The sequence below is a fragment of the Geodermatophilus maliterrae genome, from assembly GCF_041018925.1.
Taxonomy (GTDB): Bacteria; Actinomycetota; Actinomycetes; order Mycobacteriales; family Geodermatophilaceae; genus Geodermatophilus; species Geodermatophilus maliterrae.
The window spans coordinates 1-99,297 of the sequence record NZ_JBFNXQ010000008.1; the positions used below are offsets into that span (position 1 = coordinate 1).

Sequence of the window (99,297 nt, forward strand, 5' to 3'; positions counted from 1 at the left end):
GCGCGCTCGGCGGCGGCGGCCAGCTCGCGCCCCGCCTCGTCGACGCGGGCGCGCACCTCCAGGCCCGACGGGGTGTTCGCCGACCCGCCGGTGGCCCAGTCGGCACCGACCAGGTCGCCGTCGGCGGTCACCGCCCGCACGCGGGGGTGGGTGGCCACCAGCGCGCCGGCCGCCTCCAGGCTCGGCACGACGGCGACGCGGTCGAGGGCGCGGTCCAGCGCCGGGCGCAGCTCCTCGGGCACCTCGACGAGGTCGCGTGCCCACCGCAGGCCCTCGGGCAGCGCCGGCCAGCCCTCCCGGGGCAGCGCGGGCGGCCCACCGGTGACCAGCAGCCCGGCCCGGCCGGCGTCGGCCTCGCGCAGGTGCGCCAGCGCGGCCGCGGCCCCGGCCACGCCGGCGACGACGACGGCCTCGGCCAGCCCGCCGAGCGCTGCGGCCAGCGGCACCTCGGCGCCGGGTGCGACGGTGATCCGCTCGGCGACCGGCCCCCGCACGGCGGCCAGCCCCGAGGAGAGAACCGCGGCGGCGCCGTCGGCCGGGGCCAGCCCGAGCGCGAGCGCGTCGCGGCGGGCCGCCCAGGAGGCGCGGTCGCGCTCGGCGGCCCGCTCGGCGTCGGCCAGCTCGGTGACCGCGCGGGCAGCGGCGGTGTGCGCGGTCACCGCGTCGGTGTGCGCGGTGACCAGCGCGACGTCCTCGTCGTCGGCGTCGGCGACCGTGGCGCGGCGCTCGGCCAGCCGCGCCTGCGCGGCCTCCGCCCGTTCGGTGGCCTCGGCGCCGGCCTGCGCCAGCCGCTCCACCTCGGCGGTCCCTGCGGCGGCGCGCGACCGCGCGGCGGCGACCCTGCCCGACAGGCGGGCCAGTCCCTCCCGGCGGTCGGCCAGCGCGCGGGTGGCGGCCACCCAGGCCCGCTCCTCGGCGGTCAGGGCCGCCTCCAGCCCGGCGCGGGCGGTGACGGCGGTGGCCAGCCGGCCCCGCTCGGCCTCCAGCCCGGAGGCCAGCTCGACCTCGGTGGCGGCGACCCGGTCGGCCTCGGCCTCGAGCTGCTCGGGGTCGCGGCCGCCGGTCGTCGCGGGGCCGGCGGCCGACAGGTGGCGGTGCCGCTCGGCGGCCAGCTGGGCGACGCCGCGGAAGCGCTCGCCGAGCGCGGAGAGCCGGTACCAGGTGTCCTGCGCGGCGCCCAGGCGCGGGGCGTCGGCGGCCAGCGCGGCCTCCAGCTCGCTCTCGCGGCGGGACACCCCGGCCAGCTCGGCCTCGACGACGGCGCGGCGCGCGCGGGCGGCGGTCTCGTCGGCGACGTCCTCGGCGAGGGCGTCGCGCAGGCCGACGAGGTCGTCGGCGAGCAGCCGCAGGCGGGCGTCGCGCAGGTCGGCCTGGACGCCGGCCGCCCGCCGGGCGACCTCGGCCTGGCGGCCCAGCGGCTTGAGCTGGCGGCGCAGCTCGGCGGTGAGGTCGGCCAGCCGGTCGAGGTTGGCCTGCATCGCGTCGAGCTTGCGGAGCGCCTTCTCCTTGCGCTTGCGGTGCTTGAGGACACCCGCGGCCTCCTCGACGAAGGCGCGGCGGTCCTCCGGGCGGCCGGAGAGGACGGCGTCGAGCTGGCCCTGGCCGACGATGACGTGCATCTCCCGGCCAATGCCGGCGTCGCTGAGCAGCTCCTGCACGTCGAGCAGGCGCACCTTGTCGCCGTTGATCTCGTACTCGCTCTCCCCGGAGCGGTACATGCGGCGGGTGACCGAGACCTCGGTGTAGTCGATCGGCAGCGCGCCGTCGGCGTTGTCGATGGTGAGCGTCACCTCGGCCCGGCCCAGCGCGGCGCGGCCGGTGGTGCCGGCGAAGATGACGTCCTCCATCTTGCCGCCGCGCAGGCTCTTGGCGCCCTGCTCGCCCAGGACCCAGGCGATGGCGTCGACGACGTTGGACTTGCCCGAGCCGTTCGGGCCGACGACGGCGGTGATGCCGGGCTCGAGCCGCAGCGTCGTCGGGGACGCGAAGGACTTGAAGCCCTTGAGCGTCAGGCTCGACAGGTGCACAGAACGGTCACCCTACCCGCGAGGGGCTCCACCACCGGCGCCGAAGTGCCTGGTGGGAGCGGTGGGGCGGGGGTGGCGCAGGAGGAGGAGCGCCGGTTACGCCAGGGCCGGCTCGGCGTTGTCGCCGGCCAGGTTGAGCAGCTCGGAGGCGATGGCGGCGTCGCGGGCTGCGTCGCGCTGGGTGCGCAGCTGCTCGAGCTCGTGCTCCAGTCGGCGCACCCTGGCCCGCAGCACCGCGTTCTCCTCGAGTACGCGGAGCTCCGCGCCCGACACGACGGAACCGAACAGGGCCTTGGCCATGGCGAAACGGCCTCTCACAGCTCGAGGGGTGCCCGGCGCCCCAGACGTGGTCGGCGCGGGCTCGGTGTCCCCAGGGTGACACCCCCCGACACGCTGGTCAACGGCAGGACGGGACACCCGCCGTGTCGGGGGGATGTCGTCTTCGTCACGCGGTGGTGAAGCCGGAGCTCCCCTGCACCGGGCGCTCCTCCTGCACCACGCCGGTGACCGAGCCGGGCGCGCGGCGACCGTCGAGCGCGGCGACGACGGCGCGGACGTCGTCCTCCGGGCCCTCCAGCTCCACCTCGACGCGGCCGTCGGGCAGGTTGCGCGCCCACCCCGACAGGCCGGCGGCGTCGGCCAGGCCGCGCACGAACCAGCGGTAGCCGACGCCCTGCACCAGCCCGGAGACGAGGGCGTGCACGCGCACGGTGCTCACCGGCGGGCCCGGGGGCGGGGCTGGCAGCGCGGGCAGCTGTAGCTCGACCGGTTCATGAACGACTCCCGGACGATCGCCGTGCCGCAGCGCGGGCAGGGGCGGTCGGCCTGGCCGTAGACGGCCAGGAAGCGCGAGAAGTAGCCGCTCCGCCCGTTGACGTCGACGTAGAGGGAGTCGAAGGAGGTGCCGCCCTGCGCCAGCGCCTCGCCGAGGACGCTGCGCACGCCGTCGAGCAGGTCGGCGACCTGGGCGCGGGTGAGCCGGTCGGTGGGCCGGGCGCCGTGCAGCCGCGCGCGCCACAGCGACTCGTCGGCGTAGATGTTGCCGACGCCGCCGATCAGCGTCTGGTCGAGCAGGGCGCGCTTGACCTCGGTGTGCCGGCGGCGCAGCGCGGCGGTGAAGGCGGGCTCGTCGAAGGAGGGGTCGAGCGGGTCGATGGCGATGTGCGCCAGCCGGGGCGGGATGCCCTCGCCGTCCGGGGCGTCCTCGACGACGAGACCGCCGAAGGTGCGCTGGTCGACGAAGCGCAGCTCGCGGCCGCCGTCGGTGAAGGTGAAGCGGGCCCGCAGGTGGGTCTCGTCGGGCTGCGCGGGTTTCTCCACCAGCAGCTGGCCGCTCATGCCGAGGTGCGCGACGAGCGCGCGGCCGGTGGGGCTGCTGTCGTCCTCGGCCAGGGGCATCCACAGGTACTTGCCGCGGCGGTGGGCGGCGGTGAGGGTGCGGCCGGTCAGGGCGGCGGTGAAGTCGTCGGCGCCCTCGAGGTGCCGGCGGACCGCGCGCGGGTGGTGCACCTCGACGGCGGCCACGGTGCGCCCCGCGACCCAGCGCTCCAGGCCGCGCCGCACCACCTCGACCTCGGGCAGCTCGGGCACGGTCAGTCCCCGGCCGAGATCGCCTGATAGGCGGCCTCGGCGGCCTCCTGCTCGGCGGCCTTCTTGGTGCGGCCGGTGCCGCGGCCGCGGACGACGTCGGCCAGCGACACCGCGGCGGTGAACGTCTTGGCGTGCGGCGGGCCCTCGTCGGAGACGTCGTAGACCGGCGCACCGAGGCCGCGGGCGGCCCCGAGCTCCTGCAGGCTGGTCTTCCAGTCCAGGCCCGCGCCGCGCGTGGCCGCCTCGCGCAGCAGCGGGTCGAACAGGCGGTGCACCAGGACGCTGGCGGCGTCGAGGCCCAGGCCCAGGTGCAGCGCGCCGATGAGCGCCTCGAGCGCGTCGGCGAGGATCGAGTCCTTCTCCCGCCCGCCGGTGGTCTCCTCGCCGCGGCCCAGCAGCAGGTGCGGGCCGAGCCCGCCGGCGCCGAGCCGCCGGGCGACGGCGGCCAGCGAGGTCATGTTGACCACCGAGGCGCGCAGCTTGGCCAGCCGGCCCTCGGGCAGGTCGGGCTGGCTGCGGTAGAGCTCGTCGGTGACGACCAGGCCGAGCACCGAGTCGCCGAGGAACTCCAGGCGCTCGTTGGTGGGCAGGCCGCCGTGCTCGTAGGCGTAGGAGCGGTGGGTCAGCGCCAGCGCCAGCAGGCCGCCGGGCAGCTCGACGCCCAGGGCGTCGAGCAGCCAGGCGGCCGCGCGGTCGGCGTGCGCCTGACCCGCCGGCGCGCTGTCCGGCACGACCGGGGTGGGGGAGGCGGCGCTGCCCACGTCCGGCCGGGTCAGACCGAGAGGACCTGGCGGCCGGCGTGCTGGCCGCAGTTCGGGCAGGCCTGGTGCGGGGGCTTGAGCTGACCGCAGGCGCGGTTCGGGCAGGGGGTGAGCGTGGGGGCGCTCGCCTTCCACTGCGACCGGCGGGCGCGGGTGTTGGCGCGGGACATCTTCCGCTTCGGGACGGCCACGGTCAGTTCTCCTCAGGGTCGTCCGGACGGTCGGCGACCGCTCCGGTGGTGGCGAAGCCGGCGAGCCCGGCCCAGCGGGGGTCGAGCAGCTCGTGCGAGTGGTCGGCCGGCAGGTCGTCGAGGCGCTGGCCGCAGCCCGAGCACAGGCCCGCGCAGTCCTCGGTGCAGGTGGGCGAGAGCGGCAGGGCCAGGACCACGGTGTCGCGGACCATCGGCTCGAGGTCGATCCGCTCGCCCTCGACGAGGCGGACCTCGTCCTCCTCGCTGGTGGCCTCGGTGGTGCTGCCCGGGTAGGCGTAGAGCTCCTGGACGTCGAGCTCGAGGGTGTCCCGGACCGGGTCGAGGCACCGGGCGCACTGGCCCTCGACCGGGACCTCGACGTCCCCGGAGACCAGCACGCCCTCCATCACCGACTCCAGCCGCAGCCGCAGGTGCACCGGCGCGCCCTCGGGGACGCCGATGAGCTCGAGCCGCCAGTCCGGGGGCGCGGGCACGGTGCGGTCGATCTCCTGCATCGAGCCGGCACGGCGGCCGAGCTCGCGCAGTTCGACGGCCCAGGGGTTGACGGCGGGACGCCGGGCGTCCGTGGACGCGGCGCCTGAGCGGTGCGGTGCGGCAGGCATGTCAGTACTCGCGGTCGTCAGTGGGAGGGATCCGGCCCGGGGAGGTCACCGGTGGACCAGCACCCGAGACTACCCGATCCCCCGACGACGCCGTCCGGGGCTGGTGACGTACTGGAACGGCCCCGCTGCAGGGGCCCGCGCCGAGCCTGCGAGGCGTGGGGGGCAGCGGGGTCCTTCTAGTCGCGCAGCGTCGAGCGGGCCTTCTCCACCGAGCGCAGCATCCGCTCCAGGGTGGTGCCGAAGTCGGCCAGCCGGGTGTCGACGTACTCGTCGACCTCGGCGCGCATCCGGTTGACCTCGGCCACCGTCTGGGCGCCGAGCTCGTCGGAGCGGCTGACCGCGCCGCGGTAGACCTCGGTCTCGGTGACCAGCCGGTCGTGCTCGGCCTGGGCGGCAGCGAGGATCTCCTCCTGCTGGGCACGGGCGTCGGCGAGCAGCGCCTCGTGGTGGGCCTGCGCCTCCCCGAGCAACCGGTCGGCCTCGGCCTCGGCCTGGGCGAGCAGCTCATCGGCCTCGGCCTGCGCCTGGGTGAGCAGCTCGTCGCGCTGACGCCGGGCGGTGCCCAGGACCTCCTCGCGCTGGCGGCGCGCGGCGGCCACGAGCCGGTCGGCCTCCTCGCGGGTGCGGCCGGTGAGCTGCTCGGCCTCGGCCTGGGCCTGCTCGAGGATCTCGGTGCGCTGCTCGACGATCGCGCCGGCGGCGTGCACCTCCTCGGGGAGGTTCTCCCGCAGGTCGTCGAGCAGGTCGAGCAGGTGGTCACGGGGGACCATGCACGAGCCCGACATCGGCACGCTGCGGGCGCTCTCGATGACCCGGCTGAGCTCGTCGACGACCTCGTAGAGCCGGTAGACGACCTCCGTCACGGTCGACCGCCGTCGCGCTGTGCCGCGTCCTGCTGAGCCAGCAGCCGGTCGAGCACGCCCTTGGGCACCAGCCGCGAGACGTCGCCGCCGAAGGTGGCGATCTGCTTGACCAGGCTCGAGGACAGGTGCCCGACCTGCGGCGCCGTGGGCACGAACAGCGTCTCGATGCCGGCCAGCTCCCGGTTCATCTGCGCCATCTGCAGCTCGTACTCGAAGTCGCCGACGGCGCGCAGGCCCTTGACCACCACCGGGATGTCGTGGCTGCGGCAGTAGTCGACCAGCAACCCGCTGAAGCTGTCGACGACGACGTTGGGCAGCTCGGTCACCGCCTCGCGCAGCAGTTCCATGCGCTCGTCGACGGTGAACAGCCCGGCCTTGCCGGGGTTGACCAGGACGGCCACGACCAGCTCGTCGTACAGCGCGGCGGCGCGGTTGATGACGTCCACGTGGCCGTTGGTGACCGGGTCGAACGACCCGGGACAGACCGCTCGCCTCACGGGAACCGACCGTACCGGAGCAGGGTCTCCCCGTAGCGCCGGTCGCGGATCCCCTCGAGGGGTGTCGGCCACTCCTCCGGCGCCCCGCGGGCCGGCCGCTCGACGACGACCACGGCCCCGGGCGCCAGCCACTCCCCCGTCACCAGCGCGGACAGGACGTCGCGCACCTCCCCGGCGGGCGTGGCGTACGGCGGGTCGGCGAGCACCAGGTCGAAGCGGGCCGGCGGCGGGCCGGACACGACGGCGCGCACGGGGGCGGCCACGACGCGGGCCCCGGGGAGGCCGACCGTGGCCACGTTGCCGCGCAGCACCGGCAGCACCCGCGGCCCGTTCTCCACGAACACCGCCGCGGCGGCACCGCGCGACAGCGCCTCCAGGCCCAGCGCGCCGGAGCCGGCGTAGAGGTCGAGCACGGTGGCGCCGTCGAGGTCGAGCAGGCTGCCCAGGCTGTTGAACAGCCCCTCGCGGGCGCGGTCGCCGGTGGGCCGGACGCCGCTCGGCGGCACCTTCAGCCGCCGTCCCCGGGCCACGCCGGAGATCAGCCTCGTCACCCGCGCCCCTCAGGCCTTCTCGAGGTAGGTCGCGCGCTCGTCGGTGGCCAGGGCGGCGACCTCCGCGGCCAGGCCCGGGTGGTCGGCCAGGCCGCGGTCGGTGGCCAGCAGGGCGGTGGCCTCCGCGCGGGCGGCGGCGATGAGCTCCTCGTCCTCGAGCAGGGACAGCAGCTTCACCGTCGAGCGCCGGCCGGACTGGACGGCACCGAGGACGTCGCCCTCGCGGCGGGTCTCGAGGTCCAGGCGGGCGAGCTCGAAGCCGTCGGAGGTGCCCGCGACGGCGGCCAGCCGCTGACCGGTCGCCGTCGTCTCCCGGGCCTCGGTGACCAGCAGGCACAGTCCCCGGTGCCTGCCCCGGGCGACCCGGCCGCGCAGCTGGTGCAGCTGGCTGACGCCGAAGCGGTCGGCGTCCATGACCACCATCACGGTGGCGTTGGGCACGTCGACGCCGACCTCGACGACGGTGGTGGCCACCAGGACCTGGGTCTCCCCCGCGGCGAAGGCGCGCATGCGGGACTCCTTGTCCTCGGGGGTCAGCCGGCCGTGCAGGACGTCGATGCGCAGGCCGGCCAGCGGCCCCTCGTGCAGCCCCTCGGCGACGTCGAGGACGGCCAGCGGCGGCCGCCGGTCGCCGTTCCCGCCGGCGTCGTCCTCGTCCGGGGCGCCGTCGGCGTCCTCGGGGGCGTCGGTCTCGGTGCTGCCGGTGTCGTCGTCGCCGATGCGCGGGCAGACGACGTAGGCCTGCCGGCCGGCGGCGACCTCCTCGCGCAGCCGCTCCCAGGCCCGGCCGAGCCACGCCGGCTTGTCGCTCACCGGCACCACCGAGCTGGCCACGCCGCCGCGGCCGCCGGGCAGCTGGCGCAGGACGGAGGTCTCCAGGTCGCCGTAGACGGTCATCGCGACGGTGCGCGGGATCGGCGTGGCGGTCATGACCAGCACGTGCGGCGGCCGGTTGCCCTTGGCGCGCAGGGCGTCGCGCTGCTCGACGCCGAAGCGGTGCTGCTCGTCGACGACGACCAGGCCGAGGTCGGCGAAGTCGACGCCCTCCTGCAGCAGCGCGTGGGTGCCGACCACGATGCCGGCGCTGCCGTCGGCGACCGCCGCGCGGGCGGTGCGGCGGGCGGCGGCCTTGAGCGAGCCGGTGAGCAGCACGACCTTCGTGCCCGCGGGGTCGCCGTCGAGCTCGCCGGCGCGGGCGAGCGGGCCGAGCATGCCCGCGATGCTGCGCGCGTGCTGGGCGGCCAGGACCTCCGTGGGCGCCAGCAGCGCGGCCTGTCCGCCGGCGTCGACGACCTGCGCCATGGCGCGCAGCGCGACGACGGTCTTGCCCGAGCCGACCTCGCCCTGCAGGAGGCGGTGCATCGGGCGGTCGCTGTCGAGCTCGGCGGCCAGCTCCTCGCCCACCTCGCGCTGGCCCTCGGTCAGGGAGAAGGGCAGCGCGGCGTCGACGGCGTCGAGCAGGCCGCCGGGGCGGCGCGGGCGGGCGGTGCCGGGCTCCAGGGAGGCGGCGCGGCGGCGCGCGGCGAGGACGAGCTGCAGGGTGATCGCCTCGTCCCACTTGAGCCGGTCCCCGGCACGCTCGACGTCGGCCTGCGAGGTCGGCCGGTGCACGTCGAGCAGCGCCGCCGGGAGGCTGAGCAGCCCGTGCCGGGCCCGCAGGTCCTCGGGCAACGGGTCGTCGACGAAGCCGAACCCGCCGGCGGCGTCGAGCAGCAGCTTGACCGACTTCTGGATCACCCAGCTCGAGACGTCCTTGCTGGCCGGGTAGATGGGGATCAGCGCGCGCGCCCAGTCCTCGTCGTCGTCCCCGCTGATGAGGTGGAAGTCCGGGTGGGCGAACTGCTTGGTCCGGCGGTACTCCCCGACCGTCCCGGCGAACAGCCCCCAGGCACCCTCGCGGAGCTGGCCGTGCTTCCGGTTGAAGAAGACCAGCTGCATCTCCCCGGCGCCGTCACCGACGGTGACCTCGGTGAGCGAGCCGGGCCGGTTGCGCATCTTCCGCGTGGTGACCCGGCGGACCTGGGCGAGCACGGTGACCCGGTCACCGACCTGGAGGTCGTCGAGCCGCGTCATCTCCCCGCGACGGGCGTAGCGGCGGGGGTAGTGGCGCAGCAGGTCGCGGACGGTGCGCAGGTCGAGCGAGTCGGCCATCGCCCTGGCCGTCTTGGCGCCGAGGACGCGGGAGAGGTCGGTGTCGAGGGTGACCGCCACGTCACTCCACCCCCGCCTGCAGCGGGATCCCCGCCCCGGAGTCGTAGCGGACGACCTCGACCGTCCGGTGGGCGGTGGCCAGGTGGGCGCAGACGGCGTCGCCGAGCGCGGCGTCGGGGCCGACGAGCAGGGTGGCCATCTCGCCGCCGGCCGACAGCAGCCGGTCGAGCAGGTCGCAGGCGACGACGGCGAGGTCGGCGCCCACCACGACGACGTCACCCTCGGCCGAGCCCAGCACGTCGCCGGGGCGGCACGGGCCGGCGCTGGTCAGGGCCTCCTGCTCCGCGACGGTGACCTCGGCCCAGCGGGTGGCGGCCGCGGCCTCGGCCATGCCGACGACGTCGTCGCCGAAGCGGCGGGCGGGATCGGCCACGGCGACGGCGGCCAGGCCCTGCACCGGGGAGCGGGTCGGCACGACGGCGACGTCGCGGCCGAGGTCGCGGGCGCGGTCGGCGGCCCGGGACGCCGCGGGGGTCAGCGCGGGGTCGTTGGGCAGCAGGACGACCTCGGCGGCGGTGGACGCGACCACCTCGGCGAGGACCTCCTCCTCGGTGACGCCGTCGGGTCCGCAGGTGACCACGCGGACGCCCTCGCCGGTGAACAGCTCCGCCAGGCCGTCACCGAGGACGATCGCCACGACGGCACGGCGGCCGGGCACCGGGGCGGCGGGGAGCACCGGCGCGAGCGGGGTGACGCTGATGGCGTGCGGGCGGCCGGCCTCGACGCCGGCCTCGATGACGCCGCCGACGTCGCTGGTGTGCACGTGCACGTTCCACTGCCGGCCGGTCGGGGTGTCGACGCCGACGACGACCAGGCTGTCGCCGAGGGCGGCCAGCCGGGTCTGCAGCCGGGCGACCGCGGCCTCGCCGGAGTCGGCCAGCAGGTACTGCACCTCGCTGCCGGGGCCCGGCGGTGGCTGGTGCGGGACGTGCCCGGGCTCGCCGTGCCGGGCCGGGCGGGCGCGCAGCGCCGGGCGCGCGGGCTCCACGCCGGTGACCGTGGTGACCAGTGCGTCGAGGACCAGGCAGAGACCGGCGCCCCCGGCATCGACCACCCCGGCGTCGCGGAGGACGTCGAGCTGGGCGGGGGTGACCTCCAGCGCCGCCCGCGCGCCGTCGGCCGCGGCCACGACGACGTCGGCGAGCGTGCTGCGGCCCTCGGCGACGGCGGCCCCGGCCGCCTCGGCGCCGGCCCGCGCGACGGTGAGGAAGGTGCCCTCCTCGGGGTCGGCGACGGCGGTGTAGGCGCCGTCGGCGGCCTTCTGCAGGGCAGCGGCGAGCACCGGACCGTCGGCGGGCGGCTCGCCGGCGAGCTGGTCGGACAGGCCGCGCAGCAGCTGGGCGAGGATCGTGCCGCTGTTGCCGCGGGCGCCGAGGACCGCGCCCCGGGCGAGCACCGCCCAGGCCGGCTCACCGGCACCGGCGACGGCGTCGTCGAGTGCCGCCACGGCGGCCCGGGCGGTGAGCAGCAGGTTGGTGCCGGTGTCGCCGTCGGGCACCGGGAAGACGTTGAGCTCGTCGAGCGCGTCCCGGCCGGCGGACAGCGCCGTGACCGCGGCCCGGCACCACCGGCCGACCGCGGCGTCGTCGAGCGCCTCCAGCACGGCCGGAATGTACCTGTGGACACCGACGGCCCCGGTCGCCGCGCACCCCGCGCACGGCGGCCCGGGCGGCCTCGGCGACGGTCCTGCGGGCGAGCGGTTAGACTGACGGACGGTCTCGCGGTCGCCTCCGTGCGCCGCCGTCTCGACGAACGAATCTCTGGGAGTGATCCACCGTGGCTGCCGTGTGCGATGTCTGTGGCAAGGGGCCCGGTTTCGGTATGTCGGTGTCGCACTCGCACCGCCGCACGCCGCGCCGTTGGAACCCGAACATCCAGTCGGTGCGGGCGCTGGTCGCCCCCGGCAACCGTCGCCGCATCAAGGCCTGCACCTCGTGCATCCGCGCGGGGAAGGTCGTCCGCGCCTGAGAAAGGGCCCCGTCCTCCCCACCCTTCGCACGCTCAGGGCGGGGCCCGGGACGGGGCCACCTGCCCCCCACCGCTCGCACGCTCGCGGTGGGGCCCTGCAGGAGGGCCCACCCACCCGGGCCGCCCAGCCGGGTCACCTGGACCCCGGAGGTCGCTGACCTCCGGGGTCCTCCGTGTGCGCCGGGCTCGGTCGTCACGGCGGTGGTGCGCCGCGCCGACGACGCCGTCACGGTCGAGCTGCCGCCCGGGCCGCACCTCCCGCCCCTCCCGGTCCGGCCACCGCCGCGGGCAGCGGCGTCAGCCCGCGCCGATCCCCCGGGCGCGCGCGGCGGCGACGACGAGGTCGACGACGGTGCCCAGCGGCAGCGCCGTCCCGTCGACGACGAGGTGGTAGTGCTGCGCCGCCGCGGGGTCGCACCGGTAGAAGTGCCGCACGTAGGCCTCCCGCGTCCGGTCGTTGGCCTGCATCTCCTGCCGCAGCTCGTCCTCCGGGCGCCCGTAGCGCTGCACCGCCGCCCGCAGCCGCGCCTCCGGCGGTCCGTCGAGCCGGACGTGCAGCGCATCGCTGCGGTCGCGCAGCACCATGGCCGCCGCCCGGCCCAGGACGACGCCGCCCGCCCCGTCGGCGATCTCGTGCAGCACCTCCTCGGTGTGTCGCCGGTAGGCCCGCTCGTCGGGCTGCGGGGGCACGGGCACCACGCCGCCCACCGGGTCGGGCATGGCCCCGAGCGAGGCCACCAGCCGCCACAGGCCGCGGACCACCCGCTCGTCGTTGGCCTCGGCGTCGTCCTGCGAGACACCCAGCCGCCCGGCCACCTGCGCCGGGATCGCGCGGTCGTGGAACGGCAGGCCGAGCCGCTCGGCCACGGCCGGGCCCACCTCCGGGCCACCCGCGCCGTAGGACGCGGAGATCGTCACGACACCCCCCTGCACGCCGCCCACCCTCACGATGCCCGCTCCTCGGTCTCGTCGGCCGGTCCGCTCAGCCGCTTGCCCAGGAACACCGCGCCCGGCTCGCCGGCGTAGATGCCGTACCCGGCGACGGGCCCGTACCCCAGGCCCTCGTAGAGCGCGATCGCCTCGGGCTGGCGGTCACCGGAGTTGAGGACCACCGATCGGTACCCGGCGCGGCGGGCCGAGTCCTCGAGCGCGGCCACCAGCACCTGGGCCAGCCCGCGGCGCCGGAACGCCGGCTCGACGTAGACCCGCTTCACCTCGGCCACCGCGGGGTCCGGGTCCTGGGCGGGGGGCGTTCCCGTGTGCCGCCGCCACGCGCCGCAGCCGGCCGGCACGCCGTCGACCTCGGCCACGAGGAACAGGCCGGCCGGCGACACGAACTCCGCGGGGTCGACGGCGGCCTCGTCCGGTCCGCCGTAGCGGTCGACGTACTCCTGCTGCACCCGGGCGACGAGCTCGCGCGCCACCGGGTCGTCGTAGGGCACCGCCCGCAGCGCGGCCATCGCGCCGTCGCGCAGCCGCGCCTGCGCCCAGGGGGACTCAGCCGAAGTGGACATGCCCGGCCCTCCCCGCCCCGACGGCGGTGACGACGGCCGCCGCCGGCTCCCCGCTCACGAGCACCCCCGGGTCCCCCGCCCGGACCTCCCCGATCGTCACGAAGCCCTCCGGCAGCGCGGCCCCCGGCGGGAAGGTGGCCAGCAGCGCGTGGTCCTCACCGCCGGTGAGGACCCACGCCAGCGGGTCGACGCCGAGCGCGGCGGCCACCTGCTGCATCGGTCCCAGCGGCTCCAGCGCCGCCCGCACGAGCGCGGCCCGGTCGACGTCGACGACGACGCGGCTGCTCTCGGCGAGGTGGCCGGCGTCGGCGAGCAGCCCGTCGCTGACGTCGCACATCGCGGTCGCACCGGCGTCCGCGGCGCCCGGCCCGGCGGCGTACGGCGGGGTGGGACGGCGGTGTGCGGCCACCGCGGCGATCGGGCTGCTGAACCCGCGGCGCAGGACGGCCAGCCCGCACGCCGACCAGCCGAGGCGGCCCGCCACGGCGAGGACGTCGCCGGGCCGGGCGCCCGAGCGCAGCACCGGCGCCCGCCCGCCCAGGTCGCCCAGGGCGGTCACCGACAGGACGACGGACCCGCTGTCGGGCGCGGAGGCGACGGTGTCCCCACCCACCACCGCGGCGCCCAGCGGCGCACACTCGGCGGCCATGCCCGCGGCGACCCCCTCCAGCCAGGAGGTGGGCGTGTCCGCCGGGCAGGCCAGCCCGACCAGCAGCGCGGTCGCCACCCCGCCCATCGCGGCCACGTCGGCGAGGTTGGCGGCGGCCGCCTTGTGCCCCACGTCCTCGGCCGAGGACCAGTCGCGGCGGAAGTGCCGGCCCTCGACGAGGACGTCGGTGGTGGCGACCACCCGGCCGTCGGGCACGCGCAGCACGGCGGCGTCGTCGCCCGGGCCGACCTCCGCGGCCTCGGCCGACCCGGCGCGGGCGACCACCCGCGCGATGACCCCGAACTCGCCGACGACCCGCACGCTGTCGGCGAGGTCCCCGCGGCCGACCAGCGGCCGGGGCCGTGTCACCGGGTCCCCCAGGGGGCTGCGGTAGGTTGCGAGCCGATCCGCCCGCCGGTGCCGGGGAGGCACCGGCAGCGCTGCCCGAGGAAGGTCGTCCCGTGGTCCACGCCTACATCCTGATCCAGACCGAAGTCGGCAAGGCCGCCCAGGTGGCCACGACGATCAGCGAGATCGCCGGCGTGACGAAGGCGGAGGACGTCACCGGCCCCTACGACGTCATCGTCCGCGCCGAGGCCGAGACGGTCGACGAGCTGGGACGCCTGGTCGTGGCACGGGTGCAGTCGGTCGACGGCATCACGCGCACCCTGACCTGTCCCGTCGTCAACATCTGAGCCGCTGAGCGAGGACACCCCCGCCCCGGGCGACACCCCCGACGGCACGGCCGCCGGGCAGGCCCCACGCACCGACCCGCTGCGCCGGGTCGCGCTCGTCACGACCGCCGTCGTCGTCCCGCTGCTCGTCGTGCTGGCCGTGCTGGTCAACGTCCTGGGCGGTGACGACGAGGACGGCGACGCGCCGGTGGCCGACGTCGGTGGCACGACCGGCGAGCAGCGCGCGGACCTGCCCGTGCTCCCGGTCGAGGTGCCGCCGCCGACCCCCGAGGCCGACGCGAACTGTCCGCCGCTGCTCCAGGCACTCCCCCTGGACCTGCTCGGCGAGCCCTCCCGCCTCGTCGACTCCGACACGCCCTACGCCGCCGCCTGGGGCGAGCCGCCGGTCGTGCTCGTCTGCGGCGTCCCCCAGCCGGCCGGGCTGGTCCCCGGGGAGGGGCTGTTCACCATCAACGGGGTCACCTGGTACGTCGACCAGTCCGACCCCGAGGCCACCGTGTGGACGGCGGTCGACCGCGCCGTGTACGTCCAGGTGACCCTGCCGGCCGACGTCGACAGCGCGCCCGTCACCGCGCTCAGCGACGTCCTGGTCGACACCGTCCCCGCCCGCTGAGCCCGCTCACCCGCGGGGGGCTCAGGCCGGCGGGAGCCGGTCGAACTGGGCCAGCACGACCTCGCGCACCTCGTCGGTGGCCTGCTCCTCGCTCGTGGACACCACGGTCACCCCGACGCTGAACACCCCGTGCCCGCACCAGGCGAACGCCGCCGGCCCGGTCAGCCCGGTGGCCGGGTCCACCTCGGCGACGGTCAGCAGGCTGCACCCCTCGGGCAGGTCGGCCGGGTCGCGCCGCAGGACGCCGTCGTAGACCGCGGCGTCGTTGCCCGCGAGGTCCTCGGCGTAGGCCGCCGCCCCGCCGGGGTGGTCGAACTGGTCGACGAAGACGGTGGTCAGCGGCCCGGTCGTTGAGCCCCAGAAGCGCTCCCACCCGTGGCGGTAGCCGTAGTCGCGCAGCACCGCCCGCTCGCGGGCGGGGTCCTCGGCGTAGCCGGCCACGTCGTCGACGGTCTTGGCGCCCGCCGGGGGCTGCAGGTCGTCGTCGGGGATCCGCGGCAGGCCGGAGGGCACCGCGGGCAGCACCAGGGCGCCGAGGTCCTCGACGCTCTCCGGCGTCCCGGCGGCCGGCGCGGGGGTGGCGGTGCCGGCCACCGTGGGCGTGCAGCCGGTGGTGGCGATCCCCAGGGACAGCAGGCCGGGGAGCAGCGCGGGGAACCGGCCCGGGGTCACCGGGAGGTCCGTGCGTCCCCCGGCCGGCCCGCGCGCGCCAGCGCCGAGGCGACCAGCCGGTCCACCAGCTCGGGGTAGGACACCCCGCTGGCCGCCCACATGCGCGGGAACATCGAGATCGGCGTGAAACCCGGCATCGTGTTGACCTCGTTGACCACCAGCCGCTCGGCACCGTCCGGGCCGGTGCCGAGGAAGAAGTCGACGCGGGCCAGCCCCTGGCAGTCCATCGCGAGGTAGGCCCGGCAGGAGGCCTCCTGCACCGCCCGCGTCTGCTCGGGCGTCAGGTCGGCCGGCACGTCGAAGTCGACGGCGTCCTCGAGGTACTTGGCGTCGAAGTCGTACCAGTCGGTGCCCGGCCGCAGCCGGATCTCCGCCGGCAGGCTGGCCTCCGGCCGTCCGCCGTCGCGGCCGGCGAGCACGCCGCACTCGATCTCCCGCCCGGGGACGGCGGCCTCCACGACCACCTTCGGGTCGACGGCGGCCGCGGTGGCCACCGCCTCGGGGAACTGCGCCCAGTCGGTGACCTTGGTGATGCCGATGCTCGACCCGGCGCGCGAGGGCTTGACGAAGACCGGCAGCCCCAGCCGCTCGCGGTCGGCCTCGGTCAGCAGGTCGGGGTCGGCCGACACGGCGCCGCCGGCGTCGCGCAGGACCACGTGGTCGCCCTGCGCGAGGCCCGCGGCGGCGAGGAGCTTCTTGGTGTGCTCCTTGTCCATCGACGCGGCGCTGGCGAACACCCCGGAGCCGACGTAGGGCAGGCCGCTCATCTCCAGCAGGCCCTGGATGGTGCCGTCCTCGCCGTAGGTGCCGTGCAGCACGGGGAAGACGACGTCGACCTCGGTGAGCGCCGGGCCGATCGCGGCGGTGGGCTCGAGCACCGCCAGGCCGCGTCCGCCCGGGTCGCCGACCAGCGACACCGCCGTCCCGCTCGTGACCTCCGGCAGCTGCCCCTCGGTGATGGCCAGCCGCTGCCCGGGGTCGGGCAGCACCCAGCGGCCGTCGCGCGCGATGCCGACCGGCACCACCTCGTAGCGCTCGGGGTCCAGCGCCGCCAGGACGCTCCCGGCGGAGACGCAGGAGATCGCGTGCTCGGCGCTGCGCCCCCCGAACACGACCGCGACGCGCACCCTGCCTGTCCCGCTCATCGCGGCCGACCCTAGTGGACGTCCTCCGCGCGTCCGGGGTCTCCCGGAGGGCCGACACCCCGCCGGTGTGGGAACCTCGACGCGATGCGGGAGAACGCGGCCCCTCCGGTGGACCCCCGACCCCCGGCGACGACGGCTCAGCAGGGGCACGACGAACACGGGGCTGCCCCCGCGCGCCCGTTCCCGCTGCCGCTGCGGGTGGCCGGCGCGGCTGTGCACGTCTACACCGCCCTCGGCTCGGTGCTGGCGCTGCTGGTGGTGCTCGCCGCACTGGACGGCGACGCGGTCACCGCGCTGTGGATCGGCCTGGCCGCCCTGGTCATCGACGGCACCGACGGGATGCTGGCCCGGCGCGCGCGGGTCAAGGAGACCATCCCCTGGTTCGACGGCGCCCTGCTCGACAACATCGTCGACTACCTGACCTACGCCTTCGCCCCCGTCGTGCTGCTGTGGACCACCGGCGCGCTCCCCGAGGGCCCGCTCGGGTGGGTGCTGGCCGCGCTGCCGCTGCTGGCCTCGAGCTACCAGTTCTGCCGGGTCGACGCGAAGACCGACGACCACACCTTCCTCGGCTTCCCGAGCTACTGGAACGTCGTCGCCTTCTACGTCGTCGTCCTGGACCTGTCCCAGCCGGTCGTGGCGGCGCTGCTCATCGCCTGCTCGGTGCTGGTGTTCGTGCCGGTGCGCTACCTCTACCCCTCGCGCACCGAGGCGCTGCGCGGCCTGAGCCTGGCACTGACCGCCGTCTGGCTGGTCACCTACGCCGTCCTGCTCCTCCAGCTGCCCGACCCGCACCCGGTCGTCCTGGTCCTGTCTCTGGGGTACATCGGCTACTACGTCGCGATCAGCGGCTGGCTGACCGCCCGGGCCGCCGCCCGCCGGCGCTCGGCGGCCCGCAGCGCCGCGCGCAGCGGCTGAGGCCCGCCGCCCTCAGCCGGCGGCGCCGAGGGCGGTGACGAGGTCGGCGACGACGTCGGCGGTGTCCTCGATGCCGCAGGAGAACCGCAGGAACCCGGCCGGGACGGCGTCCCCGCCCCACTGCGCCCGCCGGTCGACGGTGCTGTGCACGCCGCCGAAGCTGGTCGCCGCCGTCCAGAGCCGGCTCGCGGCGAGGAAGCGGGACACCGCGGCCTCGTCGGCCAGCTCGGCGGAGACCACCCCGATCGGCCGCAGCATCTGCCGGGTCGCGAGGGCGTGGGAGGGGTCCCCGGGCCGCCACGGCCAGCGCACGCCGGTCACCGCCGGGTGGTCGGCGAGCACCGCCGCCACCGCCTCGGCGGTGGCCGCCTGGCGGGCCAGCCGCAGGTCCAGCGTGCTCATCGACCGGTGACCCAGCCACGCGTCGAAGGCCCCCGGCGTCGCGCCGGTGTGGTCGCGCCAGCCCTTGAGCCGGTCGTACAGCTCGCCGGAGGCGGTGCTGACGTGGCCGAGCAGGAGGTCGCTGTGCCCGGTGAGCGCCTTGGTGTCGGCGCCGATGCTGAGGTCGGCGCCCAGCGCCAGCGGCCGCTGCCCCAGCGGGGTGGCGGTGGTGTTGTCGACGGCGAGCAGCGCTCCGGCGGCCCGGGTGGCCCGGGCGACGGCGGCCACGTCGCAGACGTCGAGGTGCGGGTTGCTCGGCGTCTCGAGGAGCACCATGCGCACGCCGTCGAGGTCACCGCGGGCGGCGACGTCGGCGATCCCGACGGTGGGCACGTACTCGACGCGCACGCCGAGCCGCTCGAGCTCGTCGCGCGCCAGCAGGCGGGTGGCGTAGTAGCCGTCGGCGGGCAGCACGAGCCGGTCCCCCGCCGACACCAGCGCCATCACCGCCGCGCCGACCGCCGCCATGCCGCTGGCGAAGGACAGGCAGCGGCCGCCGTCGAGCTGGCCGACCGCCGTCTCGAACGCCCGGTACGTGGGGTGCTCGGTGCGGGCGTAGGCGTCGGCGCCGCCGGCCCGCGGCGGGCGGTCGCCGAGGTGGAACGGGGCGGCGAACACCGGCGAGGGCCGCAGCGGCGTGCCGGGCACCGGGGCCAGGTCACCGGCGCGCACCGAGCGGGTGCCGTCACCCCACTCCGCGGGGAGGCCCACCCCGGGCCGGTCGCTTCCTCCGGCTCCGTCCCCGGGCCGGTCGCTCACTCCGGCCCCGTCCCCGGGCCGGTCGCTCACTCCGGCTCCGCCCCGGGCCGGTCGCTCACTCCGGCTTCGCTTCCCTCGACATGATCTCCTTGACGATCTGCGCCGCGGACACGCCCTCGTGGCACACCCGCACGACCGCCTCGGTGAGCGGCACGTCCACGTCGTGCGCACGGGCCAGCTCCAGCACCGGACGGCAGCTCTTGACGCCCTCGGCCACCTGCCGGGAGGTGCGCTGCACCTCCTCCAGCGACATCCCGCGGCCGAGCTTCTCCCCGAACGTCCGGTTGCGCGACAGCGGCGAGCTGCAGGTGGCCACGAGGTCCCCGAGGCCGGCCAGCCCGGCGAAGGTGGTCAGCTCCGCGCCGAGGGCGGTGCCGAGCCGGGCGGTCTCGGCCAGCCCACGCGTGATGAGCGAGGCGCGGGTGTTGTCGCCGAACCCCATGCCCTCGGCCATGCCGCAGGCCAGCGCGATCACGTTCTTCACCGCGCCGCCCAGCTCGCAGCCGACCAGGTCGCGGTTGGTGTAGGGCCGGAAGTACGGCGTGTGGCAGGCGGCCTGCACCGCCTCGGCGCGCTCGACGTCGGGACAGGCGATGACCGTCGCCGCCGGCTGCTCCTCGGCGATCTCGCGGGCCAGGTTTGGCCCCGACAGCGCGGCCACCCGGTCCGGTCCCGCGCCGGTGACCTCCCGGATGACCTCGCTCATGCGCTTGCTGCTGCCGAGCTCGACGCCCTTCATGAGCGACAGGAGGGTCGAGTCGGGGGGCAGCAGCGGCGTCCAGGCGAGGAGGTTGTCCCGCAGCGACTGGGAGGGGACGGCGAGCACGACGACGTCGGCGCCGTCGAGGGCCTGCGCCGCGTCGGTGGTCGCCGTCAGCGCGCCGGGCAGCTTGACGCCGGGCAGGTAGTCGGGGTTCTCCCCCGTCTCGGTGATGGCCTGGCACAGCTCGGGACGGCGGGCGTGCAGGGACACCGTGCAGCCGGCGTCGGCGAGCACCTTGGCGAACGTCGTCCCCCAGGACCCGGCGCCCAGGACGGCGGCGCGGGTGCCGCGGCCGGAGCGCTCCGGACCGCTCACGCGGCGCTCCCCGGCACGTCGCCGGACGGCCGTCGCCGCGGGCGGGAGGCGAAGCCGGGGGGCGCCGGCTCACCGCGCAGCTCGGCCAGGAGGTCACGCACCCGGCCCATGATGAGGTCGGTCGTCTCCCGCAGCAGCTCGGGGGTCAGCGGCCGGCCGGCGCGCACCTCCGCCCGCAGGGCGTCGAGGTCGACCGGCTCACCGAGGGAGTACTCGGTGGGCGTGCGCGGGCGCAGGTGCAACTTCTTGGTGTGGTAGTCGTGCACCCGCTGCGGCCCCCACTGCGCCACGGGCAGCACGACGGCGTCGGTGGTGAGCGCCAGCCGGGCCACGCCGGTGCGGGCCTGCATGGGCCACCAGTGCTCGTCGCGGGTGACCGAGCCCTCGGGGTAGATCACCACGACGTTGCCCGCCTCGAGGTCGGCCACGGCGGCCGCGAGCGACCCCCGGGCCTCCGACGAGCCGCGGGGCACCGGGATCTGCCCGGCGTCGCGCAGGATCCGGCCGGCCAGCCCCCTGAACACCGCCTCCTTGGCCAGGAAGTGCGGGATCCGCCCGTGGTCGTAGACCAGCCGGGCGCAGGCCAGCGGGTCGAGCACCGAGACGTGGTTGGCCACCAGCAGCACCGGCCCGGTGCGGGGCAGCCGCTCACCGTGCCGGTAGCGCAGCCGGAACAGCAGGGAGGCGACCGGGTGGATGACGACGACCGCCAGCTTCAGCGACCACGGCAACCGGCCCCGCTCGTGCAGGGCCCGGGCCCGGTGCTGCGCCCCGGCGGACTGGTCCTCGGTCACCGGCACCCCCTCCGCTCGGTCGCAACGACCCGCCCATGATCGCACCGGGGTCTCCGGCGGCGTCCGGGCACCGGTCGCGGTGTGCTCACATGGAACCGTGCGCTGGTCCCTGGTCGTCCCGGCGAAGCGGCTCGGCGCGGCCAAGACCCGCCTGCGGCCGTTGACCGGCGGCCCCGCCGACGGCGGCCTGCACGCCGAGCTGGTGCTCGCGCTGCTGGCCGACACCGTCGCCGCGGCCCGGGCCTGCCCGGCGGTGGCCGACGTCGTCGTGGTCACCGACGACGAGCGCGCCGCCGCGACCGTCCGGGCGCTGGGCGCGCGGACCGTGCCCGACGAGCCCGACCGCGGCCTGAACCCCGCACTGGCCCACGGCGCGCGGACGGCGGCCACCGGCGCCGTCGCCGCCCTCTCCTCCGACCTGCCGGCGCTGCGCCCCGCGGAGCTGGCGGCCGCGCTGGCCGCGGCCGCGGCCGTGCCGCAGGGCTTCGTGGCCGACGCTGCCGGCACCGGGACGACGCTGCTGGCCGCGGCCGGGGTGCCACTGGACCCGCGCTTCGGCAGCGGGTCGGCCGCTGCGCACGCCGCCGCCGGCGCCGTGCCCCTGATCGGCGACTGGCCGGGCCTGCGCCGCGACGTCGACACCCCCGCCGACCTCACCGCGGCGGCCGTCCTCGGCGTCGGGACGGCGACGGCGGCCCTGCTGCCCCGGCTGCCGCGGCCCGCCGCCTGAGCGGACCGGGCGCCCACCCCTCGCCGTTCACCCGGTTGGGGCACGATGAGCCCGTGGCAGCCGAGACGACGACCCCGGAGACGACGACCCCGGAGACGACGACCCCGGAGACGACGACCCCGGAGACGACGACCCACGGGGGCCCGGTCGCCCCGGAGGAGCCGCCGGTCCTGCCCACCGACCGCTACCTCAACCGCGAGCTGTCGTGGCTGGACTTCAACGCCCGGGTGCTCGAGCTCGCCGAGGACGAGACGCTGCCGCTGCTCGAGCGGGTCAAGTTCCTGGCGATCTTCGCCGGCAACCTCGACGAGTTCTACATGGTCCGCATCGCCGGCCTGAAGCGGCGGCAGAGCACCGGCCTGACCGTCCGCTCCCCCGACGGGCTGACCATCCGGGAGCAGCTGACGCGGGTGACCGAGCGCAGCCAGGAGCTGGTGCACCGGCAGGCCGTCGCCTTCCAGCAGGACATCACCCCGCGGCTGGAGGCCGCCGGCATCCGGATCGTGCACTGGTCCGACCTGGCCGAGCCCGAGACCCGGCGGCTGCGGGAGTACTTCCGCGACCAGGTGTTCCCGGTGCTCACCCCGCTGGCGGTCGACCCGGCCCACCCGTTCCCCTACATCAGCGGCCTGTCGCTCAACCTCGCCGTCCAGGTGCGCGACCCCGACACCGGCGCCCCGCACTTCGCCCGGCTCAAGGTGCCCAACAACGTGCCGCGGTTCGTCCCGGTGGGGTCGGTCGACGCGGCGGGCTCGGCGACGTTCCTGCCGCTCGAGGACCTCATCGCCGCGCACCTGCCGGCCCTGTTCCCGGGCCTCGACGTGGTCGACCACCACCTGTTCCGGGTGACCCGCAACGCCGACGTCGAGGTCGAGGAGGACCGCGACGAGGACCTGCTGCAGGCCCTCGAGCGCGAGCTGGCGCGCCGCCGGTTCGGCCCGGCGGTGCGGCTGGAGGTGACCGAGACGATGGACCCGCAGATCCTCGGCGTCCTCGTCTCCGAGCTCGAGGTCGGGCCGCAGGACGTCGTCACGGTGCCCGGGCTGCTCGACCTCGCGTCGCTGTGGGCCCTCTACGCCCTCGACCGGCCCGAGCTGAAGGACGAGCCGTTCGTGCCGGCCACCCACCCGCGGCTGTCCGAGGGCGAGACGCCCAAGAGCGTCTTCGCCACGTTGCGCGAGGGCGACGTGCTGGTCCACCACCCGTACCACTCGTTCGCGACCAGCGTGCAGCGCTTCATCGAGCAGGCCGCGGCCGATCCGCACGTGCTGGCGATCAAGCAGACGCTGTACCGGACCTCCGGTGACTCCCCCATCGTCACCGCGCTCATCGAGGCGGCCGAGGCCGGCAAGCAGGTGGTCGTGCTGGTCGAGATCAAGGCGCGCTTCGACGAGGAGGCCAACATCACCTGGGCCCGGTCGCTGGAGCGGGCCGGCTGCCACGTCGTCTACGGGCTGGTGGGCCTGAAGACGCACTGCAAGACGGCGCTGGTGGTGCGGCGGGAGAACGGGGTCATCCGCCGCTACGTGCACATCGGCACCGGCAACTACAACCCCAAGACCGCGCGGATCTACGAGGACGTCGGCATCCTCACCGCCGACCCGCGGGTGGGCGCCGACCTCACCGACCTGTTCAACACCCTCACCGGCTACTCGCGGCAGACCGCCTACCGGCAGCTGATGGTCGCGCCGCACGGCATCCGCAGCGGCCTGGTCGAGAAGATCCGCCGCGAGGCCCGCCACGTCGCCGAGGACCGGCCGGCCGGGATCCGCATCAAGGTGAACTCGCTGGTCGACGAGCGGGTCATCGACGCCCTCTACGAGGCCGCGCAGGCCGGCGTGCCGGTGGAGCTGTTCGTCCGCGGCATCTGCGCCCTGCGGCCCGGCGTCCCGGGGCTGTCGGAGGGGATCCGGGTGCGCTCGATCGTCGGCCGCTTCCTCGAGCACTCGCGGGTCATCGCCTTCTGCAACGGCGGCGAGCCGGAGTGGTGGATCGGCAGCGCCGACCTCATGCACCGCAACCTCGACCGCCGGGTGGAGGTGCTGCTGCGGGTGTGTGACGAGACCGCCCAGCGGGAGCTGCAGGGGGTGTTCGACGCCGCGATGGCACCCGGCGTGCGCTGCTGGGAGCTGGGGCCCGACGGCTCGTGGGTCCGCGACGGCGAACACGACTACCAGGCCGGGCTCATGGCGGCGGAGACCGAGCATGCCGGCTGAGCGGAAGCGCGGCGTCGTGGCGGCGGCCGGCGGCGCCGTCTGGCGGACGGCGCCCGACGGCGGCCTGGAGACCGTCCTCGTGCACCGCGAGCGCTACGACGACTGGTCGCTGCCCAAGGGCAAGCTCGACGCCGGGGAGAACGCCCTGGCCGCCGCCGTCCGCGAGGTGCGGGAGGAGACCGCGCTCGACGTCGTCGCCGGCCGGCGCAGCGTGCGCACCCGGTACGCGGTCGCCGAGGGCGCCAAGCACGTCGACTACTGGCTGATGCGGGCCGTGGGCAGCGACGAGCCGTTCGACGCCAACCACGAGGTCGACGAGCTGCGCTGGCTGCCGGTCGAGGAGGCCGCGGCGCTGGCCACCCACCAGCACGACCGCACGGTGCTCACCGACCTCGCGCGCACCGACGTCCCGCGCGCGCCCACGCTGCTGCTGGTGCGGCACGCCAAGGCCGGCAGCCGCAGCCACTGGGACGGCCCCGACGCCGAGCGGCCGCTGGACGCGCAGGGCCGACGGCAGGCGCAGCAGCTGGCCGCGGTCCTGCCGGTGTTCGGCCCGGTCGAGCTGCTCACCGCCGAGCGGGTCCGGTGCCGCCAGACGCTGGAGCCGCTGGCGGAGGTGACCGGCGTGCCGCTGTGCGCGCTGCCCGAGCTCGGCGAGGAGGAGTTCGCCGCCGACCCGCAGGGGGGCCTGGCCGTCGTCGAGCGCCTGCTGGAGCCGCGGGACCGGCCGGGCGTCACCGTGGTCTGCAGCCAGGGCGGGGCGATCCCGTCGGTGCTGATGGCCCTCGGCGTGCGCTGGGAGGGCTCCCGGCCGCACCCGCCGGCGGCCAAGGGCAGCGTCTGGGCGCTGGGTGGCCGGACCGGGGCCCTGACCGCCGACTACTACCGCGACCTCGGCCCCGACCCCGACGCCCCCTGACGGCCCCGTCCCGGACCCCGCCCCGAGCGTGCGAGGGGTGGGAGGACGGGGTCCTTGTGCTTCCCCCGCCGCCTCGCACGCTCGGCGCGGGCCCCTGGAGGGTGGCCCGTTCCCTCACGTCACCTCGCGGGCAGCGCCTTCGGCAGCCAGGCCGGACGGCGGGCCTCGTAGGCCTCGATGTCGTCGAGGTGCCGCTCGGTGAGGCCGACGTCGTCGAGCCCCTCGAGCAGCCGCCAGCGGGTGTAGTCGTCGGCCTCGAACGGCACCGTCGTGTCGCCGTGGGTGACGGTCTTGGCCTGCAGGTCGACCGTCACCGGCGTGGTGGGGTCGGCCTCCACCGCCGCCCAGAGCGCCTCGACCTGGTCCTGCGGCAGGACGACGGTGAGCAGGCCCGACTTGGTCGAGTTGTTCTTGAAGATGTCGGCGAACCGCGAGCTGATGACCACGCGGAAGCCGCCGTCCAGCAGTGCCCAGCAGGCGTGCTCGCGCGAGGAGCCGGTGCCGAAGTCGGGGCCGGCGACGAGGATCGAGGCGTCGGCGTACTGCGGCTGGTTGAGCACGAAGTCCGGCTCGTTCTTCCGCCAGGCGACGAACAGGCCGTCCTCGAAGCCGGTGCGGGTGATCCGCTTCAGGTACTCGGCCGGGATGATCTGGTCGGTGTCGACGGCGCTGCGGCGCAGCGGGGCGGCCGTGCCGGTGTGCGTGGTGAAGGCGTCCATCGGGTCAGACTCCAGCGGTCGTCAGGTCGGCGGGCTGCAGGTCGGCGGGGGCGGTGAGCTTCCCGGTCAGCGCGGTGGCCGCGGCGACCGACGGCGACACCAGGTGGGTGCGCCCGCCCTTGCCCTGGCGGCCCTGGAAGTTGCGGTTGCTGGTCGACGCCGACCGCTCCCCGGGCTGGAGCTGGTCGGGGTTCATGCCCAGGCACATGGAGCACCCCGCACCCCGCCACTCGGCGCCGGCCTCGGTGAACACCCGGTCCAGGCCCTCGGCCTCGGCCTGCAGCTTGACGCCGACCGACCCGGGGACGACGAGCATCCGGGTGTTCGGGTCGATGTGCCTACCGCGCAGCAGCTCGGCGGCGATCCGCAGGTCCTCGATGCGACCGTTGGTGCACGAGCCGAGGAAGACGGTGTCGACCTCGATCTCGCGCAGCGGCGTGCCCGGCTCGAGACCCATGTAGGCCAGCGCCTGCTCGGCGGCCCGGCGCTCGTTCCCGTCGGCCATCGCCGCCGGGTCGGGCACCGCGGCGTCGATCGGCAGGCCCTGACCCGGGTTGGTCCCCCAGGTGACGAACGGCGTCAGCTCGGCGGCGTCCAGGACGACCTCGGTGTCGAAGACCGCGCCCTCGTCGGTGCGCAGCGTCCGCCAGTACTCGACGGCGGCGTCCCAGTCGGCGCCCTGCGGGGCGTGCGGGCGGCCCTCGAGGAACGCGAAGGTGGTCTCGTCCGGCGCGATCAGCCCGGCACGGGCGCCGGCCTCGATCGACATGTTGCAGATCGTCATCCGGGCCTCCATCGACAGCCCCTCGATGGCGCTGCCGCGGTACTCGATGACGTGCCCGGCGGCGCCGTTGGTGCCGATCCGGGCGATGACGGCGAGGATCACGTCCTTCGACGAGACCCCCTCGGGCAGCTCGCCCTCCACCGTCACGGCCATCTGCTTCGGCCGGTACTGCGGCAGCGTCTGCGTGGCCAGCACGTGCTCGACCTCGCTGGTGCCGATGCCGAAGGCCAGCGCGCCGAACGCGCCGTGGGTGGAGGTGTGGCTGTCACCGCAGACGATGGTCATCCCCGGCTGGGTCAGCCCCAGCTGCGGGCCGATGACGTGCACGATGCCCTGGTCGCGGTCGCCCATGGGGGCCAGCCGGATGCCGAACTCCGCGGCGTTCCTCCGCAGCGCCTCGACCTGCGCGCGGCTGACCGGGTCGGCGATCGGCTTGAGGATCTCCAGCGTCGGGACGTTGTGGTCCTCGGTGGCCATCGTCAGCTCGGGGTGGCGCACCGTGCGGCCCGCCGCGCGGAGGCCGTCGAAGGCCTGCGGGCTGGTCACCTCGTGCACGAGGTGCAGGTCGATGTAGAGCAGGTCCGGCTCGCCCGCGGCGCTGCGCACGACGTGGGCGTCGTAGACCTTCTCCGCCAGGGTCTTCGGCACGGGGTCCCTCCAGGTGGGCCACGGTGGTCATCCCACACCGTGGGATGAGAGTATCGCTGTGTGGGACAGCCTAACCCCGTTGCCGTGCTGGACAAAGCAGTGGCCATCCTGCGCGCCGTCGCGCAGGAGCCGGCGTCGCTCGCCGACCTGGTCGCGCGCACCGAGCTGCCGCGTGCCACGGCCCACCGGCTGGCCGTGGCCCTCGAGGGGCACCGGCTGCTCCGGCGCACGCCGGCGGGTACCTGGGCGCCCGGCCCCGCGCTGGCCGAGCTCAGCCACGGCGGCGCCGACCTCGCCCGGGTGGCCGGCCGGCACCTGGTGGTGCTGCGCGACGCCAGCGGGGAGAGCGCCCAGTTCTACGTGCGCGAGGGCAGCTCCCGGGTGTGCGTGGCCTCCGCCGAGCGGGCGCACGGCCTGCGAGACACCGTGCCGGTCGGGGCGCGGCTGCCCATGACCGCGGGCTCGGCGGCGCACGCGCTGCTGGCCTTCGCCCCCGCCGAGGAGGTCACGCCGCTGCTGCCGAACGCCAGCTTCACCGCGCGCACGCTGCTCGACGTCCGCCGTCGTGGGTGGGCGCACAGCGTGGCCGAGCGCGAGCCCGGGGTGGCCTCGCTGTCGGCCCCGGTGCGGGACCCGGCCGGCGCGGTGCTCGGCGCGGTGTCCATCTCCGGCCCGGTCGAGCGGCTGGGCCGCCGGCCCAGCCCCGAGGTGGTCGGCGCGGTGCTCGAGGCCGCCTCGGCGATCGCCCGCGCCGCGAGCTGAGGGAGGACCTCCCTGTCCCCCACCGCTCGCACGCCCCGCGGCGGACCCCTGCAGGGAGGCCGGCCGACCGGAGGGTCACCCGCCGGCCGTCCGACCGGAGGGTTACCTCCTGGCCGGTCCCGGGCGGAGACTGCCCGCATGACGACGACCCAGCCGACGACGGAGTCGACGCACCGCGGACGCGCCCGGATCGCCGAGCCCGGTGAGGGCATCGGCCTCGACGAGCTGGCGCTGGCGACCCGCAACCACGGGATGCCGCTGGAGGCGCTGCGCTACGACGTCACGCCGCCGGGCCTGCACTACGTGCTGACCCACTACGACATCCCCGCACTCGACCCGGGCAGCTGGTCGCTGGAGCTCGGCGGCGCAGTCGCCCGGCCGCTGCGGCTGACCCTCGACGACCTGCGCAGCCGCCCGGCCGTCACCTCACGGGTGCTGCTCGAGTGCGCCGGCAACGGCCGCGCCCGGCTCGAGCCCCGGCCGGTCAGCCAGCCGTGGCTGCTGGAGGCCGTGGGCACCGCCGAGTGGACCGGCACGCCGCTGGCGCCGCTGCTCGAGGAGGCCGGCGTCTCCCCCGAGGCCGTCGACGTCGCCTTCACCGGCGCCGACCACGGGGTCGAGCGCGGCGTCGAGCAGGACTACGCCCGCGGTCTGCCGCTGGCCGAGGCGATGCGGCCCGACGTCCTGCTGGTCTGGGGCATGAACGGGATGCCGCTGCCGCCGCAGCACGGCGCTCCGCTGCGGCTGCTCGTGCCCGGCTGGTACGGGATGGCGCACGTCAAGTGGCTGACCCGCATCGAGGTCCTCGAGACGGCGTTCACCGGTTTCCAGAACGCGGTCGCCTACCGGATGCGGACCGGTGGCGACGACGACGGCGCCCCGGTCACCCGCATCGCCCCGCGGGCGCTGCTGGCCCCGCCCGGCTGGCCGGACTTCATGACCCGCGAGCGGTTCGTGCACGCCGGGCCGGTGACGCTGACCGGGCGCGCGTGGTCCGGCCGCGCCCCGGTGACCGCCGTCGAGGTCAGCACCGACGCCGGGACGACCTGGGCCCCGGCCGACCTGGCCCCCGCGGACCCCGCGCACCCCCACGCCTGGCGGGCGTGGACCTGCACGTGGGACGCCGCGCCGGGCCCGCACGAGCTCGTCGTGCGGGCCGCGGACGCGGAGGGGCCCCAGCCGACCGAGGCGCCGTGGAACCGGCAGGGCATGGCCAACAACCTCGTCCAGCGGGTGCCGGTGACGGTCCTGGACCAGCCCCGCGGCCGGTGACCCCCGGCCCTAGTGGCCCTTGGCCGGAGAGGTGCCGCTGCCGTCGTCGTCGGGGTCCTGCCGGTCCGGCGGGGCCTCGACGACGATCGGGCGCAGCCGTACCCACAGCACGAAGGCCGCGGCGAAGACGAGCATCGCGAGCCCGGCCCACAGGTTGGCGTTGACGTCGCCGGTCCGCTCCCGGTCGGCGGGGGTGTCGCCGAACAGCCCCACGAGGACCAGCACGACACCGTAGAAGCCGATCAGCGCGGCGATGACGTTGCGGACGTCGAAGGCGCCGGCCGACTGCTTGGCCGGTGTGGCGCGGTTGCTGCTGCTCATGACCGTGCTCCTGACGTCAGCGGAAGATCACGTTGAGGACGATGACCATGACCAGCGCGATGCCGGCCAGCTTGGTCGGCGACTGGTACCAGGGCAGCCGGTGCGCGTCGGGGTCGGTCCGCTGCTCCTTCGGCGTCTCGGAGTAGACCAGGCCGGCGAGCTGGGCGACCGGCTTGGGCGCCGTCACCTGGCTGACGGCGACGCTGACCACGATGTCGACGAGGAAGGCGGCACTCGCGGCGACGAAGCTCGCGCCCTGGCCGCCGAGCGGGAGCACGCCCAGCGACGCCGTCCCGAACGCGTCCTCGCTGAGGAAGGCGACGGCGACGGCAGCCAGCGTCCCGGACACCAGGCCCATCCAGCCCGCGGTCGGCGTCATCCGCTTCCAGAACATGCCGAGGATGAAGGTGGCGAACAGCGGGGCGTTGAAGAAGCCGAACAGCGTCTGCAGGTAGTCCATCAGGTTCGTGTAGCCGGACGCGATGATCGCCGTCCCGATGGCGGCCACGGTGGCGCCGACGGTCGCCCACCGGCCGACGGCGAGGTAGTAGCCGTCGGGCCGGTCCTTCTTCACGTACTGCTGCCACAGGTCGTAGCTGAAGACCGTGTTGAAGGCGGAGATGTTGGCCGCCATGCCGGCCATGAACGCCGCCAGCAGGCCGGCGAGCGCGACGCCGAGCAGGCCGTTGGGCAGGGTGTCGCGGATGAGCAGCAGGATCGAGTTGTTGTAGTCGAAGTCCGCGTCGGCGTTGGCCCGTGCCTCGACGACCTCCGGGACCAGCACCGTGGCGATCAGGCCCGGGATGACCACGATGAACGGCACGAACATCTTCGGGAAGGCCCCGATGATCGGCGTCGCGCGCGCGGCCGACATCGACTTGGTGGCCATGGCCCGCTGGACCTCGACGAAGTTCGTCGTCCAGTAGCCGAAGGACAGCACGAAACCCAGGCCGAAGACGATGCCGATCACCGACAGGACGGGGCTGCCGATGCCGGAGAGGTCGGTGGCCGGCCACGAGGTCAGCTCCTCCCCCCGGCCGGAGTCGGTGATCCGGTCGACCAGCCCGCCGACGCCGCCGACCCGGTTGAGGCCGATGAGCGTCAGCGGCAGCAGCGCGGCGACGATGACGAAGAACTGCAGGACCTCGTTGTAGATGGCCGCCGACAGCCCGCCGAGGGTGATGTAGCTGAGCACCACGGCCGCCGCGACGATCAGGGACAGCCACAGCGGCCAGCCCAGCAGCGCCTCGACGATGGTGGCGAGCAGGAACAGGTTGATGCCGGCGATGAGGATCTGCGCGACGGCGAAGCTGATCGCGTTGACCAGGTGGGCGCCGGTGCCGAACCGGCGGCGCATGAACTCCGGGACGCTGCGGACCTTCGACCCGTAGTAGAAGGGCATCATCACCACGCCCAGGAACAGCATGGCCGGGACCGCGCCGATCCAGAAGTAGTGCATGGTGCTCATGCCGTACTGCGCGCCGTTGGCCGACATGCCGACGATCTCGACGGCGCCGAGGTTGGCCGAGATGAACGCCAGGCCGGTGACCCACGCGGGCAGCGAGCGACCCGACAGGAAGAAGTCCAGGCTGTCGGACACCCGTCTCCGCGCGGCGGCACCGATCAGGAGCACCACGGCGAAGTAGGCGGCCACCAGCAGGTAGTCGACGAACGACGCATCCAGTCTCAGATCGTCCACTCGGGCCTCCACTCCGTTCGTCTCATGTGAGCCGCCGCGCCCCGGGCGAGGGGACGACGACGAACGCGCGCGGGGCACCGGCTCCCTCGCGCGCGAAGCGATCGGCCACGGCGGCGGTGACGACGTCCACCGCCGCGGCGTCGACCAGGGCCACGGCGCTGCCGCCGAACCCGCCGCCGACCATCCGGGCGCCGTGGGCACCGGCCTCGACGGCCGCCTCGACGAGGGCGTCGAGCAGCGGCACGGAGACCTCGAAGTCGTCGCGCAGCGAGGCGTGGCCGGCGGTGAGCACCGGTCCGACGGCGTGCGGGTCACCGCCCTCGCGCAGCATCCCGACGACCTCGCGCACGCGGGCGTCCTCGCTCACGACGTGCCGTGCCCGGCGCAGCAGCAGCGCCCCGCGCTCGGTGCCGTCGTCGAGCCGGTCGAGGTCCGCGACGTCGCGGACCTGGCAGAGCAGGTCGACGCCGAGGCGCTCCGCGGCCTCCTCGCACTCCCGGCGCCGGTCGCCGTAGCCGCTCTCGGCGTGGTCGTGCGTGGTGCCGGAGTCGAGGACGAGCAGCGCCAGGCCGGCGGCGTCGAGGTCGAGGGGCACCTGCTCGCTGCTGCGGTCGCTGGTGTCGAGGTACAGGGCGTGCCCGGCGGTGCACAGCACCGAGGCGGACTGGTCGAGGATGCCGGTGGGCGCGCCGACGAAGTCGTTCTCCGCGCGCCGGGCGACGTCGACCAGGTCGCCCGGTCCGAGGTCGAGGGCGAGCAGGTCGCGCAGGGCCAGGGCGACGGCGCACTCCAGCGCGGCCGACGAGGACAGGCCCGCCCCGGCGGGGACGTCGCCGTCGACGAGCAGGCTGAGCCCGCCGGGCACGGACGCGCGCAGCTCGGCGACGACGCCGGCCGGGTAGCCGGCCCAGCCGCCCGGGGTGCCGGGCGCGAGGTCGGCGACGGCGACGTCGGCGTCGGCGTCGGCGTGCTGCCGCGAGACGAGCACCAGCCGGCCGTCGTCGCGGCGGGCCACCGCGGCGCGGGTGGTGTGCGGCAGGGCCACCGGCAGCACGTGCCCGCCGTTGTAGTCGGTGTGCTCGCCGATCACGTTGACCCGGCCCGGCGCCGCCCAGACGCCCTCCGGCGCGGCGCCGAACCGCTCGGTGAAGGCCGCGACGGCGCGCTCGGCCGCGGCCGCGTCGTCCAGGGGCCGGTCGCTCACGGGACGACCACCGCCCGCAGCTGTTCGGCGACGTCCTCCGGGTTGGTGTCGGTGATGAAGGCGCCCATCCCCGACTCCGAGCCGGCCAGGTACTTCAGCTTGCCCGGGGCCCGGCGCAGCGAGAACAGCTGCAGGTGCAGCCACCAGTCCTCGCGCCCGGCGTGCACCGGCGCCTGGTTCCAGGAGGCGATGTAGGGCATCGGGGTGTCGAAGCGGTGTGCGAAGCGGCCCAGGACGTCGAGGTAGACCGTGGCCAGGGCGTCGCGCTGGGCGTCCTCGAGGGCGGGCAGGTCGGGCACCCGGCGGGTCGGGAACAGCTGCACCTCGTAGGGCCAGCGGGCCGCGGCCGGCACGAAGGCGACCCAGTGGTCGTCGGCGGCGACCACCCGTGGGCCGGCGCGCTCGGCGTCGACGACCTCGGCGAACAGGTCACCGCCGGTCCCCTCGCGGTGCCGGCGCACCGAGCCCAGCACCCGCTCCACCCGTGGCGTCACGAACGGGTAGGCGTAGATCTGCCCGTGGGGGTGCGCGAGCGTCACCCCGATCTCCTCGCCGGAGTTCTCGAAGCAGAACACCTGCTCGACGCCGTCGATCCGGCTCAGCTCCGCGGTGCGGTCGGCCCAGACGTCGACCACCAGGCGGGCCCGGTCGTGGCCGAGCCCGGCGAAGTGCTGGTCGTGGTCGCTGGTGAACAGCACCACCTCGCAGCGGCCGAAGCCGGGACGCAGCGCGGCCAGCGGGGCGCCCGGGGCGGTCGGCGGGACGTCCTGGTCGACGGAGGTGGCCAGCGACGGGAAGCGGTTCTCGAACGCGACGACCTGGTAGTCGGACTCCGGCACCTCGGTGGGCCGGCCGGGGCGGGAGGGACACAGCGGGCACTGATCGGCCGGAGGCAGGAAGGTGCGGCTCTGCCGGTGCGCGGCGATGACCACCTCCTCACCGAGGAGGGCGTCCCGGCGCAGCTGCGAGTGGGTGCTCAGCGGCGGGAGGTCACGGGTGTCCTCGGCGACGTGCTCGGGAGCCGGGGAGTCCTCCGCGTCGAAGTAGAGGATCTCCCGCCCGTCCGCTAGTCGGCGGCTCGTCCGGATCACCGTGTCTGGCCTCCCGTCGCGGCCCGCGGGGGTGGGCCTCGGGAACGCTAGCCCCGACGGTGATCGCCCAGCCACTCGAAGCCGGGACGGGGACGCACGAGGGCCCCCGGCCGGGAGACCGGGGGCCCTGGGAGGTGGTGCCGCTGTAGCCCCGAAGGGATTCGAACCCTCGCTACCGCCGTGAGAGGGCGGCGTCCTGGGCCGCTAGACGACGGGGCCGGACGGGCTCCATGGTGCCACGGGCGCCCGCGCGCCCGGCGACCGGGGGCGGACGCACGAGAGCCCCCGGCCGGTGACCGGGGGCTCTCGCTGCGCTGTAGCCCCGAAGGGATTCGAACCCTCGCTACCGCCGTGAGAGGGCGGCGTCCTGGGCCGCTAGACGACGGGGCCGTGCGGTGGTGCGGTGTTTCCGGTGGTGCTGAGGAGGTGCTGCTTCCTCGCTGGGGTACCAGGACTCGAACCTAGACTAACGGAACCAGAAACCGTCGGGCTGCCAATTACCCCATACCCCAAGGCTTGGCCGGCACCTCGCGGCGCCGGGGAAGACCATACCCGATGCGCGTGGGCAGGGTGTCACCACCCCCGGGTCCGCGGGTCGCCGGCCGGGACGCGCAGGTCCAGGGCGGGCGTGACCAGCTCGGGGCGCAGCCGCCGGCTGGAGGTCGCCACCACGGCCACGTAGGCGCCCATCGACAGCAGCGTGAGCAGCAGGGACAGCAGGCCGACGCCCGCGGGGACCTCCTCGGTGGCCACGCCGTCGCCCAGCGTCCCGGCGAGGAAGAACACCAGCACGTTGTTGACCGCGTGCAGCACGATCGCCGCCTCGAGCCCGCCGGTGAGCCACACCACGGCCGAGGCGGCCAGGCCGAAGGCGAACCGGTCGAGGAAGGTGACGACGTCGCCGGGGGCGTGCGCGGCCGAGAACAGCGCCGCGGTGAGGACGGCGGCCACCAGCGCGCCGGCCCGCGGGTCGCGGATCCACCCGGCGATCGCCTGGCTGAGGTAGCCGCGGAACACGTACTCCTCGGCGGCGGACTGGATCGGCGTGGTGAACACCACCACGAGCAGCAGCCAGAGCAGGTCGTCGACCGGGCCGGTGACCGCGCCGTCGTCGAGCAGGAACCCCAGCCCCACCGACAGGCCGATGCCGACGCCGAGGGTGGCCAGGGCCCGCAGCGTCAGGGGCAGGAACAGGCGCCAGCGCAGCCGGGCCAGCACCGACGAGGACCAGCCCGGCTGCATCCCGTGCGCGGCCACCCACAGCAGCCAGACGATGGGGATGGCGACGATCAGCGAGAGGTTGGTCAGCAGCAGCACGCCGGGGTCGACGAGGTCGAGCAGCTGCAGGTCCGGCGCGACGCCGGTGAGGAGCACCAGCAGGACGACGACGAAGGCCGCCACCCCGTAGGCGACGGCGAACAGCAGCAACCCGAGCAGCGGCCGCCACCAGGCCCAGTCCCGTGCGCGCATGGCCAGCAGGTAGGGCACCGGCTCGTCGTGCGGGGGCGTCCCGGGCGGCGGGGCCAGCCGCAGCCCCGGCGGCAGCGGCCCGGGACCGGGGTGGGGGCCGGCGACACCGTGCGGGCCCGGTTGCATCGGCACCGGCCCGAGCGGCCAGGGCACCGGGCCGGCGGGCACGCCGGCTCCCGGCGGACCGGCGGGGAGCCACGGCGCTGCCGCGCCCGGCGCTCCGGCATAGGTGCCGGGGACGCGGGGCGGGGCGGCGTAGGGGCCGGTGGGCGGCGGGCCGGTGTACGGCTCGTCCGGCCACCCCCCGGGGTGGGGGCCCGGCCACGGCGGGACGGTCACCCCGCCGCCTCCCGGGCCGCCGTCAGGCGGGTCAGCGTGCGCTCGCGGCCCAGCAGCTCGATGGACTCGTACAGCGGCGGGGAGACCGTGCGGCCGCTGACCGCCACGCGCACCGGCCCGAAGGCCTGCCGCGGCTTGCGCCCGAGGCCCTCGACCAGCGCCTCCTTGAGCGCCGTCTCGATCGCCGCGGTCGTCCACTCCCCCAGTCCCTCGAGGGCCGCCGAGGCCGCGGTCAGCACCTCGGCGTCCTCCGGGCGCAGGTTCTTGGCAGCGGCGGCGGGGTCGATGGCGACCTCGTCGGTGAACAGGAAGCCGACCAGCCCGACGACGTCGGAGAGCACCACGGTGCGCTCCTGCGCCATCGGCGCGATTGCCCGCAGCACCCGGTCCTGCTCGGGCGTGGGCGGGTCGGCGACCAGGCCGGCGCCGGCGAGGAAGGGCACGACCCGGTCGACGAACTCCTCGACCGGCAGCTGCCGCACGTGCGTGGCGTTGATCGCCTCGGCCTTCCTGACGTCGAAGCGCGCGGGGTTGGCGCTGACGCGGGTGACGTCGAAGGCCTCGGCCATCTCGGCCATCGAGAACACGTCGCGGTCCTCGGCGATCGACCAGCCCAGCAGCGCCAGGTAGTTGGCGAACCCCTCGGGCACGAAGCCGCGCTCGCGGTAGACGTCGACGTTGGACTGGGGGTCGCGCTTGGACAGCTTCTTGTTGCCCTCGCCGGTCACGTAGGGCAGGTGGCCGAAGCGCGGGGGGCCGCCGGCGACACCGACGTCCTGCAGGGCCGCGTAGAGGGCGAGCTGCCGGGGCGTGGAGGGCAGCAGGTCCTCCCCGCGCAGGACGTCGGTGATGCCCATCAGCGCGTCGTCGACGGGGTTGACGAAGGGGTAGAGCGGCACCCCGTTGGCGCGGACGACGACGAAGTCGGGCACCGACCCGGCGGCGAAGCGGACCTCGCCGCGCACCAGGTCGGTCCAGGCGAGGTCCTCGTCGGGCATCCGCAGCCGCAGCACCGGCTCGCGGCCCTCGTCGCGGAAGGCGGCCTTCTGCGCGTCGGTGAGGTACCGGTCGGCGTTGTCGTAGCCGAGCTTGGGGTCCTGCCCGGCGGCCCGCCGGCGGGCGTCGACCTCCTCGTTGGTGGAGAAGGACTCGTAGGCGTGCCCGGCCTCGACCAGCTTCGCGGCCACCTCGCGGTAGACGTCGTGGCGCTGCGACTGCCGGTAGGGGCCGTGCGGGCCGCCGACCTCGGGGCCCTCGTCCCACTCCAGGCCCAGCCAGCGCAGGCTGTCGAGCAGGTGGCGGTAGGAGTCCTCGGAGTCGCGGGCGGCGTCGGTGTCCTCGATGCGGACGACGAACGTGCCGCCGGTGTGCCGGGCGTGCGCCCAGTTGAACAGCGCGGTGCGCAGCAGGCCGACGTGCACCATCCCCGTCGGCGAGGGACAGAAGCGCGTGCGCACGTCGCTCACCGGGCGCTCCCGGCGGCGGTGGAGGTCGTGTCGGCCCCGCTGACGCCGTTGGTCAGCGAGCCCAGTCCCTCGATCGCGCACTCCACCCGCTGGCCGGGGCGGATGGGTCCGACGCCGGCGGGGGTGCCGGTGAGGACGACGTCGCCGGGCAGCAGGGTCATGACCTGCGAGATGTAGGAGACCAGCGTCGCGACGTCGAACAGCAGCTGGCTGGTGCGCCCGGACTGCCGCAGCTCGCCGTCGACGGTGCAGGTGATCGCCAGGTCGGCCGGGTCCTTGCCCAGGCCGCCCAGGTCGGTCTCGATCCAGGGGCCCAGCGGGCAGAAGGAGTCGAAGCCCTTGGCGCGGGTCCACTGCCCGTCGCTCTTCTGCATGTCCCGCTCGGTGACGTCGTTGGCGATCGTGTAGCCGAAGACGCTCGCCGGGACCTGCTCGGGGGCGATCGAGCGCGCGCCGCGGGCACCGATGACGACGGCCAGCTCGACCTCGTGGTGGACGTTGGTGCTGCCGGCGGGGATGCGGATGGCGTCGCCCGGGCCGATGACCGACGTCGAGGGCTTGAGGAACAGCAGCGGCCGCTCGGGGGCGTCCCCCGTGTTCATCTCCTTGACGTGCTCGGCGTAGTTCTTGCCGACGCAGACCACCTTGCTCGGCAGGATCGGCGAGAGCAGCCGGACGTCGGCCTGCGGGAAGCGCTGACCGGTGAAGGAGATGGTCCCGAACGGGTGCCCCTCGATCTGGGCGACCTGGCCGTCGCCGTCGAGGACACCGAAGGACATGCCGGAGGGCGAGGCGAAGCGGACGATGCGCACGTCGTCGAGGCTACTGACCGGCCGGAGGCCGGGCTCCGCTGCTTCCCGGCGTCCTCCCGGCCGTGCTGCCCGACCGCCGGGATCCCCCTACGGTCGGGAGCGTGGCCGCCCGCTTCAGTGAGCTCGTGATCGACAGCCGCGACCCCGAGGCGCTGGCCGCGTGGTGGGCCGAGGTCCTCGGCTACGGGGTGCTGGGCCGCGACGAGGACGGGGCGGTGGAGATCGGCCCGGAGGCCGGCTTCGGCGGTCCCGCGCCGACGCTGGTGTTCGCGCCGGTGTCCGACCCCTCCCCCGGCAAGCCGCGGCTGCACCTGGACCTCAACGCCACCGACCGCGACCAGGACGCCGAGCTGCGGCGGCTGCTGGACCTGGGCGCCACGCCCGCTGACGTGGGCCAGACCGGCGAGGAGAGCTGGCACGTGCTGGCCGACCCCGAGGGGAACCCGTTCTGCCTGCTGCGGAGTCGGCTCGACCCGCTCTGACCCCCACCTGACCGCCGAGGAGGCACCGTGATCCTGATCGTCATCAAGTTCCCCGTCCGCCCCGACCGCATCGACGAGTTCCGGACCCACGCCGACGAGTACGCGCGGGCGGTGAACGCCGAGGAGGGCAGCCTGTTCTTCGAGTGGTCCCGCAGCGTCGAGGACCCGAACACGTTCGTCTGCATCGAGGGCTTCCGCGACTCCGACGCCGGCGCCTCGCACGTGGCCACCCCGCACGCGAAGGCCGCGTTCGACTGGATGTCGGACCTGGTCGCCGAGCAGCCGCAGATCATCTACGTCGACGCACCCGAGGTCAGCGGCTTCGGCCCGATGGGCGAGGTCCGGCCGAGGACCTGAGCGACACCGGCGACGATCAGGAGATCTGATCGTGGCGGCGCCCCTACCGGCAGCGGACGGCGTAGGTGAGGGCGTCGACCAGGGCGTGCCAGGAGGCCTCGACGATGTTGTCGTGGACGCCCACGGTGGTCCACTCGCCGACGCCGTCGGTGGTGTCGACGAGCACCCGGGTCGTGGCGCTGGAGCCGCCCTTCCAGCCGAGGATGCGGACCTTGTAGTCGGCCAGCGAGACGTCGGCGAGCTGCGGGTGGCGGCTGACCAGGGCCTGGCGCAGCGCGTTGTCGAGCGCGTTGACCGGGCCGTTGCCCTCCCCGGTGCTGATGACCCGCTCGACCGTGCCGTCGGCGTTGGGCAGCAGCACCTTCACCGTCGCCTCGCTGACGACGACGCCGTTGCCCCAGTGCTCGACCGTCGTCCGGTAGCTCTCCAGCTCGAAGAGCGGGTCGGGGGCGCCGGGCAGCGAGGCGCGCAGCAGCAGCTCGAACGAGGCGTCGGCGGCCTCGAACGACCAGCCGTCGGCCTCGAGCACCTTGACCCGGTCGACCACCCGTCCGACGACGTCGGCGTGCCCGTCGAGGTCGACGCCGAGCTCGCGGCCCTTGAGCTCCACCGAGGCGCGGCCGGCCATCTCGGTGACCAGGATGCGCATGTCGTTGCCGACGAGCGCCGGGTCGAGGTGGTTGTACAGCTCGGGGCTGACCTTGATCGCGCTGGCGTGCAGCCCCGCCTTGTGCGCGAACGCCGAGGCGCCGACGAAGGGCTGGTGGTCGTCGGGGGCGATGTTGGCCAGCTCGGCGATCGCGTGGCTGACCCGCTGCAGCTCGCCCAGGCACTCTGCGGGCACGACCGGCAGGCCCATCTTGGTGACCAGGTTGGCGACCAGTGCGAAGGTGTCGGCGTTGCCGGCCCGTTCGCCGTAGCCGTTGGCGGTGCCCTGGACGTGGGTCACCCCGGCTTCGACGGCGGCCAGCGAGTTGGCGACGGCGCAGCCGGTGTCGTCCTGGCAGTGGATGCCCAGCCTGCCGCTCACCCGGGCGTGCACGTCGGCCACCACCCGGCCCACGCCCATCGGCAGCATCCCGCCGTTGGTGTCGCACAGGACGCCGACCTCCGCGCCGGCGGCGAAGGCGGCCTCGAGCACCCGCACGCCGTAGTCGGGGTCGGCGGCATACCCGTCGAAGAAGTGCTCGCAGTCGAGGAACACCCGCCGGCCGTGCGCGACCAGGTGGGCCACGGTGTCGCCGACCATCGCGAGGTTCTCCTCGAGCGTCGTCCGCAGTGCGTCGCGCACGTGCCGGACGTCGGACTTCGCGACCAGGCAGACCACCGGCGTCTCGGCGTCCAGCAGGGCCTGCACCTGCGGGTCGTCCGCCACCCGCACCCCGGCCCGGCGGGTGGCGCCGAAGGCGACCAGCACCGCGTGCCGCAGCTTGAGCTCGGTGCGGGCGCGGGCGAAGAACTCGGTGTCCTTGGGCAGCGCCCCCGGCCAGCCGCCCTCGATGTAACCGACACCGATCTCGTCGAGCAGCCGGGCGACGGCCAGCTTGTCGGCGACCGAGAAGCTGATCCCCTCGCGCTGGGCGCCGTCGCGCAGCGTGGTGTCGAAGACGTCGAAGGTGCGAGGCGGTGTGGGCACGGTGTCCTCCGGGAGACGGCAGCTGCCCCGAACACGAAGAAGACCCCCCGGGTACGGGAGGTCTGCGCGCAGTCGGGGAGGTGACTGCGCGCTACGTGGTGATGATGACGGGGGCGGTGCTGGACATCGCGTCGAGTAAAGCACGCACCCCGCCCTCCCCGCCCCGCACGGCCGGGGTCGGGCCGGGGTCGGGGTCGGGGTCGGCCACCCTCCAGGGCCCACGCCGAGCTCGCGAGAGAGAGGACCCCTTGCCCCCCACCGCGCCAGCTCGCGGCGGGACCCTGCAACGGGTCGGGTCCCTTCCTTCAGCCGCCGGCGAGGGCGGCCAGGCGGTCGCCGACCTCGGTCGTCCGCACCGGGCCACGCGGGTCGCGGGTGGACAGGTCGAACGCCACGGCGGCGTTGATCTTGCGTGCCTGGTCGGCCCGGCCGAGGTGCTCGAGCAGCAGGGCGACCGACAGGACCGTCGCCGTCGGGTCGGCGATCCCCTGCCCGGCGATGTCGGGGGCCGAGCCGTGCACCGGCTCGAACATGCTCGGGTGGGCGCCCGACGCGTCGAGGTTGCCGCTGGCGGCGAGCCCGATGCCCCCGGTGACCGCCGCGGCGACGTCGGTGACGATGTCGCCGAAGAGGTTGTCGGTGACGATGACGTCGTAGCGCCCCGGGTCGGTGATGAAGAACATCGACGCCGCGTCGACGTGCTGGTAGGCGACGGTGACCTCGGGGAACTCCGCGCCCACCTCCTCCACCGTGCGCGACCACAGCGACCCGGCGTGGGTGAGCACGTTCGTCTTGTGGATCAGCGTCAGGTGTCGGCGCGGACGCGCCTGCGACCGCTCGAAGGCGTACCGGACGACGCGCTCGACGCCGAAGGCGGTGTTGAGGCTGACCTCGGTGGCCACCTCCTGCGGGGTGTCGCGGCGCAGGACGCCCCCGTTGCCGGTGTACGGGCCCTCGGTGCCCTCCCGGACGCAGAGCATGTCGATCTCGCCCGGGTCGGCCAACGGGCTGCGCACGCCGTCGAACAGCTTCGCCGGGCGCAGGTTGACGTGGTGGTCGAGCTCGAAGCGCAGCCGCAGCAGCAGCCCGCGCTCCAGGATCCCCGGCGGGACGCCGGGGTCGCCGATGGCGCCGAGCAGGATCGCGTCGTGCTGGCGCAGCTCGTCGAGCACCGTGTCCGGCAGCAGCTCGCCGGTCCGCTGCCAGCGGGCGGCGCCCAGGTCGTACGGCGTCGTCTCGAGGTCCGGGGCGATCCCGCCCAGGACCTTGAGGCCCTCGGCCACCACCTCGGGGCCGATGCCGTCTCCCGCGATCACTGCCAGGCGCATGGCGACGACCCTAGGTCAGCGCGGGTCGAGGTCGGCCGAGCGGGCCTCGCGGGCCCCGATCCGGCCGGCGATGTCACCGAGCAACTCGGTGCTGACCGGGCTGTCGACGGTCACCGCCATGAGCGCCTCGCCGCCGCGGGTGGTCCGGCTGACCTGCGCGCCGGCGATGTTGACGCCCGCCTCCCCCAGCGTTGCGCCGACGGCGCCGACGACGCCCGGGCGGTCGGTGTAGACGAAGAAGAGCAGGTGGCCGGACAGGTCGAGGTCCATGTCGAAGCCGTCGACCTCGACCAGCTTGGGCACCTGGTTCTTGCCGAAGAGCGTGCCCGAGACGGCCACCTCGCGGCCGTCGGCCATGGCGCCGCGCACCCGGACGAGGTTGCGGTAGTCGGGGCTCTCGAGGTCGCTGGTCAGCGTGACGTCGAGGCCGCGCTGCTCGGCCAGCAGCGGCGCGTTGACGTAGGTGACCTGCTCCTCGACGACGTCGGAGAACACGCCCTTGAGGACGGCCAGCTGCAGCACCGAGTCGTCGAACTCGGCGAGCTTGCCGCGGACCTCGACCGTGACCGACTGGGCCAGGCCGCCGGCCACGGCGGTGAACACCGTCCCCAGCTTCTCGGCCAGCGGCAGGCCCGGCCGCACGTCCTCGGCGACGACCCCGCCGGCCTGGACGTTGACCGCGTCGGGCACGAAGTCCCCCTGCAGCGCCAGGCGCACCGAGTGGGCGACGGCGGTGCCGGCCTTGTCCTGCGCCTCCGTCGTCGAGGCACCCAGGTGCGGGGTGACGACGGTGTTGGGCAGCTCGAACAGCGGGCTGTCGGTGCAGGGCTCCTTGGCGTAGACGTCGAGGCCCGCGGCCCCCACCTGGCCCGAGGCCAGCGCGTCGGCCAGCGCCGCCTCGTCGACCAGCCCGCCGCGGGCGGCGTTGACGATGATGACGCCGCGCTTGGTGGTGGCCAGCTCGTCGGCGCCGATCAGCCCGAGCGTCTCGGGGGTCTTGGGCAGGTGGATGCTGATGAAGTCGGCCTCGCGCAGCAGCTCCTCCAGCGGCACCATGCGCACCCCGAGCTGGGCGGCGCGGCCGGGCTGGATGTAGGGGTCGTAGGCGATCAGCGTGGTGCCGAAGGCGGCCAGACGCTGGGCGACCAGCTGCCCGATGCGGCCCAGGCCCACCACGCCGACCACCTTGTCGGTGACCTCGACGCCCATGAACTTCGACCGCTTCCAGGTGCCCTCGCGCAGCGAGGCGTCGGCGGCCGGGATCTGCCGCGCGGCGGCCAGCAGCAGGGCGACGGCGTGCTCGGCGGCGCTGACGATGTTCGACGTCGGCGCGTTGACCACCATGACGCCGCGCTCGGTGGCCGCGGCGACGTCGACGTTGTCCAGGCCGATGCCGGCGCGGGCGACCACCTTGAGGTTCGGGCCGGCGGCCAGGGCCTCGGCATCGATCTGCGTGGCGCTGCGGATCATGACCGCGGCGGCGTCGGCGAGCGCCGGCAGGAGCGCGGACCGGTCGGCTCCGTCGACGTGACGGACCTCGACGTCGCTGCCGAGCACCTCCAGCACGCTCGGGGCGAGTTGCTCGGCGATCAGGACGACGGGCGCGCTCTCGGTCACGGGAGTACAGCCTAAGGAGGCGACCGGTGCACGCCCCCGTCAGCCCCGGCCCCGTCACCGACCGGGAACGGGACGCCCCAGCTGCCACGACACCTCGCCTGGGGGAGTGGCCTGCTTGCCCCTGCCGACACCGCCTGCGCATGCTGGCGGCGAGCGATACCGGCACCGGCCGGCGCCTGCGGAGGAGACCATGAGCAACCACGGCAACGACCAGGGCGCGGGCGGGGCCTCCCCGTACGGCCAGGGACAGTACGGGCAGGAGCCGCACGGCGAGCAGTACGGCCAGCAGGGACGGGCCTCCGGCGACCAGCCGGCCGGCGCCTCGGCCTGGGGCCAGCAGGGCCAGCAGGGCCAGCAGGGTCAGGAGGGTCAGGAGGCCGGCCGGGCGGGCCAGGAGCCGTACTCGCAGCAGGGGTACGGCGAGCAGTACGGCCAGCCCGGCTCCGCGCCGCAGTACGGGCAGCCCGGCTACGGCCAGCCGGGCTACGGCCAGCCCGGCTACGGCCAGCAGGGCTACGGCCAACCGGGGTACGGCCAGCCCGGCTACGGCCAGCAGGGCTACGGCCAGCAGGGCTACGGCCAGCCGGCGTACGGCCAGTCGGCGTATCCCCAGCCGTACGACCAGTCCGGCTCGGCCCAGCAGTACGGCCAGCAGCCCGGCTACGCCCAGCAGTACGGCCAGTACGGCTACGGGCAGCAGTACGGTCAGGGCGCCGTCCCGGCCAAGCCCGGAGGGGTGGTGACCGCGGCCGTCCTCGGCTTCGTCTTCGGGGCGATCGGTGTGCTGATCAGCCTGGTCACCATCTTCGCCGGGGTCTTCGCCACCGGCGCCGGGTCGGATGACCTCGAGAGCGAGCTGCCCGGCTTCGAGTCGGTGGCCGGGGCCATCGGCGGTGTGATCCTGGTGTTCGGACTGCTGGCGCTGATCTGGACCGTGATCACGATCTGGGGCTCGGTGTGGGCCCTGACCGGACGCAGCCGGGTGATGCTGCTGGTCGGTGGCTCGATCGCCCTGGCCTTCACCCTGTTCGGGCTGATCGGCAACCTGGCCGACGCCGACACCGCCGGGGCGGGGGGCATCATCACCAGCCTGCTGTTCTTCCTGGCCGCGCTGGCGATCGTCGTCCTGCTGTCCCTGAAGCCGGCCGCCGCCTTCTTCGCCGCGCACCGCGCCCGCCGCGGGCGCTGACCGCGGTCACCGGAGGGAGTCCGCCTGCCCGGGCGGACCCCCTCGTGGTGTCCGGGGCCCATACACTCCGCCACCGGCCGCCGACCCGGCGCAACCGCAGTCCAGGAGGAACGATGACAGGTCCGAGCTTCGAGAAGGACGACGCGGCGGGCGGCCGGCCCGGGTACGGCACGCCCGGCCAGCAGCCCGGCTACGGCGCGCCCGGGCAGCCGCCGTACGGCCAGCAGCCCGGCGGTCCCGTCCCCTACGGTCAGCCGCCCGGCGGATTCGGGGGCCCCGCCCCCTACGGCGGCCCGCCCGCCGGCAAGCGGCCGACGCCGGTCACCGCCGCAGCGGTCGTCGGGATCGTGTGGGGTGCACTGGGGGCGCTGCTGTCGCTGGTCGTGATGCTCGCCGCCTTCGAGCTCGGCGCCACGGTGGTCGGCCTGCTGCTGCTCCTGTCGCTGACGCTCTACGTCGCGCTGCTCGTCGGCGGGATCAACGTCCTCCGGGGCCAGGCGCCGAAGCTGCTGCTGTACGCCAGCTACGCGCTGGTCGCGGTCGGCGTGCTCAGCTTCGTCGCCTCGCTGGTGGCCACCGGCGGGAGCGCGGCCAACGGCGTCCTGGGCATCGTCATCACCGCGGCGATCGCCGCGCTGCTGCTGCAGCCGCCGTCCAAGCAGTACTTCGCGGCCCGGGGCCAGGGCTACTGACCCTCCCCGGACGCACGACGGCCCCCGCTGCCTGCCGGCAGCGGGGGCCGATCGCCGTCAGGCCCGTCCCGGCGCCCCTGCAGGGTCCCGCCGCGGGCCTGCGAGCGGTGGGGGGCAGGCGGCCCCCCTGCAGGGTCCCGCCGCGAGCCTGCGAGCGGTGGGGGCAGGGGGGTCCTTCGTCAGCCGCGGGCGGCGGTGCCGGTGTAGTCGTCGGAGGCCGACACCCAGCTCATGAGGCCGCGCAGCTTGCGGCCGGTCTCCTCGATCGGGTGCGCCTCGGCCTCGGCGCGGCGACGCCTGAAGTCCGGGGCACCGGCGTCCTGGTCGGCGATGAACTCCGCCGCCCAGGAGCCGTCCTTGATCCGGGCCAGCACGTCCTTCATGGCGTCCTTGACGCGGGCGTCGATGATCTTCGGACCGGAGGTGTAGTCGCCGTACTCGGCGGTGTCGGACACCGACCAGCGCTGCTTGGCGATGCCGCCCTCGTACATGAGGTCGACGATCAACTTGAGCTCGTGCAGGCACTCGAAGTAGGCGATCTCGGGCTGGTACCCGGCCTCGGTGAGGGTCTCGAACCCGGCGGTGATCAGGGCGCTGGCACCACCGCAGAGGACGGCCTGCTCACCGAAGAGGTCGGTCTCGGTCTCCTCGGCGAAGGTCGTCTTGATGACGCCGGCGCGGGTGCCGCCGATGGCCTTGGCGTAGGACAGCGCCAGCGCCTGGGCCGAGCCGCTGGCGTCCTGCTCGACGGCGACCAGGCAGGGCACGCCCTTGCCGTTCTCGAACTCGCGGCGCACCAGGTGGCCGGGGCCCTTGGGGGCGACCATGGCGACGTCGACGCCGGCCGGGGGCTTGACGTAGCCGAACCGGATGTTGAATCCGTGGCCGAAGAACAGCGCGTCGCCGTCCTGCAGGTTGGGCTCGATCGACTCGGTGTACAGGCTCCGCTGGACGTGGTCCGGCGCCAGGACCATGACCAGGTCGGCCTCGGCGGCGGCCTCGGCGGGCGTGACGACCCGGAGGCCCTCGGCCTCGGCCTTGGCCCGGCTCGCCGAGCCCTCCTTGAGGCCGACGCGGACGTCGACCCCCGAGTCGCGCAGCGACAGCGCGTGGGCGTGGCCCTGGCTGCCGTAGCCGATCACGGCGACGGTCCGCCCCTGGATGATCGAGAGGTCGGCGTCGTCGTCGTAGAAGATCTCGGCGGCCATGCGGTGGTGCTCCTTCGGAGGGTAAGGACCCTCCTGCCCCCCGTTGCTCGCGAGCTCGCAACGGGACCCTGCAGGAGGGCCGATCGGTGTGCTAGGCGGTTCGGTCGACCGGGCGCAAGGTACCGGCGCCGCTCATCGAGCGCGGCCCCCGGCCCAGGGCGACGGTGCCCGACTGCGCCATCTCCTTGATCCCCAGCGGGGCCAGGACGGCGAGCAGGGCCTGCAGCTTGTCGGGGGTGCCGGTCGCCTCGAGCGTCACGGTGTCGGTGTTGACGTCGACGACGCGCGCGCGGAACAGCTCCGCCGTCTGCAGGACGGTGGTGCGCTCGGCCAGCGGCGCGCGCACCTTGACCAGCAGCAGCTCCCGCTGCACCGCCGCGCTGCCGTCCAGCTCGACGATCTTGATGACCTCGATCAGCTTGTTCAGCTGCTTGGTCACCTGCTCCAGCGGCGCGGACTCGGCGTCGACGACGATCGTCATCCGCGACAGGTCGGGGTTCTCGGTCGGGCCGACGGCCAGTGACTCGATGTTGAACGCGCGCCGGCTGAACAGCGCCGAGACGCGGGCCAGCACACCGGCCTTGTTCTCGACCAGGACCGACAGGGTGTGACGGGTCATCGCCAGGAATTCCTTTCCGGCAGCAGGTGCGGCCCCCGTCAGGGACCCGCGCCGAGCGGAGCGAGGGGTGGGGGGACGGGGGTCCTTCGACTTACACCTGGCCGTCGCCGAAGACGGGGCGCAGGTCGCGCGCGGCCAGGATGTCGTCGTTGCTGGCGCCCGCGGCGACCATCGGCCACACCTGGGCGTCGGCGCCGACGACGAAGTCGATGACCACCGGGGCGTCGGTGATCGCCATCGCCTTCTCGATGACGGCGTCGACGTCGTCCTTGGACTCGCAGCGCAGTCCGACGCAGCCCAGCGCCTCGGCCAGCGTCACGAAGTCGGGGATGCGCACCGGCTTGGGTGTCCCGTCGGGGTTCTGCGCGTGCAGCTTGGTGTTGGAGTAGCGGCCCTCGTAAAAGAGCGTCTGCCACTGCCGGACCATGCCGAGGTTGCCGTTGTTGATGACGGCGACCTTCACCGGGATGCCCTCGATGGCGCAGGTGGCCAGCTCCTGATTGGTCATCTGGAAGCAGCCGTCGCCGTCGATGGCCCAGACGGTGGTGTCCGGGCAGCCGTACTTGGCGCCCATGGCCGCGGGGACGGCGTAGCCCATCGTCCCGAGGCCGCCGCTGTTGAGCCAGGTGCCCGGCTTCTCGTACCTGATGAACTGGGCGGCCCACATCTGGTGCTGGCCGACGCCGGAGGTGTAGATCGCGTCGGGCCCGGCGATCGCCCCCAGCCGCTCGATGACGTACTGCGGGGACAGCGAGCCGTCGTCGGGCCACTCGTAGCCGAGCGGGTAGCGCGAGCGCCAGTCGTCGAGCTGCGCCCACCAGGCGGTGAGGTCGGGCGTGCGGCCGGTCCGGTGCTCGGCCTGCAGCGCGGTGACCAGCTCGCCGATCGTCTCCTTGGCGTCGCCCACGATCGGGACGTCGGCCTTGCGGTTCTTGCCGATCTCGGCCGGGTCGATGTCGGCGTGCACGACCAGGGCACCGGGCGCGAACGACGAGAGCTCACCGGTCACGCGGTCGTCGAAGCGGGCGCCGAGGGCGACGAGCAGGTCGGCCTTCTGCAGGGCGGTGACCGCGGTGACGTTGCCGTGCATGCCCGGCATGCCGAGGTTCTGCGGGTGGCTGTCGGGGAAGGCCCCCCGCGCCATGAGGGTGGTGACGACGGGGGCCCCGGTGAGCTCGGCCAGCTCGGCGAGCTCCGCGGTGGCCGCGGCCTTGAGCACACCGCCGCCGACGTAGAGGACCGGACGGCGGGCAGCGGCGATCAGCGCCGCCGCCTCGCGGACCTGTTTGCCGTGCGGGCGGGTGGTCGGCTTGTAGCCGGGCAGCTCCATCCGCGGCGGCCAGGTGAAGTCGGTGGTGGCCTGCAGGGCGTCCTTGGAGATGTCGACCAGCACGGGGCCGGGCCGGCCGGTGGCGGCCAGGTGGAAGGCCTCGGCGATGCGCTGCGGGATCTGCGCGGCGTCGGTCACCAGGAAGTTGTGCTTGGTGATCGGCATCGTGATGCCGCGGATGTCGGCCTCCTGGAAGGCGTCGGTCCCGATCGCGTGGCTGGGCACCTGGCCGGTGATGGCGACCATCGGGACCGAGTCCATGTAGGCGTCGGCCAGCGGGGTGACCAGGTTGGTCGCGCCCGGGCCGGAGGTGGCCATGCAGACGCCGACCCGCCCGGTGGCCTGCGCGTACCCGGTGGCCGCGTGCCCGGCGCCCTGCTCGTGGCGGACCAGGACGTGCCGCACGCGCGAGTCGAACAGCGGGTCGTAGGCCGGCAGGATCGCCCCGCCCGGGATGCCGAAGACGACCTCGACGCCGGCGGCCTCCAGCGACCGGACCAGGCTCTGCGCGCCGGTGATGCCGGTGGCGGGCTCGGCGGCGGACTCGGCGATCGAGCGGGCCGTGGTCTCGACGCCGGCGAGGGCCGCGGCGGCCTCTCGGGTGGCGGACTCGCTCGGGGTGGTCGTCATGGCGGTGAGTCTCCTGGGCCGGTCGTGCAGGTGGTCGTGTGCTGCGGGTGTCTGCTCGTGTCGAGGTGGAACTGGCAACAAAAAACCCCTCGTGCCGCGGGCACAGAGGGGTGTAGCGCGTCGGTCGGGCGACCGGCGCGCTAGGCGACTACGAGGAGCAGGCAGGCGGAGGGCACGACCACACTGTGCGCCCCCGCCGCCGGGACGTCAACCACAGCGTCCCACACAGTGGACTGTGTCGGTCGTTTCATGGGACGCGGAGCGGCTCCCCCGACGGGTGGCCGAGCAGGCCCGGGTCGAAGCCGTCGACCACCCCGGGCAGGTCGGCGGCCGGCACCGGGCGGCCGGTGAGCCAGCCCTGCAGGAAGGTGCAGCCCAGCCCGACGAGCACCTCACGCTGGGCGGCGGTCTCCACGCCCTCGGCGACGACGTCCATGCCGAGCGTGCGGCCGAGGTCGACGACGCTGCCGACCAGCGCGGCCCCGCGGGGATCGGTGTCGATGCCGGACACGAAGCCGCGGTCGAGCTTGAGCACGTCCACGGGCAGGCGGGCCAGGTAGGCCAGCGAGGAGTAGCCCTTCCCGAAGTCGTCGAGGGAGACCACGCAGCCGAGCGCCGAGAGCTCCGCGAGCTCGGCGAGCAGGCGCTCGTCGTCGTCCATGAGCACGCTCTCGGTGACCTCGATCATCAGCAGCCGCGCCGGCAGGCCGGAGCGCTCCAGCGCCCGGACGACGTCCTGTACCAGGCAGCGCGCCTGCAGGTGCCGCACGGAGATGTTGACGCCGAGCTTGAGCTCACGGCCGGTGGCCACCAGGCGGGCGTGCTCGGCGGTCGCCGTCTCGAGCACCCAGCGCTGCAGGGGCACGATCAGGCCGTCGTCCTCGGCCAGGCCGATGAACTCCTCGGGTGAGACCGGACCGAGGACCGGGTGGTCCCAGCGGACCAGCGCCTCCACCCCGATCACACGCCGCTCGGCGACGCCGACCACCGGCTGGTGGACCAGCCGCAGCCGGCCCTCGGTGATCGCGCCCGGCAGGTCGCGGGCCAGGCGGCTGCGCCGCGCCGACTCCTCGACCAGGCCCTCCCCCGACGCCCGGACGCCGTTCTTGCCCTGCGCCTTGACGGTGCGCAGCGCCAGGTCGGCCTCGCGGACGGTGGCCGAGGCGTCGATCCCGGCGACCACCTCGGCCAGCCCGACGCTGGCCGACACCCGCAGCAGCGGGCCGCTCTCCGGGTCGCCCGGGGTACCGCCGTGGCGACGGGTGCGGTCCAGCGTCGCGACCAGCCGCTCGGCCAGCGCCATCGCCTCGTCGGGCCCGGCGTCGACGACGAGCGCGAACTCGTCCCCGCCGAGGCGGGCCACCAGGTCGCCCGACCGCGCCTCGGCGCGCAGCGCGTCGGCCACCTCGCACAGCAGCCGGTCGCCGGCGTCGTGGCCGGCCACGTCGTTGACCGCCTTGAACCCGTCGAGGTCCACCAGGAGCACGCAGGCCCGCCGGCCGCGGGCGGCCCGGTCGAGGGCGCCCTCCAGCGCCGCCATGAAACGGGCACGGTTGGGCAGGCCGGTCAGGGAGTCGGTGTAGGCCAGCCGCTCCAGCTCGCGCTGGCCGGCCCGGCGCTCGGTCACGTCGCGCAGGTGCAGCACCAGCCCGTCGTCGGACCGGCGGCTGCCGGTGCGGGCCGCGCCGGAGACCTCGACGTCGCGCCACCCGCCGTCGGCGCTCCGCAGCCGGCCGGTGGCGGGCAGGCCGTCGGGGGCGCCGTCGCGCAGTGCCGCGGCGACCCGCTCCACGAGGTCGCGGTCGTCGGCGTGCAGCAGCGTCACGAGCGCGGCACCGAGGAGGTCCTCCTCCGTCCGGCCGAGCTGGTCGGCGACCGGACCGGACACCGACGTCACGCGACCGGCCGCGTCGAGGACGACGGTGACGGCGTCGCCGCTGTGCACCAGCGCGCGGAACCAGCCCTCGGTCCGCTCCAGGCGACGGGTGAGCCGCGCGGCGTCCAGCGCCCAGGACAGCGTGCGCGCCGAGGTGAGCAGCAGCAGGACGGCGGCCGCGGCGGCCTCCGGGGCCGTCACGGGGCGACCGGTGATCACCCCGGCGGTGACGGCGAGCAGGGCGGCGGTCGACGTCCCGCAGGCGAGCACCGCGCCGCGCAGCGGCAGGGCGCGACGGCCGGCGGGCAGCTCGCCCGGCCGGTCGGCCGCGGCGGCGCACAGGCCGGTGCCGAGCATGGTGAACCAGGCGAGGACGGTGACCACGTCCCAGAGCGGCCCGTCGGTGGCCGACGTGCGGCCGAGCGCACCCCCGAGCGCCACGGTGGCCATGGCGACGAAGGACGCCAGCAGCCAGGTCGCCGAGCGGCGGCGCGCCTCGGGCACCGCGGTGACGGTGACCAGGCCGACGCCGCAGAGGACCGCGCCGACGAGCGGGTACCCGGCCGCGATGAGCCCCTGGCCGGGTCCGGCGATCCGGGCGAGGAGCTCGTCGAGGACGACGCTGCCGAGCACCGCGACACCGACGGTGAGCAGGGCGCCGTCGAGCAGCACCCGCGAGCCCACCCGCCGGCCGGCCCGCGGGGGCAGCAGCAGGACGGCGACCGCGACGGCCACCGGGACCGCGAGGAGCGTGGGGAGGTCCTCGATGCCGCCGGTGGACAGGTCACGGTGCGGGCGGGCGACGGCCAGCACCTGGCCGAGCGCCAGCAGGCCGGCGGCCAGCGACATCGCCCGCCAGGGGCGGCCGGGACGGCCGGGGAGGCGGGCGGCGCCGCGGGCGAGGACGGCGGCGCCGGTGCCGGAGGCCAGCGCCAGGGCCGCGGGGACGAGCACGGCCGACTCGGGCGCGGCGGTCAGCTGCAGGGCGGTCGTGCCGGAGCCGAGCAGCACCAGCAGGGACAGCACCGCCACGACCGCGCCGGGACCGACCAGCCGCGCGCCGGCGGACCCCGTCGCCGTCTCAGGCACCGTGCACCGCCCGGACGTCCGGGGTCTCGCCCACCGCCCCGAAGGCGTCGGGCGACAGGCCGACCAGGCCCGGCCAGAGGGCGCCGGCGCCCTCGTCGAGGACGCGCAGGAGCTCGGCCAGCGGCAGCGGCCGGGACAGCAGGAAGCCCTGCGCGAAGCCCAGGCCCAGGCCGCGCAGCGCGCCGAGCTGGGCGGGGGTCTCCACGCCCTCGGCGACGACGTCGAGGCCCAGCGCCCGGCCGACGGTCACGACCGCCTGGCAGAGCGCGCGGCTCCTGCCGTCCCGGTCGACCCGGGCGACGAAGGTGCTGTCGAGCTTGAGGACGTCGATCGGCAGGCGGGTCAGGTGCACCAGCGACGAGGTCCCGGCGCCGAAGTCGTCGAGCGCCACGTGCACGCCCATGAGCCGCAGCGCCTGGATGTCGGTGACCACGAACTCGCCGTCGTCCTGCACGGTCGCCTCGGTGATCTCCAGGACCAGCCGCTGCGGGGCCAGCCCCGAGGTCGTGAGCGCCGTGGCGACGTCGTCGACCAGGCTCCGGGCGGCCACGTGCGAGGCCGAGATGTTGACGCCGAGCTGCAGCGGCACGCCACCGGACTCGGGCAGTGCGACGGCGGCCGCGGTGGCCTCCCGCAGCGCCCAGCGCTGCAGCTCGCCGATCACGCCGGCGCGCTCGGCGATCGGGACGAACTCCCGCGGGGGGACGTCGCCGAGCTCCGGGTGCCGCCAGCGCAGCAGGGCCTCCACGCCGGTGACCCGCTGCTCGTCCATCGACACGACCGGCTGGAACGCCAGCCACAGCTCGCCGCGCGCGGCGGCGCCGGGCAGGTCCGCGCGCAGCCGGTCGCGGCGGGCGGCGGCCGCGCCCAGGGTCGGCGTCCAGCGGGTGGCGCGGGACCGTCCCCCGGTGCGGGCGGCGGACACGGCCAGCTCGGCGCGGGCGGTGAGGTCGGCGACGCTCGGGCCGCGCTCGACGACGACGACGCCGACGTCGGCGGTGAGGTCGAAGACACCCGCGGGTGTGCTCACGGGCCGCTCGAGGACGGCCAGGCACCGGTCGGCGAGCCGGTCGGCGGTGTCGCCGTCGCCCGCGGCCAGCACGCCGAACGCGCCCCCGGCGATCCGGGCGACGACCTCGTCGCCGCGCACGGTCTCGCGCAGCCGCCGGCCGAGCTCGACCAGGACGTCGGCCACCACCTCGCGGCCGGCGTGCTCCCGGACCTCGGCCAGCCCGGAGACCTCGACGACCAGCAGCGCCTCGCCCGGGTCGGTGCCGGCGCGGTCGGCGGCCCGGGCCAGCGCGGTGTCCCAGCCGGCCCGGTTGGGCAGGCCGGTGAGGGGGTCGGTGAAGGCGACCTCGGCGAGCGCCCGTTCGCGGGCCTCCCGCCCGGTCACGTCGCGGCAGTGCAGCACGACCGAGCCGACGGCGGCGTCCCCGCGCAGGTCGGCGACGCTGGCCTCCAGGCAGCGCCGCTCGCCGGCGGCGTCGCGCACGTGCAGGGTCAGCAGGCCGGTGTCGGTGCCGGCACCGGCACCGGCACCGGCGGCGAGGACCCGCCGGAGCTCCGCGGCGTCCCCGGCGTCGACGGTCCCGGCCGCGGCGGCACCGGGGGTCGCGGCCAGCAGGTCACGGCCGGCGAGCTCGGCCGGCGTGCTGCCCAGGAGGGCGGCCATCGCCGGCGAGGTCCAGCCGACGCGCAGCCGGGCGTCGAGGACCAGCACGGCCTCGCGGGTGGAGGAGGCCAGGCTGCGGAAGTAGGCCTCGTCGCGGCGCAGCCGGGCGCCCCGGAGGTGGTCCTCGCGGGCCCCGACCCAGCGGTGGGTGGCCGAGAGCCCCACGCACAGCAGGGCACCGGCGAGGGTCACCAGCGTCGGCGCCGTCCCCAGCGCGAAGGGGACGACGACGGTGCCCACGACGACGACCAGCGCGAGCTGCGGCAGCACCGAGCGCAGCTGCTCGGCACGCTCGCTGCCGCCGCCGGCCGGGGTCGCGGGACGGCGGCCGGGATCGAGGAACCGGGCCAGCACCAGCAGCGCCAGCCCGACGACGACGGCGACCCGGGCGACCGGGACGGCGTCGTCGGCGCCCAGCAGGGCGGCCGACGTGCCGGTGCCGCGGCCGACGCAGAGGGCCACCAGGCCGGTGAGCAGGGCCACGGCCATGCGCTGGCGGTGCGCCTCGACGGCGCCGAGCACGGTGAGGCCGGCGGCCATCGTGGCCGAGGTCGCGAGGACGGCGGCGCCGAGGACCAGTTGCGCACCCAGCGACAGCGTCGTCCAGCTGTTGCCGGGGCCGACCAGCAGCACCTGCATGACGACGAGCGCGGCGACGCCGAAGAGCGCGAGCTCGAGCAGCGTCCGCCGGCAGGTCCGCCGCAGGCCGGTGCGCCCGGCCATGCAGAGCAGCGCGACGACGGCGACGACGTAGGCGGGCACGGTCGGCAGCCAGCGCAGCACGACGGCCTCGAGGGCCGAGCCGGGGTGCGCGAGGGAACTGACCAGGGACCCGGCGACCGGGAGGAACGGGGCGACGGCGAGCAGCCGCCACGGGCGCTCGCCGGGGTCGGTCGAGCGGCTGCTCAGCCAGAGGACGACGGAGGTGAGCAACCCGGCGAGGGCGGTGACCACCTCGCCGACCGGGTCCAGCGCCGGGACGACGGCGGCCACCCCGCACGCCACTGCGGCCGGCACGGCACATGCCAGCAGCCACCTGTTCCGCCTGTCCACACCCGGGGTGTCGGCACCCGGGGTGGCCGACCGCAGACGCGGCGGGCTCCCGTCACCCCATCGGGGGGAGCCCGCCGGCCCGGATCAGCGCAGGCCCGTCACGTGCAGATGGCGCCCTGGGCCGCCGAGCCGACGAGCTTGGCGTACTTGCCGAGCACCCCGGTGGTGTAGCGCGGGGGCAGCGGCGCCCAGTCCTGCCGGCGGCGGGCCAGCTCCTCGTCGTCGACCAGCAGGTCCAGCGTGCGGGTCGAGAGGTCCAGCCGGATCCGGTCACCGTCCTGCACCAGGGCGATCGGGCCGCCGTCGGTGGCCTCCGGCGCCACGTGCCCGATGCACAGCCCCGTCGTGCCGCCGGAGAAGCGGCCGTCGGTGAGCAGCAGGACGTCCTTGCCGAGGCCCGCGCCCTTGATCGCGCCGGTGACGGCGAGCATCTCGCGCATGCCGGGTCCGCCCCTGGGCCCCTCGTAGCGGATGACGACGACGTCGCCCGGGTTCAGCGTGCCCTCGGTGACCGCGTCCATGGCGCCCTGCTCGCCGTCGAAGACCCGGGCGGTGCCCTCGAAGACCTCGGCGTCGAAACCGGCCGACTTCACCACGGCGCCGTCGGGCGACAGCGACCCGCGCAGCACGACCAGCCCGCCGGTCCGGTGGATCGGGTGGTCCATCGCGTGGATGATCGTGCCGTCCGGGTCCGGCGGGGCGATCTCGGCGAGGTTCTCGGCCATCGTCCTGCCGGTCACGGTGAGCACGTCGCCGTGCAGCAGCCCGGCGTCGAGCAGCGCCCGCAGCACCACCGGGACGCCGCCGATGCGGTCGACGTCGGTCATCACGTACCGGCCGAACGGCTTGACGTCGGCCAGGTGCGGCGTGCGGTCGCCGATCCGGTTGAAGTCCTCGAGGGTGAGGTCCACCTGCGCCTCGTGCGCGATCGCCATGAGGTGCAGGACGGCGTTGGTCGAGCCGCCCAGCGCCATGACCACGGTGATGGCGTTCTCGAACGCCTCGCGGGTCATGATCTGCCGCGCGGTGATGCCCTGCCGCAGCAGGTTGACCACGGCCTCGCCGGAGGCGATCGCGAAGGCGTCGCGGCGGCTGTCCGGGGCGGGCGGGGCGGCGCTGCCCGGCAGGGCCATGCCGAGCGCCTCGGCGACGCTGGCCATGGTGTTGGCCGTGTACATGCCGCCGCAGGACCCCTGCCCGGGGCAGGCGGCCTTCTCGATCGCGTCGAGCTCGTCGCGGGTGATCAGACCGCGGGCGCAGGCGCCGACGCCCTCGAAGACGTCGATGATCGTCAGGTCCCGGTCCCCGAGCCTCCCGGGCATCGTGGAGCCGGAGTAGAGGAAGACGCTGGCCAGGTCGAGCCGGGCGGCGGCCATCAGCATGCCGGGCAGCGACTTGTCACAGCCCGCGAGCAGCACCGAGCCGTCGAGGCGCTCGGCGAACATGACGGTCTCGACCGAGTCGGCGATCACCTCGCGGGAGACCAGCGAGGCGCGCATGCCCTCGTGGCCCATGGAGATGCCGTCGGAGACGGAGATCGTGCCGAACTCCAGGGGGAAGCCGCCGGCGGCGTGCACGCCCTCCTTCGCCCGCTTGGCCAGCCGGTCCAGGGAGAGGTTGCAGGGGGTGATCTCGTTCCAGGACGACGCGACGCCGATCTGCGGCTTGTCCCAGTCGTCGTCGCCCATGCCCACCGCGCGCAGCATCGCCCGCGCCGGGGCCTTGGTGATGCCGTCGGTCACCTCGCGGCTGCGGGGCTTGACGTCGGCGGCGGTGCGGGGTTCCTCCACGGTGGTCACGAGCGACGAGCGTAGGCCGGACGGCGCCCGGTGCCGAGGCGCCGTCGATACTGGTACCGGCACCACCACCGATCCCGGAGCAGCCCGTGTCCGCCACCGCCCGCCGTGCCGATCCCCCGCCCACCCGCCGTGAGCTGGCCGAGTTCCTTCGCTCGCGCCGTCGTCAGGTCGACCCGCGGGTCGCCGGGCTGTCCGCCGGCGGCGCGCGGCGGACGCCGGGGCTGCGCCGCGAGGAGGTGGCGCTGCTCTCCGGCGTGAGCCACACCTGGTACACGTGGCTGGAGCAGGGCCGCGACATCCGGCCGTCGCGGCAGGTGGTCGACGCGCTGGCCCGCACGCTGCGGATGTCACCGGCCGAGCACGAGTACGTGCTGCGGCTGGCCGGGCACGGCGGCGCCACCGCGGCCGGTTCCGCCGACGGGTTGCCGGGGCACGTGCAGCGCCTGCTCGACGCGCTCGGCCACTCCCCCGCCTACGCGATCACCGCGGACTGGTCCATCGTCGGGTGGAACCGCGCCTACGAGCGGCTCTACCCGGGGGTGGCCGCCGTCCCCGGCGGCGAGCGCAACCTGCTGTGGCTGGTCTTCACCGACCCGGCCGTCCGCCGGCTGCTCGCCGACTGGGCGGGCGACAGCCGGCGCTTCCTCACCCAGTTCCGGGCGGAGGTCGGCCCGCGACTCGCCGACCCGGGGGTCGTGGACCTCGTCGCCCGGCTCGAGGCGGCCAGCCCGCACTTCCGGGCCGGGTGGGCCAGCCACGACGTCGACCGGTTCAGCTCCGCCGAGCGCCGGTTCGAGCACCCCGAGGTCGGCACCCTGCTGCTCGAGCACCACCAGCTGACGCCGGCCGACGCGCCCGGGTTGCAGCTGGTCGTCTACACCGCGGTCGAGGGCAGCGACGCGGCGGAGCGGCTCACCGCCCTGGCGGGGTGAGCGTCAGGGCGCGTCGATCCGCCCGCCCGACAGCGCGGCCAGCCGCGGGAGGTCGCGCGCCCGCAGGACGGGCAGCGGCACCTCCCCGCCGGCGGTGGTGACCAGTCGCAGCCGGGCGTCGCGGCCGATGCGGATGCCGGCCAGGTCGTCCCACGCCACCCGTCGCGGCCGCAGCAGCGAGTGGGTGGTGATGCCCCCCTCGTCGACGTCGACACCCACCCGCAGCACCCAGGCGGCGGCGAGCAGCGGGAGCAGCAGGACGACCGCCGCCCAGGGGGCGGCCGCCGCGAAGGGCAGCGCGCAGACGGCGAGGAGGACGACGGGGACCAGCGCGACCCGGCTCATCCGCATGCGTGCGAGGGCAGCCACGGCTCCCCATGGTCCCAGGCGTTCAGTAGGAGGCCACCACGTTGACCAGCGGCTCTCCCGCCAGCACCCGCCGCAGCTGGTCGAGGACGGCGGCCTCCGCCCGGGCGTCGGTGCCGGGCACCGCGCCGGCCACGTGCGGGGTGAGCAGCAGGCCCGGCGCCGACCACAGCGGGTGCCCCTCGGGCAGCGGCTCGGGCTCGGTCACGTCGAGGGCGGCCCGCAGCCGGCCCGCGGTGAGCTCGGCGAGCAGCGCGCCGGTGTCGACGACGACCCCGCGGGCGGCGTTCACCAGCAGCGCGCCGTCCCGCATCGCGGCGAGGAACGCGGCGTCGACCAGACCGGTGGTCTCGTCGGTCACCGGGACGACGACGACCACGACGTCGGCCTCCGGCAGCAGCCGCGGCAGCTCGTCGGTGGCGTGCACACCGTCGCGCGCGCTGCGGGCGACGTAGGTCAGCTCGACGTCGAAGCCGGTCATCATGCGGCCCACCCGCCGGCCGATGTCGCCGGCGCCGACGACCAGCACCCGGGCCCCGACCAGCGAGTGGTACGTCCCCGGCGTCCAGCGCCCGGCGTCCTGCTCGCGGACGAGGTCGGGCAGGCCGCGCTGGGCGGCCAGCGTCGCGGCCACCACCCACTCCGCCGTCGACGGGGTGTGCGCACCGCGGGCGTTGCACAGCACGACGCCCTCCGGCAGCCGGCCGACGAAGCGCTCGGCCCCGGCGCTGACCAGCTGCACCAGCCGCAGCCGGGGCAGTGCGGCGAGGAGGTCCGGCGACGGCCTGGCCCCACCGCTGGGCGGCACCCACACCTGGGCCCTGGCGGCGTCCCCGGTGGGCGGGCCGTCGTCCGGGGTGACGGGGAACGCGCGCACCCGCGGGGAGAGCGCCTCGGCGGCGGTGGCCATCGACCGGGTGGGCACGAGGACGGTGAGCGTCTCGTCGGGCCCGGCGACGGCGGTGCCCGGGACGGTCTGCGCGACTGCGGCCATGGGCTGCGACCCTAGGCGCCGGCTCTCGCCCGGCGAGCGCCGCCGGGGCCTGCGCGCCCGTACTGTGGAGCGGGTGAGGCGGCAGCGGGGTCGGCGCGGCGCCGCCGCCTGCACGCTGGCCCTCGCGCTGGTCCTGACCGGCTGCGGGGACGACGGCTACGAGCCCACCGGGCCCTTCCGGCCGCTGCCCGAGGGCCAGCCCCCACAGGTCGGGCCGCCGACCGAGTCCACCCCGCCGCCGGGTCCCGGCGACCCCGCCGACCCGAACTCCGGCACCAGCCGCGGCGACCCGAACGTCGTGGCCACCGGACTGACGGTGCCCACCGGGCTGGTCGTGCTGCCCGACGGCACCGCCGTGGTCGGCGAGCGGGAGACCGGCCGGCTGCTGCAGGTCTTCCCCGACCGCTCGCCGGCCCAGGAGCTGATGACCGTCCCCGGTGTCGACACCGCGGGCGACGGCGGGCTGCTGGGCCTGGCGCTGTCCCCCACGTTCGACGAGGACGGCCTCTACTACGCCTACGTGTCGACGCCGACCGACAACCGCGTCGTCCGCTTCCCCCTCGGCGGCACCCCGAACCCGGTGCTCACCGGCATCCCGCGCGGTGAGGTGCACAACGGCGGTGGTCTGGCCTTCGCCCCCGACGGCACCCTCTTCGTCGGCACCGGCGACACCGGCGACCCGGCGCTGGCGCAGGACCCGGCCTCGCTGGCGGGCAAGGTGCTGCACGTCGACGTCTTCGGCCAGCCGGTCGGCGCCGGCCCGGTGTACAGCCGCGGGCACGCCGACGTGACGTCGCTGTGCCCGGCCCTCGACGGGACGGCCACCCTGTTCGCCGTCGACGAGTCCTCCGCCGGGCCGGACGAGCTGAACACCGTCATCCAGGACAGCGACCACGGCTGGCCGGCGCCGGGGCCCACCAGCACCGGGCCGCTGTTCGAGGTGCCCAACGCCGAGGGCGGGCTCGGCGGCTGCGCGGCCGCCGGGGACGCCGTCTTCCTCGGTGCCCTCGACGGCCAGCGCGTGTACGTCGTCCGGACCGAGGCCGGCGGCGTCCCCGAGGAGCCGGCCGAGCTCATCGCCGGGCGCTACGGCCGGCTGCGCACGGTCGTCCTCGACGCCGAGGGCGGGCTGTGGGTGACGACGTCGAACGGGGACGGCGTCGGCACTCCCGCCGAGGACGACGACAAGGTGCTGCGCATCCTCCCGCCGTCCGCGACCGGCTCCAGCCCGCTGTGACCGGCTCCGCGGCATCCCGGGCAGGGGCGCCCGGCATCAGCCGACGAGCACGCGCTCCTCGAGCATGCGCCTGACGGTGGCCGCGTCGGCCTGGCCGCGGGTCGCCTTCATGACCGCGCCGACGAGCGCACCGAGGGCCTGCACCTTGCCGCCCTGCACCTTGGCGACGACGTCGGGGGCCCCTGCGATGGCGGCGTCGACCGCGGCCACCAGCTCGTCGGACTCCCCCATGACCGCCAGCCCGTGGGACAGCACGACCGCACGCGGGTCGCCCTCGCCGGCGAGCACGCCGTCGAGCGCCTGCCGGGCGAGCTTGTCGTTGATGGTCCCCTCGCCGACCAGCGCGGTCAGCTCGGCCACCTGCGCGGGCGTGACCGCGAGGTCGGCGAGCTCGACCCCGGCGTCGTTGGCCCGGCGGGCCAGCTCGCCCAGCCACCACTTGCGGGCATCGGCCGGGGAGGCGCCGGCGGCGACGGTCTGCTCGACCAGCCCGAGCGCCCCGGCGTTGACCAGCCAGGTCATCTCGGTCGCCGGCAGGCCCCACTCCTCCTGAAGCCGCACCCGGCGGGCGGCGGGCAGCTCGGGCAGCCCGGCGGCCAGCTCCTCCACCCACGCGGTGTCGGGGGCCAGCGGCACGAGGTCGGGCTCGGGGAAGTACCGGTAGTCGGTCGCCTCCTCCTTACTGCGGCCGGACGACGTGCTGCCGGTGTCCTCGTGGAAGTGGCGGGTCTCCTGCACCACCCGGCCGCCGGCGTCCAGGACGGCGGCCTGCCGGCGCATCTCGTAGCGGACGGCGCGCTCCACCGACCGCAGCGAGTTGACGTTCTTGGTCTCGGTGCGGGTGCCCCACTCCAGGGCGCCCACCGGGTTGAGCGAGAGGTTCACGTCGCAGCGCAGGCTGCCCTGCTCCATCCGGACGTCCGAGGCGCCGAGGGTCTGGATCACGTCGCGCAGCGCGGTGACGTAGGCCCGGGCGACCTCGGGGGCCTTCTCGCCGGCGCCGGCGACGGGCCGGGTGACGATCTCGACCAGGGGGATGCCGGCCCGGTTGAAGTCGACCAGTGAGTGGTCGGCACCGTGGATGCGGCCGGTGGCCCCGCCGACGTGCAGGTTCTTGCCGGTGTCCTCCTCGAGGTGCACCCGCTCGATCTCCACGCGGTAGGTCCTGCCGTCGACCTCGACGTCGAGGCGGCCGGCGGTGCACAGCGGCTCGTCGTACTGGCTGACCTGGAAGCCCTTGGGGATGTCCGGGTAGAAGTAGTTCTTCCGGGCGAAGCGCGACCAGCCGGCGATCCGGCAGCCCAGGGCCAGGCCGATCCGGATGGTGGACTCGACGGCGGCGGCGTTGGCCACCGGCAGCGACCCCGGCAGGCCGAGGCACACCGGGCAGGTCTGGGTGTTGGGCTCCGCGCCGAAGGTCGTGGCGCAGCCGCAGAACATCTTCGACGCGGTGCCCAGCTCGACGTGGGTCTCCAGGCCGATGACCGGCTCGTAGCGGGTGAGGAGCTCGTCGAACTCGACGAGGGTGTCGGTCATCGGGAGTCGTTCTCCTTGCGGACGGAGCGGCCGGTCATCACGGCGCCGACGGCGGTGAGCACGCCCAGGACGATGAAGACGGCGAAGAAGACCTCGCCGGTGGTGATCCAGCCAATCAGCCCCACCAGGACGACGAACGCGGTGAGGCCCCACGCGGCCTTGAGCGCGCCGTTCACGCGGCGCCCCGGGCGGGGGCGCGGTCGAACAGCTCGTCGGCCAGCGGACGGCCGCGGGCGGCCTCGACCGCGGCGGCCACCCGGTAGCAGCGGTCGTCGGCGAGTGCCGGCGCCATGACCTGCAGGCCCACCGGCAGCTCCTCCGACAGCCCGCAGGGCACCGAGATCGCCGGGACGCCGGCGAGGCTGGCCGGCAGCGTGCACAGGTCGGCGGCGTACATGGCCAGCGGGTCGTCGACGCGGGCGCCGATCGGCCAGGCGACGGTCGGGCTGGTGGGGCTGACCAGCACGTCGACGTCGGCGAAGGCCGCGCCGAAGTCGCGGTTGATCAGCGTGCGGACCTTCTGCGCCTGCCCGTAGTAGGCGTCGTAGTAGCCGGCCGACAGCGCGTAGGTGCCGAGGATGATGCGCCGCTTCACCTCGGCGCCGAAGCCCTGCTCGCGGGTGAGCGCCATGACGTCGTCGACGTCGCGGCTGCCGTCGTCGCCGACGCGGATGCCGAAGCGCATCCCCTCGAAGCGGGCCAGGTTGGACGACGCCTCGCTCGGGGCGATGAGGTAGTACGCCGGCAGCGCCAGCCCGAACGACGGGCAGGACACCTCGCGGACCTCGACGCCGGCGGCCTCCAGCAGCGCGACAGCCTCGGCGAACCGGTCGAGCACGCCCTGCTCGTAACCCTCGCGGGAGCCCTCGCCGCCGAGCTCGCGGACGACGCCGACCCGCAGCCCGGACAGGTCGCCGCCGGCACCCCGGCGGGCGGCCTCGACCAGCGTGGGCACGGGCGAGTCGATGCTCGTGGAGTCGCACGGGTCGTGACCGCCGATCGCCTCGTGCACCAGCGCGGCGTCGAGCACCGTGCGGGCCATCGGGCCGGCCTGGTCGAGGCTCGAGGAGAAGGCGATCAGGCCGTAGCGCGACACCGAGCCGTAGGTGGGCTTGTGCCCGACCAGGCCGGTGAGCGCCGCGGGCTGGCGGATCGAGCCGCCGGTGTCGGTGCCCAGCGCGAACGGGGCCAGCCGGCCGGCGACCGCGGCGCTCGACCCCCCGGAGGAGCCGCCGGGGACCCGGTCGTGGTCCCACGGGTTGCGGGTCGGCCGGTAGGCGGAGTTCTCGGTGGAGGAGCCCATCGCGAACTCGTCCATGTTGGTCTTGCCGAGGAGCACCGTGCCGGCGTCCTTGAGCCTGCGCGCGGCGGTGGCGTCGTACGGCGGGCGCCAGCCCTCGAGGATCCGCGAGCCGCTGGTGGTGGGCACGCCCTCGGTGACGAAGACGTCCTTGAGCGCCACGGGGACGCCGGCCAGGCCGGTGCCCGCGGTGCCGGTGGCGTCGACCTCGCCGGCGCGCCGCAGCGCGCCCTCCCGGTCGACGTGCAGGTAGGCGCCGAGCGCGTCGTCCTCGGTCCCGATGCGGTCGAGGTGGGCCCGGGTGACCTCGGCGGCGGAGGTCTCGCCATCGGCCAGTGCCCGCTGGAGCTCGGCGACGGTCAGCGCGGTGAGGTCGCTCACGCCTCCTCCCCGAGGATGCGGGGCACGCGGAAGCGGTCGTCCTCGGCGGCGGGGGCACCGGCCAGGACGACGTCACGCGGGAGGCTGGGCCGGGTGACGTCGGGACGCATCACGTTGGTCAGCGGGACGGCGTGCGTCGTGGGGACGACGTCGTCGACGTCGGCGCGCTGCACCTGGGCCACCGCGTCGAGGACCGCTCCCAGCTGCCCGGCGAAGCGGTCGAGCTCCTCGTCGGTGACGGCCAGCCGGGCCAGCCGCGCGAGGTGCGCGATGTCCTGGCGGTCGAGGGCCGGGTGCACGCCGGCTTCGGGGGTGGTGGGGCTCATGCTGGGGTGGGACTCCTGTCGTCGGCGCCGGCCGGCGCCAGGGACGCAACCCGGCCACTGTACGTGGGCCGGTCGCCGCGCCGGTCCGGGCAGGACGGCGGCTCGACCCGGGGCCCCCGCATGGGGGAAGCTGCTCCCGCCACGCGATCGACGAGGATCGGGCAGCACCTCGACGTCGTCTGCGGAGGGAACCCCCGTGTCCTATCTCCTGCGGCTGGTCGTGCCCGACCGTCCCGGCCTGCTCGGAGCGGTGGCGACCGCGCTGGGCACCGCGGGCATCGACATCGTCTCGGTCGACGTGCTCGAGCGGAGCGGGGGCGTCGCCGTCGACGACGTGGTGGTCGAGCTCCCGCGGGACCGGCTGCCCGACAGCCTGATCACCGTCGTGCAGGCGGTGCCGGGCGTGCAGGTGGAGGCGCTGCGGCCCTTCGCCGGACCGCTGGACACCCACCGCGAGCTCGACCTGCTCGAGGCGCTGGCCCGCGCCGCCACGGACCCCCCACCCACCCTGGCGGTGAAGCTCCTGGCCGCCGAGCTGCCCCGGGTGTTCCACAGCGGCTGGGCGGCGGTGCTGCAGGCGACCGACGGCGGCGGGTGCGAGGTGCTCGCCGCCTCCGACGCCGCGCCCACCTTCGACGGGGTGCACCTGCCGTGGCTGCCGCTGTCCTCGCCGCGGCTGCTGCCCAGCGAGGACGACTGGCTGCCCGAGCGCTGGCGGGAGATGGCGATCGAGATGATGGCCTCGCCCTTCGGCGACCCCGGCACCGCGGTGGTGCTCGGCCGCTCCGGCGGGCCGGCGTACCGGCGCTCGGAGCTGCTGCGGCTGACCCACCTCACCGGCATCGCGGCGAGCGTCGCCCACCTGCCGCCGGTCTGAGCGGCCGCCGGGCCCCCGGGGACGACGAGCGGCAGAGGTCAACCCTCCGCCGGCGCCTCCTCCGCCGGCGCCTCCTCCGGCTCGGACCCCACCGGCTCGGACCCCACCGGCTCGGACCCCACCGGCTCGGCCTTCTTCCGCTCGGCCCTCGTCCGCTTGGCCTTCGCGGGCTGCGCCACGTCCTCGGCCGGCTCAGCAGCCGACGGGTCGGGCTGCGCCGGCTCGCTCCCGTCGCCGATCGTGGCGACCGCGCGGGCCGCCTCGGGACCCTCGTCGAGCAGCACCCGCAGGCCGTCGTCGTCGAGGATCGGCGCCTTGACCTGCACGGCCTTGTCGTACTTGCTGCCCGGGTCGGCGCCGACCACCACGAAGCCGGTCTTCTTCGACACCGAGCCGGTGACCTTGCCGCCGCGCTCCTGCACCGCGGCGATGGCCTGGTCGCGGGACAGGTCGCGCAGCGACCCGGTGATCACCACCGTGAGCCCGGTGAGGGGCCCGGGCGGGGCGTCCTCACCGGCGTCGGCCAGCCGCACCCCGGCCCGGCGCCACTTCTCCACGACCTCGCGGTGCCAGTCGACGGCGAACCAGTCGCGGACCGAGCGGGCGATCGTCGGGCCGACCCCGTCGGCGGCGGCCAGCTCCTCCTCCGACGCGGCGGCGATGCGGTCCAGCGAGCGGAAGTCGCGGGCCAGCGCCTGCGCGGCGGTCGGTCCCACGTGCCGGATCGACAGCGCCACCAGCACCCGCCACAGCGGGACGTCCTTGCGGTGCTGCAGGTTGGCCAGGAGCTTGAGGGCGTTGGCCGTCAGCCCGGCGTCCTTCCTGGTGAAGAACGACGAGCGCGACAGCTGGTCCTCGTCGAGGGAGAACAGGTCGCCCTCGTCCTCGATCAGGTGGGCCTGCAGCAGCGCGACCGCCGTCTCGTAGCCCAGCGCCTCGACGTCGAAGGCGCCACGGCCGGCGACGTGGAACACCCGCTCCCGCAGCTGCGCGGGGCAGGACCGCGCGTTGGGGCACCGGATGTCGGCGTCGCCCTCCCTCTCGTACCGCAGCTCGGTGCCGCACTCGGGGCAGTGCGTGGGCATCACGAACGGGCGCTCGGAGCCGTCGCGGGCCGCGGCCACCGGGCCGAGGATCTCCGGGATGACGTCGCCGGCCTTGCGGACGACGACGGTGTCGCCGATGAGCACGCCCTTGCGCTCGACCTCGCTGGCGTTGTGCAGCGTGGCCAGCTGCACGGTGGACCCGGCGACCTTGACCGGCTCCATGTAGCCGAAGGGGGTGACCCGGCCGGTGCGGCCCACGTTGACCCGGATGTCGAGCAGCTTGGTGGTGGCCTCCTCCGGCGGGTACTTGAACGCGATCGCCCACCGCGGCGCCCGCGAGGTCGAGCCCAGCCGCCGCTGCAGCGCCACCTGGTCGACCTTGACGACGACGCCGTCGATCTCGTGCTCGACCGAGTGCCGCTGCTCGCGGAAGCGCTCGACGTAGGCCCACACCGCCTCGAGGTCGTCGACCACCTCGTAGCGGCTGCTCACTGGCAGGCCGAGCCCGCGCAGCCGCTCGTAGGCCTCCGACTGGCGGGCCGGCTCCAGGCCACGCCGGGCGCCCAGGCCGTGCACGACCAGCCGGAGCGGCCGCGACGCGGTCACCCGCGGGTCCTTCTGCCGCAGCGAGCCGGCCGCGGCGTTGCGCGGGTTGGCGAACGGGGGCTTGCCCTGCTCCACCATGCCGGCGTTGACGTCGGCGAACCCCTCGATCGGGAAGTAGATCTCGCCGCGGACCTCGAGCAGCTCGGGGACGTCGTCGCCGGTGAGGTGCTGCGGGACGTCGTCCATGGTGCGGACGTTGGCGGTGACGTCCTCCCCCGTCCTCCCGTCGCCGCGGGTGGCCGCGCGCACCAGCCGGCCGCGCTCGTACACCAGCGCCACGGCGACGCCGTCGACCTTCAGCTCGCACAGCCAGGCGATCCCGTTCCCGGCATCGCGCACCACCCGGCTCGCCCAGGCGGAGAGCTCGTCGCCGTCGAAGACGTTGTCCAGGCTCTGCATGCGCTCGAGGTGGGCGACCGGCGCGAAGGTGGCGGTGAACCCGCCGTTGACCTTCTGGCTCGGCGAGTCGGGCGTGAGCAGCGCCGGGTGCTCGGCCTCCAGGGCCTTGAGCTCGGCCATGCGCTCGTCGTACTGGCCGTCGCTGACCAGCGGCGCGTCCTGCACGTAGTAGGCGAACGCGTAGCGGTCGAGCTCCTCGGACAGGTCGCGGTGACGGGTGCGCGCGGCGTCGGGGACCTCGGTGATGTCCTCCCGCTCAGCGGTGGCGGCGACCTGCGGGGTGTCCTCGTCCGTGGCGGCGTCCGTGCTCACGACGTCGACCGTATCCGCCGGGTACGACGGCGCACCCGCCGCGCTCACCCGTTCGTGATCACTCCGGCAGGAGGTGCTCCGCGGCCTCGCGGACGTGGGTCATCGCCGCGCGCGCGTAGGCCGGGGTGGCACCGGCCAGACCGCAGGCCGGGGTGAGCGTGACCGCCTCGTGCAGCTCGTCGGCGGAGAAGCCCAGCTCGCGCCACCACGCCCGCAGCCGGGAGGCGGTCGCCTTGGGCGCGGGCAGCGTCGCGTCGGTGCCGGGCACGACGCCGACCAGCAGGTGGGTGCCGGCCTCCACGGCGGCACCGAGGGCGTCGAGGTCCTGCACCAGGCCGAGGTCGAAGGACAGCGCGTCCGCGCCGGCGGCGCGCACCAGGTCCAGCGGCGCCCGGTGCGCGCAGCAGTGGACGACGACCGGGCCGGGCACCGCGGCGACGACGGCGGCCAGCTCGGACTGCACCACGGACGCCTCCACCGCGGACAGCCGGCCGAACCCGCTCACCGTGGGCAGGGAGCCCTGCAGGACGCCGGGCAGCGACGGCTCGTCGAGCTGGACCACCACCTGCGCGCCCGGCACCCGCGCGGCGACCTCGGCGACGTGCGCGCCGATCCCCTCGGCCAGCGACTGGCCGAGGTCGCGGCGGGCACCGGGGTCGACGACGGCCCGCTCACCGCGCTCGCGCTCCAGCCCGGCGGCCAGCGTCCAGGGCCCGGTGGCCTGGACCTTGAACGGGCCGCGGTGGGTCCCGGCGACGTCGTGCAGGGCGTCGAGGTCGCGGGCGAGGAACTCCTGCGCGCGGCGCAGGTCGACGCCGCCGCGGGGCACCAGCCGCCAGCCCGCGGGGGTGAGGTCGACGGCGAGGTCGACCAGCAGCGCGGCACTGCGGCCGATCAGGTCCGCGCCGGCGCCGCGCGCGGGCAGCTCGTGCAGGTGCGGCATGCCGGGCAGCTCGCCGAGGACGATGCGCAGCGCCTCGGCCGGGTCGGTGCCGGGCAGGGACCCGACACCCGAGGCCGGCCCCCACGGTGCGGGAGCCGGCCTCGGGTCGGTGCTGGTCGGTTCGGGGTCGCGCTCTGGCTCGGTCGGGGAGGCCACGGCGGCGACGGTAGTCCGGCGCCGCCGCGGCTCCCCGGCCGGTCAGACGGGCGTGCTGTGGTTCGCCGGCGGCGGGCTGACCGGGGAGTTGGCCTGGAAGTAGGCGACGAGGGTGTCGACGTCGACCGGGCCGACGGTCAGGTCCGTCCCGCTGGTGAAGGTGGTGAACGAGTCGCCGCCCGCGGTGAGGAACGAGTTCGCCACGACGCGGTAACCGGCCGCCGGGTCGACGGCCACGCCGCCGATCGTGATCGAGCTGTCGACCACCCGCTCGCCGTAGGGCAGGTCGAGGTCGTAGGTGTAGGCGAAGCCCTCGGACGTGCCGAGGATCAGCTGGCTGTCGCGCGGGCCGCCGCCCAGCTGGAACTGCTCCTCCAGCACGTCGTCGATCTGCGCACCGGTCAGCGTCAGCGCGTTGACGGTGTTGCCGAAGGGCTGCACCGCGAACAGCTCGCCGTAGGTCACCTCACCGGCCTCGATGTCCGTCCGCACCCCGCCGGGGTTCATGAAGGCGACGACCGGGTTCCCGAACTGGTCCTGCTGCGTCGCCTCGAGCTGGGCCTGGGCGACCAGGTTGACGATGGGCTGCTCCGCGTTGCGGCCGGCGGACCCCGCGGTGCCGATGGTCGCGGCGGCCGTGCCGACCACCTGGTTGCGGGTCTCGGCGGCCCGGCCGTTCCAGTAGTCGACGATCGACTGGACCTCCGGGTCGGCGGCCTCCCGGGTCACCGGCACGTTGGTCGCCGAGTAGGTGGCGCCGCGGTCGACGTCGCCGGTGGTGCGGTCGATCGACAGCCGGATGTCGGTGACCAGGCGGCCGTAGAAGCCCGCCTGGGTGACCAGCCGCGGCTGGCCGCTGGGGTCGGTCAACCGGCAGTTGTAGGCGTTGTGCGTGTGCGCGCTCACGATCAGGTCGACCGCCGCGGAGGTGCGGGCGTTGACGTCGACGATCGGCCCCGTGAGACCGGTGCAGCTGTCCGCGGTCGGGGCGGCGTCCGGGTCGGTGACCGTGCCGCCCTCGTGGACCAGTACCCCGATGGCCTCGATGCCCCGGTCCTGCAGCTCGGGCACCCAGCGGTTCACCGCGTCTGCCTCGTCGATGAAGCGCACGTCGGCGACGCCGTCGGGCGAGACGATGGTCGGGGTCGTCTCGGTGACCACGCCGATGAGGGCCACCTGCTGACCGCCGGCCACGTCGAGGACCTGGTACGGCGGGAGCATCGGCTCGCCGGTCCGCGCGTCCAGCACGTTCGCGGCCAGGTAGGGGAACTCGGCGCCGTGGAACTCGTGCTCCCCCTCGCCGAAGCAGCCGTCGACGCCGGGGGTGACGCCCTCGCAGGCGGTGACGTCGTCGGTGAAGGTGCCGTCGGTCGCGGCTGAGATGCGCCGCAGCTCGTCGGTGCCCCGGTCGAACTCGTGGTTGCCCACGGAGGACACGTCCAGGCCCATGGCGTTGAGCGCCTCGATGGTCGGCTCGTCCTCGTACACGCTCGACTCGAACGGCGAGGCGCTGATCAGGTCACCGGCACCCACGAAGAACGAGGTGGACGGGCCCTGGGTCGTGTCCTCGAACGCCGCCTCGAGGCGCTGGACGGTCGCAGCGACGTGCGCGGCACCGCCGACCGGGACGCTGACGTCGTCGGCCGTGCCGTACTGGCCGTCGGCACCGGGCGAGGTCGCCAGGGACCCGTCGGCACCGGTCTGCGGGGTGATCCGCCCGTGGAAGTCGTTCATGGCCAGCAGCTGGACCGTCACGTCCTTCGGCGCGGCCGAGGCCACGGACGGGACGGCCAGCAGCCCGGCCGAGGTGGTCACCGCGACGGCGGTGGCCAGGGTGAGGCGCGTTCTGCGCACGGAGTCCTCCGAGGACGTGCGGGACCTGACCGCCGGGGCCGGCGGGTCGTGAGCCGAGCGACGTGGCGGGGCTCGAGGAGTGGCTCGTCGCACACGTTAGGTGACGGACTGGTCCCGCACCAGGCCGCTCGGGGGACGGAGGAGGAGCGGCTGCGGGACGGTCAGGCGACGGCGACCGGCGCCTGGCCGAGCACCAGGTCGCCGCGCACCGCGTCGGGCGCGTAGAGGACGGCCGACTGCCCCGGCGCCACCCCGCGCTGGGTCCCGGCGAGCGCGAGCACCAGCCCGCCGTCCTCACCGGCGGTCACCTCGGAGGCGACGGCGGCCGCGTGCGCACGCAGCTGGACCTCGGCGCGCAGCGGCAGCTCCGGTGCCGCACCGGTCCAGGTGGGCGGACCGGTGCGGACGACGTCGACCCCGGTCAGCTCCGCCGTCCCGACCGTCACCGTGCGGGTGACCGGCTCGATCGAGAGCACGAACCGCGGCCGCTGGTCGCCCACCGCGAGACCCAGACCGCGCCGCTGCCCGACGGTGAAGCCGTGGGTGCCCTCGTGCGTGCCCACGGTGGCGCCCGTGGCGGCGTCGACCACCGGTCCCGGGCGCGCGCCCAGCCGGCGGGTGAGGAAGCCGCGGGTGTCGCCGTCGGGGATGAAGCAGATGTCGTGCGAGTCGGGCTTGGTGGCCACCGCGAACCCGCGCCCGGCGGCGATCGCGCGCACCCGCTCCTTGGTCATCGACCCCAGGGGGAACAGCGCCCCGGCCAGCTGACCGGCGGTGAGGACGCCGAGCACGTAGGACTGGTCCTTGGCCGCGTCGACCGACCGGCGCAGCTGCCCGTCGGCCAGCCGCGCGTGGTGCCCGGTGACGACGGCGTCGAAGCCCAGCGCCAGCGCCCGGTCGAGGACCGCGGTGAACTTGATCCGCTCGTTGCAGCGCAGGCACGGGTTGGGCGTGCGGCCGGCCGCGTACTCGGCCACGAAGTCGTCGACGACGTCCTCGGTGAACCGCTCGGCGAGGTCCCAGACGTAGAACGGGATGCCCAGCTCGTCGGCGACCCGGCGGGCGTCGTGGGCGTCCTCGACGCTGCAGCAGCCGCGGGCGCCGCTGCGCAGGGTCTGCCGGTCGGGCGAGAGCGCCAGGTGGACGCCGGTGACGTCGTGCCCGGCGTCGACCGCGAGCGCCGCGGCGACCGCCGAGTCCACTCCCCCGCTCATCGCGGCCAGCAGCCTCATCGGCGGCCCAGCCCCGCTCGGCGGGCCCGCTCCACGACCGGCCCGATCACGGCCAGCAGCGCGTCGACGTCGGCGTCGGTGCTCGTCGAGCCCAGGCTGAACCGCAGCGAGCTGCGCGCCCGGGCGGTGTCGGCGCCCACGGCGGTGAGCACGTGGCTGGGCCGGGCCACCCCGGCGCTGCAGGCCGAGCCGGTCGAGCACTCGATGCCGCGGGCGTCGAGCAGCATGAGCAGCGCGTCGCCCTCGGCGCCGGGGAAGGACAGGTGGGCGTTGCCCGGCAGCCGGCCGGGACCACCGGCGACGACGTCGTCCAGCGGGGGGCCGTTGAGCTGCGCGTCGGGCACCTGCTCGAGCACCCCGGCCACGAGCCGGTCGCGCAGTGCGGCCAGCCGCACGGCCCGCTCGCCGCGCCCGGCGACGGCGGCACCGGCCGCGACCGCCAGGCCGACGATGGCCGGCACGTCCAACGTGCCCGAGCGGACGTCGCGCTCCTGCCCGCCGCCGTGCAGGAGCGGCGTGCACTCCGCGTCGCGCCGCAGCAGCAGCGCGCCGGCGCCCATGGGACCGCCGAGCTTGTGCCCGGTCATGGTCAGCGCATCGACGCCGCCGGCGGTGAAGTCCACCGGCACCTGACCGACGGCCTGCACGGCGTCGGTGTGCAGCGGCACGCCGACGGCGTGGGCCACCTCGGCCAGCGCCGCGACGTCGCTGACCGTGCCGATCTCGTTGTTGGCCCACATGACGCTGGCGACCGCGACGTCGGACCCGTCACCGAGCGCGTCGGCCAGCGCCGCGGGGGCGATCCGGCCGGTGGTCTCCAGCCGCAGCCAGGTCACCTCCGCACCCTCGTGCTTGGCCAGCCACTCGGCGCTGTCGAGGACGGCGTGGTGCTCGGCGGGGCTGACGACGAGCCGCCGCCGGCGCGAGTCGGCCCCCCGCCGGGCCCAGTAGAGGCCCTTGACCGCGAGGTTGTCGCTCTCGGTGCCGCCGCCGGTGAACAGGACCTCCGACGGCCGGGCGCCCAGCGCCTCGGCCAGCCGCTCGCGGGCCTGCTCGGCCGACCGGCGCGCGGCGCGGCCGCCGGCGTGCAGCGAGGAGGCGTTGCCGACCCGGCCCATCTGCTCGGTCATGGCGGCCAGGACCTCGGGTAGCACCGGCGTGGTGGCCGCGTGGTCGAGGTACGTCACCTGCTCTCCTCACCACGCTCACCGGGCCGCGCCCCGGACGATCTCCCCTGGATGACCGCCCGGTCACCGACGCCAGGGTAGTCGCGCGGGACGGCCGGCCGGTCGGGACCGCCGGAGGCCGGCGCGCACGGTCGCGCGGGCGCCGGGGAGGCCGCGGCCGCGGCCGTTGACACCCACTCGGGCACCCACCACCGTGGACACGACCCCGGACCGCGGTGACAGGACGGACCAGTGGGGATCCGGAGCGCCGGGCGCGGTGGGCGACCGGCCGGCCGGGGGTCGGGAGAGGCCGTGCGCCGGGGCGTCGTCCCGGCGACGGGGACACGACCGCTCGGCGGGCACCCCCGCGGCGTGGTGCCCGGTCACGACCGGGCACCGCCGCGTCACGGGCCACTCGGAGCGGGAGCCGGAAGCGATGATCACCGCACTCGTCGGAGTCCAGGGGCGGCTGGAGGGACAGCGGTTCCCCCTCGGCCGGAACGCCGTCACGCTGGGCCGGGGCGACACCAACGACGTCGTCCTCACCAGCCGCTTCTCCTCGCGGGTGCACGCCGAGGTGCGCCGCGAGGACGCGGGCTTCGTCCTGCACGACCACGACAGCGACAACGGGACCTGGGTGAACGGCGTCCAGGTCAGCGACCACGTGCTCGAGCCGGGCGACGAGATCCGGATCGGCGACGAGGTGTTCCGCTTCGAGACCTGGGAGTCGGCCACCCTCGCCGGCCCGGTCGACCACCTCGACGGCGGGTCACCGGACGTCCTGCGGGTCACGATCACCGGCGGCGGGCCGGTCGGCCTGACCCTGGCCCTGCTGCTGGACCACCTGATGGGGCCGCGGGTGGCGGTCCGGGTCCACGACCGCCGCTGGGTGCGGGTCGGTGACCACCTGGAGTGGACGACCTACGAGAAGGGCAACGTCCGCCGCGAGCAGGTGGTCACCCTGCAGAGCCGGCAGTACCTGCGGCTGCCGCCCCACGTGCAGGAGCGACTGTTCGCCGACGGCGAGGACTGGTCGCAGATGTGGCCCGTCGGCCCGGACTCGATCGAGGGCGCCGCGCCGCGCAACACCCCGGTGCGGTTCATCGAGGACGAGCTGCTCGAGCTCGCGAACGAGAGGTCCGACCGGATCACGCTCGTCCCGGAGCGGTTCGACGCCGCCGAGGCCCGCGACGACCTGCTGCAGCAGCACGTGCTGGCCATCTGCGAGGGCGGCCGCTCACGCACCCGCGACCACTTCGCCGACCGGTTCGGGACGCCGGACACCTCGATGTACTCGGTGGACGGCGAGCACGTGCAGGACGTGGTCCTCGGCCTGCGGGTGGCCTCCCGGCTGCCCGACCCCACGGCCGTGCTGCTGACCGTCTCGCAGAACCGCTTCCTGCTCAACTCGCTGCGCGGCGAGGGCTTCCTCAACATGCGGCTGACCGACCAGGAGGCGCAGGAGGCCGTGGGGATCAACCCCGTCCGACAGATGTTCACCGCCTGCGTCCAGTCCGCGCCGTGCGTGCTGGAGCGGCAACCGGACGGCGAGTTCATGTGCGAGACCCACCACACGTTCTTCCTCCCGGCGCTGCTCAAGGGCTCGGCGCTGTGGGCGCGGGTGCAGGAGGGGCTGCGGCTGTTCGGCGTCCCCGCCGACCGGCTGACCGCGGTGACCGGCTTCCGGCTGGACATGGTCCAGCGGCCGCGGTTCACCGCGCAGCTCTACCCGCCGACCCGCACGACACCCGGGACCCATGCCTTCCTGCTCGGCGACGCGGGCAACGCCATCCACTTCTGGCCCGGCCGCGGCCTCAACAGCGGTCTGGCCTCGGCGATCTCGCTGGCCCGCAACCTGGCCGCGGTCTGGCGCGGGGTGCCGCTGCGGGACGCGGACCTCCTCCGCCACGAGGCGGTGATGGCGATGCTGCAGTACCGGCACAAGACGCGCGCCTGGCGGCAGATGGTGACCATCGACGCCACCGGGCGGCCGCGGACGATCAAGGGCCAGATCGCCCGGGGCATCGCGGAGGCCGAGCAGGGCGCCTTCGACCGGGCCGCGGACACCGAAGTCCTCCTGGAGCGGCTGCGGCGCAACCGGGCCCGGCTGGAGTCACGCGTGTCCGGGCTGCCCGACGACGCGGCGCTGCGCGCTCAGCTCGAACCGCTCGCCGGCCCCACGCTGCACACGCTGGTGGTCGGCGGGGCCTGGGACACCGGGAACGTCGGTGGTGAGGAGGTCGACGTCGACTGGCTGCTCCCCGAACCCGAGCCGGCCGCGGTCCCGGCGCCGGCGACGTCCGCGGCGGAGGCCAGGGTCACCCGGCGCGTGACGGGCGACCGGCCCGCCGCGGCCCCGGTGCCCGCACCACGCGAGCGGGAGGCCGCGCCACGGACCCCGGCGCCCCAGGCGCAGGGGCCCCGGGACTGAGGCCCGGCCGCCGGGAACGCGACAGGCGCCGGCCCCCGGGGACGGGGACCGGCGCCTGACGTGCCGCACAGGGGCTCGCGCCGAGCCGGGTGACGCCCGGGAACGGCCCCTCGCAGGGTCCCGCTGCGAGCCTGCGAGCAGTGGGGGGCGAGGGGGTCCTTCCCCTACTTGCGGGCGGCGATCTGCTCGGTGGCGGCGGGGACGATCTGGAACAGGTCCCCGACGACGCCGAAGTCGGCCAGCTCGAAGATCGGGGCCTCGGGGTCCTTGTTGACGGCCACGATGGTCTTGGACGTCTGCATGCCGGCGCGGTGCTGGATGGCACCGGAGATGCCGACGGCGATGTAGAGCTGCGGCGAGACGGTCTTGCCGGTCTGCCCGACCTGGAAGCTGTGCGGGTAGAAGCCGGAGTCGACGGCGGCGCGCGAGGCGCCGACGGCGGCACCGAGCGAGTCGGCCAGGCCCTCGATGATCGAGAAGTTCTCGGCGCTGGCCACCCCGCGGCCACCGGAGACGACGATCGCCGCCTCGGTCAGCTCGGGCCGGTTGCTCTTCTGCTCGACGACCTTGTCCACGACGCGGGTCTGCTTGGCCTGCTCGGAGATCGAGACCTGCACCGGGACCTCCTCGCCGGCGGCGGGGGCCGGCTCGGGGGTGACGGAGTTGCCGCGCAGCGTGTAGATCGGCGTGCCGGTCGTCACCTTGGAGTGCACGATCGTCCCTCCGGCGAAGACCACCTGGGTGGCGGTGCCGTCGGGGGCGATCTCGGTGACGTCGGTGAGGAAGCCGCTGCCGGTCTTCAGCGCCAGCCGCGCGGCGACCTCCCGGCCCTCCGGGGAGGACGGGATGACGACGGCGGCCGGCGCGACCTGGGCCACCAGCTGCGCGAGCACCTCGGCCTTGGGCGCGACGAGGTACTCGTCGATCTCCGGGGACTCGGCGACGTAGACCTTGCCCGCGCCGTACTCGGCGAGCCGCTCGCGGGCGCCGGCGGCGACGCCGGGGCCGCCGGCGACGACCGCCGAGACCTCACCGAGGACCCGGGCGGCGGTGAGCGCCTCGAGCGTGGTCTTGCGGACGGTGCCGTCGGCCGGGTTCAGCTCGACCAGGACCAGGACCTCTGCCATGGCTGTTCAGTCTCCTCTTCGCTGCGATCCGGGCCGGGTCAGACGAGCTTCTGCTCGGCCAGGTAGCCGACCAGCTTCTGCGCGCCGTCGCCCTCGTCGGTGACCTTGATGCCCTCGCCCTTGGGCGGGCGGCCGGCGGAGTCGACGACCGCGCTGGTGGCGGTGGCCAGGCCCACGGTGGAGGGGTCGATGCCCAGGTCGGCCAGCGACTTGGTCTCCACCGGCTTCTTCTTCGCGGCCATGATCCCCTTGAACGAGGGGTAGCGCGGCTCGTTGATGGTGTCCCAGGTGGACACGATCGCCGGCAGCGGGGCCTCCAGCGCCCAGAAACCGCCGTCGGTCTGCCGCTCGACCTTCACCGTCGAGCCCTCGACGGTGAGCTTCTGGGCACCCGACAGCTGCGGGATGCCCAGTCGCTCGCTCAGCAGCGCCGGCATGACGGCGACCTGGCCGTCGGTCGAGGTCGCACCCATGAGGACGAGGTCGTACTCCAGCTGCTGCAGCGCCGCGGCCAGGATCGCCGAGGTCTGGATCGCGCACGAGCCGTGGATGGCGTCGTCGGTCACGTGCACGGCCTTGTCCGCGCCCATCGACAGGGCCTTGCGGATGGCGTCGGTGGCGCTGGCCGGGCCGACGGTCAGGATCGTCACCTCACCGCCCTGCGCCTGCTTGACCTGCAGCGCCTCCTCGATCGCGTACTCGTCGATCTCGTTGATGACGTTGTCCGCGGTGGCGCGGGCGACGGTGTTGTCCGACGGGTCCAGCGAGCGCTGGGTGCCGGAGTCGGGGACCTGCTTGACCAGAACGACGATGTTCATCGCCAGACCTACCTCCGCGATCGGTCATGGGGGACGCGGGCCGCGGCCCGCCTGGCTCCGATAGTGGAGGTTACTGCGGGGTAACGGGGCGCCGTGCCCGGGCCCGGGTGACGGCGGTCACGCCGTCCACCGACCGGTCGCGGTGAACTCCTCCAGGACCGCCGTGTGCGGCGCGAGGTCCAGTCCCTGACCGGCCACCCAGGCGTCGGAGTAGAGGGTGTGCCCGTAGCGCTCGCCGCCGTCGCAGAGCAGCGTGACGACGCTCCCGGTGCGGCCGGCGGCCAGCATCTCGGCGACCAGCCGGAACGCGCCCCACAGGTTGGTGCCGGTCGAGCCGCCGGCCCGCCGTCCGGTGACCCGCTCGAGGTGGCGGGTCGCGGCCAGGGAGGCGGCGTCGGGCACGCGGATCATCCGGTCGACCACCGAGGGCAGGAACGAGGGCTCCACCCGCGGCCGGCCGATCCCCTCGATGCGCGAGGGCATGCCGGTGGCCCAGGCCGGCTCCTGCTCCACCCAGCCGGGGAAGAACGCCGAGTTCTCCGGGTCGACGACGGCCAGCCGGGTGGGGTGCCGCCGGTAGCGCAGGTAGCGGCCGAAGGTCGCGCTGGTGCCGCCGGTGCCCGCTCCCACGACGACCCACTCCGGGACCGGGTGGCGCTCGAGCGCGAGCTGCTCGAACACCGACTCGGCGATGGTGTTGTTGCCCCGCCAGTCGGTGGCCCGCTCGGCGTGGGTGAACTGGTCGAGGTAGTGCCCCCCGGTCTCCGCGGCCAGCCGGCGGGCCTCCTCGTACACGTCCGGCGCCCGCTGCACGAAGTGGCAGCGCCCGCCGTGCCGCTCGATCAGCGCGATCTTCTCCCGGCTGGTCGAGGCCGGCATGACCGCGACGAACGGCAGGCCGAGCATCCGCGCGAAGTAGGCCTCGCTGACCGCCGTCGACCCGCTCGAGGCCTCGACCACGGTGCTGCCCTCGGTGATCCAGCCCGAGCACAGCGCGTGCAGGAACAGCGAGCGGGCCAGTCGGTGCTTGAGGCTGCCGGTCGGGTGGGTCGACTCGTCCTTGAGGTAGAGGTCGACGCCCCACTCCGGCGGCAGCGGGTACACGAGCAGGTGGGTGTCGGCGCTGCGCCGCGCGTCGGCCTCGACGGCGGCCACCGCGCGGTCCACCCAGGCCCGCCCGGCGGGGTCGGACCGGTCGACGTCGGTGGGCTCGGGCGGGTCGGTGCTGGCCACCCGGCCATCCTGGTGGACGCGGCGGCGGACACCGGGGCACGGCCTGTCGTCGGGAGTCGCCGAGTCCCGCTCCGGTCGCGACCGGAGCCGGGATCGCGCACTCCCTCAGTCCGCTGGCTCCTCCCTCAGCACGACCAGCACGGGCTGTTCCGCAGGCGTCACGGTGACCGCGGTCCCGGGGAGCAGGTCCTGGCTCGTGGCGCTCGGGACGTCGGCTCGCACCTCCACGCCGCCGGGCAGCCCGATGGCCAATCGGCTCGTGACCCCGGAGAACGTCCGGGTGAGGACCCGGCCGTCGCCTCGCGGGTCGGCAGCCACCTCGAGCGCTTCCGGCCGCACCAGGGCCGTGGCCGGCCCGGGGCGGGGCGCCGCCCCGAGCACCTCCCGGCGGACACCCAGGAACTCGACGTCGCCGTCGCCCAGGACGGCGGGCAGCCGGTTCATCGTCGCGACACAGCCCGCGACGAACGACGTCGCCGGGCGCGTGTAGACCTCGTCGGGCGTGCCCACCTGCTCGAGCCGGCCGGCACGGAGCACGGCGACGCGGTCAGCGGCGGCCAGCGCCTCCGGCGCGTCCGAGGTGGCCAGCACCGTGGTCACCCCCAGCCGCACCTGGAGACGGCGGAGCTCCTCACGTGACCGCAGCTGCTCCCGGCCGTCGAGTCGGGACAGCGGCTCGTCGAGCAGCAGCACGTCGGGGTCACCGGCCAGTGCACGCACCAGCGCCAGCCGTTGCCGGTCGGCGGCGCCGAGCCGGTGGGCGCGGGCACCGGCCCGGCCGAACAGTCCCACGAGCTCCAGCAGCTCCCCCGCCCGCTGCCGGGCCTCGACGCGGTCGGCGCGACGGCGCACCGTCCCGTTCGGCAGGGCGGCACCGGCCACCGTGCGGCCGGGACGCACCGTGGCCACCGGTGGGACCAGGCCGACGGCGCGTTCCCGCGCCGGCAGCTCCGTCACGTCCCGGCCGCTGAGGACCACCTGGCCGGCGTCCGGGCGGACGAGCCCGGCGATGACGCGCAGGACGGTGCGGGCGCTGGATCCGGTCGGATCGAGGAGCGCGACGAGCTCCCCGCGGCCGACGGCGAGGTCGAGGTCCTCCAGTGCGTCGGTCGGGCCGGGACGGCAGGTCACCCCGGCGAGGCGCACGACGGGGTCGTGCGCCCTCGGGTCGACGACCACGCGCATCCCTCCCCGCCGACCTGTCGCGCTACCGGCCGGTGAAGGTGGCCTTGCCGGGGCCCTGCTCGAGGAACGAGCGCATCCCGACGGCCTGGTCCTCGGTGTCGAACAGCTCGGCGAACAGCCGGCTCTCCAGCTCCAGGCCCCGACCCAGCGGGAGGTCGAGCCCCTCGTCGATGGCCGTCTTCGCCGCCGCCAGGGCCAGCGGCGGGCCGGCGGCGAACTTGCGGGCCATGGCGACGGCGGTGTCGTGCACCTCGGCGTCGGGGACGACGGCGTCGGCCAGGCCGATCTCCAGCGCCTCCTCGGCACCGACGTGCCGGCCGGTGAAGACGAGGTCCTTGGCCTTGGCCGGGCCGACCAGGCGGGCCAGCCGCTGGGTGCCGCCGGCGCCGGGGATCACGCCGAGCAGGATCTCCGGCTGACCGACCTTGGCGCCGGCGCCCATGACCCGGAAGTCCGCGCACAGCGCCAGCTCGTAGCCGCCGCCGAGGGCGTAGCCGGTGATCGCGGCGATGACCGGCTTCGGGATGTGCGCCACGGCGGTGAAGCTGCTGGTCAGCTCCCGGCCCCACGCGACCATCCCGCGGCCGTCGAGCTGGGACATGGCCTTGATGTCGGCGCCCGCGGCGAACACCCGCTCCCCGCCGTAGAGGACGACGGCGCGCACGTCGGGCCGCTCGCCGGCCTCCAGCGCGGCCGCGCGCACCTCCTGGTGCAGCTGCTCGTCGATCGCGTTCATCTTCGGGCGGTCGAGGCGGATGGTGCCCACCCCGTCCTGCACCGACAGGGTCACGAACTCCGGGGCTGCCATCTGCGGACCTCCAGGGGGACGGTCGACGGGGGGTGTGGTCGCCGCCGCACCCTATAAGGACCCTCTCGCCCCCCATCCGCTCGCGAGCTCGCGGCGGGATCCTGCGAGAGGGCCGGGCTCAGCGGCGGCGGGCGGTGAAGCGGCCGTCGGTGCGCTCGAGCGCCAGCGGCAGGCCGAAGGTCTCCGACAGCGCCTCGGCGGTCAGCACGCCGTCGACCGGTCCCGCCGCGACCACCTCGCCGCCGCGCAGCAGCAGCGCGTGGGTGTAGCCCGGCGGGATCTCCTCGACGTGGTGGGTGACCAGCACCTGGGCCGGCGCGCAGGCGTAGGCGGCGAGGTCGGACAGCCGGCTGACGAGGTCCTCGCGCCCGCCGAGGTCCAGGCCGGCGCCGGGCTCGTCGAGCAGCAGCAGCTCGGGGTCGGGCATCAGCGCGCGGGCGATCTGCGCCCGTTTGCGCTCGCCCTCGCTCAGCGTGCCGAAGGGCCGGTGTGCGATGCCGGCGACCCCCCACTGCTGCATGAGGACGGCGGCGCGGGACAGGTCGTGGATGTCGTAGCGCTCCCGCCAGCGGCCGACGACGGCGTACCCGGCCGAGACGACGACGTCTCCGGTCCGCTCCCCCGGCTCGATCCGCTGGGCCAGCGCCGCGCTGGTCAGGCCGATCCGCGGGCGCAGCTCGAACACGTCGACGGCGCCGAGCGTCTCGCCCAGCAGCCGCACCTCGCCGCGGGTCGGGTGCATGTGCGCGGCGGCCAGCTGCAGCAGCGTCGTCTTGCCGGCGCCGTTGGGGCCGAGGACGACCCACCGCTGGTCGGGCAGGACCGTCCAGTCCACCCCCCGCAGCAGGTGCGTCTGGCCGCGGACGACGTCCACGCCCTGCATCTCGACGACCGAGTCAGGTCCGGCGGGGTGGTCGGGGACCGCGCTGCTCGACACGACCCCATCCAACCCGTCCCGGCCGCCTCCCGCCGACGCGGGTGAGGAGTTGGCAGGATCGCCGGGTGAGGACTCCCGAGGACGTCGAGGTCTGGCCCGGCTCGAGCGCCCCGCTGGGCGCGCACTGGGACGGCACCGGCACCAACTTCGCGCTGTGGTCGGCCGGCGCCACCGCCGTCGACCTGTGCCTGTTCGACGCCGACGGGACCGAGCACCGGCACCGGTTGCGGGAGACCACCCACCAGGTCTGGCACGGCCGGCTGCCCGGGATCGGCCCCGGCCAGCGCTACGGCTACCGGGTGCACGGCCCCTACGAGCCCGGCGCCGGCGCCCGGTGGAACCCGGCGAAGCTGCTGCTGGACCCCTACGCCCGCGCCGTCGACGGCGAGCTGACCCTGGACCCGTCGCTGTTCGGCTTCCCGTTCGAGGGCGGTGACGCCGGCGCCGCCGACCCGCGGGACTCCGCGCCGTGCGTACCGCGCGGCGTCGTCGTGCACGACTCCTTCCCGTGGGACGGCGACCGGCGGCCGGGCACCGCGTGGTCGGACACGGTCATCTACGAGGTGCACGTCAAGGGCGCGACCATGCGCCACCCCGACGTCCCGCCGGCGCTGCGCGGCACCTACGCGGGCCTGGCGCACCCGGCGTTCGTCGAGCACCTGCGGTCGCTCGGGGTGACCGCCGTCGAGCTGCTGCCGGTGCACCACTTCGTCAGCGAGCCGCACCTGCTGCGCCGCGGGCTGACCAACTACTGGGGCTACAACACCCTCGGCTACTTCGCCCCGCACGCCGCCTACAGCTCCGCCGGGTCCGGCGGCGCCCAGGTCACCGAGTTCAAGGCGATGGTCAAGGCGCTGCACACCGCCGGCATCGAGGTCGTCCTCGACGTCGTCTACAACCACACCGCCGAGGGCGACCACAGCGGCCCGACGCTGTCGCTCAAGGGCATCGACAACGGCGGCTACTACCGGCTCGCCGGCGGCAACCCGGCCCGCTACACCGACTACACCGGCTGCGGGAACACCCTCGACGTCCGCCGTCCCGCGGTCCTGGCGCTGCTCATGGACTCGCTGCGCTACTGGGTCACCGAGATGCACGTCGACGGCTTCCGCTTCGACCTGGCCAGCGCGCTGGCCCGCTCCTTCCACGACGTCGACCGGCTCTCGGCCTTCTTCGACGTCGTCCACCAGGACCCGGTGGTCAGCCGGGTCAAGCTCATCGCCGAGCCCTGGGACGTCGGCGAGGGCGGCTACCAGGTGGGCAACTTCCCGCCGCTGTGGACGGAGTGGAACGGCAAGTACCGCGACACCGTCCGCGACGTGTGGTCCGGCGCGCACGTCGGCGTCCGCGACCTGGCCTACCGGCTGACCGGCTCCTCGGACCTCTACCGCTCCGACGGCCGGCGGCCGTTCGCCAGCGTCAACTTCGTCACCGCCCACGACGGGTTCACCCTCACCGACCTGGTCACCTACGAGCGCAAGCGCAACGAGGCCAACGGCGAGGACAACCGGGACGGCGAGAGCCACAACCGCAACTGGAACTGCGGCGTCGAGGGACCGACCGACGACCCCGAGGTGCGGGCACTGCGCGCGCGGCAGGTGCGCAACCTCCTCGCCACGCTGCTCCTGTCGACCGGCGTGCCGATGCTCACCGCCGGCGACGAGCTCGGCCGGTCCCAGGGCGGCAACAACAACGCCTACTGCCAGGACACCGAGGTCTCCTGGATCGACTGGGACGGCGCCGACGAGGACCTGCTGGCCTTCGTCCGCCGGCTGGTGGACCTGCGCCGCCGCTCACCGGTGCTGCGGCAGGAGGCCTTCTTCGAGGGCCACGAGATCCCCGGCACCGCGCTGCCGGGCACGCACGGCACCCGCGACCTGGCCTGGTTCGCCCCCGACGGCGGTCAGCTGACCACTGCCGACTGGTTCGACACCGGCCTGCAGACGATCGGCATGTACCTCGACGGCCGCGGCATCCGGCACCGCGACGAGCACGGCCGGCCGGTGGTGGACGACTCCTACCTCGTGCAGCTGCACGCCGGGCCGGAGCCGGTGACCGTGGACCTGCCCGGGCCGCCGTGGTCCGACGGCTACGAGTTCGTCGTCAGCACCGAGTACCCGACGGGGGCCCCGCCGCGGCCGGCCGTCGTCGCGCCGGGGCGGGTCGAGGTGCCGCCGCGGACGGTCTGGCTGCTCCGCGTCCTGCGCCGCCCCTGACCTGGGGAACGCGCCGAGAGCCCGGGTCCGTGACGGACCCGGGCTCTCGCGGCCTCCCTGCAGGGGGAGGACGGGGTCCTCCTAGTCCTGCGGGACCTCGTAGGTGATGACCGTCCAGCCGAGGAGGAGGCGGTCACCGTCGGAGAGCGGGTGGGCGACGCCGGGCTCGAGCTGGGTCCACTCGGTCGCCTCCGGGCCGGCGACGTGCGTGCCGTTGAGCGAGCCGAGGTCGGTCAGGCTGACCTCGCCGCCGCTGCGCTGGATGGCCGCGTGCGCGGAGGAGAGCACGTTCTGGGTGTCGGCGATGGGCACCGGGCGGGCGGTACCGCTGGTGACCAGCTCGTGGCTGTCGGGACGCCGGCCGAGGACGAGGTCCTCGTCGACGGTCACGACCAGGCCGTCGTCGAAGCGCAGCACCGGCGCCGAGGCCGAGTCAGGCTTCCAGAACGCGGTCTCCTCGCCACCGTCGTCGGTGCGGGCGGCCGCGCCGGACGCCGACGAGGCCCGGGTCGAGCCGTAGGACGCGGCGCCGGCGAACCCGGCGTCGGACCCGGCGGTGAACGACGACGGCGACGACGACGGCATCGCGGTGGCCGGCGGGACGGCGGCGGAGACGTGCGCGGCGGCGGCGAGCTGGAGCATCGCGCCGGAGCCGGGGACGGTGCCCTCGGTGAGGTCGTAGGCGACGCCCGGCGGCATCTGCGGCGCTGCCTGGCCGGGGCCGACGTAGAGCGTGGCGCCGAGCGGGAAGCCGGCGGCGATGCTGCACCCGCCGTCGACCGGCTGGCCCGACACCGGGACGCCGTCGACGGCCGGCTGGCCCTTGCCCGACCACAGCGCGACGCCGGTGCCCGAGCCCCCCGACGAGTCGACGAGGACGAGGGCGAAGGACGCCGCGCCACCGCCGAGCGGGGCGGCCTGGGCGGCGACGGCCGCCAGGACGCGGTCGGCGCCGGGGCCGGCGACGCCGAGGCAGGCGTGCAGCGCGGCGACGAGGGCGGGCGAACCGGGAGCGTCCACCCAGAGCAGACCCCCGCCGCGTCGGGCGACGACGGCGTCTCCGGGCAGGACTTCACAGCGGTCGGGCATGCGCGCCAGCCTAGTGACCGCGCGCCGGAGTGGGTGGTCGAGCACCACCGCCACGCCGGGTCGCCGCTCCCCCTGGGGGTGCTGCGACCGGCGTGACGAGTGGTGCCGGCCGGCCCTCCTACGGGTCCCGCCCCGAGCTCACGAGGGGTGGGGAGCAGGAGGGTCCTTCTAGGCGCTGCGGACGAGCCCCAGCTCGGCGGGGTCGGCCAGGTGCTCGGAGTGCGGCAGCACGCGCACCGTGTACCCGAAGGCGCCGGTGCGCTCGAGCGGCACCGTGGCGGTGAACCAGTGCCGGGAGCCCTCGGTGTGCTCGTGCGCCATGGGCACCGTGGTCACCTCGTGCAGGCCGTCGGCGTCGTCGACCCGCCCGTAGGCCGCCTGCACCTCGATGTCGGCGGGCGTGAGGTGCGGCAGCTCGACCTCCGCGCGCAGCGCCAGCGTCGAGCCGATCTCGGGGGTGTCACCACCGCCGGTGGCCTCGACGTGGGCGACCCGCACACCGCTCCAGTTCTCCTGCAGCCGCGCCCGCCACTGCGCCTCGTCGCGCGCCGGGGCGTAACCGCCGTCGGCCATGGTCCGCGCCGAGCCGGCCGCCGGCACGTACAGGTGCTCGACGTAGTCGCGGACCATCCGGGTGGCCAGCACCTTCGGGCCGGTCTCGCGCAGCGTGTGCCGCACCATCTCGACCCAGCGGCTGGGGACGCCGTCGCGGTCGGTCTCGTAGAACCGCGGCACCACCTGGGTGCTCAGCAGGTCGTAGATGGCCCGGGCCTCGACGTCGTCGCGGCGGTCGTGGTCGTCGACGCCGTCGGCGGTGGGGATCGACCAGCCGTTCTGCCCGTCGAACCACTCGTCCCACCACCCGTCGCGGATGGAGAGGTTGAGCCCGCCGTTGAGCGCCGCCTTCATGCCGGAGGTGCCGCAGGCCTCCAATGGCCGAAGCGGGTTGTTCAGCCAGACGTCGCAGCCCCAGTACAGGTAGCGGGCCATGCCGATGTCGTAGCCGGGCAGGAACGCGATCCGGTGCCGGATGGCCGGGTCGTCGGCGAACTTCACCATCTGCTGGATCAGCTGCTTGCCGCCGTCGTCGGCCGGGTGGCTCTTGCCTGCGATGACCAGCTGCACCGGCCGCTCGGGGTCGAGCAGCAGCGCCCGCAGCCGCTCGGGGTCGCGCAGCATGAGGGTGAGCCGCTTGTAGGACGGCACCCGGCGGGCGAAGCCGATGGTGAGGACGTCGGGGTCGAAGGCGGTGTCGGTCCAGCCGACCTCGGCCTCGGCCGCCCCGCGGGACAGCGCGGTCTCCCGCAGCCGGCGGCGCACCTCGTCGACGAGCCGTCCGCGCAGCATCCGGCGGGTGGTCCACAGCTCCCCGGAGGGGATGCGGTCGACGCCGTCGAAGGACGCCGGCCCCTGACCCTCGAACGGGTCGCCCTCGCTGGAGGTCTGCGTGCCGAGCTCGACCAGCTCGCGGGCGGTCCAGGTCGGCGCGTGCACGCCGTTGGTGATGGACCCGATCGGGACGTCGCCCTGGTCGAAGCCGGGCCACAGGTCGCTGAACATCGACCGGCTGACGTGCCCGTGCAGCTGGCTGACCCCGTTGGCGCGCTGGCCCAGCCGCAGGCCCATGTGCGCCATGTTGAACTTCGACGGGTCGTCCTCGGAACCGAGCGGGATCAGGTGCTCGAGCGGGACGCCGAAGCCGGCGAAGTAGCGCTCGATCAGCGTCCGGGGGAAGCGGTCGATGCCCGCGGGCACCGGCGTGTGGGTGGTGAACACCGTGCCGGCGCGGACGGCCTGCAGCGCCTCGGCGAAGGACAGCCCGTGGGACTCGGTCAGCTCGCGGATCCGCTCGACGCCCTGGAAGCCGGCGTGGCCCTCGTTGGCGTGGAAGACCTCCGGCTGCGGGGTGCCGGTGAGCTGGCAGTAGGCGCGCACCGCCCGGACGCCGCCGATGCCGAGCAGCATCTCCTGGCGCAGCCGGTGGTCCTCGTCGCCGCCGTAGAGCCGGTCGGTGACGCCCCGCTCGGCCGGCGCGTTCTCCTCGATGTCGCTGTCGAGCAGCAGCAGCGAGACCCGGCCCACCTGCGCCCGCCACACGTGGGCGTGCAGGGTGCGCCCCTCGGGCAGCGGGACGCTGACGACGACGGTCGAGCCGTCGGGCTGGCGCAGCAGCTTGACCGGCAGGCCGTGCGGGTCCAGCGACGGGTAGCGCTCCAGCTGCCAGCCGTCGGCGGACAGGCCCTGCTCGAAGTAGCCGGCGCGGTAGAGCAGGCCCACGCCGATCAGCGGCACGCCGAGGTCGGAGGCGGCCTTGAGGTGGTCACCGGCCAGGATGCCCAGGCCGCCGGAGTACTGCGGCAGCACCTCGGTGATGCCGAACTCGGCGGAGAAGTAGGCGATGCTGCGCGGCGCATCGGGCCCCAGCGACTGGTACCAGTGCGCGGAGGACAGGTAGTCCTCGAGGTCGTCGACGGCGTCCTGGAGGTGGCGCAGGAACCGGCGGTCGCGCGACAGGGTGGCCAGCCGCTCGGCCGACACCTCACCGAGCACCTTGACCGGGTCGTTGCCGCAGGTCTGCCACAGCTCGGGGTCCAGCGCCTCGAACAGGTCACGGGTCTCGGCGTGCCACGACCAGCGGAGGTTCATCACCAGCTGGGAGAGGGGTGTCAGGGCCTCGGGGAGGGCCGCCCGGACGGTGAACCTACGCAGTGCTCGCACGCGGAGAGACTAGTCAGCCGCGGAAGACCGGACCGACCGGGCGGTTCCCCGGCCGACGCGCCAGGATGAGTCATGGCGAGCAGACGTCCCGGCCACCCCTCCGTCCCGCCGGTGCGGCAGCACGAACGCCAGCCCTCAGCAGCCGATGTGCTCACCCGACGCCCCGTCGATAGCGTGGCCGGGATGACTGGCCGCGCTGACCTCCGCCTCGGCATCACCGATGTCGCCCCCGTCGTGTCCTGCGGGTCCTTCTCCGCCCGCGCCGTGGTCGGCGAGCACCTGCCGGTCACCGCCACCGTGTTCCGCGAGGGCCACGACGCCGTCGCGGCCGACGTCGTCTGGACCGCTCCCGACGGCACGCGGGCCCCGCTCAACCGCATGCGCCGCTACGGCGACCAGCCCGACCGGTGGATCGCCACCGTCGTCCCGGACCGGGAGGGCCGCTGGACCTTCCGGGTCGAGGCCTGGAGCGACCCGCTGGCCACCTGGCACCACGCGGTCGAGGTGAAGATCGAGGCCGGCCAGGGAGCCGGGGAGCTGGCCAACGACCTCGAGGAGGGCGCCCGGCTGCTCGAGCGGGTGGCCGGCGACGCCGACGACGGGTGGGCCGGCCGGCTCACCGAGGCCGCCGCCGCGCTGCGCGACGAGTCCCGCGACCTGCACGACCGGGTGGCCCCGGCGCTGACCGCCGCGCTGCAGCGGTACCTCGACGAGCACCCGGTCCGCGAGCTGGTCACGCCCTCGCCCGAGTACGAGGTGTGGGTCGACCGCCCGCGCGCCCTCTACGGCTCCTGGTACGAGTTCTTCCCCCGCTCCGAGGGCCCGGTGGTCGGCGGCACCCCGACGCACGGGACCTTCGCCACGGCGGCCGACCGGCTGCCCGCCGTCGCCGACATGGGCTTCGACGTGGTCTACCTGCCGCCGATCCACCCGATCGGGAAGGTCAACCGCAAGGGGCCCAACACCGCCGCCTACCCCGGCGGCAACCCGCACGAGATCGGCCCGGACGACGTCGGCTCGCCCTGGGCCATCGGCAGCGACGAGGGCGGCCACGACGCCGTCCACCCGCAGCTGGGCACCATGGCCGACTTCCGCGCCTTCGTCGACCGCACCCGCGAGCTCGGCATGGAGGTGGCGCTGGACCTCGCGCTGCAGGCCGCGCCCGACCACCCGTGGGTGAAGAGCCACCCGGAGTGGTTCACCACCAAGCCCGACGGCACCATCGCCTACGCGGAGAACCCGCCGAAGAAGTACCAGGACATCTACCCGGTCAACTTCGACAACGACCCCGAGGGCCTCTACGCCGAGGTGCTGCGGGTCGTGCGCGTGTGGATGGACGCCGGCGTGCGCGTCTTCCGCGTCGACAACCCGCACACCAAGCCGCTGGACTTCTGGCACTGGCTGATCTGGAAGGTCAAGGAGACCGACCCGGACGTGCTCTTCCTCGCCGAGGCCTTCACCCGGCCGGCGATGATGCACCAGCTGGCGCGGCTGGGGTTCACGCAGTCCTACACGTACTTCACCTGGCGGACGGCGCGCGGCGAGATCGAGGACTACGGCCGCGAGCTGGCCGCCAACGCGCACTACATGCGGCCGAACTTCTTCGTGAACACCCCGGACATCCTCCACGAGAGCCTCCAGTACGGGGGCCCGCCGATGTTCAAGATCCGGGCCGTGCTCGCGTCGATGCTGAGCCCCACCTGGGGCGTCTACTCCGGCTTCGAGCTCTACGAGCACGTGGCGGTGCGCCCGGGCAGCGAGGAGTACCTCGACAGCGAGAAGTACCAGCTGCGCCCGCGCGACTGGGCCGGCGCGGAGGCCGCGGGGCGGACGCTGGCGCCCTACCTGCGGCGGCTCAACGAGATCCGGCGGCAGCACCCGGCGCTGCAGCAGCTGCGGACGCTCACCTTCCACCCGGTCGACAACCCGAACCTGCTCTGCTTCTCCAAGACCGACCCGGGCTCGCAGGACGCCGTCCTCGTCGTCGTCACCCTCGACAGCCACGACCGGCAGATCGGGACGACGTCGCTGGACCTGCCGGTGCTCGGCCTGGACTGGCACGAGCGCTTCGGCGTCACCGACGAGCTCACCGGCGACCGGTACGACTGGGGGCAGTTCAACTACGTGGAGCTCGACCCCTACCGCGAGCCGGCGCACGTCCTCTCCCTCGCGCTGCCGCGACAGGTGACCTGGCCGCCGACGGCCCGCTGACCCCTCCCCCTCCACCAGCCACTCCCCGAACCCGAGGGCCCCCGCACCGATGACGCTCCCCGTGCCCGACTCCCCCGACGCGGTGTCCGCGCTGCCAGCGCGGGGCGCCGACCCGACCTGGTACAAGCGCGCCGTCTTCTACGAGGTGCTGGTCCGGGGCTTCGCCGACAGCAACGCCGACGGCATCGGCGACCTCCGCGGCATGATCGACAAGCTCGACTACCTGCAGTGGCTCGGCGTCGACTGCCTCTGGTTGCCGCCGTTCTTCGCCTCACCGCTGCGCGACGGCGGCTACGACGTCAGCGACTACACCGCCGTGCTGCCCGAGTTCGGGGACATCGAGGACTTCAAGGACCTCATCGGCGAGGCCCACTCGCGCGGCATGCGGCTGATCATCGACTTCGTCATGAACCACACCTCGGACCAGCACCCCTGGTTCCAGGCCAGCCGCAGCGACCCCGAGGGTCCCTACGGCGACTTCTACGTGTGGGCCGACGACGACACCGGCTACGCCGACGCGCGGATCATCTTCGTCGACACCGAGAGCTCGAACTGGACCTTCGACCCGGTGCGCCGGCAGTACTTCTGGCACCGCTTCTTCGCCCACCAGCCGGACCTGAACTTCGAGAACCCGGCGGTCCAGGAGGCGATCATCGACGCCCTCCGGTTCTGGCTGGACCTGGGCATCGACGGCTTCCGCCTCGACGCGGTCCCCTACCTGTTCGAGGAGGAGGGGACCAACGGCGAGAACCTGCCGAAGACGCACGAGTTCCTCAAGCACGTCCGCAAGGTGGTCGACGCCGACTACCCCGACCGGGTGCTGCTGTGCGAGGCCAACCAGTGGCCGGCCGACGTCGTCGAGTACTTCGGCGAGGACGGCGACGAGTGCCAGATGGCCTTCCACTTCCCGGTGATGCCGCGCCTGTTCATGGCCGCCCGCCGCGAGCAGCGGTTCCCCATCTCGGAGATCATGGCCCAGACGCCGCCGATCCCCGACAACTGCCAGTGGGGCATCTTCCTGCGCAACCACGACGAGCTGACCCTCGAGATGGTCACCGACGAGGAGCGCGACTACATGTGGGCGGAGTACGCCAAGGACCCCCGCATGAAGGCCAACATCGGCATCCGCCGCCGGCTGGCGCCGCTGCTTGACAACGACCTCAACACCCTCGAGCTGTTCAACGCGCTGCTGCTGAGCCTGCCCGGCTCGCCGGTCCTCTACTACGGCGACGAGATCGGCATGGGCGACAACATCTGGCTCGGTGACCGCGACGGCGTCCGCACGCCGATGCAGTGGACGCCCGACCGCAACGGCGGCTTCTCCACCGCCGACCCGCAGCGGATGTACCTGCCGCTCAACCAGGACCCGGTCTACGGCTACCAGACCACCAACGTCGAGGCCCAGCTGCGCAACAGCAACTCGATGCTGCAGTGGATCCGGCGGATGATCGCCGTCCGCAAGGAGCACCCGACCTTCGGCCGGGGCACCTACGAGGAGATCGGCTCGCGCAACCCCACGGTGCTGTCGTTCGTCCGGGAGTTCGGCGACGACCTGGTGCTCTGCGTCAACAACCTCTCCCGGTTCCCCCAGCCGGTCGAGCTCGACCTGCGCCGCTTCGAGGGCTACACGCCGATCGAGCTCACCGGCCGGGTGGAGTTCCCGCAGATCGGCGTCCTGCCCTACATGCTCACCCTCGCCGGCCACGGCTTCTACTGGTTCGAGCTGGCCAGGCCGCCGGAGGAGGCGGCGCCCGAGCCGGTCGTGGAGGCGGCCGAGGAGACCAGCCCCGTCGCCGACTCGCTGCTGGCCGCCGGCGTGTTCACCGCCGCGGAGGAGATCCCCGGCGACAGCGACACGCGCACCGGCGACGACGTCCCGCCCAGCACCGGAGGAGCCCGATGAGCACCGCCCTGACCGAGCTGCTGCGCGACTGGATGCCGCACCAACGCTGGTTCGGCGGCAAGGGCCGCGAGTGGGCCGACGTCGCCGAGGAGGGCTTCCTCCTCTCCAAGACCGAGCCGGTGCTGTCGGTGCACCGCGTCCGCGTCACCTACACCGACGGCGCGGCCGAGACCTACCTGGTCCCGCTGTCGTGGCGGGGGCACCCGGAGGAGGAGCTCAGCTCGGCCTTCATCGGCGCCGTCCCGGGTGCCGACCGGGAGAACTACGCCTACGACGCGCTGCGCGACCGCGACGCCACGATCCCCTGGCTGACCCACCTCGTGGCCGCCTCGACCGTCGGGCCGATGCACTTCCACCCGGCCGGTGTCGCCACCATCCCCGAGGGCGTCCCCGGCGACGTCGTGTCCACCGAGCAGAGCAACACCTCGCTGGTCTTCGGCCAGGACGCGATCCTCAAGCTGTTCCGCCGCCTCGAGCCCGGGCTCAACCCCGACGTCGAGATCCACGCCGCGCTGCGCCGCACGGACAACAAGCACATCGCGCCGCTGCTCGGCCACATCGAGATCGACGACCCCGATCGGGGCGTGGAGCCGGCGACGGCCGCGATGCTGCAGACGTTCGTGCCCAACGCCAGCGACGGGTGGCGGCTGGCCACCGCCAGCGTCCGCGACCTCTACGCCGAGGGGGACCTGCACGCCGACGAGGTCGGCGGTGACTTCGCCGCCGACAGCGAGCGGCTCGGCGCGGCGACCGCCGCCGTCCACGTGGACCTGGCGCAGGTGCTGCCCAGCGAGCCGGCCGACCGGGACTGGTTCTCGGCCACCGGTCAGGCCATGGCCGCGCGCCTGGAGCAGGCGCTGTCGGTCGTCCCGCAGCTGGAGGAGCACCTCGGCGGCCTGCGGGCGGTCTACGCCGCGGTGGCCGACAGCCCCGAGACGGTCGTGCGCCAGCGGGTGCACGGCGACTTCCACCTGGGCCAGGTGCTGCGGACGGCGACCGGCTGGGTGGTGCTCGACTTCGAGGGCGAGCCGGCGCGGCCGCTGGCCGAGCGGCGCCAGCTCGACAGCCCGATGCGCGACGTCGCGGGCATGCTCCGCAGCTTCGACTACGCCGCCCGGCACATGCTCGTCGAGCAGCCCGAGGACGCCCAGCGCGCCTACCGGGCGCAGGAGTGGGCGGTGCGCAACCGCGGCGCCTTCTGCACGGGGTACGCGGCGGCCAGCGGCATGGACCCGTGCGGGGACTCCCCCCTGCTGCGGGCCTTCGAGGCGGACAAGGCCGTCTACGAGTGCGTCTACGAGGCGCGCAACCGGCCGAACTGGCTCATGATCCCGCTGCAGTCGTTGTCCCGGCTCACCGCCGAGGCGTGACCGCCGGGTCCGGCAGCACGGCAGGACGGCACCGCAGCAGGCAGGCAGACGACGAGGCAGAGGACGGCAACGCGACGATGACGACGAGCGACTCGACACCCCCACCCGGGACGACCACCGCCCACGAGACCGCGGACGCGCCGGCCACCAAGGAAGAACTGCAGCGGGTGGTCGAGGAGCGGGCCATCCAGGCGGAGGCGGCCGAGAGCGAGCCGGTCGTGAACCCCGGCCCGACCACGAAGCGCGCCCCGGCCAAGAAGGCCGCCGCCAAGAAGACCCCGGCCAAGACGGCGGCGGCGAAGAAGACCCCGGCGAAGAAGACCGCGGCGGCCGGCGACGACGCCCCGGTCAAGGCCACCCGCAAACGCGCCCCGGCGAAGCGGACCGTCGCCGACACGGCGGCCGAGCCCACCGCCGACGTCGTCGCCGACCAGGGCGGCACGGCGGCACCGGTCATCGCCCCGGCCCCGATCGCCGAGCCCGGCTCGCCCTCCGGTGCGCCCGCGGGGCAGCCCACGGCACCCGACCCCGACCCGGCCGAGCCCATGACGCCGCAGGCACCCGAGCCCGGCAGCGCACCGGGGACGGCGCCCGAGGCCGCACCCGGGTCGGCGCCTGCGCCCGAGGGCGTCCCGGAGGGCACGCCCGGGGAGCAGGCCGGCGGACCGGTGACCAGCGAGGCCGCCCCCGACGACGTCCGCGAGGAGGACCTGCGCGCGATCGTCGACGGGTGGTCGCGCGACCCGCACCGCGTGCTCGGCGCCCACCCGTCCGCCGACGGCTGGGTGGTGCGCTCGCTGCGCCCCAACGCGGTCGCGGTGGCCGTCGTCGACCAGGACGACGCCCGCCACGAGGCCCGGCAGATCCACGACGGCGGGGTCTTCGAGGCCGCCCTGCCGCGCCAGCCCGGCGACTACCGCATCGAGGTCACCTACGGCAACGCCGAGGGCGGGCAGGACACCTTCACCGTCGACGACCCCTACCGGTGGCTGCCGACCCTGGGCGAGCTCGACCAGTACCTGATCGGCGAGGGCCGGCACGAGCAGCTGTGGCAGGTGCTCGGCGCGCACGTGCGCCGCTACGACACCCCGCGCGGCACCGTCGAGGGTGTGTCCTTCGCCGTCTGGGCGCCCAACGCCCAGGGCGTCAAGGTCACCGGGGACTTCGACTACTGGGAGGCCCGCGCCTACCCGATGCGCCAGCTGGGCTCCATCGGGGTGTGGGAGCTGTTCGTCCCCGGCGTGCAGACCGGCGTCCGGTACCGCTACCACGTCCTCGGTGCCGACGGCGTGTGGCGCCAGAAGGCCGACCCGATGGCCTTCGCCACCGAGGTGCCCCCGCTCAACGCCTCGGTCGTCGTCGAGTCCACCCACGAGTGGAACGACGACGCGTGGCTGGCCGACCGGGCGAGCGGGGACTGGCACCAGCGGCCGATGAGCGCCTACGAGGTGCACCTCGGCTCGTGGCGGCAGGGGCTGTCCTACCGGGAGCTGGCCGAGGAGCTGGTCGGCTACGCCGTGTCCGCCGGCTTCACCCACCTGGAGTTCCTGCCGGTCGCCGAGCACCCCTTCGGCGGGTCGTGGGGCTACCAGGTCACCAGCTACTTCGCGCCGACGTCGCGCTTCGGCAGCCCCGACGACTTCCGGTACCTCGTCGACCGGGCACACCAGGCCGGCCTCGGCATCATCGTCGACTGGGTGCCGGCGCACTTCCCCAAGGACGAGTGGGCGCTCGCCCGCTTCGACGGCACCGCGCTCTACGAGCACGCCGACCCCCGCCGCGGCGAGCAGCCGGACTGGGGCACCTACGTGTTCAACTTCGGCCGCACCGAGGTGCGCAACTTCCTCGTCGCCAACGCGCTGTTCTGGTGCCAGGAATTCCACATCGACGGGCTGCGGGTCGACGCCGTCGCCTCGATGCTCTACCTCGACTACTCGCGCAAGGCCGGCGAGTGGGTGCCCAACGTGCACGGCGGCCGGGAGAACCTCGAGGCGGTGTCGTTCCTCCAGGAGGTCAACGCGACCGTCTACCGCGAGGTGCCGGGCGTGGTGACCATCGCCGAGGAGTCGACCGCCTGGCCGGGCGTCACCCGGCCCACCCACCTCGGCGGCCTGGGCTTCGGCTTCAAGTGGAACATGGGCTGGATGCACGACTCGCTGGCCTACGTGCAGCGCCAGCCGGTGCACCGCAGCTACCACCACAACCAGCTGACGTTCTCGATGATGTACGCCTACTCCGAGAACTACGTGCTGCCGATCAGCCACGACGAGGTCGTGTACGGCAAGGGCTCGCTGCTGCGGAAGATGCCCGGCGACCGGTGGCAGCAGCTGGCCAACGTGCGCGGCTACCTCGCCTACATGTGGGCCCACCCCGGCAAGCAGCTGCTGTTCATGGGCTCGGAGTTCGCGCAGGACTCCGAGTGGGCCGAGAGCCGCTCGCTGGACTGGTGGCACCTCGACGACCCGGCGCACCGGGGCGTGCTGGGCCTGGTCACCGACCTCAACGCCCGCTACCGGGAGCTCGAGGCGCTGTGGTCGCTCGACGTCGACCCGGCCGGTTTCCAGTGGATCGACGCGAACGACTCGTCGGGCAACGTCGTCACGTTCCTGCGCTTCGGCCGGTCCTCCGGCGGCGACGGCGCGGGTCAGACGTCGGGGCAGGCGCTGGCCGTCGTCTGCAACTTCTCCGGCTCCCCGCACCACGGCTACCGGGTCGGCCTCCCCCGCGGTGGCCGGTGGCGCGAGGTGCTCAACACCGACGCCGAGGGCTACGGCGGGTCCGGCGTCGGCAACTACGGCGGCGTCGAGGCCGTCGAGGAGCCCTGGCACGGCCAGCCGTACTCGGCGGCCGTGTCGGCGCCTCCCCTGGGCACGGTCTGGCTGCTGCACGAGTAGGAGGACCCCCGTGCCCCCCGCAGGGGGCCGCCCGGTGCTCACCTCCTGGTCCGGGAGGTGTGCACCGGCGTTCGCGGACACCGTCCCCGGGTAGGAGGCCCTCGATGGACCTGACCGCGCGCTCCCGGGGCCTGCTCGTGCTGATGACCCTGGGTGTACTGCTGACCTCGGCGTGCTCCTACGTCGTCATCGGCCGGCCGAGCTCCCAGCTCGCGCCGCAGCAGTCGGTCGGGGACGGGGCCGTCCCGATCGTGGGTGCCAGCGAGGGCCCGATCGACACGCTGGCCCGCAACGCCCTGGCCGACCTGGAGACCTTCTGGACGGAGCGCTTCCCCGACGTCTACGGGCAGCCCTTCGAGCCGCTGAGCGGCGGGTACTTCAGCGTCGACCCCGACGACGTGGACCCGTCCCTCTACCCCGACGGCATCGGGTGCGGCACCGACCCGCGCGACCTGGAGAACAACGCCTTCTACTGCTCCTCGCAGGAGGTGCCCAACTCCGACTCGATCAGCTACGACCGCGCGTTCCTCGCCCAGCTCGCCTCCGAGTACGGCGAGGTGCTGCCGCAGCTGGTGATGGCGCACGAGTTCGGCCACGCGGTGCAGGCGCGGGTCGGCTACCCGCAGACCTCGATCGCCACCGAGACGCAGGCCGACTGCCTGGCCGGCGCGTGGACGGCGTGGGTCGCCGACGGCAACGCCCGGTACTCCGAGATCGACACCGCCGACCTCGACCAGCTGCTGCGCGGCTACTTCCTGCTGCGCGACCCGGTGGGCACCGGCAGCGGCGAGCAGCAGGCCCACGGCTCCTACTTCGACCGCGTCTCGGCGTTCCAGGAGGGCTTCGACGACGGGGCCGAGGCCTGCCGCGACCGGTACGGACCGGACCGCGTCTTCACGCAGGGCGAGTTCACCCGCGACTCCGACCTGGCCACCGGCGGCAACGCGCCGCCCGACGAGACGCAGGAGATCATCGAGTCGTCACTGCCGGAGTTCTGGACCCGCGCCTTCCAGGAGGTCCTGGGCGGGACGTTCGAGCCCCCGCCGCTGGAGACGTTCTCCGGCAACCCGCCGGGCTGCGCGACGGCCGTCGTCGACCTCGTCTACTGCTCCGACGACGGCGGGCTGGTCGCCTACGAGGTCACCGAGTTCGCGCCCGCCGCCTACCAGCTGGGTGACTTCGCCCTGGTGACCGGGGTGTCCATCCCCTACGCGCTGGCCGCCCGCGACCAGCTGGGCCTGTCCACCGACGACACCGACGCCCTGCAGTCGGCGGTGTGCCTGACCGGCTGGTACGCGGCGCAGGTCTACAACCAGCAGCTGAGCGTGACCATCTCCCCCGGCGACCTCGACGAGAGCGTGCAGTTCCTGCTCGAGTACGGCAACGACCCCGACGTGCTGGCCGACGTCGAGCTGACCGGCTTCCAGCTGGTCGACGTCTTCCGCGCCGGGTTCCTGCAGGGCGCGGCGCCCTGCGACGTCGGCGCCTGATCGAAGGACCCCGGAGGTCCTTCCTCAGTACAGGGCGACCATGAGCTGGCGCCGGGCGGCGGCCACGCGCGGGTCGGAGTCGCCGACGACGCCGAACAGCTCGACCAGGTGCTGGCGCGCCTGCTCGCGGTCCTCGCCCGACGTGCGGCGGACGACGTCGACCAGGCGGGTGAAGGCGCCCTCGACGTCGCCGGTGCCGAGCAGGAAGTCGGCGGCGCGGGTCTGGGCGGCGACGTCGTCGGGGGCGGCGTCGGCGCGGGCCAGCGCGTCGGGGCCGGCGGCGTCGGCACGGCGGAACAGCTGCACCTGGCGCAGCGCGAGACCGGCGACGGGGTGGTCGGGCTCGGTCTCGAGGATCGAGGCGTAGGCGGCCTCGGCGGCCTCCAGGTCCCCGTTCTCCAGGGCGGCCTCGGCGGCGTCCAGGCGCGGGTCGTCGAGCTGGTCGTCCCCGTCCCCGTCCTCGGCCGCACCGGGCACCGCGCCGCCGGTGGTCGCGCGCACCAGCTCGGTGACGAACTGGCGGGCCTGGTCCTCGGGGATGGCGCCGGTGAACTCGGCGACCAGCTGCCCCTGCCAGACGGCCTTGACCGCCGGGATGCCCTGGACCCGCAGGCCCTGCGCGAGCGCCGGGTTGGCGTCGACGTCGACCTTGGCGAGCACCCAGGAGCCGGCGCCCTCCGCGGCCAGCCGCTCGAGCACCGGGGACAGCTGCTTGCACGGCCCGCACCACTCGGCCCACAGGTCGAGGACCACGGGCACCTGGAAGGAGCGGTCGAGGACCTCGGTCTGGAAGGTGGCCTCGGTGACGTCCACGACCGCCGAGCCGGCCGCGCCGGCGGAGGGCGCGGCACTCGGCGGCGGGGCGGCCTGGGCCCGAGCGGCGGCCTCGGAGCGCGCCTTGACGGCGGCGAGGTCGACCGCACCGGCCAGGGAGGCGGCCAGCTGTGCCTGCTGGGCCTGCGCGCGCGGGTCGGGACGTCCGGGACGGGTGGGCTGCATGCCCCCCATGATCCCACCGGGAGGACCGGCCGTGTCGCGGGCCGGTCAGCCCCGGTCGGCGGTGCCCGGCGCGACGTCCCCGGCGCCGAGCCGGACCCGCCGCAGCACCTCGAAGAGCGTGTCCAGCTCGTCCTCCGGGACGTCGCCGAGGCCGAAGTCGAGCGCGGTGAGCTCGCGGGTGGCCACCTCGACCACCTCGCGGCCGCGCTCGGTGATGCCGGCGAGCACGCCGCGGCCGTCGGCCGGGTTGGGACGGCGGTCGACGAACCCGGCCGCGACCAGCCGGTCGATGGCGTTGGTGACGCTGGTCGGGTGCACCATCAGCCGGCTGCCGATGACCTTGAGCGGGAGCTGCCCGGTGCGGCTGAAGGTGAGCAGCACCAGGACCTCGTAGCGGGCGAAGGTGATCCCGTGCGGCCGCAGCACCTCGTCGAAGCGGGCCAGCAGGATCTGCTGCACCCGGAACACCGACGTCGCCGCGCGCATCGCCGCGGCGGGGCCGAAGCGCTGCTCCCAGGTCTCCCCCGCACGCTCGATCGGGTCGAACGGCAGCCCCAGAGCCCGGACCATGCCGCCGACGCTACCTGCCCACCGCCGCCAGTCCCGCCGAGATGCGGCTCGACGTCGGCTCCGCGGGTCTCGTGACCGCGTCGAGCCGCATCTCGACGACTCCCTGTGGATGACGCCGACCGGGCACCGCCCGATCGCGGCACCATCCCGACTCGTGTCCCGTCCGCCGATGCGTCCACCGGAACTGACCGGCCGCGTCTTCCGCGGCTCAGCGGTCGTGCGGGCCGGACTGCTGACGCCGGCACAGCTGCGCTCCTCGGCATGGCGGCGGCTCTTCCCCGACGTCTACGCGTGCACCACGGCCACCGTCGACCACTGCGTCCGGGCGCACGCCGTGGCGCGCCTCCTGCTCCCCGGAGCCGTCGTGAGCGGGCGGAGCGCCGCCGTCCTCTGGGGCGTCGGCCTCGCGGACTCGGCGGACGAGGTCACCTGCACCGTCCCGCCCGCCTGCCGCTCCGGTGCGGTCCCCGGCGTGGTCCTCACCCGACGGGCGCTCGCTCCCACCGACGTCACCGTGCGGGACGGCACGCAGGTCACCACACCCCTGCGCACCGGCCTGGACCTCGCCCGCACCAGGCCGCTCGACGACGCCGTCGTCGACCTCGACCGGTTCGTACGCAGCGGCCCGGCCGACCTGCCTGGCATCCGTACAGCAGCCGCCGTCCTGACCGGGCGGGACTGCCGGCACGTGCGCCAGGCGGTCGCGCTCGCCGACGGGCTGGCGGAGTCGCCGCAGGAGACCCGGCTGCGGCTGCTGCTGCTCCGGTCGGGGCTCCCGACACCGGTCGCCCAGTTCGTCGTGCGCGACGGCGGCCGGTTCGTGGCACGGGTCGACCTGGCCTGGCCCGGGCACCGGCTGGCGCTCGAGTACGACGGCGCCTGGCACGGCGACCCCACCCAGTTCCGCGCGGACCGGCAGCGCCTGAACCGGTTGACCTCCGTCGACTGGCGCGTCGTCTTCGCCACCGCCGTGGACCTGCACCGGCCCGACGCCCTCCTCGGACGGCTCCAGACGCTCCTCGCCGCACCGAGGTCCGCCTGAGCGTCGTCATCCGGCGCCCGTGACCGCGCTCACGCGCATCTCCGCGGGCGGCAGACCTCACAGCAATGTGCTGATTGCTTGATGGGTACCGCTAAGGAGACGTTGCGGAAGTAGGGCTTCGGGCTCTGTCGGAGCTTGAGGGCTCCGCGCAGACTGCCGGCCATGTCGTCGGTGTCTTCCCCGCCGCAGCGGCTGATCAGTGACGAGTTGTGGGCGCTGGTCGAGCCGCTGATCCCACCGCGCAAGCCGGCCATCCACGGCCGCACCGGCCGACCCCGGGTCTCCGACCGGGACGTGCTCGAAGGCATCGCCTTCGTGCTCTCCACCGGGATCGGCTGGGCCAAGCTGCCGGTCGAGCTCGGCTACGGCTCGGGCTGGACCTGCTGGCGGCGCCTGCACGAGTGGGCCGAGGCCGGCGTCTTCGACCGGCTGCACGAAGCCGTGCTCAACGAGCTCGGAAGCCAAGGACAGCTGGATTGGTCGCGGGCCAGCCTCGACAGCGTCAGTGTCCGCGCGAAAAGGGGGGTGAGCTGACCGGCCCGAACCCCACCGACCGGAGACAAGGCCGGCACCAAGTACCACCTGCTCGTCGACGCGCACGGGCTGCCGCTGAACGTGCTGATCTCGGCCGCGAACCGGCACGACAGCCTCTTCGTCGAACCGATCCTGGACTCGATGCCGGCGATCAAGCGGGGCGGTCGCGGCCATCCGCGGCGCCGGCCGGTCAAGCTGCACGGGGACAAGGGCTACGACAACCCGCGGGTCCGTCGTTACCTACGCCGGCGCGGCATCACCACCCGGATCGCTCGGATCGGCCGGGATTCCAGTGCCCGCCTCGGCCGGCACCGCTGGGTCGTGGAACGCACCCTGGGCTGGCTGCTGTCCTACAAACGCCTCGCGCTGCGCTACGACCGCACCGCCACGACGATCACCGCGCTGGCCCGCCTGGCCGTCACCCTCATCTGCGCCCGACGCCTCCCGACGAACTAATGCAACGTCTT

The 99,297-nt window shown here is 74.9% G+C and carries 83 protein-coding genes, 3 tRNA genes and 1 pseudogene; 25 read left to right on the forward strand and 62 right to left on the reverse strand.

Going from position 1 to position 99,297, the window contains the following annotated elements:
• The 12 genes from ABQ292_RS04330 to ABQ292_RS04385 all read right to left on the reverse strand — a co-directional run.
• Positions 1-2,027, reverse strand: a 2,027-nt coding sequence (locus ABQ292_RS04330) for a chromosome segregation SMC family protein (protein ID WP_369203600.1), incomplete at its 3' end; no start/stop codon positions are given.
• A 96-nt stretch (positions 2,028-2,123) separates the two neighbouring features.
• On the reverse strand, positions 2,124-2,327 hold the full coding sequence (locus ABQ292_RS04335; RefSeq protein ID WP_369203602.1) for a hypothetical protein: 204 nt from the start codon (positions 2,325-2,327) through the stop codon (positions 2,124-2,126).
• A gap of 145 nt (positions 2,328-2,472) precedes the next feature.
• Positions 2,473-2,745: an acylphosphatase gene (locus ABQ292_RS04340; protein ID WP_369203604.1), complete on the reverse strand. Its 273-nt coding sequence runs from the start codon at positions 2,743-2,745 to the stop codon at positions 2,473-2,475.
• Positions 2,742-3,617 (reverse strand): bifunctional DNA-formamidopyrimidine glycosylase/DNA-(apurinic or apyrimidinic site) lyase, encoded by an 876-nt coding sequence (gene mutM, locus ABQ292_RS04345; RefSeq protein WP_369203606.1) that lies wholly within the window; start codon positions 3,615-3,617, stop codon positions 2,742-2,744. The genes ABQ292_RS04340 and mutM overlap by 4 nt, the downstream gene beginning before the upstream one ends.
• A gap of 2 nt (positions 3,618-3,619) precedes the next feature.
• Positions 3,620-4,378, reverse strand: coding sequence for a ribonuclease III (gene rnc, locus ABQ292_RS04350; protein ID WP_438940566.1), 759 nt, complete (start codon positions 4,376-4,378; stop codon positions 3,620-3,622).
• 11 nt (positions 4,379-4,389) lie between these two features.
• Complete coding sequence (gene rpmF, locus ABQ292_RS04355) at positions 4,390-4,569, reverse strand: 50S ribosomal protein L32 (protein WP_075014296.1); 180 nt, start codon at positions 4,567-4,569, stop codon at positions 4,390-4,392.
• A 2-nt stretch (positions 4,570-4,571) separates the two neighbouring features.
• Positions 4,572-5,192: a YceD family protein gene (locus ABQ292_RS04360; protein WP_369203609.1), complete on the reverse strand. Its 621-nt coding sequence runs from the start codon at positions 5,190-5,192 to the stop codon at positions 4,572-4,574.
• Positions 5,193-5,368: 176 nt separating this feature from the next.
• On the reverse strand, positions 5,369-6,055 hold the full coding sequence (locus ABQ292_RS04365; protein WP_369203611.1) for an SPFH domain-containing protein: 687 nt from the start codon (positions 6,053-6,055) through the stop codon (positions 5,369-5,371).
• A complete protein-coding gene (coaD, locus tag ABQ292_RS04370) occupies positions 6,052-6,552 on the reverse strand; it encodes a pantetheine-phosphate adenylyltransferase (RefSeq protein ID WP_369203613.1) in 501 nt (166 codons plus the stop codon). The genes ABQ292_RS04365 and coaD overlap by 4 nt, the downstream gene beginning before the upstream one ends.
• Positions 6,549-7,103, reverse strand: coding sequence for a 16S rRNA (guanine(966)-N(2))-methyltransferase RsmD (gene rsmD, locus ABQ292_RS04375; protein ID WP_369203615.1), 555 nt, complete (start codon positions 7,101-7,103; stop codon positions 6,549-6,551). The genes coaD and rsmD overlap by 4 nt, the downstream gene beginning before the upstream one ends.
• A 9-nt stretch (positions 7,104-7,112) precedes the next feature.
• Complete coding sequence (recG, locus tag ABQ292_RS04380; RefSeq protein ID WP_369203617.1) at positions 7,113-9,314, reverse strand: ATP-dependent DNA helicase RecG; 2,202 nt, start codon at positions 9,312-9,314, stop codon at positions 7,113-7,115.
• 1 nt (position 9,315) lies between these two features.
• Positions 9,316-10,917, reverse strand: a complete 1,602-nt coding sequence (locus ABQ292_RS04385; protein ID WP_369203619.1) for a DAK2 domain-containing protein — start codon at positions 10,915-10,917, stop codon at positions 9,316-9,318.
• 182 nt (positions 10,918-11,099) lie between these two features.
• Between ABQ292_RS04385 and rpmB the strand changes: the two genes are divergently transcribed.
• The gene (gene rpmB / locus ABQ292_RS04390) at positions 11,100-11,282 is read left to right on the forward strand and encodes a 50S ribosomal protein L28 (protein WP_438940568.1); all 183 of its coding nucleotides are present in this window, start codon (positions 11,100-11,102) and stop codon (positions 11,280-11,282) included.
• A 297-nt stretch (positions 11,283-11,579) separates the two neighbouring features.
• Here rpmB and ABQ292_RS04395 read toward each other — a convergent pair whose 3' ends face one another.
• Genes ABQ292_RS04395 through ABQ292_RS04405 form a run of 3 tightly spaced genes read right to left on the reverse strand, consistent with a single transcriptional unit; the run spans position 11,580 to position 13,814 of the window.
• A complete protein-coding gene (locus ABQ292_RS04395) occupies positions 11,580-12,200 on the reverse strand; it encodes a cytidylate kinase-like family protein (RefSeq protein ID WP_369203623.1) in 621 nt (206 codons plus the stop codon).
• A gap of 26 nt (positions 12,201-12,226) precedes the next feature.
• Entirely contained in the window at positions 12,227-12,796 is a 570-nt protein-coding gene (locus ABQ292_RS04400; RefSeq protein WP_369203625.1) for a GNAT family N-acetyltransferase, read from the reverse strand.
• Positions 12,780-13,814 carry a thiamine-phosphate kinase gene (locus ABQ292_RS04405; RefSeq protein ID WP_369203627.1) on the reverse strand — a complete coding sequence of 345 codons (1,035 nt, stop codon included), beginning with the start codon at positions 13,812-13,814 and terminating at the stop codon, positions 12,780-12,782. Before ABQ292_RS04405 ends, ABQ292_RS04400 begins: the two co-directional genes overlap by 17 nt.
• 92 nt (positions 13,815-13,906) lie before the next feature.
• On the opposite strand from ABQ292_RS04405, the gene ABQ292_RS04410 reads away from it, so the two are divergent.
• Together ABQ292_RS04410 and ABQ292_RS04415 are read left to right on the forward strand one after the other, a co-directional pair.
• A complete protein-coding gene (locus ABQ292_RS04410; protein WP_369203629.1) occupies positions 13,907-14,140 on the forward strand; it encodes an Lrp/AsnC ligand binding domain-containing protein in 234 nt (77 codons plus the stop codon).
• A 130-nt stretch (positions 14,141-14,270) separates the two neighbouring features.
• Positions 14,271-14,753 carry a DUF3515 domain-containing protein gene (locus ABQ292_RS04415; protein WP_369203631.1) on the forward strand — a complete coding sequence of 161 codons (483 nt, stop codon included), beginning with the start codon at positions 14,271-14,273 and terminating at the stop codon, positions 14,751-14,753.
• Between the two features lie 21 nt (positions 14,754-14,774).
• Here the strand turns inward: ABQ292_RS04415 and ABQ292_RS04420 are convergent, their stop codons facing one another.
• Together ABQ292_RS04420 and ABQ292_RS04425 are read right to left on the reverse strand one after the other, a co-directional pair.
• The gene (locus ABQ292_RS04420) at positions 14,775-15,425 is read right to left on the reverse strand and encodes a hypothetical protein (protein ID WP_369203633.1); all 651 of its coding nucleotides are present in this window, start codon (positions 15,423-15,425) and stop codon (positions 14,775-14,777) included.
• Positions 15,422-16,570, reverse strand: coding sequence for a D-alanine--D-alanine ligase family protein (locus ABQ292_RS04425; RefSeq protein ID WP_369203635.1), 1,149 nt, complete (start codon positions 16,568-16,570; stop codon positions 15,422-15,424). Before ABQ292_RS04425 ends, ABQ292_RS04420 begins: the two co-directional genes overlap by 4 nt.
• A gap of 84 nt (positions 16,571-16,654) precedes the next feature.
• Between ABQ292_RS04425 and ABQ292_RS04430 the strand changes: the two genes are divergently transcribed.
• Positions 16,655-17,488: a CDP-alcohol phosphatidyltransferase family protein gene (locus tag ABQ292_RS04430; RefSeq protein WP_369203637.1), complete on the forward strand. Its 834-nt coding sequence runs from the start codon at positions 16,655-16,657 to the stop codon at positions 17,486-17,488.
• Positions 17,489-17,500: 12 nt separating this feature from the next.
• Here ABQ292_RS04430 and ABQ292_RS04435 read toward each other — a convergent pair whose 3' ends face one another.
• From ABQ292_RS04435 to ABQ292_RS04445, 3 genes are all read right to left on the reverse strand, one after another.
• Positions 17,501-18,640, reverse strand: a complete 1,140-nt coding sequence (locus ABQ292_RS04435) for a cystathionine gamma-lyase (protein WP_369203639.1) — start codon at positions 18,638-18,640, stop codon at positions 17,501-17,503.
• A gap of 103 nt (positions 18,641-18,743) precedes the next feature.
• Positions 18,744-19,766, reverse strand: a complete 1,023-nt coding sequence (locus ABQ292_RS04440) for an NAD(P)H-dependent glycerol-3-phosphate dehydrogenase (RefSeq protein ID WP_369203641.1) — start codon at positions 19,764-19,766, stop codon at positions 18,744-18,746.
• A complete protein-coding gene (locus ABQ292_RS04445) occupies positions 19,763-20,560 on the reverse strand; it encodes a lysophospholipid acyltransferase family protein (RefSeq protein WP_369203643.1) in 798 nt (265 codons plus the stop codon). Before ABQ292_RS04445 ends, ABQ292_RS04440 begins: the two co-directional genes overlap by 4 nt.
• Before the next feature lie 97 nt (positions 20,561-20,657).
• Here ABQ292_RS04445 and cofC point away from each other — a divergent pair, with 97 nt between their 5' ends.
• From cofC to ABQ292_RS04460, 3 genes are read left to right on the forward strand one after another with little or no spacing between them, the layout of a single operon-like run.
• On the forward strand, positions 20,658-21,290 hold the full coding sequence (cofC, locus tag ABQ292_RS04450) for a 2-phospho-L-lactate guanylyltransferase (RefSeq protein ID WP_369203645.1): 633 nt from the start codon (positions 20,658-20,660) through the stop codon (positions 21,288-21,290).
• A 53-nt stretch (positions 21,291-21,343) separates the two neighbouring features.
• Complete coding sequence (locus ABQ292_RS04455) at positions 21,344-23,506, forward strand: RNA degradosome polyphosphate kinase (RefSeq protein WP_369203647.1); 2,163 nt, start codon at positions 21,344-21,346, stop codon at positions 23,504-23,506.
• A complete protein-coding gene (locus tag ABQ292_RS04460) occupies positions 23,496-24,425 on the forward strand; it encodes an NUDIX hydrolase (protein WP_369203649.1) in 930 nt (309 codons plus the stop codon). The genes ABQ292_RS04455 and ABQ292_RS04460 overlap by 11 nt, the downstream gene beginning before the upstream one ends.
• A 119-nt stretch (positions 24,426-24,544) precedes the next feature.
• Here the strand turns inward: ABQ292_RS04460 and leuD are convergent, their stop codons facing one another.
• The gene (leuD, locus tag ABQ292_RS04465; RefSeq protein ID WP_369203651.1) at positions 24,545-25,144 is read right to left on the reverse strand and encodes a 3-isopropylmalate dehydratase small subunit; all 600 of its coding nucleotides are present in this window, start codon (positions 25,142-25,144) and stop codon (positions 24,545-24,547) included.
• A 4-nt stretch (positions 25,145-25,148) separates the two neighbouring features.
• Complete coding sequence (gene leuC / locus ABQ292_RS04470) at positions 25,149-26,576, reverse strand: 3-isopropylmalate dehydratase large subunit (RefSeq protein ID WP_369203653.1); 1,428 nt, start codon at positions 26,574-26,576, stop codon at positions 25,149-25,151.
• An 84-nt stretch (positions 26,577-26,660) separates the two neighbouring features.
• Between leuC and ABQ292_RS04475 the strand changes: the two genes are divergently transcribed.
• Together ABQ292_RS04475 and ABQ292_RS04480 are read left to right on the forward strand one after the other, a co-directional pair.
• Positions 26,661-27,338 carry an IclR family transcriptional regulator gene (locus tag ABQ292_RS04475; protein WP_438940569.1) on the forward strand — a complete coding sequence of 226 codons (678 nt, stop codon included), beginning with the start codon at positions 26,661-26,663 and terminating at the stop codon, positions 27,336-27,338.
• A gap of 138 nt (positions 27,339-27,476) precedes the next feature.
• The gene (locus tag ABQ292_RS04480) at positions 27,477-28,610 is read left to right on the forward strand and encodes a sulfite oxidase (RefSeq protein ID WP_369203657.1); all 1,134 of its coding nucleotides are present in this window, start codon (positions 27,477-27,479) and stop codon (positions 28,608-28,610) included.
• Positions 28,611-28,619: 9 nt separating this feature from the next.
• On the opposite strand, the gene ABQ292_RS04485 is transcribed toward ABQ292_RS04480, so the two are convergent.
• The 10 genes from ABQ292_RS04485 to ABQ292_RS04530 form a co-directional block, all read right to left on the reverse strand.
• Positions 28,620-28,931: a hypothetical protein gene (locus ABQ292_RS04485; protein ID WP_369203659.1), complete on the reverse strand. Its 312-nt coding sequence runs from the start codon at positions 28,929-28,931 to the stop codon at positions 28,620-28,622.
• 16 nt (positions 28,932-28,947) lie between these two features.
• Positions 28,948-30,630 (reverse strand): sodium:solute symporter family protein, encoded by a 1,683-nt coding sequence (locus ABQ292_RS04490; protein ID WP_369203661.1) that lies wholly within the window; start codon positions 30,628-30,630, stop codon positions 28,948-28,950.
• A 22-nt stretch (positions 30,631-30,652) separates the two neighbouring features.
• The gene (gene galK / locus ABQ292_RS04495; RefSeq protein WP_369203663.1) at positions 30,653-31,834 is read right to left on the reverse strand and encodes a galactokinase; all 1,182 of its coding nucleotides are present in this window, start codon (positions 31,832-31,834) and stop codon (positions 30,653-30,655) included.
• Positions 31,831-32,925, reverse strand: coding sequence for a galactose-1-phosphate uridylyltransferase (gene galT, locus ABQ292_RS04500; protein ID WP_369203665.1), 1,095 nt, complete (start codon positions 32,923-32,925; stop codon positions 31,831-31,833). Before galT ends, galK begins: the two co-directional genes overlap by 4 nt.
• A gap of 146 nt (positions 32,926-33,071) precedes the next feature.
• Positions 33,072-33,144, reverse strand: a tRNA-Glu gene (locus ABQ292_RS04505).
• Between the two features lie 98 nt (positions 33,145-33,242).
• Positions 33,243-33,315, reverse strand: a tRNA-Glu gene (locus ABQ292_RS04510).
• Between the two features lie 50 nt (positions 33,316-33,365).
• A tRNA-Gln gene (locus ABQ292_RS04515) sits at positions 33,366-33,437 on the reverse strand.
• Between the two features lie 61 nt (positions 33,438-33,498).
• Positions 33,499-34,734 carry a CPBP family intramembrane glutamic endopeptidase gene (locus ABQ292_RS04520; protein WP_369203667.1) on the reverse strand — a complete coding sequence of 412 codons (1,236 nt, stop codon included), beginning with the start codon at positions 34,732-34,734 and terminating at the stop codon, positions 33,499-33,501.
• Positions 34,731-36,200, reverse strand: a complete 1,470-nt coding sequence (gene gltX / locus ABQ292_RS04525; RefSeq protein WP_369203669.1) for a glutamate--tRNA ligase — start codon at positions 36,198-36,200, stop codon at positions 34,731-34,733. The genes ABQ292_RS04520 and gltX overlap by 4 nt, the downstream gene beginning before the upstream one ends.
• Positions 36,197-37,012, reverse strand: a complete 816-nt coding sequence (locus ABQ292_RS04530; RefSeq protein ID WP_369203671.1) for a fumarylacetoacetate hydrolase family protein — start codon at positions 37,010-37,012, stop codon at positions 36,197-36,199. The genes gltX and ABQ292_RS04530 overlap by 4 nt, the downstream gene beginning before the upstream one ends.
• Before the next feature lie 101 nt (positions 37,013-37,113).
• Here ABQ292_RS04530 and ABQ292_RS04535 point away from each other — a divergent pair, with 101 nt between their 5' ends.
• Both ABQ292_RS04535 and ABQ292_RS04540 read left to right on the forward strand, forming a co-directional pair.
• Entirely contained in the window at positions 37,114-37,494 is a 381-nt protein-coding gene (locus ABQ292_RS04535; protein ID WP_369203673.1) for a VOC family protein, read from the forward strand.
• 27 nt (positions 37,495-37,521) lie between these two features.
• Entirely contained in the window at positions 37,522-37,851 is a 330-nt protein-coding gene (locus ABQ292_RS04540) for a putative quinol monooxygenase (RefSeq protein ID WP_369203675.1), read from the forward strand.
• Positions 37,852-37,894: 43 nt separating this feature from the next.
• Here ABQ292_RS04540 and cimA read toward each other — a convergent pair whose 3' ends face one another.
• The 3 genes from cimA to serA form a co-directional block, all read right to left on the reverse strand.
• The gene (cimA, locus tag ABQ292_RS04545) at positions 37,895-39,487 is read right to left on the reverse strand and encodes a citramalate synthase (protein WP_369203677.1); all 1,593 of its coding nucleotides are present in this window, start codon (positions 39,485-39,487) and stop codon (positions 37,895-37,897) included.
• 305 nt (positions 39,488-39,792) lie between these two features.
• Positions 39,793-40,815, reverse strand: coding sequence for a 3-isopropylmalate dehydrogenase (locus tag ABQ292_RS04550; protein WP_369203679.1), 1,023 nt, complete (start codon positions 40,813-40,815; stop codon positions 39,793-39,795).
• A gap of 15 nt (positions 40,816-40,830) precedes the next feature.
• Positions 40,831-42,432 (reverse strand): phosphoglycerate dehydrogenase, encoded by a 1,602-nt coding sequence (gene serA / locus ABQ292_RS04555; RefSeq protein ID WP_369203681.1) that lies wholly within the window; start codon positions 42,430-42,432, stop codon positions 40,831-40,833.
• Between the two features lie 190 nt (positions 42,433-42,622).
• On the opposite strand from serA, the gene ABQ292_RS04560 reads away from it, so the two are divergent.
• Complete coding sequence (locus ABQ292_RS04560; RefSeq protein ID WP_369203683.1) at positions 42,623-43,621, forward strand: hypothetical protein; 999 nt, start codon at positions 42,623-42,625, stop codon at positions 43,619-43,621.
• Between the two features lie 113 nt (positions 43,622-43,734).
• The gene (locus ABQ292_RS04565; protein ID WP_369203685.1) at positions 43,735-44,313 is read left to right on the forward strand and encodes a hypothetical protein; all 579 of its coding nucleotides are present in this window, start codon (positions 43,735-43,737) and stop codon (positions 44,311-44,313) included.
• A 179-nt stretch (positions 44,314-44,492) separates the two neighbouring features.
• Here ABQ292_RS04565 and ilvC read toward each other — a convergent pair whose 3' ends face one another.
• The 6 genes from ilvC to ilvD form a co-directional block, all read right to left on the reverse strand.
• Positions 44,493-45,521 (reverse strand): ketol-acid reductoisomerase, encoded by a 1,029-nt coding sequence (gene ilvC / locus ABQ292_RS04570; RefSeq protein ID WP_369203687.1) that lies wholly within the window; start codon positions 45,519-45,521, stop codon positions 44,493-44,495.
• Between the two features lie 91 nt (positions 45,522-45,612).
• On the reverse strand, positions 45,613-46,140 hold the full coding sequence (ilvN, locus tag ABQ292_RS04575; RefSeq protein WP_204691206.1) for an acetolactate synthase small subunit: 528 nt from the start codon (positions 46,138-46,140) through the stop codon (positions 45,613-45,615).
• Between the two features lie 91 nt (positions 46,141-46,231).
• Complete coding sequence (locus tag ABQ292_RS04580; protein WP_369203690.1) at positions 46,232-48,100, reverse strand: acetolactate synthase large subunit; 1,869 nt, start codon at positions 48,098-48,100, stop codon at positions 46,232-46,234.
• A 247-nt stretch (positions 48,101-48,347) separates the two neighbouring features.
• On the reverse strand, positions 48,348-51,065 hold the full coding sequence (locus ABQ292_RS04585) for a putative bifunctional diguanylate cyclase/phosphodiesterase (protein WP_369203692.1): 2,718 nt from the start codon (positions 51,063-51,065) through the stop codon (positions 48,348-48,350).
• Positions 51,058-53,757 carry a putative bifunctional diguanylate cyclase/phosphodiesterase gene (locus ABQ292_RS04590; RefSeq protein WP_369203694.1) on the reverse strand — a complete coding sequence of 900 codons (2,700 nt, stop codon included), beginning with the start codon at positions 53,755-53,757 and terminating at the stop codon, positions 51,058-51,060. Before ABQ292_RS04590 ends, ABQ292_RS04585 begins: the two co-directional genes overlap by 8 nt.
• Positions 53,758-53,891: 134 nt before the next feature.
• On the reverse strand, positions 53,892-55,592 hold the full coding sequence (gene ilvD, locus ABQ292_RS04595) for a dihydroxy-acid dehydratase (protein WP_369203695.1): 1,701 nt from the start codon (positions 55,590-55,592) through the stop codon (positions 53,892-53,894).
• Positions 55,593-55,678: 86 nt separating this feature from the next.
• Between ilvD and ABQ292_RS04600 the strand changes: the two genes are divergently transcribed.
• The gene (locus ABQ292_RS04600; protein WP_369203697.1) at positions 55,679-56,524 is read left to right on the forward strand and encodes a helix-turn-helix transcriptional regulator; all 846 of its coding nucleotides are present in this window, start codon (positions 55,679-55,681) and stop codon (positions 56,522-56,524) included.
• 3 nt (positions 56,525-56,527) lie between these two features.
• On the opposite strand, the gene ABQ292_RS04605 is transcribed toward ABQ292_RS04600, so the two are convergent.
• Positions 56,528-56,893, reverse strand: a complete 366-nt coding sequence (locus ABQ292_RS04605; RefSeq protein ID WP_369203699.1) for a PH domain-containing protein — start codon at positions 56,891-56,893, stop codon at positions 56,528-56,530.
• A gap of 22 nt (positions 56,894-56,915) precedes the next feature.
• Positions 56,916-57,884: a 2-hydroxyacid dehydrogenase gene (locus ABQ292_RS04610; protein ID WP_369203701.1), complete on the reverse strand. Its 969-nt coding sequence runs from the start codon at positions 57,882-57,884 to the stop codon at positions 56,916-56,918.
• 73 nt (positions 57,885-57,957) lie between these two features.
• Here ABQ292_RS04610 and ABQ292_RS04615 point away from each other — a divergent pair, with 73 nt between their 5' ends.
• Positions 57,958-59,121 carry a PQQ-dependent sugar dehydrogenase gene (locus ABQ292_RS04615; protein ID WP_369203703.1) on the forward strand — a complete coding sequence of 388 codons (1,164 nt, stop codon included), beginning with the start codon at positions 57,958-57,960 and terminating at the stop codon, positions 59,119-59,121.
• 36 nt (positions 59,122-59,157) lie between these two features.
• Here the strand turns inward: ABQ292_RS04615 and gatB are convergent, their stop codons facing one another.
• Genes gatB through gatC form a run of 4 tightly spaced genes read right to left on the reverse strand, consistent with a single transcriptional unit; the run spans position 59,158 to position 62,664 of the window.
• A complete protein-coding gene (gene gatB / locus ABQ292_RS04620) occupies positions 59,158-60,657 on the reverse strand; it encodes an Asp-tRNA(Asn)/Glu-tRNA(Gln) amidotransferase subunit GatB (RefSeq protein ID WP_369203705.1) in 1,500 nt (499 codons plus the stop codon).
• Positions 60,654-60,833 (reverse strand): hypothetical protein, encoded by a 180-nt coding sequence (locus ABQ292_RS04625; protein ID WP_369203707.1) that lies wholly within the window; start codon positions 60,831-60,833, stop codon positions 60,654-60,656. Before ABQ292_RS04625 ends, gatB begins: the two co-directional genes overlap by 4 nt.
• Positions 60,830-62,338: an Asp-tRNA(Asn)/Glu-tRNA(Gln) amidotransferase subunit GatA gene (gene gatA / locus ABQ292_RS04630; RefSeq protein WP_369203709.1), complete on the reverse strand. Its 1,509-nt coding sequence runs from the start codon at positions 62,336-62,338 to the stop codon at positions 60,830-60,832. Before gatA ends, ABQ292_RS04625 begins: the two co-directional genes overlap by 4 nt.
• Positions 62,335-62,664, reverse strand: a complete 330-nt coding sequence (gene gatC / locus ABQ292_RS04635) for an Asp-tRNA(Asn)/Glu-tRNA(Gln) amidotransferase subunit GatC (RefSeq protein ID WP_369203711.1) — start codon at positions 62,662-62,664, stop codon at positions 62,335-62,337. The genes gatA and gatC overlap by 4 nt, the downstream gene beginning before the upstream one ends.
• Before the next feature lie 196 nt (positions 62,665-62,860).
• On the opposite strand from gatC, the gene ABQ292_RS04640 reads away from it, so the two are divergent.
• A complete protein-coding gene (locus ABQ292_RS04640; protein WP_369203713.1) occupies positions 62,861-63,541 on the forward strand; it encodes an ACT domain-containing protein in 681 nt (226 codons plus the stop codon).
• A gap of 38 nt (positions 63,542-63,579) precedes the next feature.
• Here the strand turns inward: ABQ292_RS04640 and ligA are convergent, their stop codons facing one another.
• From ligA to ABQ292_RS04665, 5 genes are all read right to left on the reverse strand, one after another.
• Positions 63,580-65,904: an NAD-dependent DNA ligase LigA gene (gene ligA, locus ABQ292_RS04645; RefSeq protein WP_369203715.1), complete on the reverse strand. Its 2,325-nt coding sequence runs from the start codon at positions 65,902-65,904 to the stop codon at positions 63,580-63,582.
• A 58-nt stretch (positions 65,905-65,962) separates the two neighbouring features.
• The gene (locus tag ABQ292_RS04650) at positions 65,963-67,003 is read right to left on the reverse strand and encodes a methionine synthase (RefSeq protein WP_369203717.1); all 1,041 of its coding nucleotides are present in this window, start codon (positions 67,001-67,003) and stop codon (positions 65,963-65,965) included.
• Positions 67,004-67,045: 42 nt separating this feature from the next.
• On the reverse strand, positions 67,046-68,857 hold the full coding sequence (locus ABQ292_RS04655; protein WP_369203719.1) for a bifunctional metallophosphatase/5'-nucleotidase: 1,812 nt from the start codon (positions 68,855-68,857) through the stop codon (positions 67,046-67,048).
• A gap of 161 nt (positions 68,858-69,018) precedes the next feature.
• On the reverse strand, positions 69,019-70,071 hold the full coding sequence (mnmA, locus tag ABQ292_RS04660; RefSeq protein ID WP_369203721.1) for a tRNA 2-thiouridine(34) synthase MnmA: 1,053 nt from the start codon (positions 70,069-70,071) through the stop codon (positions 69,019-69,021).
• A gap of 14 nt (positions 70,072-70,085) precedes the next feature.
• On the reverse strand, positions 70,086-71,276 hold the full coding sequence (locus tag ABQ292_RS04665; protein WP_369203723.1) for a cysteine desulfurase family protein: 1,191 nt from the start codon (positions 71,274-71,276) through the stop codon (positions 70,086-70,088).
• Positions 71,277-71,691: 415 nt separating this feature from the next.
• Between ABQ292_RS04665 and ABQ292_RS04670 the strand changes: the two genes are divergently transcribed.
• Positions 71,692-73,686 carry an FHA domain-containing protein gene (locus ABQ292_RS04670; RefSeq protein ID WP_369203725.1) on the forward strand — a complete coding sequence of 665 codons (1,995 nt, stop codon included), beginning with the start codon at positions 71,692-71,694 and terminating at the stop codon, positions 73,684-73,686.
• Positions 73,687-73,850: 164 nt separating this feature from the next.
• On the opposite strand, the gene ABQ292_RS04675 is transcribed toward ABQ292_RS04670, so the two are convergent.
• The 6 genes from ABQ292_RS04675 to ABQ292_RS04700 all read right to left on the reverse strand — a co-directional run bounded on the left by ABQ292_RS04675 (position 73,851) and on the right by ABQ292_RS04700 (position 79,794).
• Positions 73,851-74,813, reverse strand: a complete 963-nt coding sequence (locus ABQ292_RS04675; RefSeq protein WP_369203727.1) for an electron transfer flavoprotein subunit alpha/FixB family protein — start codon at positions 74,811-74,813, stop codon at positions 73,851-73,853.
• 38 nt (positions 74,814-74,851) lie between these two features.
• Positions 74,852-75,631 (reverse strand): electron transfer flavoprotein subunit beta/FixA family protein, encoded by a 780-nt coding sequence (locus ABQ292_RS04680; RefSeq protein ID WP_369203729.1) that lies wholly within the window; start codon positions 75,629-75,631, stop codon positions 74,852-74,854.
• Between the two features lie 117 nt (positions 75,632-75,748).
• Positions 75,749-76,864: an L-cysteine desulfhydrase Cds1 gene (cds1, locus tag ABQ292_RS04685; RefSeq protein ID WP_369203731.1), complete on the reverse strand. Its 1,116-nt coding sequence runs from the start codon at positions 76,862-76,864 to the stop codon at positions 75,749-75,751.
• A gap of 105 nt (positions 76,865-76,969) precedes the next feature.
• A complete protein-coding gene (locus ABQ292_RS04690; RefSeq protein ID WP_369203733.1) occupies positions 76,970-78,049 on the reverse strand; it encodes an ABC transporter ATP-binding protein in 1,080 nt (359 codons plus the stop codon).
• Positions 78,050-78,071: 22 nt separating this feature from the next.
• The gene (locus tag ABQ292_RS04695) at positions 78,072-78,857 is read right to left on the reverse strand and encodes an enoyl-CoA hydratase/isomerase family protein (RefSeq protein ID WP_369203735.1); all 786 of its coding nucleotides are present in this window, start codon (positions 78,855-78,857) and stop codon (positions 78,072-78,074) included.
• Positions 78,858-78,975: 118 nt separating this feature from the next.
• Positions 78,976-79,794: an ABC transporter ATP-binding protein gene (locus tag ABQ292_RS04700; protein WP_369203737.1), complete on the reverse strand. Its 819-nt coding sequence runs from the start codon at positions 79,792-79,794 to the stop codon at positions 78,976-78,978.
• A 65-nt stretch (positions 79,795-79,859) separates the two neighbouring features.
• Here ABQ292_RS04700 and glgX point away from each other — a divergent pair, with 65 nt between their 5' ends.
• Positions 79,860-82,010, forward strand: a complete 2,151-nt coding sequence (glgX, locus tag ABQ292_RS04705) for a glycogen debranching protein GlgX (RefSeq protein WP_369203739.1) — start codon at positions 79,860-79,862, stop codon at positions 82,008-82,010.
• A gap of 81 nt (positions 82,011-82,091) precedes the next feature.
• On the opposite strand, the gene ABQ292_RS04710 is transcribed toward glgX, so the two are convergent.
• Positions 82,092-83,099: an FHA domain-containing protein gene (locus ABQ292_RS04710; RefSeq protein ID WP_369203741.1), complete on the reverse strand. Its 1,008-nt coding sequence runs from the start codon at positions 83,097-83,099 to the stop codon at positions 82,092-82,094.
• 168 nt (positions 83,100-83,267) lie between these two features.
• On the reverse strand, positions 83,268-85,817 hold the full coding sequence (gene glgP / locus ABQ292_RS04715; RefSeq protein WP_369203743.1) for an alpha-glucan family phosphorylase: 2,550 nt from the start codon (positions 85,815-85,817) through the stop codon (positions 83,268-83,270).
• A gap of 183 nt (positions 85,818-86,000) precedes the next feature.
• Between glgP and ABQ292_RS04720 the strand changes: the two genes are divergently transcribed.
• The 5 genes from ABQ292_RS04720 to ABQ292_RS04740 all read left to right on the forward strand — a co-directional run bounded on the left by ABQ292_RS04720 (position 86,001) and on the right by ABQ292_RS04740 (position 95,685).
• A complete protein-coding gene (locus ABQ292_RS04720; protein WP_369203745.1) occupies positions 86,001-88,028 on the forward strand; it encodes an alpha-1,4-glucan--maltose-1-phosphate maltosyltransferase in 2,028 nt (675 codons plus the stop codon).
• Between the two features lie 49 nt (positions 88,029-88,077).
• Positions 88,078-89,931, forward strand: a complete 1,854-nt coding sequence (gene treS / locus ABQ292_RS04725) for a maltose alpha-D-glucosyltransferase (protein WP_369203747.1) — start codon at positions 88,078-88,080, stop codon at positions 89,929-89,931.
• A complete protein-coding gene (locus ABQ292_RS04730) occupies positions 89,928-91,301 on the forward strand; it encodes a maltokinase N-terminal cap-like domain-containing protein (RefSeq protein WP_369203749.1) in 1,374 nt (457 codons plus the stop codon). The genes treS and ABQ292_RS04730 overlap by 4 nt, the downstream gene beginning before the upstream one ends.
• A 77-nt stretch (positions 91,302-91,378) precedes the next feature.
• A complete protein-coding gene (glgB, locus tag ABQ292_RS04735) occupies positions 91,379-94,195 on the forward strand; it encodes a 1,4-alpha-glucan branching protein GlgB (protein WP_369203751.1) in 2,817 nt (938 codons plus the stop codon).
• Between the two features lie 104 nt (positions 94,196-94,299).
• A complete protein-coding gene (locus ABQ292_RS04740; protein ID WP_369203753.1) occupies positions 94,300-95,685 on the forward strand; it encodes a neutral zinc metallopeptidase in 1,386 nt (461 codons plus the stop codon).
• A 24-nt stretch (positions 95,686-95,709) separates the two neighbouring features.
• Here ABQ292_RS04740 and ABQ292_RS04745 read toward each other — a convergent pair whose 3' ends face one another.
• On the reverse strand, positions 95,710-96,684 hold the full coding sequence (locus tag ABQ292_RS04745) for a tetratricopeptide repeat protein (protein WP_369203755.1): 975 nt from the start codon (positions 96,682-96,684) through the stop codon (positions 95,710-95,712).
• A gap of 45 nt (positions 96,685-96,729) precedes the next feature.
• Positions 96,730-97,254: a MarR family winged helix-turn-helix transcriptional regulator gene (locus ABQ292_RS04750; RefSeq protein ID WP_369203757.1), complete on the reverse strand. Its 525-nt coding sequence runs from the start codon at positions 97,252-97,254 to the stop codon at positions 96,730-96,732.
• Positions 97,255-97,423: 169 nt separating this feature from the next.
• Between ABQ292_RS04750 and ABQ292_RS04755 the strand changes: the two genes are divergently transcribed.
• Together ABQ292_RS04755 and ABQ292_RS04760 are read left to right on the forward strand one after the other, a co-directional pair.
• Positions 97,424-98,296 carry a hypothetical protein gene (locus tag ABQ292_RS04755; protein ID WP_369203759.1) on the forward strand — a complete coding sequence of 291 codons (873 nt, stop codon included), beginning with the start codon at positions 97,424-97,426 and terminating at the stop codon, positions 98,294-98,296.
• A 162-nt stretch (positions 98,297-98,458) separates the two neighbouring features.
• A pseudogene (locus ABQ292_RS04760) lies at positions 98,459-99,286 on the forward strand (IS5 family transposase).
• Positions 99,287-99,297: the final 11 nt, after the last annotated feature.

What these genes read in the sequence shown, in the direction of transcription:
- ABQ292_RS04335 (WP_369203602.1), bottom strand. Translation starts at nt 2,327, where the DNA reads ATGGCCAAGGCCCTGTTCGGTTCCGTCGTGTCGGGCGCGGAGCTCCGC.
- ABQ292_RS04360 (WP_369203609.1), bottom strand. Translation starts at nt 5,192, where the DNA reads ATGCCTGCCGCACCGCACCGCTCAGGCGCCGCGTCCACGGACGCCCGG.
- ABQ292_RS04400 (WP_369203625.1), bottom strand. Translation starts at nt 12,796, where the DNA reads ATGTCCACTTCGGCTGAGTCCCCCTGGGCGCAGGCGCGGCTGCGCGAC.
- ABQ292_RS04425 (WP_369203635.1), bottom strand. Translation starts at nt 16,570, where the DNA reads ATGAGCGGGACAGGCAGGGTGCGCGTCGCGGTCGTGTTCGGGGGGCGC.
- ABQ292_RS04430 (WP_369203637.1), top strand. Translation starts at nt 16,655, where the DNA reads ATGCGGGAGAACGCGGCCCCTCCGGTGGACCCCCGACCCCCGGCGACG.
- ABQ292_RS04460 (WP_369203649.1), top strand. Translation starts at nt 23,496, where the DNA reads ATGCCGGCTGAGCGGAAGCGCGGCGTCGTGGCGGCGGCCGGCGGCGCC.
- leuD (WP_369203651.1), bottom strand. Translation starts at nt 25,144, where the DNA reads ATGGACGCCTTCACCACGCACACCGGCACGGCCGCCCCGCTGCGCCGC.
- ABQ292_RS04480 (WP_369203657.1), top strand. Translation starts at nt 27,477, where the DNA reads ATGACGACGACCCAGCCGACGACGGAGTCGACGCACCGCGGACGCGCC.
- ABQ292_RS04485 (WP_369203659.1), bottom strand. Translation starts at nt 28,931, where the DNA reads ATGAGCAGCAGCAACCGCGCCACACCGGCCAAGCAGTCGGCCGGCGCC.
- ABQ292_RS04550 (WP_369203679.1), bottom strand. Translation starts at nt 40,815, where the DNA reads ATGCGCCTGGCAGTGATCGCGGGAGACGGCATCGGCCCCGAGGTGGTG.
- ABQ292_RS04560 (WP_369203683.1), top strand. Translation starts at nt 42,623, where the DNA reads ATGAGCAACCACGGCAACGACCAGGGCGCGGGCGGGGCCTCCCCGTAC.
- ABQ292_RS04565 (WP_369203685.1), top strand. Translation starts at nt 43,735, where the DNA reads ATGACAGGTCCGAGCTTCGAGAAGGACGACGCGGCGGGCGGCCGGCCC.
- ilvC (WP_369203687.1), bottom strand. Translation starts at nt 45,521, where the DNA reads ATGGCCGCCGAGATCTTCTACGACGACGACGCCGACCTCTCGATCATC.
- ilvN (WP_204691206.1), bottom strand. Translation starts at nt 46,140, where the DNA reads ATGACCCGTCACACCCTGTCGGTCCTGGTCGAGAACAAGGCCGGTGTG.
- ABQ292_RS04580 (WP_369203690.1), bottom strand. Translation starts at nt 48,100, where the DNA reads ATGACGACCACCCCGAGCGAGTCCGCCACCCGAGAGGCCGCCGCGGCC.
- ABQ292_RS04610 (WP_369203701.1), bottom strand. Translation starts at nt 57,884, where the DNA reads ATGGCCGCAGTCGCGCAGACCGTCCCGGGCACCGCCGTCGCCGGGCCC.
- gatB (WP_369203705.1), bottom strand. Translation starts at nt 60,657, where the DNA reads ATGACCGACACCCTCGTCGAGTTCGACGAGCTCCTCACCCGCTACGAG.
- gatC (WP_369203711.1), bottom strand. Translation starts at nt 62,664, where the DNA reads ATGAGCCCCACCACCCCCGAAGCCGGCGTGCACCCGGCCCTCGACCGC.
- mnmA (WP_369203721.1), bottom strand. Translation starts at nt 70,071, where the DNA reads ATGAGCGGGGGAGTGGACTCGGCGGTCGCCGCGGCGCTCGCGGTCGAC.
- ABQ292_RS04670 (WP_369203725.1), top strand. Translation starts at nt 71,692, where the DNA reads ATGATCACCGCACTCGTCGGAGTCCAGGGGCGGCTGGAGGGACAGCGG.
- ABQ292_RS04675 (WP_369203727.1), bottom strand. Translation starts at nt 74,813, where the DNA reads ATGGCAGAGGTCCTGGTCCTGGTCGAGCTGAACCCGGCCGACGGCACC.
- ABQ292_RS04680 (WP_369203729.1), bottom strand. Translation starts at nt 75,631, where the DNA reads ATGAACATCGTCGTTCTGGTCAAGCAGGTCCCCGACTCCGGCACCCAG.
- ABQ292_RS04690 (WP_369203733.1), bottom strand. Translation starts at nt 78,049, where the DNA reads ATGCGCGTGGTCGTCGACCCGAGGGCGCACGACCCCGTCGTGCGCCTC.
- ABQ292_RS04695 (WP_369203735.1), bottom strand. Translation starts at nt 78,857, where the DNA reads ATGGCAGCCCCGGAGTTCGTGACCCTGTCGGTGCAGGACGGGGTGGGC.
- ABQ292_RS04710 (WP_369203741.1), bottom strand. Translation starts at nt 83,099, where the DNA reads ATGCCCGACCGCTGTGAAGTCCTGCCCGGAGACGCCGTCGTCGCCCGA.
- ABQ292_RS04720 (WP_369203745.1), top strand. Translation starts at nt 86,001, where the DNA reads ATGACTGGCCGCGCTGACCTCCGCCTCGGCATCACCGATGTCGCCCCC.
- treS (WP_369203747.1), top strand. Translation starts at nt 88,078, where the DNA reads ATGACGCTCCCCGTGCCCGACTCCCCCGACGCGGTGTCCGCGCTGCCA.
- ABQ292_RS04730 (WP_369203749.1), top strand. Translation starts at nt 89,928, where the DNA reads ATGAGCACCGCCCTGACCGAGCTGCTGCGCGACTGGATGCCGCACCAA.
- glgB (WP_369203751.1), top strand. Translation starts at nt 91,379, where the DNA reads ATGACGACGAGCGACTCGACACCCCCACCCGGGACGACCACCGCCCAC.
- ABQ292_RS04740 (WP_369203753.1), top strand. Translation starts at nt 94,300, where the DNA reads ATGGACCTGACCGCGCGCTCCCGGGGCCTGCTCGTGCTGATGACCCTG.
- ABQ292_RS04745 (WP_369203755.1), bottom strand. Translation starts at nt 96,684, where the DNA reads ATGCAGCCCACCCGTCCCGGACGTCCCGACCCGCGCGCGCAGGCCCAG.
- ABQ292_RS04750 (WP_369203757.1), bottom strand. Translation starts at nt 97,254, where the DNA reads ATGGTCCGGGCTCTGGGGCTGCCGTTCGACCCGATCGAGCGTGCGGGG.
- ABQ292_RS04755 (WP_369203759.1), top strand. Translation starts at nt 97,424, where the DNA reads ATGCGTCCACCGGAACTGACCGGCCGCGTCTTCCGCGGCTCAGCGGTC.